Below are 114,234 nucleotides of genomic sequence, written 5' to 3' on the forward strand. Positions count from 1 at the left end.
GCGGTCGATGGCCGCTGCGCCGGCCCGTGCCGGACGGGAAGTTCGGCATGCTGCGCCTGCGCGTCGTCGGGCGGCGCAGCGGGCAGGAGCGCGCCGTGATCCTCGGCTACGTCGAGGACGACGGCCGGTACGTGACGCTGGCGATGAACGGCTGGGGCGACCCGCCGCCCGCCTGGTGGCTCAACCTGCGCGCGCATCCCGACGCCGTCGTCGACACCGTCGACGGCCCGCGGCCCGTCCGGGGGGCGGCGGCGCAGGGGGAGGAGCGGGAGCGGCTGTGGGACCTCGTCGGCCGCCACCAAGGCTGGGGCGAGATCGACCGGTTCGCCGCGCACCGGGCCGGCGAGACCCCGGTCGTGGTGCTCGCCCCACGCTGACGCCGGGGCTTACCCCGAGCACGCACCGCATATCCTCGGACGGTGACCCCCGACGCTGAGCACCAGTCCTCGTCCGCCGCGCGCAAGGCCCGCACGGCCGAGCTCCAGGCCGCCCGACGTGCGGCGGAGGACGCCGTCGCGGCGGAGTCGCTGCGCGAGGTCTACGCCGAGATCATGTCGCGCGCGCCGGAGCACGACATCGACCCGACGCTCGACCGCGTGCGACGCGTGCTCGAGCTGCTCGGGGACCCGCAGCACGCGTTCCGCGCGATCCACCTCACGGGCACCAACGGCAAGTCGTCGACGGCGCGCATGACGGAGCGCCTGGTGCGCGAGCACGGGCTGCGCACCGGCCTGTTCACCTCGCCCCACCTCACGAGCGTCACCGAGCGGATCCAGGTGGACGGCGAGCCGCTGAGCGCCGCCCGGTTCGTCGAGGTGTGGGAGGACGTCGCGCCCTACATCGGCGTGGTCGACCGCGAGTCGCAGGAGACCGGCGGCCCGCGCCTGAGCTTCTTCGAGGTGCTGACGGTGATGGCGGTCGCCGCCTTCGCGGACGCTCCCGTGGACGTGGCGGTGGTCGAGGTCGGCATGGGCGGCCGGTGGGACTCCACCAACGTCGTCGACGGCGAGGTCGCCGTGCTCACGCCCGTCGGTATCGACCACGAGCGCTGGCTCGGCTCCACCCTCGCCGAGATCGCCACGGAGAAGTCGGGCATCGTCAAGGAGCGTGCCACCGTGGTCAGCGCCCAGCAGGAGGTCGTGGTCGACGAGATCCTGCGCGAGCGCGCCGCCGAGGTCTCGGCGCACCTGCTGCGGGAAGGCGTGGAGCTGGAGGTCGCCGGGCGCCGGGTGGCCGTCGGCGGCCAGCTCGTGGACCTGCGCACGCCCGCCGGCCTGTACACCGAGGTGCTGGTGCCGCTGCACGGCGCGTTCCAGGCGCACAACGCGCTGCTCGCGCTCGCCGCGGTGGAGGCGCTGCTCGGCGGGCGCGCCCTCGACGGCGGCGTCGTGGAGACGGCGTTCGCCGACGTCGTCGTGCCGGGCCGTCTCGAGGTGGTGCGCTCCAGCCCCACGGTGATCGTCGACGCGGCGCACAACCCGCACGGGGCCGAGGCGCTGGTCGGCGCGCTGGAGGAGGAGTTCGACCTGTCGCGCCTGGTCGGCGTCGTCGCGGTCATGGCGGACAAGGACGTGGAGGGCCTGCTGGCGACGCTCGAGCCGGCGCTCACCGACCTCGTGCTCACGCGGAACTCGTCGGCCCGCTCGGCCGACCCCGAGGACCTGCTCGAGGTGGCGCAGGAGATCTTCGGCGAGGACCGGGTGCGGACGGCCGCGCGGCTGGACGAGGCGCTGCAGGTCGCGGCCGACCTCGCCGAGAGCGGTGACCAGGTGGGCGTCGGCACGGGGCGGGGCATCCTGGTCACGGGTTCGGTCATCACCGTGGCGGACGCGCGGATCCTGCTCGGGCGCGGCTGACGGCGCCCGCCCGGGCCGCCGCACGATCACCCGCTCGCGGTGCCTGGGGGTGCTGCGTGGCGTGCCCGCCGGGTGTTGGATGGGGGCAGGCCGCCACGGTGCGCGGCGGCGCCAGGCGAGGAGGCACGACATGAAGAAGCTGCTCGACGACCCCGCGGACGCGGTCACCGACTCGCTCACGGGATTCGGGCTGGCCCACGCCGGCCTGGTGCAGGTGCACACGGAGCCCGTGTACGTCTCCCGCGCCGGCGGGCCAGTCCCCGGCAAGGTGGGCCTCGTCAGCGGCGGCGGCTCCGGGCACGAGCCGCTGCACGCCGGGTTCGTGGGCGACGGGATGCTGGACGCGGCGGTGCCCGGCGCGGTGTTCACCTCGCCGACGCCGGACCAGATCGTCCCGGCCGTGCTGGGCGCGGACTCGGGCGCCGGCGTCGTCGCGATCGTGAAGAACTACACGGGCGACGTCCTCAACTTCGAGACGGCGGTGGAGCTCGTCGAGGCCGAGGGGTCGCAGGTCGCGACGATCCTCGTCAACGACGACGTCGCCGTCGAGGACTCGTTGTACACCGCGGGCCGGCGTGGTGTGGCCGGCACGGTGTGCGTGGAGAAGATCGCGGGTGCCGCGGCGGCGCGCGGCGACGACCTCGGCGCGGTGACGGAGATCGCCGGGCGGGTGGTGGCGAACGTGCGCAGCATGGGCGTCGCCCTGACCGCCTGCACGGTGCCGCACGTCGGCAAGCCGTCCTTCGACCTGCCCGACGACGAGGTCGAGATCGGCATCGGCATCCACGGCGAGCCCGGGCGGCATCGCATCCCGTTCGCGGGCGCGCGCGAGATCACGCGCAGCCTCCTCGATCCCGTCGCCGACGACCTGCACCTGGCCGGGGGCGAGGACGTGCTGCTGTTCGTCAACGGGATGGGCGGCACCCCGCTGTCCGAGCTCTACGTCGTCTATGGTCGAGCGCGCGGGCTGCTCGAGGAGCGCGGCGTCACCGTCTCCCGGTCGCTCGTGGGCAACTACGTGACGTCGCTGGAGATGCAGGGCGCGTCGATCACGCTGCTGCGGCTGGACGACGAGCTGCGGGAGCTGTGGGACGCGCCGGTGCGGACGGCGGCGTTGCACTGGTGACGGGCGCCGCGGGGCGCCCCGAGGCGAGGAGGCGTGCGGTCATGGGGCTCGACGTGGCTTGGGCGGAACGTTGGGTGCGACGCACCGCCGACGCCGTGGCGGGGGCGAAGGACGAGCTCACCGAGCTCGACCGCCAGATCGGGGACGGCGACCACGGGGAGAACCTGAACCGCGGGTTCCAGGCGGTGCTGGCCAAGCTGGACGAGCCGGGCGCCCCGGAGCGCGCGGACGTCGGTGACGTGCTGATGCTCGTCGCGACCACCCTCATGTCGAAGGTCGGGGGTGCCTCCGGCCCGCTGTACGGGACGGCGTTCCTGCGGGCGGCGAAGCGGTCCGCCCGCCCGAGCATCGACGAGTCCGGCGTCGTCGTCCTGCTGGACGCCGCCCTCGAGGGCGTGACGTCGCGCGGCAAGGCGCAGGTGGGGGAGAAGACGATGGTCGACGCCCTCGCGCCGGCGGTCGAGGCAGCCACGGCCGCCGCCGACGCCGGGAGCGATCCGGTCGAGGTGCTGCGGGCCGCGGCGGACGCGGCCGACGCCGGGGCGACGGGCACGATCCCGCTCGTGGCGACCAAGGGTCGTGCCTCGTACCTGGGGGAGCGGAGCGCGGGCCACGAGGACCCGGGGGCGCGCTCGACGGCGCTCCTGCTGCGCGCCGCGCTCGACGCGGCGCTGGACGGCGTGCCGGACGGGGTCGCGGGAGCGGACGCGGAGTGAGCGTCGGGCTGCTGCTGGTCTCCCACTCGGTGCGGCTCGCCGAAGGGGCGGCCGAGCTGGCCCGCGAGATGGCTCCCGACGTCGTCGTCGACCACGGTGCCGGTGACGCCGACGGCGGTCTGGGTACCTCGCTGGAGGTCGTCCAGGGCGCACTGGAGCGGGTGCTGCCCGGCGTGGACGGCGTCGTCGTGCTCGCGGACCTCGGCTCCGCCGTCCTCACGGTCGAGACGGCGCTGGAGCTCGACGACGACCTCGCGGGACGCGTGCGGCTCGCCGACGCGCCGTTCGTCGAGGGGGCTGTCGCCGCGGCCGTCGCGGCGCAGCAGGGAGCGGGCCTCGACGTGGTGCTCGCCGCGGCCGAGGGAGCGGGGGCGCCGGCGCCGCCCGCGGCCCCCGCTGCCGCTGCGGCCCCCGCTGCCGCTGCGGCCCCCGCTGCCGCTGCGGCCGCCGCTACCGCCACGGCGGCGGGCGCTGGCGAGGACGCGGTGACGGCGCGGGTCGTGGTCCGCAACCCGCTGGGCCTGCACGCCCGCCCGGCGGCGGTGGTGGCGCGGGCCGCGGCGGCCTTCGGCGGTCCGGTGACCCTGCAGGGCGTGGACGCGACGAGCGTGCTGCAGCTCATGGCGCTCGGCACGGCGGCCGGGACCGAGGTCGAGGTGTCCGCGCGCGGGGCCGACGCGCACGACGCGGTGGCGACGGTCGTGGGGCTGATCGAGGGCGGCTTCGGCGAGGTGTGACCACGCTCACAGAAGATTGCACTTGGTGCAATATTGCAGTGGGTGCATGATTGTCCGGTGACCCCTCCCGCCGGCGACCTCGGACTGCGTGAGCGCAAGAAGCGCGCGCGCACGGACGCGATCGTCGAGTCCGCCCAACGGCTCGTGCTCGAGCGCGGGCTCGACGCGGTCACGGTGGAGGAGATCGCCGAGGCGGCCCAGATCTCGCCCCGCACGTTCTTCAACTACTTCGAGTCGAAGGACGACGCGGTGCTCGGTCAGGGCTCCTTCGAGCCGAGCGCCGAGACCCGCGAGACGTTCGCGGCAGGCGGCCCCCACGGGCGGCTGGTGGCGGACCTCGAGGTGCTCGTCCGGTCGCTGCTCGCCGCCTTCGCCGGCCCCGGCAAGCACCAGGGCGAGCAGATGATGGAGATCCTGCAGCTCGAGCCGCGGCTGCTCGGCCGGCACTTCGCCTGGTTCGAGCGGCACAAGGCCCAGGTCGTCGCGTTGTTCGAGCGGCGGCACGAGTCGGCACCCCTGCCGGCGGACCCCGAGATGTGCGCGATGGTCGTCTTCGTCCTCGCGCGAGCCGCGATGGACGACTGGGCACGCACCGGTCACGAGGGCGACGTCGGCGACCACGTGTCGCGAGTCGTCGGCCAGCTCACCGCGGTGCTCACGTCCTGAGCAACGGGCCGTCCCGCCCGTACCCCGTCACCCGCAGTCCCGCACCACAGCCCCCGTCACTACCCCGGCGCCCCCGCGCGCCACCGAACCGAGGTGTCCCATGAGCCACGCTGCTCCCACCGCGCCGGACAAGCCGCTCGTCGTCCTGACGCAGCGCACCGTCTGGCTGATCTTCGGCGCCCTGATGGCGTCGATGTTCCTGTCCTCCCTCGACCAGACGATCGTCGGCACCGCGATGCCCACCATCGTCGGCGAGCTGAACGGCGTCGAGCACCAGGGGTGGGTCATCACGGCCTACATCCTGGCCGTCGCCATCGGCATGCCGCTGTACGGCAAGTTCGGTGACCTCTACGGGCGCCGGTGGCCGTTCCTCGTCGCCATCGGCCTGTTCACCCTCGCCTCGGCCGGCGCCGGGTTCGCGCAGAACATGCCCGAGCTCGTCATCTGGCGGGCCGTGCAGGGCCTCGGCGGCGGCGGCCTGATGATCCTGTCGCAGTCGATCATCGCCGACATCGTGCCCGCCTCGGAGCGCGGCAAGTACATGGGCCCCCTCGGCGCCCTGTTCGGCATCTCCGCCGTGCTCGGACCGCTCCTGGGCGGCTGGCTCACCGAGGGCCCGGGCTGGCGCTGGACCTTCTGGCTCAACATCCCCGTCGGCATCGCCGCGTTCGCCATCGCCTGGTTCGCGCTCAAGCTCCCGTCGCACCGCTCGTCGCGCCCTGTCGACTGGGCCGGCATCGTCTCGATGGCGGTCGCCACCACGGGCATCGTGCTCGTCACCAGCTGGGAGTCGCTGTCGTCCGGCGGCTACGACTGGAGCAACTGGCGCCTCTCGGGCCTGGTCGTGCTGACCCTCGCCGCCGTCGCCACGTTCATCGTCGTCGAGACGCGTGCCAAGGAGCCGCTGATCCCCCTGCGGCTGTTCAAGAACCGCACCTTCACGATCACCACGCTCATCGGCCTGGTGCTCGGCATGGGCATGTTCTCGGCCATGGCGATGATCCCGACGTTCCTGCAGATGTCCACCGGCGCCGGAGTCACGGAGTCGGGCTGGCTGATGCTCCCGATGATGGCCGGCATGATGCTCACCTCCATCGTCTCGGGTATCGCGATCTCCAAGACGGGGAAGTACAAGGCCTACCCGGTCGCCGGCCTGATCGTCGTGATCCTGGCGATGGTGTGGCTGACGACCCTGTCCGGCGACATGTCGATGTGGACCTTCGGGGCCATGATCTTCACGCTCGGAGCCGGCATGGGCCTCGTGATGCAGACCGTCGTGCTGGCCGTCCAGAACGCCGTCGACCCGCGCGAGCTCGGCACGGCCACGTCGTCCAACAACTTCTTCCGCGAGATCGGCGCGGCCGTGGGCACCGCCCTGTTCACGACGATCTTCACCACGCGCCTGACCGACAACCTCACCGAGGTCTTCGCGGGCGCGCCCGCCGGCTCCGGCGGTGCGGGGGAGGCGAGCCTCACGCCGGGCATCGTGCAGTCGCTGCCCGAGCCGCTCAAGACCGGGGTCATCGACGCCTACGCCGACGCCCTCGCGCCGTCGTTCTGGTATCTCGTGCCGCTCGTCGGGGTCGGCCTCGTGCTGGCGCTCTTCCTGCCCGTGATCAAGCTCTCCGACGTCGCCGGCATGGTGGCGCGCGGCGAGGCGGTCGCGGACCCGGCGAAGGCCGGCGCCCTCGACGAGGTCCCGGTGGCCGTGGGGGCGCCGGAGGCCGCCGCGGACGTCGCGTCCGACGACGACGGTCCCGGGAGCCGCGAGCGCGCGGATATCGTGGGGTCGTGAGCAAGAAGGACGACCGTCCCCGCCCGGGGGACGCCATCAAGCCCCGTAAGCCCGCCAAGGTGCAGTTCACGTCGATGATGCTGCAGCTGGAGGCGTTCGTGGTGCTGTTCGCCGGCGTCGCCCTGTACGGGCTGCGGAACTCCGGCTACGAGCGCGGACCCCTGGTCATCGAGTCGCCCGTCGCGCTGTGGCTCGTCGTCGGCGTGCTGTTCGTGGTGCTGCTGGTGATGTCCCGGATGGTCGGGACACCGATGGGGTACTACGCGGGGACGGCGGTGCAGGTGCCGGTGCTGGCGATGGGCCTGCTGCTGCCGATGATGTTCGTCGTCGGGGTGGTGTTCGTCGCGATGTGGGTCGTCGCGCTGCGCCTGGGCGGTCGCATCGACCGCGAGCGTGCCACCTACGATGCCGAGCACCCGGAGACCGCGCCGAACCTCTGACCCCGGGCCCTTCGGGACCTCCGGGGCCGTCTGGCACGGGACCTGTGTCGTCATTCACGCCGGGGCGGGACGGATCGCGTGGTCGGAGGGGCTCGCGGCGCCGATAGGCTCTTCGCCATGACCGACGCCGCAGACACCACCCTGCCCGCCGAGCCGTCCACCCCCGCCGTCGAGCGCACCCTCGTGCTCGTCAAGCCCGACGGCGTGCGCCGCGGCCTGTCCGGCGAGGTGTTGCGACGCATCGAGGCGAAGGGGTACACGCTCGTCGCCGTGGAGCTCAAGCAGGCCACGACCGAGCTCCTCGCCGCGCACTACGCCGAGCACGAGGGCAAGCCGTTCTACCAGCCGCTGGTCGACTTCATGCTCTCGGGCCCGACGCTCGCCGTCGTCGCCGAGGGCCAGGGCGTCATCCCGGGCTTCCGCTCGCTGGCGGGCGCCACCAACCCGACCGAGGCGGCACCGGGCACCATCCGCGGCGACCTCGGCCGCGACTGGGGCCTGAAGGTGCAGCAGAACCTCGTGCACGGCTCCGACTCGACCGAGTCGGCGGCACGCGAGATCGGGCTCTGGTTCCCGGGTCTGTGACCCGTCCCCGGCCGCGGCCGGGCGCACGACGACGGCCGGGCCCCGGCGGGCCCGGCCGTCGTCGTGTCCGCCGCGTCCGGGCGGACCGGCGGAGTTCCGCGGATCCGCGGCATCCGGCGGTTAGGCTCGCCGCGTGCACCTCAAGACGCTCACGCTCCGCGGCTTCAAGTCGTTCGCCTCGGCGACGACGCTGAGCCTCGAGCCGGGCATCACCTGCGTGGTCGGGCCCAACGGCTCGGGCAAGTCGAACGTGGTCGACGCGCTGGCGTGGGTGATGGGGGAGCAGGGCGTGAAGTCGCTGCGCGGCGGCAAGATGGAGGACGTCATCTTCGCCGGCACCGCGGGCCGCCCGCCGCTGGGCCGGGCCGAGGTGGCCCTCACGATCGACAACACCGACGGCGCGCTGCCGATCGACTACACCGAGGTGACGATCTCCCGCACGCTGTTCCGCAGCGGTGGGTCCGAGTACGCGATCAACGGCAGCTCGTGCCGCCTGCTCGACATCCAGGAGCTGTTGAGCGACTCCGGCATCGGCCGCGAGATGCACGTCGTCGTCGGCCAGGGGCAGCTCGACGCCGTGCTGCGTGCCACGCCCGACGACCGGCGCGGGTTCATCGAGGAGGCCGCCGGCGTCCTCAAGCACCGCAAGCGCAAGGAGAAGGCGCTGCGCAAGCTCGAGGCGATGCAGGGCAACCTCGCGCGCCTCACCGACCTCACGGCCGAGCTGCGCCGCCAGCTCGGGCCGCTCGGCCGGCAGGCGGAGGCGGCACGCAAGGCGCGCACGGTGCAGGCGGACCTGCGGGACGCGAAGGCCCGCCTCCTCGCGGACGACCTGGCCCAGCTCACCGCCCAGATGACGCAGGAGCGGGCCGACGAGGCCGCGCTGCGGGAGCGGCAGCGGGAGACGGAGCAGGGTCTGGAACGCGCCCGCGAGCACCTGGCGCGCCTCGAGGTCGCCGCGTCGGGCGCCGTCGCCGACGCCGGCAGGGCCGCCGACGCGTTCCACGCGCTGGGCGCGCTGCGGGAGCGGCTGCGCGGTCTGGCGACGCTGGCCGACGAGCGGGTGCGCCTGCTCGGTGCGGCCGAGCCGGAGCACCGCGGCCAGGACCCGGCGGACCTCGAGGCGCAGGCCGAGCGTGCCCGTGCCACGGAGGCGGAGCTGACCCGCGAGGTCGAGCTCGCTCGGGCCGCGCTCGAGTCCGCGGTCGCCGCGCGCACGGACGCCGAGAAGGCGGCGGACGCGGCGGAGCGCGAGCTCGCGACCCTGCACCGGGGTGCCGCCGACCGGCGCGAGGGCCTCGCCCGGCTCTCCGGGCAGGTGGCCGCGCGCCGCAGCCGTGTCGAGGCGGGTGCCGCCGAGCTGGAGCGCGTGCGCGAGGTCGTGACGGAGGCGGAGCGCCGGGCCGAGAAGGCGGCGCGCGAGTTCGGCGCGCTCGAGGTGCAGGTGGTCGGCGCCGAAGAGGGCGAGGAGGACCTGGACGCCCGGCACGAGGGGGCGACAGCGGCGCTGGCCGAGGCGCAGGAGGCGGTGCGCGACCTCGAGACCCGCGCGGCGGAGGCGGAGCGCGACCGCGCCACCTGGAGCGCGCGCGTCGAGGCGCTCGAGCTCAGCCTGGACCGCAAGGACGGGGCGGGCGCGCTCCTCGCCGACGCCGCGCCGGGGGTGCTCGGCTCGGTCGCCGCGCTGCTCGGCGTCGAGCCGGGCTACGAGGACGCGGTGACGGCGGCGCTCGGTCCGGTCGCGGACGCTGTGGCCGTGCGCGACATCGACGCCGCGGTCGACGCGCTGCGCAGCCTGCGGGACGACGACGCCGGCCGTGCGGGGCTCGTCGTGGGCGCAGCGTCGGTGGTCGAGCCTGTCGAGCCGGTCGCCGTCGACCTCCCGGACGGCGCGCGCCGGGCCACCGACGTCGTCACCGTCGCGGGGCCGGCGGCGGGCCCGCTGCGCACGCTGCTGCGCGACGTCGTCGTGGTGGACGACCTGGCCCAGGCCCGCGCGCTGGTCCAGGCGGCGCAGGGCGTCGTCGCCGTGACGCGCGCGGGCGACCTGCTCGGGTCGGCGCGCGCCTGGGGCGGTTCCGCCGCGGCGCCGAGCGTGCTGCACCTGACGTCGGCGCTCGACGAGGCGAAGGAGGGGCTCGACGACGCGGCGGCGCGCGGGGAGCGGTGCCGCTTCGAGCTGGTCGGCGCGCGCGAGCGGCTCGAGACCGCCCAGGCGGCGCACGATGAGACGCTCTCCCTGCTGCACGAGTCGGACGCCGCGCTCGCCGCCGTCGCCGAGCAGCTCGGCACGCTGGGCGCCGCGCACCGCTCCGCGCTCGCGGAGGCCGAGCGGCACCGCACGACGCTCGCCCAGGCCGCCGAGCGGCGGGACTCCGACGAGGCCGAGCTGGCCGAGCTGGCCCGGCGCCTCGAGGTCGCGCAGGCGGAGCCCGCGCAGTCGCAGGAGCAGATCACGGAGGCGCAGTCGGCGCGCGAGGAGGCGCAGACGGCCGCCACCGAGGCGCGCGCGGCGGAGACCGAGGCGCGGCTGGAGCTGCGCACCGGCGAGGAGCGGGCCCGGGCGGTCGCGGGCCGCGCCCAGGGGCTGGCCCGCGCGGCGGCGCAGGAGCGCGCGGCGCGCGAGAAGGCCGAGCGCCGGGCGGTCCGGCGGGCCGCCGAGGCCCGCACGGCCGCCGCCGTGCGCGACGACGCGGGCACGGCGCTCGCCGTCCTCGCCCGGTCGATCGAGCGCGCCCAGGCCGAGCGCGCCGCCGCCGACGAGGAGCGCGCCGCGCGGCAGCAGGAGCTCGAGGCGGTCCGCACGGACGCCGACCGGCTCGCGGGCGAGCTGCGCGACCTCACCGACGTCGCGCACCGCGACGAGGTGGCGCGCGCGCAGCAGGTGGCGCGGCTCGAGCAGCTGCAGGCGCGGGCCGTGGACGAGCTGGGCAGCGACCCCGACGTGCTCGTGGAGGAGTTCGGCCCGCACCGTCCGATCCCGGTGGTCGAGCCTGTCGAAACCGGAGCCGTCGAAGGTTCGGAGGACTCGACAGGCTCGACCGGCGAGATCCCCTACGTCCGGGCGGAGCAGGAGAAGCGGCTGGCGACCGCCGAGCGGGCGCTCGCTCGCATCGGCGCGGTCAACCCGCTGGCCCTGGAGGAGTTCGCGGCCCTGGAGGAGCGGCACCAGTTCCTCACCGAGCAGCTGGCCGACCTCAAGAAGTCGCGCCAGGACCTGCTGCACATCGTCGAGGAGATCGACGAGCGCGTGCAGCAGGTCTTCGCCGAGGCGTTCCGTGACACGGCGGAGCAGTTCGAGCGGGTCTTCGGCCGCCTCTTCCCGGGCGGCGAGGGGCGGCTGGTGCTCACCGAACCGGGTGATCTTCTCACCACGGGCATCGAGGTCGAGGCCCGGCCGGCGGGCAAGAAGGTCAAACGGCTGTCGCTGCTGTCCGGCGGGGAGCGGTCGCTCACGGCGGTCGCGTTCCTGGTGTCGATCTTCAAGGCGCGTCCCAGCCCGTTCTACGTGATGGACGAGGTGGAGGCGGCTCTGGACGACGTGAACCTGGGCCGGCTGCTGGAGATCTTCCGCGAGCTGCAGGAGGACTCCCAGCTCATCGTGATCACCCACCAGAAGCGCACGATGGAGGTCGCGGACGCGCTGTACGGCGTGACGATGCGCGGCGACGGTGTGACGACCGTCATCTCCCAGCGGATGCGCGAGACCGTCGATGCGCGGGGAGAATAGCGCCATGCTCACGTTCGTCCTCTGGGTCCTCGGGTCCCTCGTTCTCGCCGCGGTGGTGTTCCTCGTGGCCAACGTCATGGAACGTCGTGAGGGTCAGGACGACGAGGCCCCCGGCCTCGGCCGGTTCTGGCGCGACTTCCGTTCCGGGCTCCGCCGCAGGCGTGCCGCGGCGCCCGCCCCCGTCGAGACCGGCATGGACGAGTTCTTCGCCGCGACCATCGAGGACGCGCCGGGGTACGTCGACCCGGAGGAGCTCACCGACGCCCTGCACCGCGCCCGGCTGCAGGCGCGCAGCACGTGGCACGTGGGGACCGTCCGCAAGCCGGAGTGAGCGTCCTGGGAGGCGTCCGGCGGTGAGCTGCGCCGGGCGGCGCCGTCGCGCTGTTCTGGGAGACTGTGCGCGTGACTGATCTGCTCTGGCTCTGGATCCTGCTCGGCGTCGTCGTCGTGGTCGGCGGTGGCGCCGCCCTGCTCGTCCCGCGGTCGCGCAAGCGGCGCGGCGGGGGCTCCACGATCGCCGCCCCCACCACCGGGGACGGGCGCGTCGCGGAGCCCGGCACGGCGGCCGGGCCCGCCGTCGAGGAGGCGGCCCCCGAGGCGGCCGTGGAACCCGCGGCACCCGCGCTCGAGACCCCCGAGCCGGTGGCCGGCCGCATGGTGCGCCTGCGCGACCGGCTCGCGCGGACCGGCTCGCCGCTGGGCGCGCGGCTGCTCAGCGTGCTGTCCCGCGACCACCTCACGGAGGACGACTGGGACGAGCTCGAGGAGACGCTGCTGCTCGCCGACATCGGCGCCGGCCCCGCGGAGGAGCTGCTCGACGCCCTGCGCACCCGGGTGCGCGTGCTCGGCGTGCGCGACCCGAAGGCGGTGCGCGACCTGCTGCGCGAGGAGCTGCTCAAGGTCGTCGACCCGTCGCTCGACCGCGAGGTCGCCACGACCGGCCCGACGGGCGCGGACGGCGAGCGGCTGCCCGCCGTCGTCCTGGTCGTGGGGGTCAACGGCACGGGTAAGACGACGACGGTCGGCAAGCTCGCGCGCGTCCTGGTCGCCGAGGACCGGTCCGTCGTCCTCGGCGCCGCCGACACGTTCCGCGCCGCGGCTGCCGACCAGCTGCAGACCTGGGGCGCGCGGGTGGGCGTGGAGACCGTCCGCTCGGACCGCGACGGCGCCGACCCGGCCGCCGTCGCCTTCGACGCGGTGCGGAAGGGCCGCGACGACGGCACCGACGTCGTCCTCGTCGACACCGCCGGCCGGCTGCAGAACAAGGCCGGCCTGATGGACGAGCTGGGCAAGATCACCCGTGTCATCACCCGCGAGGCCCCGCTCGCCGAGGTGCTGCTGGTGCTCGACGCGACCACCGGTCAGAACGGCCTCAACCAGGCGCGGGTCTTCGGCGAGGTCGCGGGCGTCACCGGCATCGTGCTCACCAAGCTCGACGGCACGGCCCGCGGCGGTATCGTCGTCGCCGTCCAGCGCGAGCTCGGGGTGCCGGTCAAGCTCGTGGGGCTGGGGGAGGGGCCGGACGACCTGGCCCCGTTCGACCCCGAGCAGTTCGTCGACGGCCTGCTCGGCTGACCCGGGCGACAGATCCGCCCGGCGGTGCGGCCGGAGACAGGCCCCGTCACGCAACGTTTACGCGTGCCGGGGCCTTGTCACACCCACGTAACACGGGAACAGTCCAGGCGAAATCCCGTTCGCCCACGGTAGTGCCCGACCCGGCCGCCCGGCTGGTGAGGGAGGAACAACTCATGGAGCTGGACACCGGAGCAACCGCGTGGATGCTGATGTCGGCATCTCTCGTGCTCCTGATGACCCCTGGACTCGCGCTCTTCTACGGCGGGATGGTGCGCGGCAAGTCCGTCCTGAACATGATGATGATGTCGTTCGGCGCGCTCGCCGTCGTCGGCGTGGTCTACGTGCTGTGGGGCTGGTCGATGTCCTACGGCGCCGACCTGGGCGGGATCGTCGGCAACCCGTTCGACCAGTTCGGGCTCTCGGGCGCGATCTACGACGCCTCGGGTGAGTTCGCGATCGACGACTTCGGCGTCCCGACCATCGTGGGCGTGGGCTTCCAGGCCACGTTCGCGATCATCACCGTCGCGCTGATCTCGGGTGCGATCGCCGACCGTGCGAAGTTCGGCACCTGGATGGTCTTCGTGGCCGTGTGGGTGACCCTCTGCTACTTCCCGATGGCGCACATGGTCTGGGGCGGCGGCCTGCTGTCCGCCGACGGCCCGTTCGGCGGGATCGCGGCGCCCATCGACTTCGCCGGCGGCACCGTGGTGCACATCAACGCCGGTGTCGCCGCGCTCGTCCTCGCCCTCGTGGTGGGCAAGCGCAAGGGCTTCGGCTCGGAGCCGATGCGCCCGCACAACCTGCCCCTCGTCATGCTCGGCGCGGCGCTCCTGTGGTTCGGCTGGTTCGGCTTCAACGGCGGCTCCGCGTTCACGGCCGACGGCTTCGCCGGCCTCGCCTGGGTCAACACGACCGTCGCCACCGCGGCCGCGGTGCTCGGCTGGCTCGTGGTGGAGAAGCTGCGCGACGGCTCGGCGACGTCGCTCGGCGCCGCCTCCGGCGTCGTGGCGGGCCTCGTCGCGATCACCCCGGCGGCCGGCTCTGTGAGCCCCGTGGGCTCGATCGCGGTCGGTGCGATCGCGGGCGTGCTCTCCGCCTACGCGGTGGGCCTCAAGTACAAGCTGGGCTACGACGACTCGCTCGACGTCGTCGGCGTGCACCTCGTCTCCGGCCTCTGGGGCACCGTCTCCATCGGCTTCCTCGCCACCGAGACGGGCCTGTTCTACGGCGGCGGGGTCAACCAGCTCGTCGTCCAGGCGATCATCGCCGTCGTCGCGGTCGTCTTCTCCGGCGTGATCACCTACCTCATCGCGATCGCGCTCAAGGCCACCATGGGCTGGCGGGTCTCCGAGGAGGCCGAGGTCGCCGGGATCGACCTGGCCGTGCACAGCGAGACCGCGTACGAGACGATCCAGCAGGGTTCCGTCGCTAAGGAGATCCGCGCATGAAGCTCGTCACCGGAGTCATCCAGCCCCACCGCCTGGACGACGTGAAGTCCGCCCTCGAGGCCGCCGGGATCCGCGGCATGACGGTCAGCGAGGCCAGCGGATACGGCCGCCAGAAGGGCCACACCGAGGTGTATCGCGGCGCCGAGTACACGGTGGACCTGGTGCCCAAGGTCCGCGTGGAGGTCCTCGTCGCGGACGAGGACGCGCCCACCGTCGTGGACGTCGTCGTCAAGGCCGCCCAGACCGGGCGGATCGGCGACGGCAAGGTGTGGACCACCGCGCTCGACGACGTGGTGCGCGTGCGCACCGGCGAGCACGGCGACGCGGCCCTCTGACCGTGGTCCCGGACGACCAGCCGGGCGCGACCGAGCCCCGCACCCCGGACGCCGGGGTGCGGGGCTCGGCCGTCACCGTCGGCGCGCTGCGCGCCGACCTGCTCGCCACCGCCGACGGCCTCACCGGCCCGGGCCGGTCGGGCGTCGCGCGCCGCACCGCCCTGCAGCAGCTCGTCACCGACCGGATCACGCCCCTGTACGACTCCGCCACGGCGGACGTGGACCCGGCCGGGATCGCGCTCGCCGCGGTCGGCGGCCTGGGGCGCGGGGAGCTCGGGCCGCTGTCCGACCTCGACCTCGTCCTCGTGCACGACGGGCGCACGCACAAGCCCGACGAGCTCGCGCGCGTCGCCGACGCCCTCTGGTACCCGCTGTGGGACTCCGGCGTCGACATCGATCACGCCGTGCGCTCGCTGAGCCAGACCCGCAGGCTCGCGTCCACGGACCTCCCTGCGGCCGTCGGGTGGCTGGACGTGCGGCCCGTGGCCGGCGACGCGGTCGTCGTGCACCGGGCGGCGTCCGCGATCCTCACCGACTGGCGGTCGGCGTCACGGCGCCGCCTGCCGGAGCTGCTGCACAGCGCCCGGGACCGGGCCGAGCGGGCCGGCGAGCTGGCATACCTCATCGAGCCGGACCTCAAGGAGTCGCGCGGCGGCATCCGGGACGCCGTCCTGCTGTCGGCGCTCGCGGCCACCTGGCTCACCGACCGCCCGCACGGCCGGGTCGACCGCGCGTACGCGCACCTGCTGGACGTCCGGGACACGCTGCACGTCGTGACGCGGCGCCGGTCCACGAAGCTGCTGCTGGCCGACCTGGACGAGGTGGCCGCGCGGTGCGGCCACGACGACCCCGACGAGCTGCTCGCGAGCCTCGCCGAGGCCGGCCGGGAGATCTCCTACGCGCTGGACTCCACCGTGCGCCGGGCCCGGCAGGCGCTCCAGCGACCCGCGGTGCGCCGGCCGGTCATGGTGCGCGGCCGCCGGTCCGCCCCGCGGCTGCGCTCGGTGGGGGACGGCCTGGTGGAGCACGACGGCGAGCTGGTGCTCGCCGTCGGGGCACAGCCGGCGGACGACCCGCTGCTGTCGTTGCGGGCGGCAGCCACGGCGGCGCGCACCGGTCTGGCGCTGTCGCCGGTGACCGTGCAGTCCCTCGCGGAGTGCCCGCCGCCGCCCGAGCCGTGGCCGGCTACGGCGCGTGCCGCGCTCCTCACCCTGCTCGGCGCGGGGCCGGCGCAGGTGCCGGTGTGGGAGGCGCTCGACCTCGCTGGGGTCGTCACCACCTGGATGCCGGAGTGGGCCGGGGTGCGCAACCGCCCCCAGCGGGCGGCGGTCCATCGGCACACCGTCGACCGGCACCTCGTGGAGACGGCGGCCCGGGCCGCCAAGGTGCGCCGCCAGGTCGCCGCGGACGCGGGCGTCGCGCCCGCGCCGACCGAAGTGCTCCTGCTCGGCGCGCTGCTGCACGACATCGGCAAGCGCCGGGGAGCCCTCGACGCCGACCACTCCGTGGAGGGGGCTCGGATCGCGCCGGAGGTGGTGCGCCGCACGGGGTTCGGCGACGCCGTGGCGCACGACGTGGGCGTGGTGGTGCGCCACCACCTCACCCTCGCGCGGCTGGCGACGACCGCCGACCTCGAGGACCCCGCCACCGTGGCCGAGCTGCTCGAGGCCCTCGAGCACCGCGCCGACCTGCTCGAGACCGTGCGGGTCGTGACGGAGTCCGACGCGTCGTCGCTGGGCCCGGCGGGGTGGACCGCGTGGCGGGCGAGTCTCGTGGACGACCTCACGGGGCAGGCGCGCCGGGCGCTCGCGGGCGACCGGTAGGAGACCGGTGGCCGACCGGTAAGGTGGGTGGCTGCACCCATCGAGACCCCCCTTAAGGACCTGCCTGGTGTTCAACTCCCTGTCGGACCGGCTCACCGCGACGTTCAAGAACCTGCGCGGGCGTGGCCGGCTCTCCGAGGCGGACATCGACGCGACCGTGCGCGAGATCCGCCGGGCCCTCCTCGACGCCGACGTCGCCGTGGCGGTCGTGCGCGAGTTCACCGCCGCCGTGCGCGAGCGTGCGCTGTCGGCCGAGGTGTCGGGCGCGCTGAACCCGGCCCAGCAGGTCGTGAAGATCGTCAACGACGAGCTCGTGGCGATCCTCGGCGGCCAGACCCGGCCGCTGCAGTTCGCCAAGACCCCGCCGACGGTCATCATGCTCGCGGGTCTCCAGGGTGCGGGTAAGACGACGCTGGCGGGCAAGCTGGCGCTGGCGCTCAAGGAGCAGGGGCACACCCCGCTGCTGATCGCCGCCGACCTGCAGCGACCCAACGCGGTCACCCAGCTCTCCGTCGTCGCGGAGCGCGCCGGCGTGCCGGTCTACGCGCCGCACCCTGGCAACCAGGGTGCCGAGACCGAGGTCGTCATCGGCGACCCGGTGAGCGTGGCCCGCGACGGCGTCGCCGAGGCGAGGGTCAAGCAGCACGACGTCGTCATCGTCGACACGGCCGGCCGCCTCGGCGTCGACCACGTGCTCATGCAGCAGGCGGGCGACATCCGCGACGCGGTGCAGCCCGACGAGGTCCTGTTCGTCATCGACGCGATGATCGGCCAGGACGCCGTCGCCACGGCGAAGGCCTTCGAGGAGGGCGTCGACTTCACCGGCGTCGTCCTGTCCAAGCTCGACGGCGACGCCCGTGGTGGTGCCGCGCTGTCCGTGGCCACGGTCACGGGCCGGCCGATCATGTTTGCCTCGACCGGTGAGAAGCTGACCGACTTCGAGGTCTTCCACCCCGACCGGATGGCCTCGCGCATCCTCGACATGGGTGACGTGCTCACCCTCATCGAGCAGGCCGAGAAGGCGTTCGACGCCGACGAGGCCGCCAAGATGGCGGCCAAGGTGGAGAAGGGCGAGGACTTCACGCTGTCCGACTTCCTGGTGCAGATGCAGCAGATGAAGAAGCTCGGCTCCATGAAGAAGATGCTCGGGATGATGCCGGGCATGGGTCAGATGCGCGAGCAGCTCGAGAACTTCGACGAGCGCGAGGTTGACCGCGTCCAGGCCCTCATCCAGTCGATGACGCCGGCCGAGCGCGACAACCCCAAGATCATCAACGGCTCGCGGCGTGCCCGCATCGCCCGCGGCTCCGGCCAGACGACGACGGCGGTCAACCAGCTGCTCGAGCGGTTCACGCAGGCGCAGAAGATGATGCGCCAGATGAGCAAGGGCGGCGGGATGCCGGGCATGCCCGGCGGGGTGCCCGGGATGCCGGGCATGCCGGGCGGCGGCAAGAAGGCGCGCGGCAAGCAGGCTCCGGCCAAGAAGGTCAAGGGCAAGTCGGGCAACCCTGCGAAGCGGGCGCAGCAGGAGCGCGAGGCGATGCAGCGCGCCCTCGGCGGCCCCGCCGAGAAGCAGTCGGCCCCCGGCTCCGCGTTCGGGGTGGGCGGCGCCGAGCCGTCCGAGCCGGACCTCTCGAAGCTTCAGCTCCCGGACGGCTTCGACAAGCTGCTCGGCGGGCGCTGACCGGCCGGGACCCGGCCGTTCCCCGGACTCTGTAGCCTTCGACCATGTCCGCCCCGCACGTCCCGCTGCACGTCACCGGCCACGTCCTGCTCGGGCGCGACCGCGACGTCGGTGAGATGTGGGTGCGCGACGGGCGCGTCAGCCTCATCCGGCCGTCGCCGCAGGGCAGCGCCACCCGTGAGCTCGAGGGCTGGGTGCTGCCCGGCCTGGTCGACGTGCACTGCCACGTGGGCCTCGGGCCCGACGGCGCCGTCGACCAGGAGACGGCGGAGGCGCAGGCGCTGGCCGACCGCGACTCCGGCGTCCTGCTCGTGCGCGACGCCGGCTCGCCCGTCGACACCTCATGGGTGCAGGAGCGCCCCGACCTGCCGCGCCTCGTGCGCGCCGGCCGCCACCTGGCACGCCCCCGGCGGTACCTGCGGCACTTCGGTCTCGAGCTGGACGACGTCGCGGCACTCCCGGAGGCGGTGCGCGCCCAGGCGCGAGGCGCGGACGGCTGGGTCAAGCTGGTCGGCGACTGGATCGATCGCGGCGCGGGCGACCTCGGCCCGCTGTGGCCCCGGGACGTCCTCGTCGAGGCGGTCGCCGCGGCGCACGCCGAGGCGGCACGTGTCACGGTGCACGCCTTCTCCGAGGAGGTGGTCGGGGACCTGCTCGCCGCGGGGGTGGACGGTATCGAGCACGGCACCGGCATCGTCGGCGACCTGGTCGACGAGGTCGCGGCACGCCGGATCCCGGTGACGCCCACGCTCCTGCAGGTGGCGCGCTTCGAGGAGATCGCGCGGCAGGCCGAGGACAGGTACCCCGTCTACGCCGCACGGATGCGCCGCATGCACGCGCGCCGGTACGAGCACGTCCGGGCGCTGCACGAGGCCGGCGTCCCGCTGCTCGTCGGGACGGACGCCGGCGGCACCCTGGGGCACGGGCGCATCGTGGACGAGTGCGCCGAGCTCGTCGCGGCGGGCATCCCCGCCGCGGACGTCGTGGCGATGGCGTCGTGGCGGGCCCGCGAGGTGCTGGGCTTCGGGGCGCTCGTCGAGGGCTCCAGCGCCGATCTCGTCGTCTACCCCGCCGACCCGCGCGAGGACGTCGAGGTCCTGCGGCACCCCACCGCCGTCGTCCTGCGCGGGCAGGTCGTGCGCGGCTGACCGTGCTCGGTCGACCATGCACGGCGCCGCCCGCCGGCGAGAGGTGCGTCACCCGAGGTTGGAGGGCGCCCGCCGGGTCTGGCACAATGGCCGGGTACTCGGCGTGCCCAGGCCCCTCTCTCCTGCGCAAGTCGTGTCCTGACCTCATGCGCCGCCAGGACCCCACCCGGCAGCGCGCAAGGTCACCCCACCAGAACCAGGAGACACCACCACAGTGGCCGTCAAGATTCGTCTGAAGCGCCTCGGCAAGATCCGGGCCCCGTACTACCGCGTCGTCGTGGCCGACTCGCGCTCCAAGCGCGACGGTCGCGTGATCGAGGAGATCGGGAAGTACCACCCGACCGAGGAGCCGTCGTTCATCGAGATCAAGTCCGAGCGGGCGCAGTACTGGCTCGGCGTCGGCGCGCAGCCGACCGAGCAGGTCGCCGCGCTGCTCAAGGTCACCGGTGACTGGCAGAAGTTCAAGGGTCTGCCGGGCGCCGAGGGCACCCTGCGGACCAAGACCGTGAAGGCCGACAGCGCCGCCGCGGTCGAGGCTGTCGCCGCCGAGGCCGAGAAGGCCAAGGCGAAGGCTGCCGAGAAGAAGGCCAAGGAGCCGGCGGCCGAGGCCGCCGAGGCTGAGGCCGAGGCCTGATGCTCGCCGAGGCCCTCGAGCACCTGGTGCGCGGCATCGTGGACAACCCGGACGACGTCCGGGTGGCCTCGCGTGCGCAGCGCCGGGGCGACCTGCTCGAGGTGCGGGTGCACCCGGACGACCTGGGCCGAGTGATCGGCCGGGGCGGACGGACGGCGAAGGCGCTGCGCACGGTGGTCGGCGCGCTCGCGACGGACGGCCCCGTGCGGGTCGACGTCGTGGACGTCGACCGCCGCTGACGCTCGCCGCACCCGCTGCCGCAGCACCGACGAGGCCCGGACCCACTGCACGGTGGGGCCGGGCCTCGTCGTCTGCGGCGGTGCATGCTGAGACCGACGGTCGAGGTACCGACGAGATTTCGTGGACAGGAGTGGTCATGCAGCTGGTGGTGGCGCGCGTCGCGCGGGCGCACGGGCTCAAGGGTGAGGTCGTGCTCGACCTGCGCACCGACAACCCCGAGGACCGGCTGGGGGTCGGCTTCACGCTCGAGACGGAGCCCGCATCGGCGGGGCCGCTGACCGTGACCGCCGCGCGGGTGCACCAGGACCGGTGGCTCGTGTCGTTCGCGGAGGTGGCCGACCGCACGGCGGCCGAGGCGCTGCGTGGCGTCGAGCTCGTCGTCGAGGCCGAGGCCTCCGACGAGGAGGACGCCTGGTACCCGCACGAGCTGCGGGGCCTGCGCGCCGAGCTCGAGGACGGGACGGTCGTCGGCGAGGTGGCAGGCCTGGAGCATCTGCCCGCGCACGACGCGCTCGTCGTGCGAGAGGTGGGCGGCGAGCGCACGCTCGTCCCGTTCGTCCACGCGATCGTGCCGGTCGTCGACGTGGCCGGCGGGCGCGTCGTCCTGACGCCGCCGGGCGGGCTGCTCGCCCGCGACGCCGACGCCGCCGTCGTGGACCGTCCGGAGCACGACGAGGCGACGCAGGACGAGGCCGAGCGGGACGAGGCCTGACGTGCGCGTCGACGTCGTCTCGATCTTCCCCGACTACCTCACGGCCCTCGACCTGTCCCTGGTCGGCAAGGCGCGCCGGGCGGGGCTCCTCGACCTCCGGGTGCACGACCTGCGGGACTGGACCACCGACCGGCACCGCACGGTCGACGACACCCCGTTCGGCGGCGGTGCGGGCATGGTCATGCGGCCCGACGTGTGGGGCCACGCGCTCGACGACGTGCTGCCCGAGGGTGGCGGCGGGCACCTCGTGGTTCCGACCCCGTCGGGCGACGTCTTCACACAGCGGCACGCGGAGGCGCTGGCGCTCGAGGAGCACGTGGTCTTCGCGTGCGGGCGGTACGAGGGCATCGACGCTCGCGTGGCCGAGCGGACCCGCGCGGCCGGCCACCGGGTGAGCGAGCTGTCGATCGGCGACTACGTGCTCAACGGCGGCGAGGTCGCCGCGCTCGTGATGATCGAGGCGTTCGGCCGGCTGCTGCCCGGTGTCGTGGGCAACCCGCACTCGCTGGTGGAGGAGTCGCACGGCGCCGCCGGCCTGCTCGAGTACCCGGTGTACACGAAGCCGCCAGCATGGGAGGGGTTCGAGGTGCCCGAGGTGCTGCTGTCCGGTCACCACGGGCGGGTCGAGCGCTGGCGCCGCGACCGGGCGCTCGAACGGACCGCCGCCCGGCGTCCCGACATGGTGGCCGCGCTGGACCCGCAGGCGCTCGACAAGGTCGACCTCGCGGTGCTCGGCGAGCTGGGCTGGTCCGTGCGTGACGGGCGCCTCCGGCCGTCCGCCGAGGCCGCGCCGGGACCTGTGGCAGAATAGGTCGCTGGTGTGTTCGCCGACACGGCCTCTGCCACAGGGGAGGCCATGACGGGCTGCCAGTCAGCCCGCCTGGGTCGAGGAACCGACGCACCACCGAAACGTCAGACATCGCGCGTCCAGCGGACGCGCCACGATCTTGTTCCTGACCTGTGGCAGGGCGGGGAGAGAACCATGCACACGCTCGACTCCGTCGACGCAGCCTCGCTGCGCTCCGACGTCCCGGACTTCCGCGCCGGCGACACCGTCAAGGTCAACGTCAAGGTCGTCGAGGGCAACCGTTCCCGCGTCCAGGCGTTCCAGGGCATCGTCATCGCGCGCCAGGGCGGCGGCGTCCGCGAGACGTTCACCGTCCGCAAGATCAGCTTCGGCGTCGGCGTGGAGCGCACGTTCCCCCTGCACGCCCCGACGATCGACTCGATCGAGCTCGTCTCGCGCGGTGTCGTCCGCCGGGCCAAGCTGTACTACCTGCGCAACCTGCGCGGCAAGAAGGCGAAGATCCGCGAGAAGCGCGAGACGCCCACCGCGAAGTGAGGCATCGCGATGTGACGCCCGGCGTCACGTCGCGAGGACGAGTACCGCACCGGACGGGCGGCCCTGCCACGGCAGGGCCGCCCGTCCGTCGTCGTTCCCCGGGCGTCTGCCAGGGTCCGCCGGGTCCTGCCGGGGCGTCGTTGCGGTTTCGCCGTGGACGGTGGCGAGTGAAAGAGTGAGGGCGTGGCAGACTCCGATCCCGTGACCGACCGGCCGAGCGCGCGCGAGCCCCGACCCCAGGACCCCGCGGGCGCGGGTTCCGGAGCCGGAGCAGGTGGCTTCGACGACGTCGTCGGGGCGGGCCGGCCCGCACCGGCCGAGGGCCGAGCCCCGAGCCGCGGCCTCGGTGTGCTGCGCGAGACCGCGATCATCGTGGTGAGCGCCCTGGTGCTGTCGTGGCTCATCAAGACGTTCCTGGTGCAGGCGTTCTACATCCCCAGCGGGTCCATGGAGGACACGCTGGAGATCGGGGACCGGGTCATGGTCTCCCGCATGGTGCCGGACGTGTTCGACGTGCACCGCGGCGACATCGTGGTGTTCAAGGACCCGGGCGGCTGGCTGCCCCCCTACGAGCCGCCGGAGCGCACCCCGGCCGGGCAAGCGGTGACGAACGTGCTGACGTTCGTGGGTCTGCTGCCGCAGGAGACCGGCGACCACCTCATCAAGCGCGTCATCGGCACACCGGGCGACCACGTGACCTGCTGCGACGACCAGGGCCGCGTGAGCGTCAACGGGCAGCCGATCGACGAGGAGACGTACATCAAGCCGGGCTCGGTGCCGAGCCAGGACCCCTTCGACACCGTGGTGCCCGAGGACATGCTGTTCGTCATGGGCGACAACCGCCAGAACTCGCAGGACTCGCGCTACAACACCGGCAAGCCCGGCGGCGGCTTCGTGCCGACGCAGAACGTCGTGGGCTCGGCGTTCGCCACGGTCTGGCCCCTGGGCGACGCCACGCTGCTGCGCAACCCCGGCGACGTCTTCGCAGGAGTGCCGGAGCCGTGACCTCGCTCGTCGAGCAGGACTCCGAGCAGCCCGTCCGCGCGGCCCCCGGCCCGGAGACGGTGCGCCGACCCACGCCGCCGCGCCGCCGCGCCGCGAACGGCGCCGCCAAGCAGCGCAGGAGCCCGACGCTGCGGCAGGAACGCTCGCTGCTCGCGGGCGGCGCACGCCTGGTGGCCGGCATGGACGAGGTGGGTCGCGGCGCGCTCGCCGGGCCCGTGAGCGTCGGCGTCGTCGTGGTGGACGCCGCGACGCGGACGGCGCCCCAAGGACTGACCGACTCCAAGCTCCTCACCCCGGCGGCGCGGGTCGCGATGGTGCCCCAGCTGCAGCGCTGGGGCGTCGCGTGGGCCGTCGGGCACGCCGGCCCTGCGGAGATCGACGCGCACGGCATCGTGGCCGCCCTGCGGCTGGCCGGGCGCCGGGCCCTGGCGCAGGTGCGCCGGACGTGCGGCGACGTGGACGTGGTCCTGCTCGACGGTTCGCACGACTGGCTGAGCCGGGGCGACGTCGACCTGTTCGAGGCCGCCGCGCTCGACCCCATGGGGCCGGGTGCGCCCGAGCCGGGAGTGCGCACGCTCGTCAAGGCCGACCTGCAGTGTTCCTCGGTCGCGGCCGCGAGCGTGCTCGCCAAGGTCGAGCGCGACGGCCTCCTGGTGCGGCTCGCGCGCCAGTACCCGGCGTTCGCGTGGGACCAGAACAAGGGCTACTCGGCGCCGGCCCACCTGGACGCGCTGCGCCGGCACGGGCCGACGCCGCAGCACCGGCGGTCGTGGAACCTGCGGGCGCTCGCCGACGACGCCGGCTCCCCGGAGCAGGTCGCGCCCGCCGCCACGCTCGACGCCGACCTGGCCGATACGACCCGCGATGGGATGATGGCCCCGTGAGCGCCGAAGACCTCGAGAACTACGAGACCGAGATGGAGCTCGCGCTCTACCGCGAGTACCGCGACGTGGTGGGCCTCTTCTCGTACGTCGTGGAGACGGAACGGCGGTTCTATCTCGCCAACCAGGTGGACCTGCAGGTGCGGTCCGCGGCCGGCGAGGTCTACTTCGAGCTCCGGCTGGCCGACGCCTGGGTGTGGGACGTGTACCGCTCCGCGCGATTCGTGAAGTCCGTCCGCGTCGTGACGTTCAAGGACGTCAACGTCGAGGAACTGGCCAAGGCGGAGCTTGCCCTGTAGTCCCGCTCGTCCCGCTCGACAGGACGGATCGAGGCGCCCGTAGTCTCCGACGCTGTCCCCAGGGCCGGCCGGTACCGCACGATCCACAGGCGTCGCTCCGAGGCACCGACGTCACGGCCGCGCGGAGCGAGGCTTCCCGCGGAGGTGGTTCGATGCGGGCGAAGGACGCCGTCGGGCAGTACGGGGAACGGGTGGCCGCGCGCCACGTCGAGGCGCAGGGCCTGGAGGTGCTCGAGCGCAACTGGCGCGGCACGGCCGGCGAGCTCGACCTGGTCGCGCGGGACGGCGACGTGCTGGTGGCGATCGAGGTCAAGACCCGGCGCGGCACCGCGTTCGGGCATCCGGCGGAGGCCGTCACGGCCGCCAAGCTGTCCCGCATCCGCCGGCTGACCGGCCAGTGGCTCGCCGAGCACCGCGAGGTGCGGTGCCGCGAGGTGCGGGTCGACGTCGTGGCGGTCGTGCTCCCTCGGGCAGGGGCCGCCCAGGTCGAGCACCTGGTGGGGGTGCTCTGATGGCGCTCGGCACGACGGCGGCGGTCGCCCTGACCGGGCTGACCGGGCACGTCGTGGAGGTGCAGGCGCAGCTCGCGGCGTCCGTGCCCGGGTTCACCCTGGTGGGGCTGCCCGACACGGCCCTGCACGAGTCGCGGGAGCGCGTGAGGGCTGCGGTGCTGTCCACGGGCATCAAGTGGCCGCACCGAAAGATCACCGTCAACCTGTCCCCGGCCTCGCTGCGCAAGTCGGGCTCGTCGTTCGACGTCGCCATCGCGATCGCCGTGCTGGCGGGGGACGGTGTGGTGCCCGCCGCCGGTCTTGACCGGGTGGTGCACCTGGCCGAGCTCGGGCTGGACGGTCGCCTGCAGCCGGTGCGGGGCGTGCTGCCCGCGGTCGCGGCGGCGGTCGAGGCGGGCTGCCGCGACGTCGTCGTGGCGACGGCTGACGGGGACGAGGCCCGCCTGGTCCCCGGGGCGCGCGTCCACGCGGCGTCCACCCTCGCCGAGGTGGTGCTGCTCCACGGCGGCGAGCTCGCCGAGCTGCCGGTGGCGGACCCCGTGCGCCCGTCGCGACAGCCGGTCGCGCGCAGAGCGCCCGGGGACCTCGCGGAGGTGGTGGGGCAGGCGCAGGCACGGGTGGCGCTGGAGGTGGCCGCCGCGGGCGGCCACCACCTGCTGCTGGTCGGGCCCCCGGGCGCGGGCAAGACGATGCTCGCTGCCCGGCTCCCGGGTATCCTCCCGGACCTCACGCCCGCCGAGGCCGTCGAGGTGACCTCCGTGCACTCCGTGGCCGGGACGTTCGACCCCGGGAACGGCCTGCTCACCCGCCCGCCGTTCGAGGACCCGCACCATACGGCCACCCCGGCGGCGATCGTCGGCGGGGGGAGCGGCCTGGCCCGTCCCGGGGCGGTCTCCCGGGCCCATCGTGGCGTGCTGCTCCTCGACGAAGCGCCCGAGTTCCCCTCCCGGGTGCTGGAGACGCTCCGGCAGCCGCTGGAGCAGGGTGAGCTGGTGCTGCACCGCTCCGGGGGAGCCGCGCGCTACCCCGCGCGCTTCCAGCTGGTGCTGGCGGCGAACCCCTGCCCGTGCGGCATGGCGACCGTGAACAAGGGGTTGGACTGCTCGTGCACGCCGATGGCGAAGCGTCGGTACTTCGGCAGGCTGTCGGGCCCGCTGCTGGACCGCGTGGACCTGCAGGTGGACGTGCTGCCCGTCACGCGGGCGGAGCGGACGGCGCGGTCGGCGGGGGAGTCGTCCGCACGGGTGGCGCACCGGGTCGCCGAGGCGCGGGGCGCGGCGCGCGACCGGTTGGCGGGCACGCCCTGGACGACGAACGCCGAGGTGCCGGGCCGGTGGCTGCGCGAACGGTCGCTCGACCCGGGCGTGCTACGGCCGATCGAGCAGATGGTCGACCGGGGCGTGCTGAGCCTCCGCGGGGCGGACCGGGTGCTGCGGATCGCGTGGACCCACGCAGACCTGGCCGGGCGTGCGGAACCGACGGCCGACGACGTCTCCGCGGCCGTGACGATGCGCACGAGGGGGAGCCATGGCTGAGCCGGTCGTGGACGCGGTGCGTGCCCGAGTCGTCTCGGCGCTGCCCTTCGACACCGGAGACCCGGTGCTCGCCCGCGCGGCGTGGAGCAGGCTCGCGGAGCCGGCAGACGCGGTGGCCGGCGCCCTCGTCGCCCACCTCGGGGCGCAGGCGGCGCTCGAGTGGGTCGTCGACGCCGTCGGGGACCCGGCACGCGCACTGCGGGGATCGGCGCTCGAGCCGCTCGGCAGCGAGGTCGCGGCGGATCGGCTGATGGCGGCCGTGGCCCGGTGGGCGCCGCGGCTCGACCGGCTCGACCCGCGCCGCGAGCTGCGGGTGCTCGAGCGGTTCGGCGGCACGCTGCTGGTGCCGGGGGACCCGCGCTGGCCGACGCGGCTGCCGCAGCTTGGCCCGGAAGAGCCGTTCGCGCTGTGGGTGCGGGGCGACCCCGACCTGGCAGGGCTGACGGAGCAGTCGGTCGCGCTCGTGGGCGCCCGCGCGTCCAGCGCGTACGGGGACCACGTGGCCGCCGACCTCGCGGCAGGGCTCGCGGACCGCGGGTTCACCGTCGTGTCGGGCGTGGCCTACGGGATCGACGCCGCCGCGCACCGCGGCGCCCTCGCGGGTGGCGCGCCCACGGTCGCGGTGCTCGCCGGGGGTGTGGACCGCTTCTACCCGCCCGGCAACGAGGACCTGCTGCGGCGGCTGGCGGACGGGGCGGGAGCGGTGGTGAGCGAGGTGCCGCCCGGTTCCGCCCCGTTCAAGCAGCGGTTCCTCGCTCGCAACCGGGTCATCGCCGCCGTGTCGTGCGCGACGGTCGTGGTAGAGGCCGCGTGGCGGTCGGGGGCGCTGTCGACGGCGCGCCACGCGACCCGGCTGCTGCGGCCGCTCGGCGCGGTGCCCGGGCCCGTGACGTCCGGGACGTCGACCGGGTGTCACGTGCTCCTCCGCGACGGGGCGGCGGTATGCGTCACCGACGCCGCCGAGGTGATCGAGCTCGCCGGACCATACGCCGGCGCACTCGAGCCCGACCGAGCCGCGCACGACGAGCAGCCCGTCGCGGGTCGCGCGGCCCGCACGGCGGCCCGCCGGCGGACTCCCGCAGAGGTGGAGGCGCTCGGCGAGCGCGCCCGGCGGGTGTGGGACGCGCTGCCGGTCCGTGCCGCCGCCGGTCTGGACGCGCTGGCCCGGACCGCCGGGCTGGCGCCGGGAGAGATGCTCGCCGGGCTCGGGGCGCTCGAGATGCATGGGCTCGCCGCGCAGGAAGGCGGCCGCTGGCGCAGGGTCCCGCGCGAGGGCACCCGGCCGGCCGGACGTCGAGCAGATGCGGAAGGGGGAGAACCGGACGTCGTGCACGCCGGCGCCGGGTAGCCGGTGAGGTCCGGCGCGGCGAGCAGGTCGCGCAGGCGGGTGTCGGGCTGCGCGTCTGCCCCGGGAACCGGCGACGTACGAAGGCACCGTCGACGACGGCGGCGGGCTCGACACGCGCCCCGCTTCACCCGTCCCCCGGCGCTACAGGGGCACACTGACCTGGATGGACACCGATCCGGACCTGCCGCCGCTGCCGGCGCCGCTCGCGGAGGCGCTGGCGCGTTTCGACGAGTACCTCGAGGTCCAACGCGGGCACTCGGTGCACACGCGCCGCGCCTACCGCGCGGACGTCGGGTCGCTGCTGCGGTACGCCGTGCGGCACGGTGTCGACGAGCTGCCCGGTATCGACGTCGGAGTGCTGCGCGGGTGGCTCGCCACCCAGGCGGAGCGAGGTCTGGCCCGCGCGACCATCGCTCGCCGGGGTGCTGCCGCACGCACCTTCCTCCGCTGGGCGTACCGGGTCGGACTGGTCCAGCTGGACCCGACGGCGCGCCTGGCCAGCCCGAAGGTGCCGCGCACGCTGCCTACGGTGCTGAGCGCCGGTGCCGCGGCGGAGCTGCTCGACACGGCCCGCGAGGCCGCGCACGACGCCGAGCCGGAAGCCCGGCCGGCCGCTCTGCGGGCCTGGGCGGCTGCGGAGCTCTTGTACGGCAGCGGCATCCGTGTGGGCGAGCTGGTGCAGGTCGACGTGCCCGCCGTCGACCTCACGGAGCGCCTCGTCCGGGTGCTCGGCAAGGGCGGCAAGGAGCGGGTGGTGCCGTTCGGGCTGCCGGCGGCGCGCGCGGTGTCCGAGTGGCTCGCGCGCGGGAGACCGGCTCTGGCCCAGCCGACGTCCGGGGCCGCGCTGCTGCTCGGCGCGCGGGGCGGGCGTTGGGGGCAGCGGCAGATCCGCGACGCGGTGCACGTGCTGGCGGCCGAGGCCGGTGTCGAGGACATCGCCCCGCACGCGCTGCGGCACTCCGCCGCGACGCACCTGCTGCAGGGCGGATCCGACCTGCGGTCCGTCCAGGAGGTGCTGGGGCACTCCGACCTGGGGACCACCCAGCGGTACACGCACGTGGACGACGAGCGGCTGCGCAAGGTCTTCGTCCAGGCGTTCCCGCGTGCCTGAGCTCGCCGCCGCTCGCGCAGGCTCCCCGACACGGTCGCCGCCAGCCTGGAGTCGGAGCCAGGCGACGAACTCCGGGTCGAACCTACGAGTCAGCAGGCTCGGAGCCCTCGAGGTCGGGTGGCCTGCCGACCCTCCGCCTCAGGGGCCTCCGGGCAGCAGCACGATGGGCGTGGCCTCCCCGACCAGGGCGAGCGGGTCGAGGTAGACGTCGCCGCGCAACACCCCCCAGTGCAGGCAGCCTGCGGGTGCACAGTGACCGGGCACGGCGGCGAGCGTGCCCACGACGTCGCCCGCGCCCACCGCGTCTCCGAGGCGCACGGCAGGGGAGACCGGCTCGAAGGTGGAACGCAGCCCGTCGGCGTGCGTGACCACCACGACCGGCTTGTCCGCGACCTGTCCGGCGAACGAGACCACGCCGGGCGCGGGCGACCGCACCGGCTCGCCCGTCCGTGCGGCGAGGTCGACGCCGCGATGGCCCGCTCCCCACTCCTCGGCGGGCGGGTCGAAGGCGTGTGCCACCGCGCCCGTGACGGGGCGCTGCCATCCGTCCATCGCCGGGCCGGCGGTGGCCACGGGCGGAGCGACGTCGTCGTCCGCGGCCGCTGCGGACCCCGTGCCGGCGAGCCCGGCGAGCAGTGCGGCGAGCACGAGCCCGGCAGCGAGCAGGCCCCTGGGTGGGCCGCCCGCCCGGACAACGGTGGTCCGCACGTCGGGAGTCGGGCGGAGTGTCGTCTCGGGAAGGTCCATGCGTGCAGGATGGGGCAGGCGTGCGGGGCGAAGCGGCTCGCTGCCCCGCCCTGTGGACGGGCCCAGCCTGGGGGCAGCGTCGGACGCCGGGGGCTCGTCCGCTCGTCGTCGGTACCGGTCGGGGAACGGCTCCGGAGGGCCCTCGGCCCCGTGCGCGAGAGCCCCGCACAGGTCGGGTAGACTGGCTGCCGCGATCGGCTTGTGCCTCGCCTTCCCGAACCATCCCGGTGGATTCCCCGTGGACCGTCCTCGACGTCCCGCGGGCCCGCCAGGCCGGGGAGCGGCACAGCAGGTCGACTTCGCGCGTCACGTACGCGCCTCGCGACCCGGTCCGCCGGGGTGCAGGGTGCGGCCGCGTCGGCAGCGGTCCGTCCCCGGGGAACCGGGAGCGGTGCCGGCCCGGCGTGACGCCAGGGGTGCCGGGTCAGATGCCCGTCACCGACGAACCGAGTACCGCGACCGGACACCTGCAGGTGCAGGACCGTTCGCCCGACGCGCGTGCAGCCCGGAGGATCCGGCGCACGCGGCGAAAGGACGTGTCATGGCCGTCGTGACCATGCGCCAGCTCCTCGAGAGCGGTGTCCACTTCGGACACCAGACCCGCCGTTGGAACCCGAAGATGAAGCGGTTCATCTTCACGGAGCGCAACGGCATCTACATCGTCGACCTCCAGCAGTCGCTGTCGTACATCGACCGCGCCTACGAGTTCGTCAAGGAGACCGTCGCCCACGGCGGCAGCATCCTGTTCGTCGGCACCAAGAAGCAGGCGCAGGAGCCCGTGGCCGACCAGGCCGCCCGCGTCGGCATGCCGTACGTGAACCACCGCTGGCTCGGTGGCATGCTCACCAACTTCACCACCGTGCACAAGCGCCTCCAGCGCCTCAAGGAGCTCGAGGAGATCGACTTCGACGACGTCGCCGGCTCCTCGCTGACGAAGAAGGAGCTCCTCGTCCTGCGTCGCGAGAAGGACAAGCTCGCGCGCACGCTCGGTGGCATCCGTGACATGGCCAAGACGCCGTCGGCGGTCTGGATCGTCGACACCAACAAGGAGCACCTGGCCGTCAACGAGGCGCGCAAGCTGGGTATCCCGGTCGTCGCGATCCTCGACACCAACTGCGACCCCGACGACGTCGACTACGCCATCCCGGGCAACGACGACGCGATCCGCTCCGTCACCCTGCTGACCCGTGTGATCGCGGACGCGGCGGCCGAGGGCCTGCTGCAGCGTCACTCCGGCAAGAAGGGCGAGTCCGCGGAGACCACCGAGGCCGAGCCGCTGGCCGAGTGGGAGCGCGAGCTCCTGGCCGGCGCCGAGGCCGCGCAGGCCGAGGCCCCCGCCGACGCGGCTCCGGTCGCCGAGGAGGCTCCGGTCGCCGAGGAGGCTCCGGTCGCCGAGGAGGCCCCGGTCGCCGAGGAGACTCCCGCCGCCGAGGAGACCGAGGCGGCTCCGGCTGCCGAGGAGACGCCCGCCGCCGAGGGCGAGCAGGCCGCCGAGAAGTCCGAGTGAGTCCTCGCGGGCCGGTCACTCTCGGGTGACCGGCCCGCGGACCGCCGCACGTCCCTCTCCGCCCGGCACCCCGACCGGGGCCGGGCGGACTCGAACCAGCACGGAGGACATCCATGGCGAACTACACCGCCGCTGACATCAAGGCGCTGCGCGAGCGCACCGGTGCCGGCATGCTCGACGTCAAGAAGGCGCTCGACGAGGCCGACGGCAACACCGACCAGGCGATCGAGATCATCCGCAAGAAGGGCCTGGCGCGTGCCGCCAAGCGCGAGGGCAACGCGACCACCGAGGGCCTTGTGGCCGTCAAGGTCGAGGACTCGGCCGCCGGCCAGGTCGCCACGATGATCGAGCTCGACGCCGAGACGGACTTCGTCGTCAAGAACTCGACGTTCATCGCGCTCGCCGACGCCGTCCTCGACGCCGTCGCCGCCGCGGGTGCCACGGACGCCGAGTCCGGCCTTGCCGCCCCGGCCGCCGAGGGCACTGTCGCCGACACGATCGCCGCCCAGGGCGCCACGATGGGGGAGAAGGTCGTGCTGCGTCGCGTGGCCCGCCTCGAGGGCCCCAAGGTGACGACCTACCTGCACAAGACGGCCAAGGACCTGCCGCCGTCGATCGGCGTGCTCGTCGCGACCGACGACGCCGCCGAGCCGGTCGCCAAGGACGTCGCGCAGCACATCGCGGCCCTGTCGCCGAAGTACCTCTCCCGCGACGACGTCCCCGCGGACGTCGTCGCCAAGGAGCGGGAGATCGCGCGCGAGGTCTCGATCGCCGAGGGCAAGCCCGAGGCCGCGCTGCCGAAGATCGTCGAGGGGCGCCTGAACGGCTTCTTCAAGGACGCCGTGCTCGTCGACCAGCCGCTGGCCAAGGACACGAAGACGACTGTCGCCAAGCACGTCGCCGCCACCGGCGGCAACCTGCTGGGCTTCGTCCGCTTCCGCGTCGGCAGCTGACGCCCACCAGCGTCCAGGCCCGACCGCACCGTGCGCGGTGCGGTCGGGCCTTCGCGTACCCGCTCGGCCGTCCGGCTGACGGAGCGGGATCTGCCGTCCGGTGCCAGGATGCGCGGAGGGTGACCACAGAACCACCGGGCGCGGGCGCGCCCGGACCCGCCCGCGGCGCCGAGGCGCCGCGCGGCGGACGCGGAACATGCCGGCAGGCATGCGGAACAGACCAGAGAGCGACGGTGACGCACGTGACCGAGACCAAGCAGACCGAACCGACCTCCACGGCGGCGGAGCAGGCGCCCGCACGCCGGGTGCTCCTCAAGCTGTCCGGCGAGACCTTCGGCGGCGGCAGCGTGGGTCTCGCGACCGACGTCGTGCGACGGATCGCTCAGGAGATCGGTGACGCCGTACGCCAGGGCGTGCAGGTCGCGATCGTCTCCGGCGGCGGCAACTTCTTCCGCGGCGCCGAGCTCTCGCGCGCGGGCCTGGACCGGGCCCGCGCCGACTACATGGGCATGCTCGGCACGGTGATGAACTGTCTCGCCCTGCAGGACTTCCTCGAGCAGGACGGCGTGAAGACGCGCGTGCAGACCGCGATCACCATGGGGCAGGTCGCCGAGCCGTACATCCCGCTGCGCGCGATCCGCCACCTGGAGAAGGGCCGCGTCGTGATCTTCGGCGCCGGCGCCGGCATGCCGTACTTCTCCACCGACACGGTCTCGGTCCAGCGCGCGCTGGAGACGCACTGCGACGAGGTCCTCATGGGCAAGAACGGCGTGGACGCCGTCTACTCGGCCGACCCGCGCACGAATCCCGACGCCGAGCGCCTGGAGCACCTGACCTACACCGACGCGCTGGTGCGCGGGCTCAACGTGATGGACGCCACGGCACTGTCCCTGTGCCGGGACAACGACGTGCGCATGCGCGTCTTCGGCCTCGAGGAGACCGGTAACGTGACGCGCGCACTGCTGGGCGAGAAGATTGGCACGCTGGTCACCACCCGCTGACGCCGCACCGGCTCCGGCCGGCACGGCGGCGAGCATGCACCGGCGAGCACGACACCACCACGAGCACGACGAGCAGGACGACGAGAATGGAGCACCGGTGATCGACGACACCCTCCTCGAGGCCGAGGACAAGATGGACAGGGCGATCGAGGTCGCCAAGGAGGACTTCGCGGGGATCCGCACCGGCCGGGCGAACGCCGGCATGTTCTCGAAGATCACCGTGGACTACTACGGCGCCCCCACGCCGCTGCAGCAGCTCGCGTCGTTCAACATCCCGGACGCGCGCACGGTGCTCATCTCCCCGTTCGACAAGGGCTCGATGACGACCATCGAGAAGGCGCTGCGCGAGTCCGACCTCGGCGTCAACCCGTCGAACGACGGCAACGCGATCCGCATCGTCATGCCCGCCCTCACCGAGGAGCGGCGTCGTGACTACGTGAAGATGGCCAAGACGAAGGCGGAGGACGCCCGCATCTCCGTGCGCAACGTCCGCCGCAAGGCCAAGGAGGAGCTCGACCGCATCGTCAAGGACGGCGAGGCCGGCGAGGACGAGGTGGCCCGTGCCGAGAAGGAGCTGGAGTCGCTGACGAAGAAGCACGTCGAGGCGGTCGACCAGCTGCTCGCCGGCAAGGAGAGCGAGCTGCTCGAGGTCTGATGGTGGCCCATCCCTCCGAACCGGGCGAGGACGCGTCCCCGCTCGACCCGGCCACCGGCGGGGCGGCCGGCCCGACGTCGTCGCGCGCCGGCCGCAACCTGCCCGTGGCGATCGCCGTCGGCGTGCTGCTGCTCGTCGGCGTCGCGGCGTCCCTGTGGTTCCGGCCGGAGCCGTTCGTCGTGGTCGCGGCCGTCGCCGTGGGCGCCGCGCTCTGGGAGCTGCGACAGGCGTTCGCCCGCCGGGACATCCACCTGCCGATGCTCCCGCTCCAGGTGGGCGGGGCCGGGATGGTCGTCTCCGCGTACACGTCGGGGCCGGAGGCCCTCCTCGTCGCGTACGTGCTGACCGTCGGCGCCGTCGTCGTGTGGCGGGTGCTGGACGGCCCGGGCCCGCAGGCGCTGCGCGACTGCGCCGCCGCGGTCTTCGCGGCCACCTACGTGCCGTTCCTGGCGGGCTTCGTCCTCCTGCTGCTCGCGCAGCCGGACGGCGAGCTGCGGGTGGCCCTGTTCATCCTGCTGGCCGTCGCGAACGACACCGGCGGGTACATCGCCGGGGTGACGATGGGCCGCCACCCGTTGGCACCCACCGTGAGCCCGAAGAAGACCTGGGAGGGCCTGGCAGGCTCGCTCGTGCTCGCCACCGCCGTGGGCGTCGCGGGTGCGGTTCTGGCCCTCGATGCCAGCCCGGTGCTCGGCATCGTGCTGGGCGTGCTGACCGCGATCACGGCCACCGTGGGCGACCTCGCTGAGTCGCTCATCAAGAGGGACCTAGAATTGAAGGACATGGGTTCGCTGCTCCCGGGTCACGGGGGTGTGCTGGACCGTCTCGACTCGCTGGTCGTCACCGCCCCGTTCGTGTACCTCGTGCTCACCATGGCGCCGTCGACCGCCCTGTAAGGAATCCTCATGCCCCCCACCTCCGCCCGTCCCGCGACGTCCGGCGCCGACCTCGGGATCCCCGCGATCCGGCCGGGCGACGAGACCGCGCCGATGCCCCTGCAGATGGCGCCGCGCCGCCGGGGCAAGCCGCCGAAGCACTTCGCCGACCTCACGCCGGCGGAGCGCGTCGCGTCGATGGAGGCGATGGGGGAGAAGCCGTTCCGGGCGAAGCAGCTCGCGACGCACTACTTCCAGCACTACACGTCCGACCCGGAGCAGATGACCGACCTGCCGGCGACGACGCGTGAGGCCATCGCGACGACGATGTTCCCGCAGCTCATCCGTCCGACCCGGCGCCTCGAGGCCGACGGCGGCACCACCGTCAAGACGCTCTGGCACCTGTTCGACGACGCCAAGGTCGAGTCCGTGCTCATGCGCTACCCGCAACGGACCACGCTGTGCGTGTCGTCCCAGGCGGGCTGCGGCATGGCGTGCCCGTTCTGCGCGACCGGTCAGCTGGGCCTCACGCGCAACCTGTCGACGGCGGAGATCCTGGAGCAGGTGCGCGCGGCGAACCGGTCGCTCGCCGCGGGCGAGATCCCCGGTGGGCCGACGCGGCTGAACAACCTGGTCTTCATGGGCATGGGCGAGCCGCTGGCGAACCCGAAGGCTGTCTTCGAGACGGTGCGTGCGCTCGTCGCGCCCCAGCCCGAGGGTTTCGGCATGTCGGCGCGCAACATCACGGTCTCCACGGTCGGCCTCGTGCCGGCGATCGAGAAGCTCACCAAGCTCGAGATCCCGGTGACGCTCGCGCTGAGCCTGCACGCTCCGGACGACGACCTGCGCAGCGAGCTCGTGCCGATCAACACCCGCTGGAGCGTGGACGAGGCCCTGGACGCCGCGCGGCGCTACTTCGAGGTGACCGGTCGGCGGGTGTCGATCGAGTACGCGCTCATCAAGGACATGAACGACCACGGCTGGCGGGCCGACCTTCTGGGGAAGAAGCTCAACGCGCGCGGGCGCGGCTGGGTGCACGTGAACCCCATCCCGCTCAACCCCACTCCCGGCTCGATCTGGACCGCGAGCGACCGTGCCGTCGAGGACGAGTTTGTGGCACGCTTGCGCGGGCACGGCATCCCCACCACGATCCGTGACACCCGCGGGAGCGACATCGACGGCGCTTGCGGGCAGCTGGCGGCCGAGGAGGACGAGTGAGCGCACTGTTCAGCACGGTGTCCGGGATGCGCACCGGGTACGACCGGGACGAGGTCGAGGACTTCTTCGACCACGCCCGGCAGGCCTACGAGGGCCGCACCGCGGAGCCCCTGTCGCACGCGGACATCCAGGTGTCGACGTTCGACCTGGTGCGCGGCGGGTACGACACGCACGAGGTCGACGCGGCGCTGGACCGGCTCGAGGCCGCGTTCATCGCGCGGCAGCGCGCCGAGTACGTCGCGGCACACGGCCAGGAGGCCTGGATGGCGGCGTTGGCCGACCGTGCCCGCACGATGTACGGGCGCCTGGGGCGCCCCGACGGGGAGAAGTTCGCCCCGGCCGAGCGCGGCGAGCAGGGCTACGACACCGACGACGTCGACGCGCTGTGCGACCGGCTCGTCGCGTACTTCGACCGGCAGGAGCCGCTGACGTCCGGGGAGATCCGCTCGGCCACCTTCGGCCGGGCCAAGGGTTCGGACGGCTATGCCGAGGGTTCGGTCGACCGGTTCTTCGCCCGCGCGATCGAGGTGCTGCTCGGGGTCGAGTGACCCGACCGGGCGAGCACGTGCGCCGAGGGGCCGCCGACCACGGGTCGGCGGCCCCTCGCCGTGTCCGTCAGCGCCCGGCGGAGGGCGTCGCGCCTGCCGCGGCCTCCGAGAGCAGCGCGGCGTGCTCGGTCCGGGTGAGGACGTCGCGGATCGTGTCCCGGCTGCGCGTGAGGCAGGCGATCTTGTCCTCGATGCCGACCAGCTCGTCGGCGAGCATCTCCGCGACCGTGCGAGGGCACGCCGGCGCCTCGGAGGCGCTCGCGACCTCCAGGTCGAGCAGCACCTTGATCAGCCGCGTCGGGATTCCGGCGCGCACCATGCCCGCGACCCTGGACACCCGCTCGACGTCGACGTCGGAGTAGGTCCGGTACCCGTTCGCGGCGCGGTCCGCCACGAGCAGGCCCTGCTGCTCGTAGTACCGCACGAGGCGGGGAGCCACGCCCGTGCGCCGGGCCACGTCGCCGATCTTCATGTCCGACCTCTCGTCGTGACCGGGGTCACACTTGACATTGACATCAGTGTCAAACTCTAGCGTCGTTGCCATGACGACACGACGATCCCCCGGAACCTCCTCGGACGGGCTGCCCTGGCCCTCGCTGGCCGTGCTCGGCGCCGCGACGTTCACCATGGTCACCGCCGAGATGCTGCCCACCGCGGTGCTGCCGCAGATGAGCTCGGGCCTCGGCGTCACCGAGGCCCGCACCGGGATGCTCGTCTCCGTGTGGGCGGCCGTCGTGGTCGTGGCGAGCTTCCCGCTCGTACGCCTCGTGGCCGGCCGTGACCGGCGGTCGGTGATCGCGGCCGCGCTGACGGTCCTCGCCGCCTCGTCGGTGGCCACCGCGCTCGCGCCCTCCTACGGGGTCGCGGTGGGCGCACGTCTCGCGGGCGCCGCCGCCGTGGGGCTCCTGTGGGCGACGGCCAACGCGCACGTCGCCGACCTGGTGCCCGACAGGCTCCTCGCGCGCTCCGTCGCCGTCGTGCTCGGCGGGGCCACGCTCGGCATGGTGCTCGGCACGCCGCTCGCGAGCCTCGTGACCCGGGTGGTGGGCTGGCGCGCGGCGTTCGCCGGGCTCGCCGTGCTGACGCTCGTGGTCGCCGTGCTGGTGCGGTCCGTCGTCGCGCGTGCGTCGGCGGCGCCGGCCGGAAGGGGTGGCGCCGGGAGCGACGGCGCCGACGGAGCCGGCGGTGCGGTCCGCCCGGCGGGGGCCCGCGGGCCGGGCGCGATGATCGCGGTGACGGCGACGGTGGGCGTGCTCCTCGTCGGCCACTACGGCGCGTACACGTACGTGACGCGGATCGTCGAGACCCCGGCCTCCGCCGTCCCCGGCGGGGTCAGCACGCTGCTGTTGGTGTTCGGTCTCGCGTCGGCGCTGGGCGTGGTGCTCGCGGGGCGTTTCGGCGCACGGACCGCACCCGCGCTCGCGCTGGCCTCGGCCGGGACAGCATTGGCGCTGCTGGCGCTGACCGCCGTGGGCGCGCGCCCCGCCCTCGGGGTGGCGGTCCTCGTCCTGTGGGGCGTGGCCTCGGGCGCCCTCCCTCCGCTGGCGCAGACGCTGATCCTGCGGCTGGGAGGCCCGGAGCGGCGGGCCACGGCGGGCGCGCTCATCCCCGTCGTCTTCAACGGGGGGATCGCGGTGGGGGCGGCGCTGGCGTCCGTGGTCGTCGCGCGGGGCGGGGCGCTCGCCCTCCCCGTCCCTGCGGCCGTCGTGGTGGCCGCGACGACGGTCGCGCTCGTCGCCGGCGCCCGCGCCTGGTCGCGCCCGGCCGGCGTCGACCCGGACCCCGCCCGCCGGCTCGAGGAGCCCGTGCGCCGGTGAGCGCCCCCGTCGGCAGGCGCCCGGTCCGGCAGAGCGGGTCGGCGGACCGGTGGTCAACAGGCCGGCGCGAGGGCCTCGCCGCTGCCGGTGTCGAGGTACGCGTCGGACACCCAGTTGTCGGCACCGATCCGGTACCAGAGGTTCGTGGTGCCTCGGGTGCCCGTGACGGTCTCGCCGCGTGCGTGGCACAGCAGCGGCACACGGGCGGTGTCGGCGGCAGCGCCGACCCATCCGTGGCCCGTGCCGGGCCCCGTGCGGACGTTGAGGGTGCCGCCGTCGGCCGCGACGATCCCCGACCGGGCGGAACCCTGCCACAGGAAGGTCACGTCCACCCACGCGTTGGAGCGCAGGCCCAGGCCGTCCCAGTAGGTGCCGTCGGCCAGGTCGATGCCCGCGGGGTTGGTCACCGTGCGACCGAAGAGGTCCTTGCCGCCGTGGTGCCCGAGCCGAGAGGCCGCGGACGCCTGCGGCGTGCCCTTCGGCAGGTCGGGGGCGGCGTGCCGGGTGGCGCTCCAGTAGTCGTCGGTCGTGTTCCACGGGCCCACGTCCCACACCGGCGCGTACTCGCACCGCGCGCTGTCCGCCCGGCAGACCCGGACGCTGAACGCCCCGTCGCCGTCCGCGGACAGCGCCCGCCGCGACGGCAGGGCGACGAAATGGTCCCGTTCGGAGATCTTGTGGCCGTTGGCCGTGTGCTTGCCCACCAGGCCCTCGCGCGTCGCGAAGATGCGGTGGGTCTCGCCGTCGCCGTCCGCGGCGGCCGGTGCCGCCAGGCCGACGACCGCCCCGGTGACGAGGGCGGCGACCCCGGCGAAGGCGGCCAGAACGCGCTTGCCGACTATCCCGCGATAAGTACGCATGTATGCGAACGTAACCGGCGTCACACCGCGGCGCGACCGGGAGGATCAACTGCTCGCGCGGAAGTCAAGCACCGGGACGGGTGAATTCCACGCTCCTGCGCGGGCGTGTCGTCGAGGTCCGGCAACCGGCACGGACGGCTCGCGAAGGCCTGGGATGATGGCGCCATGCCCGACCTCACGACGCCCCGCACCGTCACCCTCCTCGGCTCCACCGGCTCGATCGGCACCCAGGCGATCGACGTCGTGCTGGCCCACCCCGGGCGGTTCCGGGTCGAGGCGCTGAGTGCGGGCGGGGCGGACGTCGGGCTCCTCGCGGAGCAGGTCGCGACCGTGGGCGCGCGTGCGGTGGCCGTCGCCGACGCCGGTCGTGCGGGCGACCTGCGGGACGCGCTGGAGACGCGGCTGGGCGCGGCGGGGGGCGACGTCGAGGTGCTGGCGGGGCCCGAGGCGGCGACCGAGCTCGCGGGGCGTGGCAGCGACGTCGTGCTCAACGGCATCACCGGCTCGGTGGGCCTGCGGCCCACGCTCGCGGTGCTCGCGGGCGGCTCCACGCTGGCGCTGGCCAACAAGGAGTCGCTCGTCGTGGGCGGCTCGCTGGTCAAGGCTGCGGCCGCCCCCGGGCAGATCGTCCCGGTGGACTCCGAGCACTCGGCGATCGCGCAGGCGCTGCGCGGCGGCGCGCGCGAGGAGGTGCGGCGCCTCGTGCTCACGGCGTCGGGCGGACCGTTCCGCGGTCGCAGCCGCGACGACATCAAGAAGGTCACGGCCGACGAGGCGCTCGCGCACCCGACGTGGTCGATGGGGCCGGTGGTGACGGTGAACTCGGCCTCGCTGATGAACAAGGGGCTCGAGCTCATCGAGGCGCACCTGCTGTTCGACGTGCCGGTCGACGATATCGCCGTCGTCGTGCACCCCCAGTCGGTGGTGCACAGCATGGTCGAGTTCCACGACGGGTCGACGATCGCCCAGGCGTCCCCGCCGGACATGCGGCTGCCCATCGCGCTCGGCCTGTCGTGGCCCGAGCGGCTCGACGTCGTCTCGCCGCCGTGCGACTGGACGCGCGCCGCGTCGTGGACGTTCGAGCCCCTCGACGAGGCCACGTTCCCGGCCGTCGGTCTGGCGCGGGCCGCCGCCGCGGCGTCGGCCACGCACCCCGCGGTGTACAACGCGGCGAACGAGCAGGGCGTGGCGGCCTTCCTGGCCGGGCGGATCGGCTTCCTCGACATCGTCGAGACGGTGGAGCGGGTGCTCGCCGAGCACGACGGCACGACCGCCGCCGACGTCACGCTGGACGCCGTCGAGGGCGCCGAGCACTGGGCGCGGGCGCGGGCCGACGAGATCCTCGCGCGGTCCTGACGAACCCTCCACGCCCGCCCGCCGCCGGCCGTGCCGCGAGCGCGCCCCGGTGACCTAGGCTCGACGCCGTGGACGTTCTCTCCTGGGTGGTCGGCATCGCCGTGATGCTGGTGGGCCTCGCTGTCTCCATCGGCCTGCACGAGGTGGGCCACATGGTGCCCGCGAAGAAGTTCGGCGTGCGGGTGAGCCAGTACATGGTGGGCTTCGGGCCCACGCTCTGGTCGCGCGCCAAGGGCGAGACGGAGTACGGGGTCAAGGCGATCCCGCTGGGCGGCTACGTGCGGATGGTCGGCATGATGCCGCCCGCGCCCGAGGGCACGCCCCGTCGGGGCGGCTTCTTCGGCCAGGCGATCGCCGACGCCCGCGACGCGTCGGTGAGCGAGATCCTGCCCGGCGAGGAGCACCGCGCCTTCTACCACCTGTCCACGCCCAAGAAGCTCGTCGTGATGCTCGGCGGCCCGGTGATGAACCTGCTCATCGCCGTCGTGCTGACGTTCGTCGTGCTCGTCGGCATCGGGGCGCCCACCGTGACCACCACCGTGGGCGCGGTGAGCGAGTGCACCCCCACGTCGACGACGGCGGACGGCGCGCCCGTCTGCGGCGACGCGGCCGCGCCGTCGCCCGCGGCGGCGGCCGGCCTGCAGCCCGGCGACGAGATCGTCGAGTGGGACGGCGCGGCCGTCTCGTCGTGGGACCAGCTCTCCGGCGCGATCGCGGACACCCCCGACCAGCAGGTCCCGGTGGTGGTGCTGCGCGAGGGCGCCGAGGTGCCCCTGACGGTCACCACGACCGACCGGCAGGTCCCCGTCGTCGAGGCGGACGGCACGGCGAAGGTCGACGCCGACGGTCAGCCGGTCACGGAGACGGCCGGGTTCCTGGGCGTTACGCCGACCCAGGAGCACGAGCCGATGCCGCTCTCCACCGTCCCGGAGGCGGTCTGGCAACAGGTCTCGGGCACCGCGGGAATGATCCTCACGCTGCCGGTGCGGATCGGTGACGCGGCGGTGCAGGCGTTCACGGACGAGCCGCGCTCGCAGGACTCCGTGGTCTCCGTGGTCGGCGTCGGCCGGATGGCCGTGGACGCGGTCGCGGCGGACGCCCCGGTGATCAGCACCCTGCAGTTCCTGCTGAGCCTGCTCGCCGCGCTCAACGTCGCGCTGTTCGTCTTCAACCTCATCCCGCTGCTGCCGCTGGACGGCGGCCACGTGCTGAACGCCCTGTACGAGGGCGCGAAGCGCCAGCTCGCACGGCTGCGGGGTCTCCCGCGGCCCGGCCCCGCCGACGTCGCGCGGATGATGCCGGTGGCCTACGTGATGTTCGTCGTGCTGGTGGGCACGGGCGCGATCCTCATCGTCGCCGACGTGGTGGACCCGGTCCGCCTGGGCTGAGCCTCGCCGCCCGGTCCCGCCGTCAGGCCCCCTTGCCGGGGGGCGCCGTCGGCTTGGCCGACGGCGTGTCTCGCGAGTCCTGTGGGTCGGTCGGCCGGTTCGACGGGGTCGGCTGCGAGGCCCGCGTGGGCTCGGGTGCCTGGGCGGGTTGCGTGGTCGGCGTCGTGCTGTTCCCGGGCCCGTCGGTGGCGGTGGGGGACGGCGTCGGGGTGGGCTCGTCGGACGGCGTGGGCGTGTCCGTGGGTCCGGTCGTCCCGCCGTCCGACGCCGGGACGACGTCGTCGCCGGTGCCCCCGTCGTCAGGGGTGCTCGCCGGGTCGTCGGTCGGATCGGGGTCGTGGGGCTCCGTCGTCTCGGTGTGAGGCAGGCTCTGGTCGTCGGGCACCCGGGCCGCCTCGAGGGCGGACGGGACGGACGGGCGCTCGGGCAGGCTCGTCGGCCACACCGTGACCACGATGACGGCGGCCATCGCGGCCCCGACCGCCACCGCACCGCCCCACCATGCGGTCTCCCAGCTGGCCAGGCCCCGGCGCCGGCGGCGGGCGAGGTCCTCGGGCAGGTGGCTGCGCAGCGCGGCGATGCTGTTGTACGGCGCCAGGAGGAACCCCACCCCCTGGAGGGCGAGCAGCACGCCGACGGCCACGGCCGACGTCGTGCCCTGCGCGATCGCCACCGCGCCGACCGCGAGCGCGACCGTGCCGATCAGGAGCTCGGTCAGGTTCGCGCGCAGCGCGTACTCGGTGCTCAGGTCGCCCCGCTGCTTCGGGGTGCGCAGGAAGACGCCCTCCCGGGCGAACAGGCCGCGTACCGACGCGGAGGCGACGACCCAGCCGAGCGCGACCCACAGGCCGAAGGCCCCGAGCGCGTCGCGCCACCGGGCGCCGGAGCTCCGGCGTGCGAGCACGACGGCGCGGCTGAGGCCCAGGAGGACGAGGACCACCGTGCACAGCACCAGCAGGTCGGACAGCCGGCGCACGACCGTGCCGGTGCCCAGGACGGCGTCGGCGGCGCCGAGGAGCAGGAAGCCCGTGAAGATCACCGAGGCCACGTCACCGAACCACTGGAGGCCGCCGACGAGGTAGGCCCAGCGCTGGGCGAGGGTGAGCTGGTTGCGGGCGGTGGACCGTCCGGGCAGCAAGGAGCGCCAGTGCATGCGCAGGATCTGGATACCGCCGAAGCACCAGCGGAAGCGCTGGCGCTTGAGCGCCTCGAACGTCAGCGGCATGACGCCGCGGCCGTACGACCGGTCGATGTGCACGCCGCGCCCGCCGGCGCGCAGCAGCCGGAGCGAGAGCTCGGCGTCCTCGGTGATGCACCACTCGTCCCAGCCGCCCTGGCCCTCCAGCGCCGCGCGACGGATGAGCCCCATGGTGCCGCCGAAGATCGCGCCGTTGCGCTCGTTGCGGGAGGCCTGCGAGACGTCGAAGAAGTAGCTGTACGAGTAGTACAGGCGGCGGAAGTACGCGGACACGTCCCAGTCGCGGTAGTCCTGCGGCGTCTGCAGGAAGCTCAGGCCGGGATCGGCGAACATCGGGGCGCAGTCGGCGAGGAAGTCCGGCTCGACGAGGTAGTCGGCGTCGATGATGCCGATGAGGTCGGCCCGCGGGTCGGTGTGCCGCAGGGCGAGGTTCAGCGCCCCGCTCTTGAACCCCTCGAGGTTCTCCACGTGCAGGAACGTGATGCGGTCGTGGGCGGCGCAGAACTCCTCGACCGGCCGCCACAGAGCCGGGTCGGTGGTGTTGTTGTCGATCACGAGGATCTCGTAGGCGTCGTACCGCTGGCGCAGCAGCTGCCGCAGGGTGGCGATCACCATGTCCGGCGGTTCGTCGTGGGTCGGGACGTGCAGGCTGACGAACGGGCGCGCGGTCCCCGGAGCCACGTGCCGCGGGTCGACCGACGCCGGCCACTGGCGACGCGTGAGCACGTCGACGAACTCCCACAGGTGTCCCAGCCCGATGAGCACGACGAACGCCTCGACCAGCCACAGCACGCCGCTGGCGACCACGGACGCCGGCGAGATCTCCGCGGTGAGCGTCCAGGTCGCGGTGTAGACGAGGAAGGAGACGGAGGCGAGCACGCTCATGGACCAGGCGGCGATCCCGCGCACGGCCCAGGACCGGCCCACCGGCCACCACACGAGGAGCGATCCGCCGACGACGGCGGCGGCCAGCGCCGCGCGGGCGAGCGGCGCGCCGAGGAGCAGCGCCAGGGCACATCCCGCGAGCGCGAGCCCCGCGGCGACGCCGACGACTGTCGCCGCGGGACGTGGCTCGGCATGCCGGCGGCGTCGCCGCCGGCCGGTGACGAGCACCAGTCCGGTGGTGGGCAGGAGGAGGGCGACCGAGACCACCAGGATCAGGCCCGTGAGGGAGAGCACCGGCACAGGGTAGGGGACCCGCGGCGCGGTCCGGTCATCGGTGCAGGCGCCCGGGCGGCCCGGCGTGAAGAACGTGCGTCGAGACTGCTGCCGTGCGGTGGACGGCGGCCCTCGGCGCCGGTCCGTGTGCGTGCGCGGCCGGCAGAAGCGCGATACTGGCACCGTGACTGCGATCAATCTCGGCATGCCGACCCCGCCCGCACCCACGCTGGCCCCCCGCCGCAAGTCCCGCAAGATCCAGGTGGGCAAGGTGGCCGTCGGCGGCGACGCGCCGATCAGCATCCAGTCCATGACGACGACCCCGACCACGGACATCAACGCGACGCTGCAGCAGATCGCCGAGCTGACCGCCGCGGGCTGCGACATCGTCCGGGTCGCCGTACCGACCATCGACGACGCGGACGCGCTGCCCGCCATCGCGAAGAAGTCGCAGATCCCGGTCATCGCGGACATCCACTTCCAGCCCAAGTACGTGTTCGCGGCGATCGACGCGGGCTGCGCGGCGGTGCGCGTCAACCCCGGCAACATCCGCAAGTTCGACGACCAGGTCAAGGAGATCGCGAGGGCGGCCTCCGACGCCGGGGTCTCGCTGCGGATCGGCGTCAATGCCGGCTCGCTCGACAAGCGCCTGCTCGAGAAGTACGGCAAGCCCACGGCCGAGGCCCTCGTGGAGTCCGCCGTGTGGGAGGCGAGCCTGTTCGAGGAGCACGGCTTCCACGACTTCAAGATCTCCGTGAAGCACAACGACCCCGTGGTCATGGTGCGCGCGTACGAGCTGCTCGCCCAGCGCGGCGACTGGCCGCTGCACCTCGGCGTCACCGAGGCGGGCCCGGCGTTCCAGGGCACGATCAAGTCGGCGACCGCGTTCGGTGCCCTGCTCAGCCAGGGCATCGGCGACACGATCCGCGTCTCCTTGTCGGCGCCGCCGGTCGAGGAGGTCAAGGTCGGCACGCAGATCCTGCAGGCGCTCAACCTGCGCCCCCGCAAGCTCGAGATCGTCTCGTGCCCGTCGTGCGGGCGCGCGCAGGTGGACGTGTACACGCTCGCCGAGAAGGTCACCGCGGGGCTCGAGGGCATGACGGTCCCGCTGCGCGTCGCGGTCATGGGCTGCGTCGTCAACGGCCCGGGCGAGGCTCGCGAGGCGGACCTCGGCGTCGCGTCCGGCAACGGCAAGGGCCAGATCTTCGTCAAGGGCGAGGTCGTCAAGACCGTTCCCGAGGCGATGATCGTCGAGACCCTCATCGAGGAGGCGATGCGCATCGCCGAGACGATGCCCGCCCCCGAGAACGACGGGCAGGCCGGGGCCCCGGTGGTCTCGGTCGGCTGACGCCCCCCGCATCGGGGACGATGGCGGTGGGGCCCACGGCGGCGAAGGGGGCGTGATGGGCGGCTGGCGACCGGCGGTGCGGGCGCGCGGCGACGCGCGCGGCCTCGACGCGCGCCGCCCCCGTGCCCGCGTCCTCGGGCAGGAGGACCTCGACGAGGCGCGCGCCCTGTGCGCCCGCGACCCGGTGACGTCGGTGCTCGCGGCCGCACGCCTGGAGGTCGCGGCCGCCGCGGGCCTGGCCGCCGCCGGCGGCCAGGCATGGGGCTTCCCGGCGGCCGGGCCGCTCGTCGCGGTCTGCTGGTCGGGGGCAAACCTCGTCCCGATCCTCGCCCCGGACCTCGTGGGCCGCGACGCCGACGACGCCGTCGCCGCCTTCGCCGCGGCGGCCCGCGCCCAGGGACGCCGCTCGTCGTCGATCGTGGGGGACCGGACCGCCGCGCTCGCGCTCTGGGACCTGCTCGCGCCGCGCTGGCCCCCGGCGCGGGAGGTGCGCGCCGACCAGCCGTCCCTCGCGATCGCCCGTGACCCCGACGTGGAGCCGGACCCCCTCGTGCGGCGCTCCACCCTCGACGAGGTGGACGCCGTGCTGCCCGCCTGCGTGCGCATGTTCGCGGAGGAGGTCGGGTACGCCCCCGCCGCGTCCCCGGGCAGCGCGTATGCGCTCCGCGTGCGTTCCCTCGTGGCCGAGGGGCGCTCGTTCGTGCGCACCGAGCCGCCCGCGGACCCGGGTTCCGAGCCGTTCGTGGCCTTCAAGGCGGAGCTGGGGGCGGTGGCCGGCGGGGTCGCGCAGGTGCAGGGCGTGTGGGTCGACCCGCTGCGCCGCGGGCGCGGCCTGGCCGCGCCCGGCATGGCCGCCGTCGTCGTCGCGACCCGGCGGGAGGTGGCGCCCGTCGTCTCCCTGTACGTCAACGCGTTCAACGCGCCCGCGCTCGCCACCTACCGGCGGGTCGGGTTCGAGCAGGTCGGCACGTTCACGACGGTGCTGTTCTGACCGTGCCGCCCGGTTCCCGGATCCGTCCGGATCGTGAGATGGTACGGCGCGTGACGACGCGTGCGACGGCGGCTGCCGGGGTGAGGTCCGTGAGGGGTCGACGGGCGGGACGACGATGAAGGCGCTGTTCAAGCCGGGGCCCGGGGCAGGGCTGGAGCTCGTGGAGCGGCCCGAGCCCGAGGCCGGCATCGGCGACGTGAAGATCCGTGTGCTGCGCACCGGGATCTGCGGCACCGACCTGCACATCGAGCGGTGGGACGACTGGGCGGCCTCGACGATCAAGGCCCCGCTGGTGCCGGGCCACGAGTTCGTCGGGGAGGTCGTGGAGGTCGGCGAGCTGGTGCACGACGTCGGCGTGGGCGACATCGTCTCGGGCGAGGGCCACATCGTGTGCGGCACGTGCCGCAACTGCCGCGCCGGGCGCCGACAGATGTGCATCCGCACCCAGGGCCTGGGCCTGCACCGCGACGGAGCGTTCGCCGAGTACGTCGTGCTGCCGGCCACCAACGTGTGGGTGCACCACGCCGAGGTCGACCTGGACGTCGCGGCGATCTTCGACCCGCTCGGCAACGCGGTGCACACGGCGCTCGCGTTCCCGGTGATCGGCGAGGACGTGCTCGTGTCCGGCTGCGGGCCGATCGGGCTGATGGCGATCGCCGTCGCCCGGCACGCTGGCGCACACCTGGTGGTGGGCACAGACGTGAGCCCGGCGCGGCTGGAGATGGCGAAGGCCATGGGCGCGGACGCGGCCCTCGACGTGCGCACGGCGCGCGTCGCGGACGCCCAGCGCGACCTGGGGCTGCGCGAGGGGTTCGACGTCGGGTTCGAGATGAGCGGCGCCCCGAGCGCGCTGCCGGAGATGATCGCCAACATGAACCATGGCGGCCGGATCGCGATGCTCGGCCTGCCGTCGGGGCCGATCGCCGTCGACTGGGGCACCGTCGTGACCCACATGCTCACGCTCAAGGGCATCTACGGGCGCGAGATGTTCGAGACGTGGCAGGCGATGGACGCGATGCTGCGCACCAGCGCGGCGCTGCGCGCGGCGATCGCCTCGGTCGTCACGGACCGGCTCCCCGCGTGCCGGTGGCGCGAGGGCTTCGAGGCGGCGGCCTCGGCGCACGGCGGCAAGGTGGTCCTCGACTGGACGAGCTGGGAGGCATGACGATGTACGGGACGTTCCGAGAGCACCTGGCGGGCGAGCTCGCCGAGATCGAGCGCGCGGGCCTGACCAAGCACGAACGCGGCATCGCGGGACCGCAGGGCGCGCGCATCCGCGCCGACGGCGCGGAGCTGCTGAACTTCTGCGCCAACAACTACCTGGGCCTCGCGGACGACCCGCGCATCGTCGCCGCGGCCCGTGACGCGCTCGACACCTGGGGCTACGGCCTGGCCAGCGTGCGGTTCATCTGCGGCACGCAGGACCAGCACCGCGCCCTCGAGGAGCGGGTGGCCGGCTTCCTGGGGACGGACGACTCCATCCTCTTCTCGTCGTGCTTCGACGCGAACGGCGGCGTCTTCGAGACGCTCTTCGGCGCCGAGGACGCGATCGTGTCGGACGCGCTCAACCATGCGTCGCTCATCGACGGCATCCGGCTGTCGAAGGCCGCCCGGTTCCGCTACCGCAACCGGGACATGGGCGACCTCGAGGACCAGCTGCGCGCCGCCCGCGACGGTGGGTCGCGGCACGTCGTGATCGTCACCGACGGCGTCTTCTCGATGGACGGCTACCTCGCCCCGCTGCGGGAGATCTGCGACCTCGCCGACCGGTACTCCGCGCTCGTGCTGGTGGACGACTCGCACGCCGTCGGCTTCATGGGCGACCACGGCCGGGGCACGCCCGAGCTGTGCGGCGTCGCGGACCGGGTCGACATCCTCACGGGCACTTTCGGCAAGGCGCTGGGCGGCGCGTCGGGCGGGTACGTCGCGGCGCACCAGGAGATCGTCGACCTGCTGCGCCAGCGCGCCCGCCCCTACCTGTTCTCCAACACGCTCGCGCCGACGATCGTGGCGGGCACGCTCACGGCGCTCGACCTCGTGGAGGGCTCGGGGGACCTGCGTGCGCGCCTGGTCGAGAACGCCGCCCTGTTCCGCCGCCTCATGACCGAGGCCGGCTTCGACCTGCTGCCCGGCGAGCACCCCATCGTGCCGGTGATGTTCGGTGACGCCGTCCTCGCCGCCAAGGTCGCCGAGGCGATGGGGGAGCGCGGCGTGTACGTCACCGCGTTCAGCTTCCCCGTGGTGCCGCGCGGCGAGGCCCGCATCCGGGTGCAGCTGTCCGCCGCGCACACGCCCGAGCAGGTCCGCGCGTGCGTGGACGCGTTCGTCGCGTCGCGGGAGGCGGTCGCGGCCTGACCGGGGCTACTTCAGCAGCCGCGACATCCGCCGGTCGGCGAGCACCTGCCCGCCGGTCTGGCAGGTGGCGCAGTACTGCAGCGACCGGTCGGCGAAGCTCACCTCCCGGACGACGTCGCCGCACACGGGGCAGGTCTCGCCCGTGCGCCCGTGCACACGCATGCCGGCCCGCTTGGCGTCCTTGAGCTCCTTGGCGGGCTTGCCCGACGACGTCGCGACCGCGTCGCGCAGGGTGGTCACGACGGCGTCGTGCAGGGCGGCGACCTCGGCGTCCGTGAACGACCGGGTCAGCTTGAACGGCGACGTGCGCGCCACGTGCAGGATCTCGTCGGAGTAGGCGTTGCCGATCCCCGCGATCGCGCGCTGGTCGCGCAGCAGGCCTTTGACCTGCTGGTTCTTGGCCTGCATCAGCGCGGCGAGCGACTGCGGCGTGAAGTCGTCGGAGAGCGGGTCGACGCCGAGCGTGGCGACCTGCTCCACCTCCTGCGGGTCGCGGACCACGTGCACCGCCAGCCGTTTGCGGGTACCGGCCTCGGTGAGGTCGAAGCCCGCGCCGTCGTCGAGGCGCACCCGCAGCGCCAGCGCGGACCCGCGGGAGGAGCCGCCCATGCGCGGGCGGACGGGAGTCGTCGGCGCCTGGTCCGACCAGCGCACCCAGCCGCCGCGCGAGAGGTGGAACAGCAGGTGCAGGTGCGCGGTCTCCTCGCCGGCGTCCCCGGTCCCCGACAACCGCACGTCCAACCACTTGCCGTGGCGCGAGACGCCCGCGACCTCGCGCCCGAGGAGGGCGCTCACAGGCGGGTCGAACGTCTTGAGCGCGGCGATGGCCGCGACGTCGGCGGCGACCACCCGGCGGCCGGTCGCCCGCTCGTCGAGGAACTCCGCCAGTGCCTGCACCTCGGGAAGCTCGGGCATGCCGCCATGCTGCCAGCAGGAGGCGACGGCGACCAGGCGTGCGGCCGGGCGCGGACGGGGACGGCCGGGGCGGCGGGGAGGGCCGCCGGGCGCCGCTAGGCTTGCCCCCATGTCGATCGTGTCCGCCCGCCAGCCCCAGGGCGACCTGCTCCGCCTGTCCCAGCTCTTCGTCCGCACCCTGCGCGAGGACCCGGCCGACGCCGAGGTCGCGAGCCACCGGCTCCTGGTCCGTGCCGGCTACATCCGCCGCGCCGCCCCCGGCATCTACACCTGGTTGCCGCTGGGCCTGCGCGTCCTCGCCAAGGTCGAGGCCGTGGTGCGTGAGGAGATGCAGGCGATCGGTGCGCAGGAGGTGCACTTCCCGGCGCTGCTGCCGCGCGAGCCGTACGAGGTCTCCGGGCGCTGGACCGAGTACGGCCCCAACCTCTTCCGCCTGCAGGACCGCAAGCAGGCCGACTACCTCCTCGCGCCGACGCACGAGGAGATGTTCACCCTGCTGGTCAAGGACCTGTACTCGTCGTACAAGGACCTGCCCCTGGCGCTGTTCCAGATCCAGACCAAGTACCGCGACGAGGCGCGCCCCCGCGCGGGCCTCATCCGCGGGCGCGAGTTCATCATGAAGGACTCGTACTCCTTCGACGTCGACGACGCGGGCCTGGACGAGAGCTACGCCAAGCACCGCGCCGCCTACCAGCGGATCTTCGACCGCTTCGGCTTCGAGTACGTGATCGTCTCCGCGCACGCCGGCGCGATGGGCGGCTCCAAGTCGGAAGAGTTCCTCGCCAAGTCGCCGATCGGCGAGGACACCTACGTCGAGTGCAGGGCCTGCGGCTACGCGGCGAACGTCGAGGCCGCGCGGGCGCCCGTGCCCGACCCGGTCCCGTTCGAGGGCACCACCGAGGCGCACGCCGAGGACACCCCGGGCACCCCCACGATCGACTCGCTGGTCGACCACCTCAACGAGCGCTTCCCGCGTGACGACCGGCCGTGGGCGGCGGGGGACACGCTCAAGAACGTCCTGTTCCGGCTGGACCACCCCGACGGCACCACAGAGGCCGTCGCGATCGGCGTCCCCGGCAACCGTGAGGTGGACGTCAAGCGTATGGAGGCCGCCTTCTACCCGGCCGAGTTCACGCCGTTCGGCGACGCCGACTTCGCCGCCCGCCCCGCCCTGGCCAAGGGGTATATCGGGCCCGGCGCGCTGGGTGAGGAGAAGCCTTCGAAGGTCCGCTACCTGCTCGACCCCCGTGTCGTCGAGGGCACCCGCTGGGTGACCGGCGCCGACCGCCCGGGCCAGCACGTGCTCGACCTCGTCGCAGGCCGTGACTTCACCGCGGACGGAACCATCGAGGTGGCCGAGGTGTGGCCGGGCGACCCGTGCCCGAACGGCGACGGCATCCTCGAGACCGCCCGCGGCATCGAGATGGGGCACGTGTTCCAGCTCGGCCGCAAGTTCGCGGAGGCGCTCGACCTCAAGGTGCTGGACGTGAACGGCAAGGCTGTCACGGTCACCATGGGGTCCTACGGCGTGGGCGTCACGCGTGCGGTCGCCGCGATCGCGGAGGGCAACCACGACGAGAAGGGGCTCGCCTGGCCCGTCCAGGTGGCGCCCGCGCACGTGCACGTCGTCGCGACGGGGAAGGGCGCGGAGGTCTTCGAGGCCGCCGAGAAGCTCGCCACGGAGCTGGTCGACGCGGGGGTGGAGGTCATCTACGACGACCGCCCCAAGGTGTCGCCCGGCGTGAAGTTCGCCGACGCGGAGCTGTTCGGCGTGCCCCTGATCGTCGTCGTCGGCCGCGGCCTCGCGGACGGCGTCGTCGAGGTCCGCCCGCGTGCCGGCGCGTCCGAGCAGGTCCCGGTGGCCGACGCCGCACACGTCGTGACCGAGCGCGTCGCGGCCCTGCTGGCGGGCTGACCCGCCGCGAGGCTAGGCGCCCACCTCGTCCCCGGCCTGTTCCGGCAGGCCGGGGAACGGCTCGGGCTCGGCACCCCAGTCGTCGAGCGTCACGGCGGCGTCGACGAGCAGGTCGACGAGCACCCCGCGGGTGCCGGCCGTCGTCGTGCCGACGAGGCTCGCGTAGTCGGTGGCGAGGTCGTTCTCGAGGTCGATCACCAGCGCCTTGTCGCCCTGGTCCGCGAGCCGGGGCACGGCGTAGGCGGCACGGCGCGGGTCCTGGGCCGTGGCCTGCGTGCCCGCGACGGCGGCCCAGGCGTCCGCCCGCTGCGCGTGCGCCTCGACCCGGTCGAGCAGCCGGTCGCGCTTCGTGCCCGAGGTGATCGCCGCGCGCAGCTGCTGGGCGAACCTGGTCGCATCCTCGGACACGACGAGGGTGCTCAGGTCGTGCGCGGTGAGCCCCTCGGGGACTGTCCCGCCCTCGTCCCGCACGTCGTCCTGGCCGTCGTCCTGGTCGGTGCCGGCGGCGTCTTCCGTCGGCTCGGTGGGGGCGGGCGTGCCCTCCTCCGCGGCCCGACCCGAGCCGGTCGGTGTCGGGACCCGTGGGGCGGCGACGCCGGGGCCGGGGACGTCGGCGATGGCGGCGAGGCGTTCGCCCGAGACCGTCTGCGCCGCGCCGATCGAGGCCAGCAGGCGCGCCAGCGGTCCGTCGGTCGTGGTGCCGGCCGCGGTCCGCGAGCGGGCGGCCGCGTCGTCGAGCGCCTGCACGACGTCGGCGGGGGTGGCCCTGTCCCACGCGGACGACTGCGTGCCGCTCGGCTCGTCCGTCGCGAGCCCCGAGTCGTACTCCCCGCCCAGCGCCTCGGCCTGCGCGCGGGAGGCCGCGGCGATGCGGGTGAGCTCGGTGACGAGGCGCTCCCGCTCGGTGGGCGCCTCCTCCAGGGCCGCCTCGGCGCCGTCGGCCACGAGGAGGGCGTCCGACACGGCGGTGCGGCGCACCACCTCGAGGCTGTCGGGCACCGGCTCGTCCGCGGGCGGCGCCTCCAGCCGGACGCCGCACCCGGCCAGCAGCGCGACGCCGAGCAGCGCCGCGCCCGCGGCCGCCCTCGGGCGACGCCGGACACCGGGCGCGGGCACGGCGGGCGTGACGGTCCGGACGGGAGCGGGCTGCTGTTCCATCGTGGCCGATGATGCCACGCGGGTGGGCCCGCCCGTGTGACGTTCCTCCGCCCGTCCGGGGCGCCGCGCGGCGCGAGCCGGGCCCGTCGTTCGTTACGCTGGACGCTGCACACAACGACACACCGGCCGCGGGACGTCCCGGCGCGGGAGCACACGGCAGTCCACGACGTGACCCACGGGAGGCAGCGATGGCAGCGCAGCACGGCCGCACGGCGGCGGACGACGCGAAGGCCGAGGCGGTGCGGCGGGTCGTGACCCCGGCGGTCGACGCGGCGGGTCTGTTCCTGGAGGACGTCGTCCTCACGCGGGCCGGCGCGAAGTCGGTCGTGCGCATCACCGTGGACCTCCCCGAGGACGCGCGAGGCAGCCTCGACTCGGACACCCTCGGCGACGTCTCGCGCGCGATCTCCGCGGCGCTGGACGCCGACGACGTGGTCCCCGGTGCCTACACGCTCGAGACCTCGACGCCCGGCACCTCCCGGCCGCTGACGGAGCCGCGCCACTTCCGGCGCGCCCGCGGCCGCCTCGTGGTGCTCCAGCTGCGCGACGGCGGCACGGCGTCCGGCCGCCTGGTCGAGGTCGACGGCGGCGCGGACACCACCGACGACGACGCGCACCTCGTGCTGGAGGACGGCACCCGCGTGCCCCTCGCCGACGTGCGCCGGGGCAAGATCGAGGTCGAGCTGAAGCGCCTGGACGAGGCGCCGGACGAGACCGACACGGACACGGGCGACGCCCGGGACGACACCACGGGCTCCGCCCGTCACGAGGAGGGCTGACGATGGACATCGACATGAGCACGCTTCGGCTGCTGGAGCGGGAGCGGGACATCAGCCTCGACGTCCTGGTGGCCGCGATCGAGCAGGCGCTGCTGTCGGCCTACCACCGCACGCCCGACGCCTACTCGCACGCCCGCGTCGAGGTGGACCGCAAGTCGGGTCACGTGGCCGTGTGGGCCCGCGAGGAGATCCGCACGCCGGACCCCGCCGACCCGGAAGCGCGGCCCACCGTCGAGCTGGGACCGGAGTTCGACCACACCCCGGCCGACTTCGGCCGGATCGCCACCGCCACGGCCCGCCAGGTCATCGTGCAGCGGCTGCGCGACGCCGAGGACGACCAGGTGCTCGGCATGTTCCGCGGCAAGGAGGGTGAGGTCCTCGCGGGCGTCATCCAGCAGGGGCGCGACCCGCGCGTCGTGCTCGTGGACGTGGGCGGCACGGAGGCCGTGCTGCCCCCGCACGAGCAGGTGCCCACCGAGGAGTACGTGCACGGCGAGCGGCTGCGCGCCTACGTCGTCGAGGTCTCCCGCGGCATGAAGGGCGCCCAGGTGGTGCTGAGCCGCACGCACCCGGGCCTCGTGCGCAAGCTCTTCGAGCTGGAGGTCCCGGAGATCGCCGACGGCGCCGTCGAGATCACGGCGATCGCCCGCGAGGCGGGACATCGCTCCAAGGTCGCCGTCCGGTCCAAGGTGGCCGGGCTCAACGCCAAGGGCGCCTGCATCGGGCCGATGGGCGCGCGCGTGCGCGCCGTCATGGCGGAGCTGCACGGGGAGAAGATCGACATCGTCGACCACAGCGACGACCCGGCCCGCTTCGTGGCCAACGCGCTCTCGCCCGCGCGTGTGACCTCGGTCACGGTGGTCGACGCCGATGCCAAGGCTGCGCGGGTCGTCGTGCCCGACTACCAGCTGTCCCTCGCGATCGGCAAGGAAGGGCAGAACGCCCGGCTCGCCGCGAAGCTGACGGGGTGGCGGATCGACATCCGGTCCGACGAGGCGGCCCCCGCCGGGGACGGTGCGACGGGCGACGACGCAGGTGGCGCCGCGGTGAGCCGCGGGGCCGAGGGCTGAGGCCGGTCACGGCACGTGGGTCGTCGCGCTAGACTGTCGGGGACCGGGCCACGCGCCCAGCCCTCGACCTCCCCACGGATCGCGCCGGAAACCTCCGGACCGATGCGGACGTGTGTCGGGTGCAGGGAGCGTGACCAGCGGTCCGCTCTCCTGCGGCTGGTGCTCGAGCCGTCGGGACGCGAGGAAGTCCTCGCGGTCGACGTGCGAGGGTGTCTGCCGGGGCGTGGCGCCTGGATCCATCCGACGTCCGCCTGCCTGGCGCTCGCGGAGCGTCGTCGGGCCGTGCCGCGCGCGCTGCGCGTCACGGGTCCGCTCGACCTCTCCGAGGTCCGGGACTATCTGGAGCAGCGAGACCGTTGAGTCCCTCCGGTCCGCGCCGCCACCCGGCGGACGGACCTTCGCGACCGAGCATGCTCGGCCGCACCCACTGAAGTCGACAAGGAAGCGGGTCAGAAGCCGATGGGCACCCGATGAGTTCCGTGCGATGAGTACTCGGTACTAACGACGGTCCTCCCTGTCTCGCAGGAGGGCCGAGACAGGAGAGTTGTGGCGAAGATCCGCGTTCACGAGCTGGCCAAGCAGCTCGGGGTGGAGAGCAAGACCCTGCTCGCCGACCTGAAGTCGGCGGGCGAATTCGTCCGGTCGGCGTCCTCGACGCTCGAGGCACCGGTCGAGCGAGTCATGCGCGACAAGTACAAGGACGCGGCCCCCGCGTCCTCGGGGGCCAAGGCTGCCGCGCCCCAGGCTGCGGCGCCGCGCGCCGAGCAGAAGGCCGCTCCGGCGAAGCCCGCCCCCAAGCCCGCCCCGCAGAAGCCCGAGCCCGAGTCGCCCGTCGCCCCGGTGGCGGACGCGACACCGGCCGCACCCGTGCAGGAAGCCCCGGCGAAGCCGGCGGCTGCCCGTCCCGGGGCCCCGACGCCCGGCCCGCGCCCCGCGGCGCCGAAGCCGGCTCCTGCCGCGCGCGAGCAGCGCGACGGCGGTCGTGACGGTGGCCGCGACGGCGGCCGTGACGGTGGCAAGGGTGGCCGTTCCCCGCGTCCGGGCAACAACCCGTTCGCGTCCAGCCAGGGCATGCCGCGCCAGGGGCAGCGCCCCGGCGCCCCGCGCCCCGGCAACAACCCGTTCGCGTCCAGCCAGGGCATGCCGCGCCCCGGCCAGCGCCCGGACCGCGGCGAGGCCGCGCCCGAGCGCTCCGGCGAGCGTCCCGGCGGTCCTCGTCCGGGCGGCCCCCGCCCCGGTGGCCCGCGCCCCGCGGCTCCCCGTCCCGGCGGCCCGCGCCCGAACCCCGGCATGATGCCGGGCAAGACCTCGATGCCGCGTCCCGGCGAGCGTCCGGCGCCCGCGGGCGGTGGCCGTGGTGGCCGCGGTGGCGGTCCTGGTGGCGGCCCGGGTGGTGGCGGTGGCTTCCGTCCCGGTGGTGGCGGCGGCTTCGCCGGCCGTCCTGGAGGCCGTGGTGGCGCCGGTCGTGGCTCCACGCAGGGTGCGTTCGGTCGCGCCGGTGGCCGTCCCGTCCGTGGGCGGAAGTCGAAGCGCGCGAAGCGCCAGGAGTTCGAGCAGATGCAGGCGCCGTCGCTCGGCGGCGTGCAGGTGCCCCGCGGCAACGGCTCGACCGTCGTCCGCCTGCGCCACGGCTCGTCGCTGAACGACTTCGCGGACAAGATCGACGCGAACCCCGCGAGCCTGGTCACGGTGCTGTTCCACCTCGGTGAGATGGCCACCGCGACGCAGTCGCTCGACGAGGACACGTTCGGCACGCTGGCGAACGAGCTCGGCTACGTCATCGAGATGGTGTCGGCCGAGGAGGAGGACCGCGAGCTGCTCGGGGCCTTCGACATCGACCTCGACGCCGAGCTCGAGGGCGAGTCGGACGAGGACCTCATGCCCCGTCCGCCCGTGGTCACCGTCATGGGTCACGTCGACCACGGCAAGACGCGTCTTCTCGACGCGATCCGCCAGACCGACGTCATCTCCGGCGAGGCCGGTGGCATCACCCAGCACATCGGTGCCTACCAGGTGAGCCACGAGCACGAGGGCAACGACCGCGCCATCACCTTCATCGACACCCCGGGTCACGAGGCGTTCACCGCCATGCGTGCCCGTGGTGCCCAGGTGACGGACATCGCGATCCTCGTGGTCGCCGCCGACGACGGCGTCATGCCGCAGACGGTGGAGGCCCTGAACCACGCCCAGGCGGCCAACGTGCCGATCGTGGTCGCGGTGAACAAGGTGGACAAGGAGGGGGCCAACCCCGACAAGATCCGCCAGCAGCTCACCGAGTACAACCTGGTGGCTGAGGAGTACGGCGGCGACACCATGTTCGTCGACGTGTCGGCCAAGCAGAACCAGGGGATCGACCAGCTGCTCGAGGCCGTGCTCCTCACGGCGGACGCCTCGCTGGACCTGCGGGCCAACCCCGACAAGGACGCGCGCGGTGTGGCCATCGAGGCCAACCTCGACAAGGGCCGCGGCGCCGTCGCGACCGTCCTGGTCCAGTCGGGCACGCTGCAGGTCGGCGACGCGATCGTCGCGGGCACGGCCCACGGCCGCGTGCGCGCCATGTTCGACGAGCACGGCAACGCCGTGACCGAGGCGGGCCCCGCCCGTCCGGTCCTCGTGCTCGGTCTCGCGTCGGTGCCGAGCGCCGGCGACACCTTCCTGGTGGCGCCCGACGAGCGCACCGCCCGGCAGATCGCCGAGAAGCGCGAGGCGGCCGAGCGTGCCGCCCTCCTGGCCAAGCGTCGCAAGCGCATCAGCCTGGAGGACTTCACGCAGGCCCTCCAGCAGGGCAAGGTCGAGACGCTCAACCTCGTCCTCAAGGGCGACGTGTCCGGTGCGGTCGAGGCCCTGGAGGACGCGCTGCTCAAGATCGACGTCGGCGACGAGGTCGAGCTGCGTGTCATCCACCGCGGTGTCGGTGCGATCACGCAGAACGACGTCAACCTGGCCACGGTCGACAACGCGATCATCATCGGCTTCAACGTGAAGTTCGGTGAGCGTGTCGAGGACCTCGCGGAGCGCGAGGGCGTCGAGGTCAAGTTCTACTCGGTCATCTACCAGGCGATCGACGACGTCGAGGCAGCCCTGAAGGGCATGCTCAAGCCGGAGTACGAGGAGGCCCAGCTGGGCACCGCGGAGATCCGCCAGGTCTTCCGTTCCTCGAAGTTCGGCAACATCGCGGGCTCGATCATCCGGTCGGGCACCATCCGCCGCAACACCAAGGCGCGTGTCCTGCGCGACGGCAAGATCGTCGGGAACGACCTGACGATCGAGTCGCTGCGCCGCGAGAAGGACGACGTCACCGAGGTCCGCGAGGGCTTCGAGTGCGGTATCGGCCTCGGGTCGTTCAACGACGTCACCGAGGGTGACATCATCGAGACCTTCGAGATGCGCGAGAAGCCGCGCGCCTGACGGTCGCGCCGCTAGTACAGTCTGACGGCGCCCCGGCCCGACCCGCTTCGACAGGAGCGGGTCGGGCCGGGGCGCCGTCGGCGTCGAGAGAGGGAGACACACATGCCCGGCCCCAAGGGCGACAGGCCCGAGAACCCGCGCGCCCGCAAGCTCGCGGACCGCATCAAGGAGATCGTCGCGCAGCTGCTCGACACGCGGATCAAGGACCCGCGTCTCGGCTTCGTCACCGTGACGGACGTCCGCGTCACGGGCGACCTGCAGAACGCCTCGGTGTTCTACACGGTGTTCGGCACGGACGAGGAGCGGGCCGGCACCGCCGCGGCGCTGGAGAGCGCCAAGGGCATGATCCGCTCGGAGGTCGGCAAGCAGACCGGCGTGCGGCTCACCCCGACCATCGAGTTCTTCCTGGACTCGATGCCGGAGAACGCTGCCCACCTGGACGCGGCGCTCCTCGAGGCACGACGCCGCGACGCCGAGCTCGCCGCCCTGCGCGAGGGCAAGGGTTTCGCCGGCGACGAGGACCCGTACCGCAAGCCTTCGGAGGACGACGAGCCCGAGGCTTGAGCGGAGCCGACGCCCGGCCGACACCGTGCGCCAGGATGTGGTCATGACCCTTCACGGCGACGACCCCGACCTGGCTCGCGACGTCGACCGGGCCTGCTGGCTCACCGGCACGTTCACGCTGCGCAGCGGGCAGGTGACGTCCGAGTACTTCGACAAGTACCTGTTCGAGACGGACCCGGCGCTCCTGGCCCGCGTCGCGGCGCGCATGGTGCCGCTGGTCCCCGACGGTACGGATCTGCTCGGCGGCCTGGAGCTCGGCGGCGTGCCCCTGGTGACCGTGCTCAGCTCCCTGACGGGGCGGCCCGCACTGTTCGTGCGCAAAGAGGCCAAGCGGTACGGGACGGCGAAGCTCGTCGAAGGCCCTCCGGTCGCCGGCCGTCGCGTCACCCTCGTCGAGGACGTCGTGACGACGGGCGGCGCGGTCCGCGACGCGACGCTCGCGCTGCGCGCAGAAGGCGCCGTCGTCGAGACGGTGCTGTGTGCCATCGACCGCAGCCCGGCGGACGCTGCGCCGCTCGCGGACCTGGGGCTCGAGGTCCGCGCGGTGCTCACCAAGGCGCAACTGGACGCCACCCGCGTCTGACCCACGACCCGCGACGAACCACGGAGAACCTATGACCGCACCGGCGCGTCCCGCGCAGCCGCCCCGCCGCCCGACCGCGCCCGACGGCCTCCTCGTCGTGGACAAGCCGGCGGGCTGGACGAGTCACGACGTGGTCGGGCGCTGCCGGCGGCTGGCCGGCACGCGCAAGGTCGGCCACGCGGGCACCCTCGACCCCATGGCGACGGGCGTGCTCGTCGTCGGGGTGGGGCGCGCCACGAAGCTCCTGACCTACGTGGTCGGCGCCGACAAGGCGTACCAGGCCACGATGCGCCTCGGCGTCGCCACCACGACGGACGACGCCGAGGGCGAGGTCGTCGAGACGCTCGGGGCCGGCGGGGGCGTGGACGGCGCGGCGCTGGCGCGGGAGGTCGCGGTGCTGACCGGAGACATCCGGCAGGTGCCCACCACCGTGAGCGCGATCAAGGTGGACGGCAAGCGGGCCTACGCGCGCGCCCGGGCGGGGGAGGACGTCGTCCTCGAGGCCCGCCCGGTCACCGTGAGCCGCTTCGACGTGCTCGGCACGCGGGCCTCGACGACGCCCGAAGGTGTCCCTGTGCTCGACGTCGACGTCGAGGTCGTCGTCTCGTCGGGCACGTACGTCCGCGCCCTGGCCCGCGACCTCGGCGCCGCGCTCGGGACCGGTGGCCATCTCACGGCGCTGCGCCGCACCCGGGTGGGCGGCTACGAGCTGGCGGGCGCCCGGACGCTCGAGGAGCTGGAGGCGCAGGCCGACGCCGACGGCGTGCTCGCCACGCTGCCCCTCGCCGACGCGGCGCGCGCGACGTTCCCGGTGCGGGAGCTCTCCGCGGACGAGGCGCGCGCCCTCGGTTACGGCCAGTGGGTGCCCGCCAGCGGCGAGCGGGGCACGGTCGCCGCGATCGGCCCCGACGGCACGCTCGTGGCGCTCCTGGAGGACACCCGCCGGCGGGGGGAGTCGCTGGCCAAGCCCGTTCTCGTCCTCGCCCCGGCCGGCGGCTGACCGGCCGGGGCGGCCCTCGGCGCCACTCAGCCGCGAAGCGCAGGCTCGCCGCGGTGCGTCGGCTCGCCGCGGTGCGCGGGCTCGCCGCGGTGGGCGGCGCGCTCGAGCGCCTCGTCGCGCGCGGCCTCGGCGTCGGGCTCGGCGCCGCCGGCGGTGCGCAGATGCCCGACGAGCGACAGCGCGACGCCCACCGTGGCCCAGGCCCCGAGGGCGAGCCAGGCCTGTGCGGCGTCGGCGGCCGGGAAGTAGGAGAGGTCGCGCAGCAGGGTGGCGCCCGCGCCGGGCGGGAACCACTGGCCGATCGCGCCCCAGTGCCACGGGAGGAACTCCGGCGGCACGGTGGCGCCCGAGATCGGGTTGGCGACCAGCATCATCGTCACCGCGCCGAGCGCGATCCCGGCGCGGCCCAGCAGGGCCACCAGACCGGTGATGGGGGCGGCGACGGCGGCGAGCGCGAGCGCGGCGCCCCCGGCGTTGGTCCACCAGTCGCCCTGCAGCGCCCCGAACCATGACTGCAGCACGGCGACGAGGACGACGCCGCCCGCGGCGGCGTAGACGGTGACGGCCAGCACGCGGCGCAGTGCCCCCACCACGAGGAGTGAGATGCCGACGCCGCCGACGATCCCGCCGAGGACCAGGGGGAACAGGGCGGCCGCGAGGCCGGTGCCGCGCGGGTCGTCGGCGGACAGAGGGACGACGTCGGTCACCGTGACGGTGGGCGGCTCCGCCGGGTCGCCCGCGGCCTGCGCCTGCTGGGCGAGCCCGGCCTGCAGCTGCCCTGCGGCCGCGGTGAGGAGCTGGTGCGTGGCGCTGTTCGCGGCCGAGGCGGTGAGCACCTCGGGCGCTTCGCCGAGCACGATCGCGCCGTAGGCGTCGCGGGCCTCGATCGCGCCGACCGCGGCGTCTCGGGAGTCGACGGGGACGAGGTCCACGACGCCGGGTTGCGCCGCTTCGAGCGACGTCTCGAGGCCGGCCACCGCCTGGTCCGGGCCGACGACCGCGACGGGGACGTCCTTCGGCTCGGCCGTGACGGCGGGCCAGGAGAAGGCGAGCACGAGGACACCGACGACGGCGGCGACGCCGAGGGCCAGGGCGACGACGCGGCCCCACGGCGTGTGCGGTGCGGGGCGCTCGACGGGGCGGGGGACGGGGTCGGTGGTCTCCGTGGGGGAGGGCATGGCATGCTCCGAGGTCGAATCAAAAAACGAATGTTCGTTCTTTATATAGAGTCCTCTCGGGTCCCTAGACTTGTCAACCGTCCGTCCGTGCCCTCGGGAAGGGGTCTCATGCCGCGAGTGACCGAGGCGCACCGCGAGGCGCGCCGCGCACAGATCCGGGCGGCCGCCCTGCGGGCGTTCTCCGCCAAGGGCTACCAGCGGGCCTCCATCTCCGACGTCGTCGCCGAGTCGGGGCTGTCCGCGGGCGCGATCTACGGCCACTACGACGGCAAGCAGGCGCTCTTCGCCGCGGTCGCCGAGGAGGTGCTCTCCCGGCGCAGCACGGAGATCGACGCCGCCGGCGGAGACGGCGTCCCGCCGTCGCCGATCGAGGTCCTCACGATCCTCACAGGCGGCATGACCCGAGACCTCGAGGACGGCAAGGTGCTCGTGCAGCTCTGGGCGGAGTCCACGGTGGACCCGGTGATCCACGACGTCGTCCAACACGTCGTCGTGGACCTGAGGAACGTCCTGACCGCTGCGCTGCAGGCGTGGTTCGGGGCGCGACCCGACGTGGCGCCCGACGGGCCCGACGCTGCGGCGCGGTTGCTGCTCCCCGTGATGCTGGGGCTCGGCCAGGGCTTCCTCGTGCAGCGGGCCCTGCTCGACGACTTCGACGGCGCGCGCTACCTCGAGGCCGCCGCGGCGGTGCTGCCCTCCTGACGGCGGCCAGGCGCGGCGTCCGTCCCGCGGCAGCGGTCTATCCTTGACGGTCGGCGGCCGGTACGGGCGCCGACCAGCCGACCATCGACGAGACGGAGCGCGACGCGTGCAGGTGTTCACGGACCTGGACCAGGTCCCGGGTGGGTTCGGCCCGTCTGTCGTCACGATCGGAAACTTCGACGGCGTCCACCGCGGCCACCAGGCCGTCCTCCGTCGCCTCGTGGGCCTGGCCCACGCCGACGACCGCTCGGCGGTGGCGCTCACCTTCGACCCGCACCCGGCCCAGGTGCACCGACCTGAGACGGCCCCCGAGCTGCTGACGGGCCTGCGCGACCGGCTCGACCTGATGGGCCGGGCCGGGCTGGACGCCGTGCTGGTGGTCCCGTACACGCTCGACCTCGCCGCGCAGACGCCGGAGGAGTTCGTCACGCGCTACCTGGTCGACGGGCTCGGTGCCCGGACGGTCGTGGTGGGTCACGACGTGCGGTTCGGCAAGGGGAACGCCGGCACGCTCGCCACGATGGTGGAGCTCGGCGGCACGCACGGTTTCGAGGTCGTGGCCGTGGACGACGTCGGCGAGTGCGCCGCCGGCAGCGCGGGCGCGCGCGAGCGCTGGTCGTCGTCGGCCGCCCGGGCGCTGCTCGCCGAGGGCGACGTCGCCCAGGCTGCCGAGGTGCTCGGCCGGCCCCACCGGGTGCGCGGCACCGTGGTGCACGGTGACGCCCGCGGCCGCGAGCTCGGGTTCCCGACGGCGAACCTCGGGCACGCCGAGGGCATGGTCCCGGCGGACGGCGTGTACGCCGGGCGGCTGCTGCGGCCCCGGCTCGCGGAGACCCGCCCCGGCGACCCCGACGCCGACCTGCCCGCCGCGATCTCGGTGGGTACCAACCCGACGTTCGACGGCGTGGAACGCCGAGTCGAGGCCTACGTGCTCGACCGCGACGACCTGGACCTGTACGGCGAGACCGTCGTGCTGGAGCTGGTCGAGCGGCTGCGCCCGACGCTGCGCTTCGACGGCATCGAGCCGCTCGTCGAGCAGATGCACGCCGACGTCGCGCGGGCGCGCGACATCCTGCGCTGACGTCCGTCCTGTCCGGCCCGGCGCCGTGGAGCGGGTGAAAGTGCGCGCGGTCGGTCACAGGGAACCTCGGGGCCCCTCCTTCCTGGCGTGACGGACCGGGCTGCGCCCGGCCCGTGGGCCGCGGTGGTACCGCGGACCCGTCGCGACGCGCCACCGCCCTCCCTGCTCCACGGCGGTGGTCGCGTCGCAGCGCGCCGTCCCGGGCCGCCTCCCTCGGTGGCCCGGGACCCGCTCCGCGCCGGGTCGCGCGCCCGGCGCCCGCACCTCCCGAGAGGCGGAGCCATGACGGCTCAGGAGACCACCGAGAACGCAGCCCCCGCACCGGAGCCGGATCTCAACGCCACGCCCGTCGGCCGCACCGTGCGCAGCGTCAGGCACGGGGGAAGCGTGCGACCGCGACCGCGGCCGCGACCCGACCCGCACCCGCCGACGTCGCCGGCCCCGCTCCTGCACGACACGGAGATGGCGGTGCTGCGGGACATCATCGACGGCCGGTTCAACGCGACGACGTCGTTCGACTACCTCTTCCGTGACCTGCGGGGCCGGTTCCCCGCCGCGCACCTGCCGGTCGACGACGAGGGCACGCCGCCCGAAGGGCCGATCTCGAACGCACGGGTGACGGCCGTGGTGGCGGCGCTGAAGAAGCTCGGCGCCGCGATGGTGGAGCCCGGGGGTCCGCCGAACCCCGACCTGGACTCGACGATCCCCGCGGTCTACACGTACTGGGGGCAGTTCATCGACCATGACATCACGCTCAACACGAACGGCCCCGACAACCCGCCCTCCGCCGACGACCCGCCACGGGCCGGTGACCTGGTCCTGGGCGACATCGTGAGCGACCCCTTCACGGCGTTCCCGCCGGAGACCGTCGTCGCGAGCCTGCACAACGGGCGCCACCCCTTCCTCAACCTCGACAGCCTGTACGGCAGCGGTCCACGGTTCCCGGGCGAGCCGGGCCGCAGGACGACGCGCAGCGAGGCGGCGTACGCGAGCGACGACCCCGCGAAGCTGGCGGTCGGTCGCGTCGCCACCGACGCGGTCCCCGGGTTCGACCTGGTCGCGCCGGGCCACGACGCGCAGCGCGACCTGCCGCGGTTCACCGTGGCGGAGGTCGATGCGCTGACGGTCGACCCGGCCGAGCGGCCGGTCCCCGGCACCGCGAAGATCCCGGATGGCCGCAACGACGAGAACCTCGTCGTCGCCCAGCTCCACCTCGGCCACATCCGGTTCCATAACGCCGTCGTCGACCGGGTCCGCGACATCGAGCCGTGGCTCACGGTGGACGACCGCGCCGTCTTCGACCGCGCGCAGCAGCTGGTGCGCTGGCACTACCAGTGGCTGGTCGTCAACGACTACCTGCGGACGCTCACCAAGCCGGGGGTGCTCGACGAGGTCCTCGTGGAGCCGTCCCTGCTGTTCCGGCCACGGCGGCCGGTCGCGATGCCGCTCGAGTTCGCGGTGGCGGCGTTCCGGTTCGGGCACTCGATGGTGCGCAACGGGTACGACTTCAACCTCAACTTCGGGGCCGGCGGCCAGCCTCCGACGCCCCCGAAGGCGGCCTTCGCGAGCCTCGTCCAGCTCTTCGAGTTCACCGGTGGGGGCTCGCTGAACCCTGACGGCTTCGGCGACGCCCTGCCGTCGAACTGGCCGATCGACTGGGCGCGGTTCGTCGACAAGGGCGACCCGGACCGCAGGCGCTCGGCGACAAAGATCGACCCGTTCCTCGCCAACGGCCTGTCCACCATGCTCAAGGAGGGCAACGACGCGGGCTTGGACCCCGGCGTCAAGGCGCTGCTGAAGCAGCTCGCGCAGCGCAACCTGCTGCGGGGCTACTGGCTCTCCCTGCCGACGGGGGAGGCCGTGGCGAGGGCGCTGCAGGTCACGCCGCTGACCGTCGAGCAGCTCACGCGCGGCGCGGGCCAGGACGTCAAGGACGCGCTCGCGGAGCTCGGCGGCACCCCGCTGTGGTACTACGTCCTCAAGGAGGCCGAGGTCCAGGGGAACGGGAACTTCCTGGGCGACGTCGGGAGCCGGATCCTCTGCGAGACGTTCGTCTATCTGCTCACGAAGGACGAGGACTCCTACCTCAACCACCACTGGACGCCGGCGGACGGCGTCCGCGTGGACGGCGGGAAGATGATCACGACGATCACCGACCTGCTCCGGTTCGCAGGAGTGCTCGCCATGGACGACGGCACCTTCCGGCAGGTCGACGGCGGCCCGGCCGGGCACGACGGCGACGACTGACGCCGAGCCGCCGTCGAGCGTGTCGAGGAGCACGTCGCCCCCGCCCCGGCCCGGGGCGGGGGCGACGCCGCGCGCTGGTAGCATGGTGGGGCCGTACGAACGGCCGCGGATCCAGAGCGCCCCGGTGAACGAGTCCCGGAGCACCGCGCAACGACACCGAAGGAGAGCCATGCCGCTCGACGCTGCCACCAAGCAGTCCATCATCACCGAGTACGCCACTCACGAGGGTGACACCGGTTCGCCGGAGGTGCAGATCGCGCTGCTCACCCAGCGCATCAACGACCTGAACGAGCACCTCAAGGCGCACAAGCACGACCACCACTCGCGTCGTGGCCTGCTTCTCCTCGTCGGCCAGCGCCGCCGCCTGCAGGGCTACCTGCAGAAGGTCGACATCGAGCGCTACCGCGCGCTGATCCAGCGCCTCGGCCTGCGCCGCTGACTCCGCCCGCCAGCCCGGTCACCCTCGCGGGGGCCGGGCTGGTCTGGTGTGATGTCCCTGTCGGCACGACGCCGCCCCCCGGCGCCGGCAGACCCGACAGACCCGACAGACACTGACCGCACGACGACGGGTGACCGCCCGTCGGACCACCATCGCGCCGCCGGATCCTCGTCCGGTCCTCGGTAGTGGCCCCCCGAACCGTCCGGCCCGCGGGCCGGGCCCGGCTCCGTGGGCCTCGATCGAAGACCGCCGAGCCGCGGCGGCGCCCTCGAGATCAAGGAGGGCACCCGTGGAGGGTCCCGAGATCCAGTTCGCCGAGGCCGTCATCGACAACGGCCGCTTCGGCACCCGCACCGTCCGCTTCGAGACGGGCCGCCTGGCCCGCCAGGCCGCCGGCTCCGTCGCCGCGTACCTGGACGGCGAGACGATGCTGCTGTCGGCCACGACGGCCGGCAAGCACCCCAAGGAGCAGTTCGACTTCTTCCCCCTGACGGTGGACGTCGAGGAGCGCATGTACGCCGCGGGCCGCATCCCCGGCTCGTTCTTCCGCCGCGAGGGCCGCCCCTCGACCGAGGCGATCCTGGCTTGCCGCCTCATCGACCGCCCGCTGCGCCCGCTGTTCGTCAAGGGCCTGCGCAACGAGGTCCAGGTCGTCATCGACGTCCTGGCCATCCACCCGGACGACGCCTACGACGTGCTGGCGATCAACGCCGCGTCGGCGTCCACGCAGATCTCCGGCCTGCCGTTCTCCGGCCCGGTCGCGGGTGTGCGCGTCGCGCTCATCGACGGCCAGTGGGTCGCGTTCCCGAAGTACTCGGACCTCGAGCGCGCCGTGTTCAACATGGTCGTGGCCGGCCGCGTCGTCGGCGACGACGTCGCGATCGCGATGATCGAGGCCGAGGCGACCGACGACGCCTGGAAGCTCATCAAGACCGAGGGTGTCGCCGCGCCGACCGAGGAGGTCGTCGCCCAGGGCATCGAGGCGTCCAAGCCGTTCCTCAAGGCGCTGTGCGAGGCGCAGGCCTCGCTCGCCGCCCAGGCGGCCAAGGAGGTCAAGGAGTACCCGGTCTTCCTCGACTACCAGGACGACGCGTTCGCCGCCGTCGAGGCCGAGGTCGCCCCGACCCTGCGCGACGCGCTCGCGATCGCGGACAAGCAGGACCGCGAGAACCGCCTGGACGAGCTCAAGACGGGCCTGCTCGGCGCGCTCGGCGAGCGCTTCGAGGGTCGCGAGAAGGAGCTGTCGGCCGCGTACCGCGCGCTGCAGAAGAAGCTCATCCGCCAGCGGGTGCTCACCGACGGCGTGCGCATCGACGGTCGTGGGCTTGCGGACATCCGCACCCTGTCGGCCGAGGTCGAGGTCATCCCGCGCGTGCACGGCTCCGCCCTGTTCGAGCGCGGCGAGACCCAGATCCTGGGCGTCACCACGCTGAACATGCTGCGCATGGAGCAGCAGATCGACTCGCTCGGGCCGGTCACGCGCAAGCGCTACATGCACAACTACAACTTCCCGCCGTTCTCCACGGGCGAGACGGGCCGCGTCGGCAGCCCGAAGCGCCGCGAGATCGGTCACGGCGCGCTGGCCGAGCGGGCGCTCGTGCCCGTGCTGCCCAGCCGCGAGGACTTCCCCTACGCGATCCGCCAGGTCTCGGAGGCGCTGGGCTCGAACGGCTCGACGTCGATGGGCTCGGTCTGTGCCTCGACGCTGTCGCTGCTCAACGCGGGCGTCCCGCTGAGGGCGCCGGTCGCGGGCATCGCCATGGGCCTCATCTCCGACACGGTCGACGGTGAGACCCGCTACGCCGCCCTCACCGACATCCTGGGCGCGGAGGACGCGTTCGGCGACATGGACTTCAAGGTCGCCGGTACCAGCGAGTTCGTCACGGCCATCCAGCTCGACACCAAGCTCGACGGCATCCCCGCGTCGGTCCTGGCCGGCGCGCTGACCCAGGCCCGCGACGCGCGCCTGACCATCCTCGAGGTGCTCGCCGAGGCGATCGACGTGCCCGACGAGATGTCCCCGAACGCCCCGCGCGTCATCTCCGTGAAGGTGCCGGTCGACAAGATCGGCGAGGTCATCGGGCCCAAGGGCAAGATGATCAACCAGATCCAGGAGGAGACGGGCGCGGACATCTCCATCGAGGACGACGGCACCGTCTACATCGGCGCCACCGACGGCCCCTCGGCCGAGGCCGCCCGCGCGGCGATCAACGCGATCGCCAACCCGCACGTCCCCGAGGTGGGCGAGCGCTTCGTCGGCACCGTCGTCAAGACGACGTCGTTCGGCGCGTTCATCTCCCTCTCGCCGGGCAAGGACGGTCTGCTGCACATCAGCCAGATCCGCAAGCTCGTGGGCGGCAAGCGCGTCGAGAACGTCGACGACGTGCTGTCCGTGGGCCAGAAGGTCCAGGTCGAGATCGGTGAGATCGACCCGCGCGGCAAGCTCTCCCTGGTCGCGGTGACCGAGGACGAGAAGGCCGACGAGTCCGCCGAGCCCGCCGCCGACGCACCCGCGGAGGCCTGACGCTCCGATGACCTGGCACCTCCCGCTCGTCCCCGCGGGCGAGCCCGGTGCCGACCTGACCGCCGGGCAGGACGGTGCGACCATCCGTCGCACCGTCCTGCCCGGCGGTGTTCGTGTGCTCACCGAGTCGATGCCGGGCCTGCGCTCGGCGACGGTGGGCGCCTGGGTCGGCGTGGGTTCGCGCGACGAGACCGACGGGCACTTCGGCTCGACCCACTTCCTCGAGCACCTGCTGTTCAAGGGCACGCCCCGGCGCTCGGCGATGGACATCGCCGAGGCGTTCGACGCCGTCGGCGGCGAGGCGAACGCCGCCACCGGCAAGGAGCACACCTGCTACTACGCGCGCGTGCTCGACGCCGACCTGCCGATGGCGGTCGACGTGATCGCCGACATGGTCACCTCGGCGCGCCTCGACGAGGGCGAGCTCGAGACCGAGCGCGGCGTCATCCTCGAAGAGCTCGCGATGAACGACGACGACCCGGGCGACGTCGTGCACGAGGAGTTCTCGGCTGCCGTGCTGGGGACGCACCCGCTCGGCCGACCGATCGGCGGCACCCCGGACACGATCCGCGCCGTGCCCCGCGACGCCGTGTGGGAGCACTACCGCTGGCACTACCGGCCCGAGACCCTCGTGGTCTCCGCCGCTGGTGGTGTCGACCACGACGCGCTCGTCGGGCAGGTCGCGGACGTGCTCGGGACCGGTGGCTGGGACCTGGGCGCGGGCGCGACCCCGCGCGACCGGCGCCCCACCGCGGCGGAGACGTCGGGCGTGCCCGACGACGGCGTGGAGCTCACGGTGCGCCGCCAGGTGGAGCAGGCGAACGTCATCGTCGGGTCCACGGGCCTCGCGGCCACCGACGACCGCCGCTTCACGCTGTCCGTGCTCAACGCCGTCCTGGGCGGCGGGATGTCGTCGCGCCTGTTCCAGGAGGTGCGCGAGCGCCGCGGCCTGGCCTACACCACCTACTCGTTCGCCTCCGGTCACGGCGGGCTCGGGACCTTCGGGCTGTACGCGGGCTGCTCGCCCGCCAAGGTCGACCAGGTCACCGAGCTCCTGGTCGTCGAGCTGGAGCGCATGGCGGCCGAGAACATCACCGACGCCGAGCTGTCCCGCAGCATCGGCCAGCTCTCGGGCGGGCTCGTCCTGGGCCTCGAGGACTCCGGGTCGCGGATGAGCCGGCTGGGCAAGGCCGAGCTCGTGTACGGCGAGCTGCTGAGCCTCGAGGAGTCGCTGGAGCGGGTCCGCGCCGTGACGGCCGACGACGTGCGCGAGCTCGCCGCCGACCTGGCGTCGCGGCCGCGGTCCGTCGTCCGCGTCGGCCCGTTCGGCGACTGACGCCGGTCCGTGGGTCGAGCCTGTCGAGACCACGGACCGGGTCTCGACAGGCTCGACCGACGACATGAAGAACGAGATCGGAGACTCATCCATGACCGAGACCATCAAGGTGGCCGTGCTCGGCGCGGCCGGGCGGATGGGCGCCACGGTGTGCCGGGCCGTCGACGACGCGGACGGCCTCGAGCTGGTCGCCCGGCTCGACGCGGGCGACACGGTGGACGCGAGCAGCCTGGCCGGCGCCGACGTCGCGGTCGACTTCACCGTCCCGGCGGCCACGGAGGCCAACGTGCACGCGGCGCTGGACGCCGGCGCGCACGTCGTCGTCGGCACCACCGGCTGGGACGACGCCTCGCGCGGGCGCGTCACCGAGCACCTCGAGCGCGTCAACGCGGGACGCGAGGACGGGCTCGGCGTGCTCATCGCCCCGAACTTCGGCCTGTCCGCCGTGCTCGCGATGACGTTCGCCGCAAAGGCGGCGCGGTACTTCGAGTCGGCCGAGGTGATCGAGCTGCACCACCCCGACAAGGTGGACGCCCCGTCGGGCACCGCCCGGCACACCGCTGCGGCGATCGCCCGCGCGCGTGCCGAGGCCGGCCTGCAGGCGATGCCCGATGCGACCGAGTCGGGCGTCGAGGCGCGCGGGGCCGACGTCGACGGCGTGCGCGTGCACGCCGTGCGGCTGCGCGGGCTGGTGGCGCACGAGGAGATCCTCTTCGGGAACGTGGGCGAGCAGCTGGTGATCCGGCAGGACTCGTTCGACCGGGCGTCGTTCATGCCTGGCGTCCTGCTGGCCGTGCGCGAGGTCGTCTCGCGCCCCGGGCTGACGGTGGGCCTCGAGAACGTGCTGGACCTGTCGTGAGCGAGGCGCCGCGCCGGCGGCTGCCGCGCGGCCTCGCGGGGGCGGCCGCCGTCACCGCGCTGCTCGCGTTGTACGTCTGGCAGATCGCCGGGCGCGGCGTCTCGATGATCCGTACGGGCGAGCCGGTGCTGATCGCCATCGGCGTCGCCGTGCTGGTCATCCCGCTGCTCGTGATCGTCCTCATCGTCCGCGAGTACCGGCTCGCGGCCAGGGTGCAGCAGATGGCCGACACCCTGGCCGCCACGGGGGAGCTGCCCGTGGACGACCTGCCGCGCTCGCCCGGCGGGCGGATCGACCGGGCCGCGGCCGACGAGGCCTTCGAGGAGCGCCGCGCCGCGGCGGAGCAGGCCCCGAACGACTGGAGGTCCTGGTACCACCTGGCGTTCGCCTACGACGCGGCGGGCGACCGTCGCCGGGCGCGCGAGACGCTGCGCAAGGCGTCGTCGATGTTCACGCCGGGCGCGACGTCCTGACCCTGCCGCCGCTCGGCGGTCCCGCCGCGACGGCGGCGGGACCCAGCGGCGTGAGGCGCGTCCAGCAGTAGAGGGCGTGCCGGACCTGGCCCGCGCGGCCGGCGAGCTCGCCGAGCGCGACGAACGCGGGCGCGAGCCGGTCGGGGGCGGCGGCCGTGCCCGTCGTCGCCCAGTCGCGGGCGACGGCGGCCAGCCGCTCGGGCGCCGCGGCGGCCAGCGCGCTCGCGAGCTCGTCCGAGACGGTCACCACCCAGGGTCCCTCGTCGGCCCCGTCCACGAGGGCACCGTGGCGGGGGTGCGCCGTGACCTCGGCGTAGGGGCGCGCGCAGAGCGCCTCCGCGAGACGGCCGAGCATGACGAAGGGCTCCACGGCGGGGAGCCGCACCGTGTCGAAGAGGGGGCGGCCGGAGCCGCGGGCCAGCACGGACGGCCCGGCCTCCTGGTGGACGACCGTCGCGGCGACGGCGTCCGTGGGCGCCGCGAAGTAGTCGGTCACGAGCGGTGCGGCCAGATCGTCGCGCGATGCCCCCGGAAGGTCCATGGGAACCACGGTCGCACCGGGGTGCTACGGGCACGTCACGGCGTCGTGACGCCGCGGGAACGACTCGTGCGAGCGGCGTCCCTGCTACGGCCTGGCGAGCGTGCTAGGACGCGTCGCGGGGGAACGCCTGGCGCGCGACCAGCACGACGACGAGCGAGACGGCGACGATCGCGGCGCCGGTCAGCGCCAGCGCCTGCGCGCCGGGTCCGGCGACCACCGCCGCGCCGACGGCCGCGCCGAGCCCGATCCCGAAGTTCGACGTCGCGTTGACGAACGCTCCGGCCACGTCCGGGGTGGCCCCCTGGGTGCGCAGCGCCGCGGCCTGGAACGTGGCGGGGATGGCGCCGAACGCCGCCAGCCACACGCCCGCAGCCAGGAACACGCCGACCGTGCCCGGCAGCGCGAGGGCGACCCCGACCAGAGCCACGGCGATCGCGGCCATCGCGACGAGGGTGAGGGCGCGCGGGCTGCGGTCGAGGTAGCGGGCGGCGCCCCACAGGCCGACCAGCCCCAGCGCCCCGAACACCAGCAGCACGGGGCCGACGGCCGTCTCGGACAGCCCGGCGGCCAGCAGCAGCACCGAGATGTAGGTGTAGACGGTGTACTGCCCGCCGAAGAGCACCGTGTTGGTGCCGACCACGAGCCCGAGGCGGGCTCGGCCCTGCCGGGCGGCCGCGGCGTCGCGCGGAGCGGCCGCCTCCACCGCGAGCGAGGGGAGCAGCCGCGCCACGAGCAGCGCGGTCACCGCGCACACGGCGGCGAGCACGCCGAACGACCAGCGCCAGCCCACGGCGGCGCCCAGCGAGGTGGACAGCGGCACGCCGAGCACGAAGCCGAGCGTGCCGCCCGCGGTCACCAGGGTGAGGGCCCGCCCCGTGTACAGGGGGCTCACGAGCCGCGCCGCGTACGCGATCGACACGGAGAAGAAGACCGCGTGGCCGAGCCCGCCCAGCACCCGGGCCCCCGCCACGACCGCGTACGACGGCGCGACGGCGACCAGCAGGTTGCTGGCCGCGTACGTGGCCAGCGTGGCGAGCAGCAGCGGCTTGCGGGCCACGGACCGGGTGGCGATCGTCAACGGCACCGCGAAGGCCGCCACGACGAACGCGTAGACGGTGACCAGCAGGCCCGCGGTCGACTCCGAGACTCCGACGCCGCGGGCGACCTGCGGCAGCAGCCCCACCGGCAGCACCTCGGTGGTGATCGCGACGAAGTTCGCGACGCCGAGGACGGCGATCCCCGCCGCGGCGTCCCGGACGGTGCGGGTGGGGGGATGGGTCACCGCCTCATCCTCGCACCGGCGCCGTCCGGGCCGCCCCGTCGCCCACGACCGTTCAGAGGGCGATGCCGTGGCCGAACCTGAACAGCGGGGCGGCAGTGTCGAACGGGACGTCCTCGCGGGACGCCTCCACGGCGGCCGTCGACCGCGGCAGGTCGAACGGCAGCCTGCCCTCGGGCGGCACGGAGCCGGTGAGCGCGTCGAGCAGCGCCGGCGTGGAGGCGCCGAAGTTCACGACCAGCGAACCGCGCTCGCCCAGCGCCTCGAGCACCGGGGCGAGGATCGCCGGCCGGTCGAGGTAGACGTCGACCACGGTCGGCACCTGCGCCGCGACCTCCGCCACGTGCGCGACGACGTCCGCCGGGAAGTCGAGCGAGCCGGCGTGGAAGAAGCCCTCGAAGCCGGGGCCACGCTCCTCGTACGGCGCCTTGAGACGCAGCAGCGCGACGTCGGCCTCGGCGGGAGAGGCGACGACGGTGGTGCCCGCCGGGCCGGAGGCGCCGTCGTCGATGTCCCCCGCGCCCTCGACGTAGACCCGCGTGCCGGCGGCCAGGGGGAGGCGCGCCGCGCCGGCGGCGGCCGCGGCGAGGAGCGTCACGGACCGGGACTGGGCCCGGCGCCCGGCCGCGACGAGCTCGGCCTGCCCGACGACCGACTCCGCGGTGTCGGCGTCGACGTAGCGGGCGTCGTCGAACAGGCCGAGCTCGAACTTCTCGGCCAGCAGGCGGGCGACGGACTCGTCGACCCGGGCCTCGGTGACGCGCCCCGCGCGCACCAGCTCCACCACGAGCTCGGGGCACGCCTCACCGCCGAGCTGGTCGGCTCCGGCCGCGAGGATCTTCTCCAGGCGGTCGGCCGGCGCGAGGTGCTCGACGCCCCAGGCGCGGGCCGGGAACGGCTGTCCCAGGATCTCGGCGTCCGACACCAGGCCCCAGTCGGTGCACACGATCCCGTCGAAGCCGAGCTCCCCTCGCAGCAGGCGGGTGAGGATCTGCCGGTTGAACCCGAAGCCGACCTGCTCCACCTGCTCGGGGCCGTCGCCGAGGTCGGTCTCGAGCCCCACGGGCATGCCGTAGTACGGCATCATCTGCCGGGTGCCGGCGGCCAGCAGCGCCTTGAACGGCTCCAGGTGCTCGGCGAAGCGGCCGCCCGGGTACACCTGCTCGCGGCCGTAGGCGAAGTGGGGGTCCTCCCCGTCGGCCTGTGGTCCGCCGCCCGGGAAATGCTTGGTCATGGTCGACACGGAGCGCTCGCCGAACGTGCCGGGCAGCCCTGCCTCGCGGGCGACGTCGCCCGTGGCCTGGAAGCCGCGCACGTACGCGGCGCCCATCCGGCCGGTGAGCTCCGCGTCCTCGCCGAAGGTGCCGTTGGCGCGCGCCCAGCGCGGCTCGGTCGCCAGGTCGACCTGCGGGTGCAGCGCGGTGCGGATGCCGACCGCGAGGTACTCGCGCCGCGCGGCGTCGGCGTGCTCCTCGACCAGGCGCTCGTCGCGCGTAGCGGCGAGGCCGAGCGTCTCCGGCCACTGCGAGAACGGTCCCGACAGCAGGGCGGTGCCGGGGTTGTCGGTGAACGCGTGCCGCGGGTCGGTGGACACCGTGACCGGGATGCCGAGCCGGGTGGACGCCGCGAGCTCCTGCAACCGGTTGTGCCAGAGCGCGAGCTCCCGGGCGGTGGGCGGTGCCGTGAGGACGTTGACGTGCGTCATCTGCCGCTTCACGACCAGGTCGGTGGTGGCGGGCACGCCCATCGCGGACGGGCCCTCGGACAGCGCGCCGCCGTCGCCCACCTCGATCATGGTCTGGAAGAGCTGGCCGGCCTTCTCCTCGAGGGTCATGCGTCCGAGCAGGTCGGCGACGCGCTCGGCGACGGGGCGCGACGCGTCCCGGTACGGGGCGTCGACGGGCACAGGGGGCGCGTCGGTCGGGGTGGTCGCGTGGCTCATCAGCGGGCTCCTCGGATGAACAGGGTGGCCACGGCGCCGAGGGCGACGACGACCGCGGAGACGGCGAACAGCGCGGTGTAGTTGTTGCCGCCGGCGCCGACGGCGAGGAACACCGGGGCGAGGGCCGGGGCCACGGACTGCGGCAGGGCGTTGGCGATGTTGAACACGCCCATGTTCTTGGCCGCCTCGGTCTCCGCGTTCGGCAGCACGTCGGTGACGAGCGCGAGGTCGACGGCGAAGTAGGCGCCGAGTCCGGCGCCGAACAGCAACGCACCGAGGTAGAGCATCCCCGGGCCCTGGACGAGGGCGAACGTCAGCAGGCCGGCGCCGGCGAGCAGGGTGGCGACGACGACGAAGATCTTGCGGCGCCCCGTGCGGTCGGACAGCACGCCGCCGATGAGGGACGCGACGACCATGACCGCGGCCTGCACGACCATGAGCCGCAGCTGCCAGCTCAGCGCGGTGGCGTCGTCGAAGCCGAACCGGTCGATGAGGAAGTACAGCTGGTAGGTGTTGTAGAGCGCGAAGCCGAACAGCATGAGGAAGCGGCCCAGGAAGGTCCACGCGAAGTCGGGGTGCCGGCGGGGCGAGACCCAGAAGCCCTTGAGGAAGGCGCCGAGGTGGAACGGGGCGACGTCGGCGGGGTCGAGCCGGCGGTCCTTGAGGACGGCGACGAGGGCGAGCACGCCGACGACGGCGAGCAACGTGGGGACCACGAAGATCCAGATCTCGTTCGCGCCCGCGGCGGTGAACCCGAAGGCGAGCGCGATGCCGACCAGGGGCGCGAGCTGCTGGGCCATGCCGAGAAGGCTGGAGACGCGGGCGCGCTGGGACTCGGCGACCTGGTCGGGCAGCAGCGCCTGGAGCGCGGCCTGGGTGCCGTTCATCGCGGCCTGCGTGACGGCCCACCCGATCACGACGACCCAGATCGACGGGGCGAACGCGATGAGCAGCAGGCCCACGGCGCCGAGGAGCACGCCCCACAGCAGCCAGGGCCGCCGCATGCCGAGCCGGGAGGTGGTGCGGTCGGACAGGGCGCCCGCGACCGGGTTGGCCACGAACGCGAAGAACGCGCCGACGCCGGTCACGACCGCGAGGTTGGCGGCTCGCGTCTCCGGGGTGGACAGGGCGTCGACCTTGAGCGCCAGCGTGCTGACCACGGGCGTGAGCACCGCGATGTACAGCGCGAAGAACGCGAGGACGTAGGCGACGACCGTCCCCGTGCCGGCGGGCGCCCGGCCGGCGTCGGGCGGGTGGTGCGGGGACGCGGGGGACCGGTCGGCCGTTGCGAGGGCCTGAACGTCTGCCATGACGACTCCTGATTCTCTGCCGGGACCACCGTCGGACCCGTGCGGCGACCAATGCTTACCAGCCGGTCGGAAATGAAGGTTACCGCATGGTAGGTATTGGAGCCAAGGGGCCTGCTGAGCGGCGCGCGGGTGAGCCGTCCCGTCGGACGAAGGGGAGGAACGAGGGGAGAATGGCGGCGTGAGCGACGCGACGATCGAGGACGAGGCCCCGCCCCGGCGGGGGTATGCCAAGGGGCGGGCCAAGCGCGAGGAGATCCTGCAGGCGGCGATCGTCACGTTCGCCGAGGTCGGCTATCACGGCGCGTCGTTGCGCGAGATCGCGGCGCGCGTCGGTATCTCGCACCCCGGGCTGCTGCACCACTTCCCGACGAAGGCGGCGCTGCTCGAGGCGGTGCTGGAGCACCGGGACGCCGTCGACTTCGCCGACGTCGACACCGACCTCGCGCAGGGGCGCTCGCTGTTCGAGGCGATCGTGCGGCTCGTGGAGCGCAACGCGCTGCGGCGGCCCGTCGTCGAGGTCTTCGCGGGCCTCGCGGCTGAGGCGACGTCGGTCGAGCACCCGGCGCACGACTTCTTCGCGGCCCGGTACCGGGACACGGTGTCCCGCATGCGCACCGAGCTGGCGCGGCTCGACGGCGCCGGTCGGCTCCGGCCGGGGGTCGATGCCGCCGTGGCAGCGCGCACGCTCGTCGCGCTCATGGACGGCCTGCAGGTCCAGTGGCTCTACTCGCTCGAGCTCCCGCGAGCCGACCGCGTCGACATGGCCGCGGACCTCCGGGCGTACCTCGGCCTGATCCTCGTGGACCCCGACGCCGGCTGAGCCTGGTGTCCCCGCCCGCCGGTCGAGCCCGTCGAGACCCGGATCGACCGGGTCCCGGCCGGCTCGACCGGTCGGACAACGAGGTCAGCCGTTCGCGGCCTCGACGAGCTCGGCCAGGGCGCTCCGGTCGAAGCCGGCCAGGCCGAAGTCGGCGATGACCGCGAGCGGCATGTCGGTGGCCATGGCCAGCATGCCCGGGTCGATCGGGGCGCCGTCGAGGGCGCTGCGGACGACCGGCCCCGCGACCGGGTGCTCCAGCGCCTCGCCGAGCGTCGACAGCTCGTGCAGGGGCAGGGTGACGTCCTCGCCGGTGACGTCGACGGTCAGCTCGGCGCGCAGGTCGCGGGACGACGCGCCGACGGCGACGCGGAACTCGCCGCCCTCGAGCACCCAGCGGCGCAGCACGGGGTGCCAGTACGACAGGTCGCGGGCATCGAGGTCCACCGTGACGACCTGCGACGCGCCGGGCTCGAGGTGCACCTTGGCGAACGCCTTGAGCTCGCGCTCCGGCCGCTGCACCTGGGCCTGCGGGTCGCCGACGTACACCTGGACGACCTCGGCGCCCGCCACGGCACCGGTGTTCGTCACGCGCACTGCGACGTGCACCCGGGCGTCGGCCCCCGCTCCGGAGACCTCGGCCGTGGCGTCGTCGTACGCGAAGGTGGTGTACGACAGCCCGTGCCCGAACGGGTACGCGACGTCGACCCGGCGCGCGTCGTACCAGCGGTAGCCCACCAGCACGCCCTCGCCGTAGCGGACGTGCCCGAGCTCGCCGGGGAAGTTCCCGTAGGCCGGGGTGTCCTCGAGGCGCAGCGGCAGCGTCTCGGTGAGCTTGCCCGACGGCGTGACGACGCCCGTGAGGACGTCGGCGACGGCGGAGCCGCCGGCCTGGCCGCCGAGCCAGCCGGTGAGCAGCGCGGGCGCCGCGTCCTGCCACGCCGACACGGAGATCGCGGAGCCGCCGGCGAGCACCACGACGAGGCGCGGGTTCACCGCCGCGAGGGCGTGCAGCAGGGCGACCTGGTCGGCCGGCAGGTCGAGGTGCTCGCGGTCGTAGCCCTCCGACTCGTACGCCGCGGGCAGCCCGAGGAACACCAGCACGGTCCCGGCGCCGCGCGCGGTCTCGACGGCCTCGGCCGCCAGGGCCTCGGCGGGGCGGTCGTCGGCCGGGCCCTCGGCGAGGCCGTAGCCGGGGGCGAAGGGGACATCGGTGCCGGCGGCCGCGCGCAGCGCGGTGAGCGCGTCGTCGAGCCGGGTCGGGTTGACCTGCGACGACCCGGCCCCCTGGTAGCGCGGCGTGCGGGCGAGCTCGCCGATCACGACGACGTCGGCCGTGTCGGCCAGGGGCAGCAGCGGCGCGCCGTCGAGGGGGGCGTTCTTCAGCAGGACGGTGCCCGCGGCGGCGGCCTCGCGGGCCAGCGCGTGGTGGGCATCGACGTCGAACGTGCCCGGGGCGCCCAGCGCCGGGAGGGACCGCGCCACGAGGTGCAGCACGCGCCGGGCGGCGGCGTCGACCACCGCGTCGTCGAGCGCGCCGGCGCGGACCGCGGCGACGACCTCGGCGTCCGTGCGGCCGCCGGAGGACGGCATCTCGAGGTCCAGCCCCGCCGCCACGCCGGCGACGCGGTCGCGCACCGCGCCCCAGTCGGAGACGACGAGGCCCTCGAAGCCCCACTCGTCGCGCAGCACGGTGGTCAGGAGCCAGTCGTGCTGCGAGGCGTAGACCCCGTTGATCTTGTTGTACGCGCACATCACGGTCCAGGGCTGCGCCTTCGTGACGACGCGCTCGAAGGCCGGCAGGTAGATCTCCCGCAGCGTGCGCTCGTCGACGTCGGCCGACACGCGCATCCGGTCCGCCTCCTGGTTGTTCGCGGCGAAGTGCTTGAGCGACGTGCCGACACCGAGGGACTGGATGCCCTCGACGAGCGCCGTGGCCAGCTCGCCGGCGACCACCGGATCCTCGGAGAAGTACTCGAAGTTGCGCCCGCACAACGGCGACCGCTTGATGTTCACGCCCGGGCCGAGCAGGACGGCCACGTCGTTCGCGCGGGTCTCGCGCCCCAGGGCCGCGCCGACCCGGCGCAGCAGGTCGGTGTCCCAGCTGGACCCGAGCGCGGCGGCCGTGGGGAAGCAGGTGGCGGGCACGCTGTTGCCGATCCCCAGGTGGTCGGCGCTCTCGGCCTGCTTGCGCAGGCCGTGCGGCCCGTCGGTGACCATGACCGAGGGGACGACGGTCTCGCCGTCGCGCTCGACCGGCTGGGTGTGCCAGAAGTCGAGGCCGGAGAGCAGGGAGGCCTTCTCCTCGAGGGTGAGCGAGGCGAGCACCCGTTCGACGTCGAACGGCTGCTCGGGGGTGCTGTCCGCGACGGCGGCGGGCAGGGTCTGGTCGAGGGTCACGGGGCGCTCCAGGGGTCGGCGACGGTGCAACCCGAGCAGCGTAGCAAGAAACCTACCGTGCGGTAGGGAAAATCGCCGCGAACGACGGCGGGCGGGCGCCCTCGGCCGGCGTGCGCCCGTCAGATGGCGGCAGACCAGCGCCGCTCGACGACGTCGCGCACGCCCGTCGCGAGCGTGCGCGACGTGCCGTCCGGGCCGAGGCCCGACGAGGAGAGGAACCGCTCGCGCGCCGCGTCGTCGTCGAGCACCCACGTGACGACCTGCTCGGCGCCGTCCGTGCGGAGCCGGTCGACCGCGGCGGACAGCAGCCGGGAACCGTGACCGCCGCGCTGGTGCCGCGGCTCGACCTCGAGCGCCACCAGTTGGCCCGGGCCCACCGCGGCGAAGCCGACCACCTCGGCGCCGTCGAGCGCGACGAGCACGGCGAAGCCAGGGCCCGGCGGGGTGCTGATCGCGCGGGACCAGCGCTCACGCATCGCGGCGGTGTCGAGGGCGTCGACGACGCCGTCGCCGAGCGCCACCTCGTGGGTCGCCCGCCAGGCGGACACCTGGACGCGGGTGACGGCGTCCTCGTCACCGGGGACCGCCGGGCGTACCGAGACGTCTGCGGTCTCGCGGAAGAGTGCCATCGGGCCACCCTAGTGACGATCGGGAGGACCCCGGGACCTCGTCGTGACGCGGTTCGCCTCGCGGGGCGCGCGGAGCTCGCGGAGGAGTCCGTCCGCACCCCGCGACGCGGCGGGCGTCAGCCCCAGCCGAGCGCGCGCAGGCCCGCCGCGGTGGCAGCCGCGAGCACCACCACGAGGATGAACGGCGCCCGCAGCGCGAGAGCGACCGCGGCGACGGCGAGCGCGGGCACGCGCGCGTCGACGACGAGCGCCTGCCCGTCCGCGAACGTCTGCACCACGACGAGCGACACCAGGAGCGCCACCGTGACCAGGGTCGACGTCCGCTGCACGCGGTCGGTCGCGAGCCAGTGCTCGGGGATGAGGTGCCCCGCGAGCTTGAGCCCGAAGCTGAGCAGGGACGCGGCGATCACGGTGACCCACAGCACGGTGGTGGTCATGCGCCCTCCGCCCTCTCGCTCGGGGTGCGCGGGGTCGCGAGCACCCCGACGGCGATGGCGACGGCGGCCGCCGCGAGCACGGGGATCCCGGCCGGGGCGACGGGGATCAAGGCTGCCGTGACGGCCACGGCGAGGGCCGCGACGACCTGCGCGCGCCGCGCGGCGAGGCGCGGCCACACGAGTGCGAGGAACGCGGCCCCGGCGGCGGCGTCGAGCCCCCAGGCGCGGGGGTCGCCGAGGGCGTCGCCGGCGAGCGCGCCGAGCAGCGTGAACGCGTTCCACAGCACGAAGACGCCGATCCCGGTGACCCAGAACCCGGCCCGCGTGGCGGCAGGCTCCCGCTGTCCGACGGCCACCGCCGTGGACTCGTCGATCGTCAACTGCGCGGCGGCGAGCCGTCGCCAGCCCCGCACCCCGAGCAGTGGTGCGACGACGGCGCCGTACAGCGTGTTGCGCGCGCCCAGCAACGTGGAGGTCGCCACGGCCGCGACGGGAGAGCCGCCCGCGGCGACGACGCCGATGAGGGCGAACTGCGACCCGCCGGAGAAGAGCAGGAGGCTCAGCGCCATGGTCTGCGGGACGCTCACGCCGGCCACGACCGAGAGGGCGCCGAAGGAGATGCCGTACAGGCCGGTGGCGAGCGCCACGCTCGCCCCCTGGCGGACGGCGGACCGCACCAACGGGTCGCGCCCCTCGCCACGTGTCACGCCGGTAGGAAATCACGGCGCGCCGTCCGGCGGGAAACCTGACCGGATTCGATCGAGGGCATCCGCCGCCCGGCTCAGAGCGCCACGTACACCGTCTCGAGGTACTCCTCGAGGCCCGCCTCGCCGCCCTCGCGACCCAGCCCCGACTGCTTCATGCCGCCGAACGGGGCGCTCGCGTCCGACACCATCCCGCGGTTGATCCCGATCATCCCGGCGTCGATCTCGGCCCCGACGCGTAGCGCCCGCTCCAGCGAGGTGGTGTAGGCGTAGGCGGCGAGCCCGTACTCGGTGTCGTTGGCGAGGGCGAACGCCTCGTCGTCGTCCGCGAACGCGACGACGGGCGCCACGGGGCCGAAGATCTCTTCGCGCACGACCCGTGCGTCGGTGTCGACGCCGGCGAGCACGGTGGGCTGGAAGAACGTGCCGGGGCCGTCGGGCCGCCCGCCGCCCGTGAGTACCTGCGCGCCGCGGTCCGTGGCGTCGTCGACGAGCTCGGCGACCTTCTCGACGGCCTCGGCGTCGATGAGCGGCCCGACGTCGACGCCGTCCACGTCGCCGCGCCCGACGCGGAGCCCCGCGAACCGGTCGGCGAGCCGCTGGGCGAACTCGCGAGCCACGGAGTCGTGCACGAGGAAGCGGTTGGCCGCGACGCACGACTGGCCGGCGTTGCGGAGCTTGGCCACGGTGGCGCCGTCCAGGGCGGCGTCGAGATCGGCGTCGGCGAAGACGACGAACGGCGCGTTGCCGCCCAGCTCCATCGACGTGCGCAGCACCTGGTCGGCGGCCTGCTGCAGCAACGTGCGCCCGACGGCCGTGGAGCCGGTGAAGGACAGCTTGCGCAGCCGGTCGTCGGTGAGCAGGGGCGCTACGAGGTCGCCGGAGCTCGCCGTCGGCACGACGTTCACGATGCCCGGCGGGAGCCCGCGCTCCGCCGCCTCGGAGCGGATCACCTCGGCGACCAGCATGGTGGTGAGCGGGGTCTGGTGGGCCGGCTTGATCACGACGGGGCACCCGGCGGCGAGCGCCGGGCCGATCTTGCGGGTCGCCATCGCGATAGGGAAGTTCCACGGTGTGATCAGCAGCGCCGGACCGACGGGGCGCCGGTGCACGATCTGCCGGTTCGCCCCGGCGGGGGCGGTGCGTACGAGTCCCTCGACCCGGACGGCCTGCTCGGCGTACCAGCGCAGGAAGTCGGCGCCGTACGTCACCTCGGCCCGCGCCTCGGCGAGGGGCTTGCCGCACTCGGCGGTGATGAGGGAGGCGAAGGCGCCGCTGCGCGCGACGATCCGCTCGTAGACGGCGCGCAGCAGCTCGGAGCGCTCGCGCGGCGCGACGCCGCGCCACGCGGACGCGACGTCCGCCGCGGAGGCGAGCGCCCGTCGCCCGTCCTCGGGGGAGGCGTCGGCGACGTCGAACAGGACCTCGCCGGTGGCGGGGTCGACGACCTCGAAGGTGCGGCCGCCCGAGGCCGCGGTCCACTGGCCGTCGGCGAGCATGCCGGTCGGCAGATGGGCCGCGAGCGCGGGGGACAGCGAGCTCATGCCCCGAGTATGCACAGCGTGCCGTCCGCTCGACACGCGAGGCGGTCGTGGTCGCGGCCGCCTCGTCTCCCTACGATCGTCGGATGGGTGACGGTCGGGCCGGGGGCCCCACGACGCTGCTGCTCCTGAACGGGCCGCCGGGCGTCGGCAAGTCGACCGTCGCGGCGGCGCTCGCGGCGGGCCGGCCCGGCACGCTCGTCCTCGACGTGGACGTGGTCCGCGCGCTGATCTCCGGCGAGCATGCCGGGACCGCGGAGCCGGCGAGGCGCCTCGCCCTGGACATGGCACGCTCGCACCTGGGCGCCGGCTCCGACGTCGTGGTCCCGCAGCTCGTGGCGCGCCCCGACCAGGTGGCGCGCTTCGAGCGTGCCGCCGCGGACGGCGGGGCGCGGTTCGCGCACGTGCTGCTGCAGGCCGTGTCGGACACCGTCGCGCGACGGGTCGCGGCCCACGCCGCACCACACCGCGCCGGCCTGGACGCGGCCGCGCGGGACGCGTACGACGCGGGCCTGCGCCGGGTGGCGCAGCTGCGGGGCGTGGTCGTGGTCGACGCCGACGGCGCGGACGTCCCCGGGCTCGCGCGCCGGGTGGCGCGGCTGCTCGACGGGTGAGTCCGTCCGTCGTGCGCGGTCGCGCCCGGTACGGTTGACCTCATGACGCTCGCCCCCACCGCCGCGCGCCCGTTCGGCGCTGTTCTCACCGCGATGGTCACTCCCATGACACTGTCGGGTGACCTGGATCTCGACGCGGCGGTCCGCGTGGCGAAGCGCCTGGTGGACGACGGCAACGACGGCCTCGTGCTGTCAGGCACCACCGGGGAGTCCCCGACGACGCACACCCCCGAGAAGGCGGACCTCGTGCGCGCGGTCGTGGACGCGGTCGGCGACCGGGCGTACGTCCTGGCGGGCGCCGGCTCCAACGACACGGTGCACGCCGTCCGGATGGCCGAGCAGGCGGCGGAGGCCGGCGCGCACGGCCTGCTCGTCGTCTCGCCGTACTACTCGCGGCCCACGCAGGAGGGCCTGTACCGGCACTTCGCCACCGTGGCGGACGCCACCGACCTGCCCGTCATGCTGTATGACGTCCCCGGCCGCACCTGCGTCCGGATCGCCGCGTCGACGTACGAGCGCATCGCGCAGCACCCGAAGATCGTTGCGACGAAGGACGCGACCGGCGACGTGGCCGCGGCCGCGCAGCTGGCGGCGCGGACCGGCCTCGCCTGGTACTCGGGCGACGACAGCCTGCTGCTGCCGTTCCTGTCCGTCGGCGGCGCCGGCATCGTCTCCGTGTCCGCGCACGTCGTGGCCGGCGCGTTCGCCCAGGTCGTGCGCCGCTGGGACGCCGGGGACACCGCGGGGGCGCTCGAGGCGTTCCTGCCGGCCCTGCCCGTGATCGAGGCGCTGAACGGCGCCGGGGCGCAGGCCGTGATGTCCAAGGCCGCGCTCGAGGCGCTCGGCGTCCTGGACAACCGGGAGCTGCGCCTGCCCAACGTGGCCGCCTCCGAGGACGACGTCGCGCTGGTGCGCGACGCCCTCGCGACGGCGGGCTACCTGAACGACGGCGTCCGCGCGGGCGCCACCACACTTCCGTAAGAACTACCGGCCTGGAGGCCCCGTGAGCCACCCTCACCCCGAACTTCCCCTGCCCCCCGCCCTGCCGTCGAAGGGGCTGCGCATCGTGGCCCTCGGCGGCCTCGGCGAGGTGGGCCGCAACATGGCCGTCCTCGAGTACGAGGGGCGCCTGCTCGTCATCGACTGCGGCGTCCTGTTCCCCGAGGACCACCAGCCCGGCGTGGACCTGATCCTGCCGGACTTCGAGTACATCAAGGACCGTCTCGACGACATCGAGGCGATCGTCCTCACCCACGGGCACGAGGACCACATCGGCGCCGTGCCCTACCTGCTGCGCCTGCGCCGCGACATCCCGCTGGTCGGCTCGCGGCTCACGCTCGCGTTCGTCGAGGCGAAGCTCAAGGAGCACCGCATCAGGCCGGTGCTGCGCGTCGTGGCGGAGGACCAGACCGAGCGGTTCGGCCCCTTCGACTGCGAGTTCGTCGCCGTCAACCACTCCATCCCGGACGCGCTCGCCGTGGCGGTCACGACCGGCGCCGGCACCGTGCTGCACACCGGCGACTTCAAGATGGACCAGCTGCCGCTCGACGGTCGCATCACCGACCTGCGCGCGTTCGCGCGCCTGGGCGAGAAGGGCGTCGACCTGTTCATGGTCGACTCCACCAACGCCGAGGTGCCCGGGTTCGTCACCAACGAGGTCGAGATCGGCCCGGCGCTGGACGCCGCCTTCGCGCAGGCGGAGAAGCGGATCGTCGTCGCGTCGTTCTCCTCGCACGTGCACCGCGTGCAGCAGGTGCTCAACGCTGCCCACGCGCACGGCCGGAAGGTCGCTCTCGTCGGCCGCTCGATGGTGCGCAACATGGGCATCGCCTCCGAGCTGGGCTACCTCGACGTCCCGCCGGGCGTCCTCGTCGAGCTCAAGCAGGCGGCGAGCCTGCCGGACGACCGCATCGTCTACATGTCCACCGGCTCCCAGGGCGAGCCGATGGCTGCGCTCAGCCGGATGGCCAACGGCGACCACAAGGTGCAGGTCGGCCACGGCGACACGGTGATCCTCGCGTCGTCGCTCATCCCGGGCAACGAGAACTCCGTCTTCCGGGTCATCAACGGGCTGACCCGCCTCGGCGCGCGCGTCGTGCACTCCGGCAACGCCAAGGTGCACGTCTCCGGCCATGCCAGCGCCGGTGAGCTCCTGTACTGCTACAACGTGCTCAAGCCCCGCAACGTGATGCCGGTGCACGGCGAGGTCCGTCACCTCGTCGCCAACGCGGCGCTCGCGGTCCGCACGGGCGTGCCCGCCGACCGCGTGATCCTCGCCGAGGACGGCGTCGTCGTCGACCTCGTGGACGGTAAGGCGTCGGTCGTCGGTGCCGTGCCCTGCGGCTACGTGTTCGTGGACGGGTCGACCGTCGGCGCGGTGACGGAGAACGAGCTCAAGGACCGTCGGACGCTCGCGGAGGAGGGGTTCGTCTCCGTCTTCGCCGTCGTGGACACCGCGACCGGCAAGGTGCTCGCCGGGCCGCAGATCCTCGCCCGCGGCATGGCGGAGGACAACGCGGTGTTCGAAGAGGTGCAGCCCGACGTCGTGAAGGCGCTCGAGGACGCCATCGCCGGCGGCGCCACCGACACCTACCAGCTGCAGCAGGTGATGCGCCGCGTCATCGGGCAGTGGGTGAGCCGGCGCCTGCGCCGTCGCCCGATGATCGTGCCGGTGGTCGTCGAGGCCTGACCTGGCGCCACCCCCCGCGCGGCAGCCGCGAGGGCGTGAACCACATTCGAGGGGCCTCCCGGCGCCTGGCGACGGTCGACCGTCGCCGGCCGCCGCCGGGAGGCTCCTCGTGTCGTCGGCGCCGCCGTCACCGCCCCGCGGCATGGGGGTTCCGGCGGTCGCGCCACGTAGCCTGCGGGGCATGACCGCTCCTGCGACCCGCCCGACGACCGCCGCCCGCCCACCGCGCGCGGAGCTCCACCTGCACCTGGAAGGCACCCTCGAGCCGGAGCTGGCGTTCGCGCTCGCCGCACGGAACCGGGTGGACCTGCCGTTCGCCGACCCCGCCACCCTGCGGGCGGCGTACGCGTTCTCCGACCTGCAGTCGTTCCTGGACCTGTATCACGCGACGTCGCAGGTGCTCCGTACGGCGGAGGACTTCGCGGACCTGACCCTCGCATACCTGCGGCGGGCGGCCGCGGGCGGGGTGCGCCACGCGGAGCTCATGGTGGACCTGCAGACCCATGTCGCACGCGGCGTGCCCCTCGAGGACGTCGTGGCGGGCGTGGCCCGCGGTCTGGCGGTGGGGGAGGCGGAGCTCGGGGTCTCCGGCCTGATGATCGCGGCGTTCCTGCGCCACCGGCCGGCGGCGGAGGCGGACGGGCTGCTCGACGACCTGCTCGCCCTGGGGGCGCCCGTCGCCGGCGTCGGGCTGGCCTCCACCGAGGTCGGGTTCGCGGCCGCCCCGTTCGCCCCGGCGTTCGCGAAGGCCGCGGCCCACGGCCTGCGCCGCACGGCGCACGCGGCCGAGGAAGGCCCGGCGTGGCACGTCACCGAGGTGCTGGACGCCCTCGGCGCGGAACGGGTGGACCACGGCATCCGGGCGCTCGAGGACGCCGAGGTCGTCGCCCGGCTCGTGCGCGAGCAGGTCCCGCTCACGGTGTGCCCCGTCTCCAACGTGCGGCTCGGCGCGGTGGCCTCGCTCGGCGAGCACCCCCTACCGGCGATGCTCGCGGCGGGCCTGAACGTCTCCCTGAACTCCGACGACCCCTCGTACTTCGGCGGCTACGTCGACGAGGTCGACGACGCCGTCACGGCGGCCTTCGGCCTGACGCGGGACCAGCGCGCCGACCTCGCCGCGGCGTCGTTCCGCGGGTCCTTCCTCCCGGCCGAGCAGGTCGCGCGGCACGTGGCTGCCGTCGAGGAGTGGCGCGCGGCGGGATGACCGCCCCTCAGCGGGCGAGGAGCGCGGGGCCGACGGCGCCCGTGGCCGCGTCGTACCGCGCGCCGCGGGCTGCCTCGTCCCCGGGCAGGAGCCCGGCGAGCTCGAGCGACACCAGACCGTGCACGAGGCCCCACAGGCCCACCGCCGCCGGCCCGGCCTCGGCGGGCGCGGCGTCGAGCATACGTGCCACGGCGTCGCGCAGCACCCGGAACGTGGGTTGCTCGATGGCGGGCGGCGCGTCGGCGCCGGGCCGCACGGCCCGGTCGAACATCGTCCGGTAGAAGTGCGGGTCCGCCAGCGCGCTGTGCCGGTAGGCCGCCCCGAGGGCGCGCAGGTCGGCGACGGGATCGGCGGTACGCGGGACGGCGGCCAGGTGTGCGGCGAAGCGGCGGAACCCCTCGGCGCTGACGGCGGCGAGCAGGTCCTCACGGGAGCCGAACAAGGCGTAGACCGCCGACGCGCTGGTGCCGGCGGACGTGGCGACCCCGCGCACCGTGACCGCAGGCTCGCCCCCGGTGGACAGGGCCTCGGAGGTCACCTCCAGCAGGCGGGTGCGCAATGCGTCGTCGTGCAGGCGAGGACGGGGCATGCCGCCAGCGTAGGCCCCTTGACGCGCGTTTGCGAACGTTGTTTTATAACAGTGTTCATCAACCATGATGACACCGTCCCCACCGTCGGAGGTTCCTGTGCTCGAGCTCACCGACGCCGCCCGTATCACCGCGGGCGTCGTGCTGCTGACCGTCGTCGCCATCGAGTCCGGCGGCTGGTTCCTGGTGAAGGTGGTGACCGGGAGGGTGCCGGCCACCGCCTTCCAGACGTCCTTCTTCCGGGCCGGGCACGCCCACGCGGGCGTGCTGGTGATCCTCGGCCTGCTGTGCGTCGTGCTCACCGAGGCGACGGACCTCGCGGGCGGCTGGCGGTGGCTCGCGGCGACCGGGGTGCTGATGGCCGCGATCCTCCTGCCTGCCGGCTTCTTCCTCTCGGCCGTGGGGGACGGGCGTACGTCGCCGAGCCGGGCCGTCCTGCTGCTCCCTGCCGGGGCCGCCGTGCTCGCTGCCGGCGTCGTGACGTTGGCGGTCGGTCTGCTCGCGGCGGGCTGAGCCGGCACCCGGGCGAGGGGCAACACGCGGCCGGGACCTGCGGTGGCGCGACGGGGAGCGCGGGTACCGTGGGGGCATCATGGCCACCCGGACACCCGCCCGCAGGATCACCGGGACTCCTCGGGGAACGGCACGAACGGGGCGGACCGCATCCGTGGCCGCCCCGACCCGGCGCGCGCCTGCCCGGACGTCGTCTTCCGGGCGTTCGTCGGGCAGGTCCACCAGCAAGGGGTCGGGGCGTAGCTCGGGCGGGCGCCGGGCGCCCGCCCGCAAGCCGGCGCCGTCGGCGCCGTCCTGGCCCGTCCGTGCCGTGCGCGGCCTGTACCTGGGCGTCGCGCACGGGCTCGGCGGCCTGACCCGCAGCATCACCAAGGGAGCAAGAGACCTGGAACCCGAGCACCGCCGAGACGGCGTCGCCTTCTTCCTCATCGCCCTCGCGCTGGTCGTGGCCGCACGCGAGTGGTGGGGGATCTCCGGCACCTTCGGCACCGTCGTGCACGCCGTCGTCGCCGGCACCGTGGGGCTGGCCGGGGTGGCCGTCCCCGTGCTGCTGCTGTGGCTGGGGTTCCGCGTCATGCGGCACCCGGAGCGCGGCCAGGCCAACTCCCGCGTCGCCATCGGCCTGATCTTCGTCGTCGTCTCGGTGTGCGCCCTCGTCGCCATCGCCGAGGGCACTCCCGCGCCGAGCGACGGCTTCGAGGCGCTGCAGGACGCGGGCGGCATCATCGGTTACCTCGCGGCGACGCCCGTCGTCACGGGCCTGACCGAGTGGGTGGCCGTCCCGCTGTTCCTGCTCCTGGGCTTCTTCGGGCTCCTGGTGGTCACGGCCACGCCGGTGCACCGCATCCCCGAGCGGCTCCGCGGCCTCTACGACCGGCTCACCGGCAACCACCGCCCCGAGGAGGCCACCGACGACGACGGGCTCGCGCTCGCCGAGGGCGTCTCCCGCCACGACGGCTCGGACCCGGCGCCGCGCAAGAAGCGCACGCGCAAGTCGAAGGCCGAGCGGGCCGCGGAGGCGGCCGAGGCGGCGGGCCTGGACGAGTACGCCGGCGACGAGGCGTTCGAGAAGGCGGCCCTGCTCGAGAAGGAGGCGGCCGCCGGGCGCGCCGCCGCCGCGGCGAAGGCCGGCCGCGGGGCCGCCACGCAGCGGGTCGGCGCCGCGGCGACCGCACCCGTGGAGGCGGTGCCCGCGGACGACCCCGCCGCCACGCCCCCGTCGGCGAAGGACCTGCCGCCCATGGGGCGCGCGGAGCAGCCGATGCTCGACGGCGACACGGTCTACCTGCTGCCCAGCGAGGAGTCGCTCGGCAAGGGCGCACCGCACAAGACGCGCTCTGCGGCGAACGACCGCGTGGTCGAGTCGCTGACGAAGGTCTTCGAGGACTTCGGGGTCGACGCGCAGGTGACGGGCTTCACCCGTGGCCCGACGGTCACCCGCTACGAGGTCGAGGTCGGCGCCAAGACCAAGGTCGAGCGCATCACGTCGCTGTCGAACAACATCGCGTACGCGGTGGCCAGCGCGGACGTGCGGATCCTGTCGCCCATCCCGGGCAAGTCCGCCATCGGCATCGAGATCCCGAACTCCGACCGCGAGACCGTGGTGCTCGGTGACGTGCTGCGGTCCTCGGCGGCGCGGCGCACCGAGCACCCCATGGTCATGGGCGTCGGGAAGGACGTCGAGGGCGGCTACGTCGTCGCGAACCTCGCGAAGATGCCGCACATCCTCGTCGCGGGCGCCACCGGCGCCGGCAAGTCGAGCTTCATCAACTCGCTGATCACGTCGATCCTCATGCGAGCCACGCCGGAGCAGGTGCGCCTGGTCCTCGTCGACCCGAAGCGCGTCGAGCTGACCATCTACGAGGGCATCCCGCACCTCATCACGCCGATCATCACCAGCCCCAAGAAGGCCGCCGAGGCCCTCGACTGGGTCGTGCGCGAGATGGACGCCCGGTACGACGACCTGGCGACCTTCGGGTACAAGCACGTCGACGACTTCAACACCGCGGTGCGGGCGGGCAAGGTGAAGCCGCTGCCGGGGTCCGAGCGCAAGATCGCCCCGTACCCGTACCTGCTGGTCGTGGTGGACGAGCTGGCGGACCTCATGATGGTCGCCCCGCGCGACGTCGAGGCCTCGATCCAGCGCATCACCCAGCTGGCGCGCGCCGCGGGCATCCACCTCGTGCTCGCCACGCAGCGACCGTCCGTGGACGTCGTCACCGGTCTGATCAAGGCGAACGTCCCGTCGCGCCTCGCGTTCGCGACGTCGTCGCTCGCCGACTCCCGGGTGGTCCTCGACCAGCCGGGCGCCGAGAAGCTCATCGGCCAGGGCGACGCGCTGTTCCTGCCGATGGGCGCGGCCAAGCCGATGCGCGTGCAGGGCGCGTGGGTCACCGAGTCCGAGGTGCACAGCGTCGTCGAGCACGTGAAGGAGCAGCTCAAGCCGGTCTACCGCGAGGACGTCACCGCGCCCGCGGCGGCCAAGAAGCAGGTGGACGAGGACATCGGCGACGACCTCGACCTGCTGCTCCAGGCGACGGAGCTGGTCGTGACCACGCAGTTCGGCTCCACGTCGATGCTGCAGCGCAAGCTACGCGTGGGCTTCGCCAAGGCGGGCCGGCTCATGGACCTGCTCGAGTCGCGCGAGATCGTCGGCCCGTCCGAAGGGTCGAAGGCGCGCGAGGTGCTCGTCACGCCGGACGACCTCCCGTCGGCGCTCGCGCTCATCCGCGGGGAGACGCCGCAGGCGTACGACCAGGAGGCGGAGGCCGCCGCCGCGAGCGGCGGGTCCGGCGACCCGTACGCGGACGGCGTCGACGGGCACGCGCCGCCGGTGGCGAAGGACTACCACGACGACGCCGACACCGACCCGGAGAACGGCTGGCGCTGAGGCTCGCCGGCTCAGCGGTCCCGCGGGAGCACCTGCGGCGGCGGCCCTGTCGTCTCGGGAGGTTCCTCCCGCTCCGGGGCGGCGTCGCCCACCGCGTCCCGGACGCGTTCCTGGCGGGCCGCTAGCTCTGCCCCGGACAGGGTCGTCGCCGCGGGGTCTTCCAGGGCGTCGGGCAGCGCGAGCACGTCGTGCCCTCCGCCGATGTCGACGGTGGTCGGGGTCCAGGACACGTCCGTCATGCGGACGGGGTCGCCCGGCGCGTCCTGCGCGAAGGTCGCCGACAGCAGCACGCCGTTGCTGGTGCGGACGTCACAGCAGTCGGCGCTCTGGTTGGACAGCAGGTTGCCGAGGCCGTATGCCACCCACATGCCCGCGCCGTCCGGACCCTTGCCGAGGCGGTCGATCCGCTGGGGGATGTGCGCGTGGTGCCCGATGACGAGGTCGACCTCGCGCGACCGGGCGAGCCGGCGCACGACCTCCTCCTGCTGCTCGGTGAGCTCCTCGGTGTACTCGACGCCGGCGTGCAGGCTCACGACGACGACGTCGGCGCCGTCCTCGCGGGCCGCGCGGGCCTGCTGAACCAGCCGGTCGGCGTCGATGAGGTCGACCGCCCACGGGGCGTCCGGCGGCATCGGCAGCCCGTTGAGCCCGTAGGTGGCGGCCAGGTGCGCGACCGTGATCTCCCGGCCCTCGCGCGTGAGCACGTACCGCTGCGGCTCGTCCTGCTGGTCCGCGCTGCGGGCCGTCCCCGCGAACCCCATGCCGGCGGCCGCCAGGCGGCGGATCGTGGCGGTGACGCCGTCGTACCCTCGGTCGACCGAGTGGTTGGACGCGGTCGAGCAGCCGTCCCAGCCCTGCTCCTGCAGGTCGCGCACCAGGCCGGGCGGAGCGCCGAAGAGGGGGTAGCCGCTCGGGGCCGTGCCCTTCGGCGCCACGGGGACCTCGAGGTGGCACAAGGCGAGGTCAGCACCCTGCACCCAGGCGTCGAGGCCCGCCAGGAGCGGCGTGAAGTCGGGGTCGTCGGTGCCGCCGGCGGAGGCGACGACGGGAGAGTGCGTGAGGAGGTCGCCCGCCGCGAGGAGCGTGAACTCCACCGGCCGGGGAGTGGGGCTCGGGGGCGGCGACGGGATCGGGGTCGGGGGAATGCCGGGCGCGGACCTGTCGGCGCCGGGGCCGGGCGACGGGCCGGCCTCGTCGAGGGGCCCGCCCACGGCGAGCGCGCCGCCCACGCCGAGGACCGTGCCGCACAGTGCGGCGAGGGCGACGAGGCGTCGTCGCGAGGGTCGTCCGTCGTCGGACGCGTGACGGGGCACGCGAGGAGGGTACTGCTCGGGTGCCCCGCACGGCGGACGGGCGCGCGGCACGCGGGCCCACGGGCCGACGACGCCGGTCGCCCCGATAGGGTGGGTCGGTGGTCAACGAAGCGCCCTCGCCCTGGAACGTCGCCAACGCGGTGACCCTCGTGCGCATCGCGCTCGTGCCGGTGTTCGCCTGGGCCCTGCTGATGGACGGGGGCGACTCCGTCACCTGGCGCCTCGTCGCCACCGGGGTGTTCGTCGTGGCCGCGGTGAGCGACCGCGTCGACGGGTACCTCGCGCGGTCGCGCAACCTGGTCACCGACGTCGGGAAGATCCTCGACCCCATCGCGGACAAGGCGCTCATCGGCGCTGCCCTGGTCCTGCTCTGCTGGCCCCTGGGGGAGCTGCCCTGGTGGGTGCCCACGATCATCCTCGTCCGCGAGCTCGGCGTCACCGCGCTGCGGATGGTCGTGCTGCGCTACGCCGTCATGCCGGCCTCCCGCGGCGGCAAGCTCAAGACCGTGCTGCAGGCGGTCGCGATCACGCTCTTCCTCCTGCCGCTTGCGGCGCTGCCCGCCGCGGTGCACGTCGTGGCGTGGGTGGTGCTGTGGCTCGCCATCGTGGTGACGGTCGTGACGGGGGTCGACTACTTCGCCAAGGGGTGGCGCCTGCTCGCGGCGGGCCGCCACGAGGCCGGGCCCCGGCCCGCCGCGTGACCGGGGAGAGCCGGCTGACCCTGCCGTCCGAGCGGCTCGCGCGCGCCGTCCTCGAGGGTGCGCTCGCCCGTGGCTGGACCCTGGCCGTGGCGGAGTCCCTCACCGGGGGGCTGGTGGTCGCGACCCTGGTCGACGTCCCCGGCGCGTCCGCCGTGGTGCGCGGCGGCGTCGTCGCCTACGCGACCGATGTCAAGGCCGCGGTGCTGGGCGTGGACCCGGAGCTGCTGGAGCGGTACGGGCCGGTGGATCCCGAGGTAGCAGGCCAGATGGCGTCCGGCGTCCGGCGCTCGCTGACAGCCGACGTCGGCCTGGCGACGACCGGAGTCGCCGGTCCCGACCCGCAGGACGGGCATCCTCCGGGCGAGGCGTACGTCGCCGTGAGCACGCCCGCGGGGGACCGGGTGCGACGGCTCGACCTGGCGGGCGGGCGGCCCGAGGTGCGGGCCGGGGTCGTGCGCGCCGCGCTGACCCTGGTGCTCGAGGCATGGGGCGACGCAGCCCCCGACGCACCTGTGAAGGGTGCGTGACGAGGCTGTCGCGGGTCACGACCGCGGGAACAAGCCCCCGGGCACTCGCGTTGCGAAGGGTGTGATGACCGACAGGGCACGAAGCAGTCTCGATCCGCGCCACACCAGGCCGGGCGGGCCGCGCGCGCGGTACGGTAGTGCCACCCCTGGAGCCAGGGGAGCGACAGGACGGACGAGAAACCCGGTGACGGCCGGTCCGGTACCGGGACGAGCGGACACGGAGAGGGGGCGCGAGATGGTCGTACTGCGACGTGAGATCGGCGATGTGCTGCGCGACGCACGGCAGCGCCAGGGGCGCACCCTGCGTGAGGTGTCGTCCGCCGCGAGGGTCTCGCTCGGATACCTGAGCGAGGTGGAACGCGGGCAGAAGGAAGCGTCGTCGGAGCTGCTGGCGTCGATCTGCGAGGCGCTCGACGTCCCGATGTCCCTCGTGCTGCGTGAGGTCAGCGACCGGATCGCGGTGGCCGAGGGCCTGCACATCCCCGACACGATCCCGGCGGACGTCTACGCCGGACTGCTCAGCCGTGGCGGCGAGCCGCGCGACGCCGACCAGGCGATGCGCGGGGATCTCGCGCCGGTCGGCTGACCCGCATTTCCCGGATCCGGTCCCGTGGGCACGTCCCGCGGGGCCGGATCTTTGCGTGTGCCGGCCCTCAGGGCGCGGCCTGGCAGGACGGGCACCAGTAGATCGCCCGCTCGCCGCCGTCGGGACGTCGCCCGGGACCGCTGGTGCTGCCCAGCGCGACCGGGGTACGGCAGCGGCGGCAGGGCGCCCGGTGCCGCCCGTGCACGGCGAGCTCCACGGCACCGAGGCCCGCGCGGCGCCCGACCTCGACGCTGCGCGACATGAGACGTCGGCCGGTGAGCAGCAGGGCGCGCCGGTCGTCCACGTCGAGGTCGCCGGCCGGGGTCCAGGGCCACCTGCGGGTGGCGAACAGCGACTCCGCGGTCCAGATCGTGCCGAACCCCGCGACCGTGCGCTGGTCGAGCAGGGCGACGCAGAGCGGGCGCGCCGCGTCCGCGGTGAGGCGGCGCGCACCCTCCTCGACCCGATCCGGGAAGTCGTCGCCGAGCACGTCGGGGCCGAGATGTCCCAGGAGCCGCGGTTCGTCGCGGGTGCGCAGCACGTCGAGCATCCCGAGCTGCAGGCCGAGGCAGGTCCACGAGGCGGTCGCCAGGACGGCGCGGACCGCCCGGGAGCGCCCGGCGGCCTCGCGCGAGCCGGTGCGGTACACGCGCCAGGACCCGTCCATCCGCAGGTGGGTGTGCAGGGTGCGGCCGTCGTCGAGCCGGGTGAGCAGGTGCTTGCCGTACGCGACGGACTCGCGCACCGTGGCGCCCACGAGGTCCACGCCCGCCGCCGACGGCCACCGCAGTTCCGCGCGCACCAGCGGCGAGCCGCCGAGAGCAGCCCCCAGTCGCGCGGCGGTCAGTCGCAGCACGTCTCCCTCGGGCACGGACGCAGCCTAGGCCGGGCGCAGGCCGCGCGGCGTGACGCCGAAGCCGGAGTCGAGCAGTGCCGCCGCCGCCGGGATGCGGTCGCGGGCGGCGGCGAGGGCGGGCACGCCGTCCACCCGCTGCACGGTGACGCGCCCGAGCCGGTCGGCGCGGGTCTCGGCGGCGAGCAGCCGGGCAGCGGCGGCGAGCCGCGCGGCGTCACCCGCGTCCCCGCGGCCGAAGGACAGGACCGTGCGCCCGCCCCGCTCGACGAAGAGGACCAGCTCCCCGTCGACCAGCACGACGACGGCGCCCGCCTTGCGGCCCGGGCGGTGGGAACCCGCGGCGTCGTCCGTCGACGCCGCAGCGGACCCCCGCGCCCCGGACGGTGCGCCGCGCGGCCACGCGACGGCGGCGCCGTAGGGGTTCGCCGGGTCGGTGGCGGCGAGGAGCACGGCGCCCGGTGCGGCTCCGCCGCCTCCGTCACCGCGGGTGCCCTCGACGAGGGCGTCGAGCGCGCGGTCACGGTCCGCGGCATCCGTGCGCAGCTGGTCGACGGCGCCCGGCAGCGCGAACTGCGACCCCCCGAGTCCCTCGACGAAGTAGCCCCGCCGGGCGGCACCGCGTTCCTCGAGACCGCGCAGCACGCGGTACACGTCCCGGAAGCGCGACGTCACGCCCTCGGCCGGCGCGGCCGCGCGGGTCAGGACGCCGTGCCGCTCCAGCAGCACCTGCGTGAGCGCGTGGGCGCGGACGGTCGGGTCCTGCTCGACCGCAGGCAGCGCCGACCAACGCCCGCCACCCGTCCGCGGCACCGCTGCCGCCGAGGTGGGACGTGCCAGCCCGAACCGGGACGGCCGCACCGGTCGCGCTCGACCGGGGGCCGCGGGCGCCCGGTGCGCGCCCCCGCCGTGCCTGGTCGAGCGCCGAATCGACCCGCCGAGCGACTCGCGCAGCGGACCGAGACGGTCGTTCGTGACCCAGCCCGCCCAGACCAGGTCCCACAGTGCGTCGAGGGCGGCGGCCTGGCTCGCGTCCGCGAGCTCGGCCAGCCGGGGCAGGAAATAGCCGCCCGAGCCGGTGAGGAGGTCCAGCACAGCCCGGTGCAGGTCGGTGTCGAGAGGGCCGCCCTCGTCGACCGGGTCAGGGTCGCGGAGCGTGAGGGGGGCACCGTCGGCCAGGTGCAGGCTCACCATGCCGTCGCCGCCACCCGAGCCAGGGAGCCGCCCGTGCCCGCACCACAGCACCTCGCCGGCGGTGGTGAGCTCGTCGAGCACGGCGGGGGAGTAGTCGGAGACGCGGGCGGGCAGGACGAGCGTCTCGAGCGCGGACGCCGGCACCGCCGCGCCGGACAGCTGCTCCACGGCGCGCAGCACGCCGTCCGCGCCGCGCAGCGCCCCGCCGCCCGACCCCGTGCCCCCCACTCGCACCCCGATCCCGTGCCAGCGGGGCAGGAAGACGCCGAGCGACTCGGGCTCCACCGGCTCCACCTCGGCGCGCAGCGCGGCGAGCGACCGCCGGCGCAACGTGCGCAGCACCTCCGGGTCGCACCACTCGTCGCCCGTGCCGCCCAGCGACGACGGACGCAGCGCCCCGCGCGCCACGACGCCCGCCGCCTCGAGCCGCGCGAGCACCTGGGTCGCGACGGCGATCCCGAGGCCGAGCCGACGAGCGACGTCGACCGCCGGGAACGGCCCGTGCGTGCGCGCGTGCCTCCGCACGAGGTCGCCGAGCGGGTCGGTCACGGGCTCGGTGAACGTCTCCGGCACCCCCACGGGCAGTGCCACGCCGAGCGCGTCGCGCAGCCGGCCGGCGTCCTCGACCACCGCCCACTGCTCGGCGTCCTCGCCCGACCGGCCGCCGACCCGTACCTGGATCACGCGGCGGGCTCCCTCCAGGTCGGCCAGCCAGTCGGCCACCAGGTCGCGGGAGCCCTCGCGCGTGCGGGCCCGCAGGGCCTCGAGCGGGTGCGGTCCGGTGCGCCGCAGCACGTCCCACAGCGCCTCGGCGTCGCGCGCCTGCCGGTCCGGAGCCAGCGCCTGCAGCTCGGCCTCGGTCCGCTCGACCGCGTCCGGGTCGAGGAGGTCAGCGAGCGGCGTCGCGCCCTGTTCGCCGAGCAGCTCCGTCAGGAGGTCCGGGTCCAGCGACAGCGCGGCCGCGCGCCGCTCCGCGAGGGGCGCGTCGCCGTCGTAGAGGAACTGCGCGGTGTAGCCGAAGAGGAGCGCCTGCGCGAAGGGGGACGGGGTGGACGTGGTCACCTCGACCAGCCGCACCCGGCCCGCCTGCAGGTCGCGCATGAGCTCCGTGAGCGCCGCGACGTCGAAGTCGTCGCGCAGGCACTCCCGCGCGGCCTCGAGCATGATCGGGAAGTCCGGGAACTGCGACGCCACCTGCAGCAGCTGCGAGGCGCGCTGGCGCTGCTGCCACAGCGGCTGCCGCCGGTCCGGTCGGCGGCGCGGCAGGAGCAGCGCCCGCGCGGCGGCCTCGCGGAAGCGCGCCGCGAACATCACGGAGCCGCCGAGCTCGTCGCGCACCGCGTCCAGCACCTCGTCGGGGTCGACGAGCAGGTCCTCGGCCGTGACGGCCGGCGCGCTCCCGTGGTCGCCGCCGCCCGCGGCACCGTCCGCGCCCCACCCCGGGCCGCCGAGGTCCCAGCCGGAGTCGCCGGCATCGGGCAGCCGCAGCACGATCCCGTCGTCGGCGTGCATCGCGGCCACGTCCGTGCCGTACCGGGCGCGCAGCCGTGCCGCCACGACCAGCGCCCACGGCGCGTGGACGGGGGCCCCGAACGGGGAGTGGATCACGACGCGCCAGTCGCCCAGCTCGTCGCGGAACCGTTCGACCACGACCGTGCGGTCGTCGGGCAGGCGGCCTGTCGCACGTCGCTGCTCGCCGAGGTACGACGCGAGGTTGTCCGCTGCCCAGGTGTCGAGCCCGGCGTCGCGCAGCGCCTCCCGGCCGCGCGCCGTCCCGCGCGCCTCGTCGTCCGCGAGCAGCGTGTCGGTCTCACGGACGAACGCGCCTACGGCCCGGCCCAGCTCCGCCGGGCGCCCGGGGGAGTCGCCCTTCCAGAAGGGGAGGCGCCCGGGAAGCCCCGGCGCCGGGGTCACGAGCACGCGGTCGGGCGTGATCTCCTCGATGCGCCACGTGGACGAGCCGAGGGTGAACGTGTCGCCGACGCGCGACTCGTAGACCATCTCCTCGTCCAGCTCGCCCACGCGCTTGCCGCCGCGCGGCCGGTCGGCCGTGCCCCCGCCGTCCGCGGGCGACCCGCCGGTCGGCGCCGCGGTGGCGAGGTAAACGCCGTACAGCCCGCGGTCGGGGATGGTGCCGCCGCTGGTGGCCGCGAGCCGCAGCGCGCCCGGCCGCCCGGAGAGCCGGCCCGTCGCGCGGTCCCACACGATGCGGGCGCGCAGCTCCGCGAACTCCTCGCTGGGGTAGCGGCCGGCGAGCATGTCGAGGACGGCCCGCCACGTCGCGTCGCCGAGGGCGCGGAACGGGTGCGCGCGGCGGAACGTGGCCAGGAGCTCGTCGGCCTGCCAGTCGTCGGTGGCGAGCGCGGCCACCACCTGCTGCGCGAGCACGTCCAGCGGGTTCGCCGGTACGTGCAGGTGCTCGATCTCGCCCGCGCGCATCCGCTGGGCCACCACGGTGGCGGGGACGAGGTCGCCGCGGAACGTCGGGAACACGACGCCGTGCGACACCGCGCCCACCTGGTGCCCGGCCCGGCCGATGCGCTGCAGCCCGCTCGCGACGGACGGCGGCGCCCCCACCTGCACCACCAGGTCGACCGCGCCCATGTCGATGCCCAGCTCGAGCGAGGACGTGGCGACGACGGCCGGCAGCCGGCCCGCCTTGAGGTCCGACTCCGTGCGGGTGCGCTCCACGCGGCTCATGGAGCCGTGGTGAGCACGCGCGAGCACCTCCGACCCGCTGCCGTCGGGGGCGTCGGGCGTGGGCGGCAGCCCGACGGAGGCGCCGGACTGCGCCTGCGTCTGAGCCGGCCACTGCGTGCCGGGCTCCGGCAGGTCGACGCCGGAGCGCTCGGCCCAGATCTCGTTCATCCGCGCCGTGAGCCGCTCGGCGCCGCGGCGGGAGTTGGTGAAGACCAGCGTGGAGCGGTGGTCCGCGACGAGGTCCACGACCCGCTCCTCGACGTGGGGCCACACCGACGCGCGACGCAGCGGTGACGCCGCGTCCCCGGTGAGGTCCAGCTCCTCGTCGCCGAGCCCGCTGTCGGGCGCCGCGGGCTTCGGGGCGGTCGGGTCCGGCACCCCGGCGGCGTCCAGGTCCGCCAGGTCGGGCACGGGCACGACGACGTCGATCGCCCACTTCTTGGTGGACTCGGGCTGCACGACGACGACCTCGCGGCCGCCGTCGTCGGGCGTGCGGTGCCCGGCCAGGAACTCGGCCACCGTCTCCACCGGGCGCACGGTCGCCGACAGGCCGATCCGCTGCGCCGGGCGGTCGAGCAGCTCGTCGAGCCGCTCCAGGCTCAGCGCGAGGTGTGCCCCCCGCTTGGTGCCGGCGACCGCGTGGATCTCGTCGAGGACGACGGTCTCGACGCCTGCCAGGCCCGCGCGAGCCTGCGAGGTCAGCACCAGGAAGAGCGACTCGGGCGTGGTGACCAGCACGTCGGGCGGGCGGGTGGCGAACGCGCGCCGCTCGGACGCAGGGGTGTCGCCCGTGCGAGCGCCGACGGTCACGTCCTCGACGGAAAGCCCGTCGCGGGCGGCGGCCTGCCGGATGCCCGCGAGGGGCGAGCGCAGGTTGCGCTGCACGTCGGCGGCGAGCGCCTTGAGCGGGGAGACGTACAGCACCCGGCAGCGGCGTGCCCGCTCCGGCGGCGGCTCGGTCGTGAGGCGGTCGATCGCCCAGAGGAAGGCCGCGAGCGTCTTGCCGGACCCGGTCGGGGCGACGACGAGCGCGTGCCGGTCGGAGCTGATGGCGTCCCACGCCCCGGTCTGCGCCGCCGTCGGCGCCGCGAACGCGCCGGCGAACCACGCGCGCGTGGCCGGGCCGAACCGCGCGAGGACGCCCTCAGGGCCGGCGGGAGCGGGGGACGGGGGGACGACCACCACGCCATCTTGACAGGGGCCCCCGACAGCGTGCAGGGCGAGGCCGGGGGGAGCGGCAGCGCCGCCGTACCGGGAGCTCCGTGAGCCGTGCGAGGCTGGGGGCGTGCGCTATCGCGAGTTCGCAGAGCTGGTCGACGAGGTCTTCGGGCCCGCCTACGGACGCGCCCTCGTGCGTGAGCAGGTGTTGCCGCGCCTCGACGACCGCACCCCCGCCGAGGCCCTCGAGGCCGGGCTCGAGCCGCGGGACGTGTGGCACGCGCTGTGCGACGCGCTCGACGTGCCCGAGCCGCAGCGCTGGGGCCGCGACGACCGACGCCAGGCGCCACCCGCACGCTGAGCCCGCGGCGGCGGCGCCTGTGCGACCACGCACCCGGCCGGAGCGCGCGCGAGATGGCGCGTGCCCGCGCCGACGTCGGGCCGGCGCGGCATCATGGCGCCATGCGCCGCGACCGTCCCCCGCTCGTGACGGTGGCGGACGTCCGCTCCGCCGCGTGGTCGCTGGCCTCGACGGCGGCCGGGCTCGGGATCGCGATCGCCCTGGTCGACGGCGTGCGCGCCACGTCGCCCTGGAACGTGCTCCTGGCGGCGCTCGTGGTCGGGGTCGGCGACGCGCTGCTGCGGGCACCCCTACGGCGCCTCGCTCGCGCCGGGGGAGCGGTCGGGGCGCTCCTGATCGGGCTGGCGGCGCAGGTGCTCGTGGTCTGGGCCGCGCTGACGTTCCTGCCCGGTGTGACCAGCGACTCGTGGACGGACGTGCTCGCCGTCCTGCTCGTCGCGTCGGTCCTGATGGCGTGCGGGCACTGGGTGGTAGGGGCGCGCGACAACGCGTACGTCGTCGGCGACCTGCTGCGCCGTGCCCGGCGTCGCGCCGGCGTCCCCCGGCGGACGGCCGCCGAGGTGCACGACGACGGGGGAGCGGACGAGCGACCTCCCGGCGTGCTCGTCGTCATGCTCGACGGCGTGGCCCGGCCGACCCTCGACCACGCGCTGGAGGCGGGGCTCGCGCCCACCCTGGAACGATGGCTCGGGTCGGGCTCGCACCGGCTCGAGTCGTGGTGGGCGCGCGTGCCGTGCACCACCCCGGCCAGCACGCTCGGGCTGCTGCACGGCACCACCGACGCCGTGCCCGCCTTCCGCTGGTGGTCGCGACGGCTCGGCAGGCTGGTCGTGACCAACCGCCCGGCCGACGCGGCCGAGGTCGAGCGGTCCGCCTCCGACGGTCGGGGGCTGCTGGCCGACGGCGGGGTGGCGGTCTCGACGATGTTCTCGGGCGACGCCCCGACGAGCCTGCTCGTGATGAGCCGTGCGGCCGAGGGGCTGGGGCCGGGCCAGCTCTTCGTGCGCTTCTTCTCCAGCCCGTTCGTGCTGGTGCGGGCGGTGGTGGGCACCGTCGGCGAGGCGCTCAAGGAGGTGTACCAGGGCTGGCAGCAGGTCGTGCGCGGAGTCCGTCCCCGCGTACCGCGGCGCGGCTGGTACCCGGTGCTGCGGGCCGTGACCAACGTGCTGCTGCGCGACCTCAACACGTCCCTCGTGGCGGAACAGCTGGTGCGCGGCGTACCGGTGGTGTGCGTGGACCTGGTCGACTACGACGAGATCGCGCACCATGCGGGGCCGCTGCGCCCTGAGGCGCTGCGCGCGCTGGAGGGGCTCGACCGCGTCGTCGGGCTGTGGGAGGAGATCGCCCACGGGGCCCCGCGCCGCTACCGCGTGGTGGTGGTCTCCGACCACGGTCAGTCCCTGGGGGCGACGTTCGAGCAGGTGGTGGGACGGTCGTTCGCCGACGAGGTGCGCCGGCTCATGGCGCTCCCCGTGACGGCGGGCGCCGAACGGTCGGACGGCGAGGTGTGGGGTCCGGCGAACACCGCGCTCCACGCGCTGCGCAAGGACGGCGACGGGGCGGGGAGGCTCCTGGTCGGCCCGGACCGCGACGCCGGGCGCGCCGACCTTCCCGAGATCGAGGTGATCGGGTCGGGCAACCTCGGGATGGTGTGGTTCTGCCGCGAGGTGCGCCGGCTGTCGGCCGCGGAGGTGGGGGCCCGGTGGCCCGCGCTGGTGCCGGGGCTGGTGGAGTCCCCGGCCGTCGGGTTCGTCGTGGTCCACGGCGCGCAGGGGCCGGTGGCGCGCGGCCGGCTCGGGTCGCAGGACCTGGCGACCGGCCGCGTGACCGGTCGCGACCCCCTGGCCGGCTACGGTTCGCGGGCCCGGGCGGACCTGCTGCGCGTCGCTGGGCTGGAGGACGCCGGAGACCTCGTGGTCGTGTCGGCCGTGGGCCCGATGGGCCGGGTCCACGCGCTGGAGGGCCTGGTGGGCTCCCACGGCGGCCTCGGCGGTGCGCAGAGCGAGGCGTTGCTGCTGCACCCGGCCGACCTCGTGGTGCCGGACGACGAGCGCGAGGACGTGGACGGCGCCCGCATGCTGGTGGGTGCCGAGGCGGTGCACCGGCGGCTCGTCGCGTGGCTCGCCGGCCTCGGCCTCCGGGAGGGGTCGTGAGCGCGACGTCCGGACGCCGTGACCGGGGCCGCTGTGAGCCAGGGCCGCGCGTGCCGGGGCTCGGGGTGACGTGGCTCGGGCACTCGACCGTGGTCCTCGACCTGACGGGTCAGGACGGGCGCACCGCCCGGTTCGTCACCGACCCGCTGCTGCGCCGGCACGCGGGGGTCCTGCGCCGCCGCGGCGTCCGTCCCGACGCGGAGGCCTGGCGTGGCACGGACGCCGCCCTGCTGTCGCACCTGCACCACGACCACGCCGAGCTGGGCTCGCTGCGGTTGCTCGGTGACGTCCCCGTGCTGACGGCGCCCGCCAACGCCCGCTGGTTGCGCGGCAAGGGGCTGCGGGGGGTGGGTCTGGATCCGCCGACGGTGCCGGGGGACCACGAGGGCGTCGCGTCGCGCCGCCGTGCGGCGCACGACGACAAGGGCGGCGCCTGGCACGAGGTGGCGGGGGCGCAGGTGCGCCTGACCGCCGCGGTGCACGGCGACCGGCAGATGCCGCACCGGCCGAACGCAGCCAACGGGCACCTCGTGCGGGTGCCCGGCGCGACGGTGTGGGCGGTCGGCGACACCGAGCACTACGCCGGCGTGGGGCACGTGCGCGAGCTGGCCGGCGGTCACGTCGACGTGGCTCTCGTGCCGGTGTCGGGCTGGGGCCCGCGGCTCTCGGGTGGACACCTGGGCCCGCGGGGTGCTGCCGAGGTGTGCGCGGAGGTCCGCCCGCGGGTGGCGATCCCGGTGCACTGGGGCACGCTGCACGTGCCGGGCGGCCAGCACTTGCCGCGCGGGTGGATGGACCACGCCGGCGCAGCCTTCGCGGCGGCATGCCACCGGGTGGCGCCGGAGGTGCGTGCGGTGGTCCTGCGGCCCGGCGAGACGTGGCGCGACACGCCCGGGGACGACGACGGCGTCGAACACGTGTTCGGCTAGAGTCTGTCCCCAGAAGGTCCTGGAACGTCGCCGTCCACAGCCGCGACGGACCGTCCCGACCATGTCGGTGGCGGCACGTACGGTCGGCTACAACATGAGCACGCAGCCACGAACGCCGGCGCGCAGCCGCCGCGCCCAGAACGCAAAGGTGACCGACATGCCCGCAACGGCAGACCGCGAGAAGGCACTCGAGGCCGCGCTCGCCCAGATCGACCGCAGCTTCGGCAAGGGCTCGGTCATGCGCCTCGGCGACGAGGGCCGTGCGCCCGTCGAGGTCATCCCCACCGGCTCGATCGCGCTCGACATCGCGCTCGGCATCGGCGGTCTTCCGCGCGGCCGCGTCGTGGAGGTCTACGGCCCGGAGTCCTCCGGCAAGACGACCGTCGCGCTGCACGCCGTCGCCAGCGCCCAGCGGGCCGGTGGCATCGCGGCGTTCGTCGACGCCGAGCACGCGCTCGACCCGGACTACGCCAAGAAGCTCGGGGTCGACACCGACGCCCTGCTGGTCTCGCAGCCGGACACCGGCGAGCAGGCCCTGGAGATCACGGACATGCTGATCCGCTCCGGCGCGCTGGACATCATCGTCATCGACTCGGTCGCGGCGCTGGTGCCGAAGGCCGAGATCGAGGGTGAGATGGGCGACAGCCACGTGGGCCTCCAGGCCCGCCTGATGTCGCAGGCGCTGCGCAAGCTCACCGGTGCGCTGAGCGCGTCGGGCACCACCGCGATCTTCATCAACCAGCTCCGCGAGAAGATCGGCGTCTTCTTCGGCTCACCGGAGACCACCACGGGTGGCAAGGCGCTGAAGTTCTACGCCTCGGTCCGCATGGACATCCGCCGCATCGAGACCCTCAAGGACGGCACGGACGCGGTCGGTAACCGCACCCGCGTCAAGGTGGTCAAGAACAAGATGGCGCCGCCGTTCAAGCAGGCGGAGTTCGACATCCTGTACGGCGTGGGCATCTCCCGCGAGGGCGGCCTCATCGACATGGGCGTCGAGCACGGGTTCGTGCGCAAGTCCGGCTCGTGGTTCACCTACGAGGGGGACCAGCTCGGGCAGGGCAAGGAGAACGCCCGGACCTTCCTGCGGGACAACCCCGACCTGGCGAACGAGATCGAGAAGCGGATCAAGGAGAAGCTGGGGGTCGGGGCCAAGCTGGACGCTCCTGCCGAGGAGGTAGCACCGGCCGCGGGCGTCTCGGGCTCCGCGACCGGCCTGACGGTCGACCCGGTTCCGGCCAAGGCCGCCGCCAAGGGCAAGAAGGCGCCGTTCTGATCGGCACGGCTCCGATCGACACCCGCACCGGCGCCTGCACCGTTCCGTCCGGCGCCGTCCCGACCCGGGAGGCTCTGGGTGTTCCGGGTGGCAGAGGTCCGGGAGGTGTCGCGTGACGACGACGGACACCGGCTCGGGCGGTCGCGGCGCGGGGAAGCGTCGCGGCCGCCGGCAGGGCCCGCCGGTGCCGACCGGTTCCGAGAACGAGGACGCACCGCGGACGCGGCAGCCGCGGCGCACCGTGGCCGAGCGACTCGACGCCGGCGAGCTGAGCGTCGAGGACGCGACGGAGAAGGCGCGCGAGACGCTGCTGCGCATCCTCACGGCCGCGCCGAAGAGTCGCGCGGAGCTGGAGCAGTCGCTGGCGCGCAAGGGCTACCCCGAGGCGGTCGTAGGTCCGGTGCTCGACCGCTTCGGCGAGGTGGGCCTGGTCGACGACGTCGCGTACGCCGACATGCTCGTGCGCACGCGGCACGCCGAGCGCGGTCTGTCCCGCCGTGCCCTCGCGATGGAGCTGCGACGTCGCGGGATCGACGAGGAGACCGCGTCTGACGCCCTGGAGCAGGTGGACTCTGAGGACGAGCGCGAGGCGGCCCTGTCGCTGGCGCGCAAGCATGTGGCGCGCACGCGCGGGCTGGAGCGCGACGTGCGCGTGCGTCGGGCCGTCGGGGCGCTCGGCCGTAAGGGGTACGCGCCGGGGGTCGCCTTCGGCGCCGTGCGCGACGCCCTGACCGAGGAGGGCGAGGACGCCCTCGACGAGGACCACCCCGGCGCGGACGACTGACCGGCCAGTCCCACGCAGGCACGCCGAGCGGACGGGCGAAACCCCGCGTGGCCCCGCCAGGTCCGTCTGCCCCGCGACACGACGGGACGTGCGAGGCCCCCGGACGCGGCAGCGTCCGGGGGCATCGGTGTGCAGGGCTCGGGCGGCGGATGTCGCGCCCTCGCGGAGGGTCAGGTCGCGCTGGGGTCCCCGGTCGCGGCGATGGCGTTGCCCGGTCCACCCGGCTTGCCGGCGACGGCGGTCGGGTTGCCGATCCCGGGACCGGTCGCCGTGGCGCCGGACGTCCGTCCGCTGAGGTAGCGCGAGAGCCACCGCGCGACGGCCGTCAGGGCCCAGTTGATGATGATGAAGATCAGCGCCGCGATCGTCAGCGTCTGCAGGTTGTTGCTGTTGCCGTTGCCGAAGATCTGCGCGGCACGCAGCAGCTCGTTGTACGTGATGATCTGGCCGAGCGCGGTGTCCTTCAGCACGACGACCAGCTGCGACACCAGCGCCGGGAGCATCGCGATGAGCGCCTGCGGGAGCTGGATCGACCGCAGTACCTGCCCGCCCGTCAGTCCGACCGCGAGGCCGGCCTCGGACTGGCCCTTCGGCAGGTTGCCGACGCCTGCCCGCACGAGTTCCGCGATGACGGAGCCGTTGTACAGGATGAGTGCGATGACGACAGCGAGGAAGGCGGGGTCGTCGCTGATCCGGTTGTAGCCGAACAGCAGCCAGAAGAAGACCATCATGAGCAGCACGGGCACGGCGCGGAAGAACTCCACCACCACGCCGCTGAGCCAGCGGACGGCCCCCACGCGCGCGAGGCGTCCCGAGCCGAAGATGAGCCCGAAGACCACGGCGCCGACGACGGCGTACCCGGCGGCGCGCAGCGTGTTCTGCAGGCCCGGGATGAAATAGTCCTGCCAGGCGCTCGTGGTGAAGATCGGGCTCCACAGATCGGCGGCGAACTGTCCCCGGTTGGCGAGCGCGACCGCGACCAGGGCCGCGATCCCGAGCACGACGAGCGTGCCCACGACGTTGCCGACGGCGATGCGCCGTCGTGCCCGGGGCCCCGGGGCGTCGAAGAGGACGGACTTCTGGCTCATCGGCGCACCGCCAGACGGTTGGAGAGGAACGTGGTGAGCAGGCCGATGGGGATCACGAGGACCGCGAAGCCGATCGCGAAGATCATGAAGATCGCGTAGATGAAGTTCGCGTTGCTCTCGATCATCTCGCGCATCAGGGTCGAGGTCTCCGTCGAGACGCTCACCGCCACGACGACCGTCGAGTTCTTCAGCAGCGCGATGAGGGTGTTGCCCAGAGGCGCGATCGCACCACGGAACGCCTGGGGGAGGATGATCAGGCGCGCGGCGGGCAGGAAGGACAGGCCGATCGCCCGCGCGGCCTCCGCCTGGCCCAGCGGCACCGTGTTGACGCCCGAGCGGATCGACTCGCAGACGAACGCCGCGTGGTAGACGGTCAGCCCGATCACGCCGAAGCGGAAGAAGTTCTGTGCGAAGTCGTCGGACAGGCTGATCTGCAGCTGCGTCCAGACCGCCAGGAACAGGAACGTCATGATGACGGTCAGCGGCGTGTTCCGCAGGATGTTCACATATGTCGCGCCGGCCCACTGCAGGCTCGCGATGGGCGAGATCCGCATGAGCGCGAGCACGGTGCCGAGGATCAGCGAGAAGATCGCGGCCCAGAACGTCAGCTGGATGTTGACCCAGAACGCGCCCGGGACGTCGTACGCGGCGAAGAGCTCACCGAACTGGGACAGGAAGTCACCCACGGTGTGTCAGCCTCCCGGAGGGTGGTGCGGCGGAGGGCCGCGGTGGACGGACGAGGGGAGCGGCGCGGTCGCACCGCTCCCCTCGTGCCGATCGGTCGGTCGTCGTCAGGCGCAGGCGTCCGGCGTCGGCGGGTTGAGGTCCGCGTTGGGCGTGTAGCCGGTGCCCTCGGTGTTCGCCGTGACGGCCTCCTCCCACGAGCCGTCCTCGATCATCTCGGTGATCGCTGCGTTGACGTCCTCGCAGGTGTCGTTGTCCTGGGGCAGGCCCACGCCGTAGTTCTCCTCGGAGAACGGGTTGCCCACGACCTTGACCTTGCCCTTGTTGGCGTCCTGCGCGGCGAGGCCGGCGAGGATGATGTCGTCGGTCGTGACCGCGTCCACCTGGCCCGCGGTGAGCGCGGTGACGCACTCGACGTAGCTGGGGCGCTCCACGAGCTGCACGCCCGTGGCGTACTCGTCCTTGATGCGCTGCGCCGAGGTCGAGCCCGTCACCGAGCACAGGTTCTTGCCCTCGAGGTCGTTGGGGCCGGTGATGTCCGTGTTGTCCTCGGCGACCAGCAGGTCCTGGCCGGCGATGAAGTACGGGCCCGCGAAAGCGACCTGCTCCTTGCGCTCGTCGGTGATGGAGTAGGTCGCGAAGATCATGTCGACCTGGCCGGTCTGCAGCATGGTCTCGCGGTTGGCCGACGGTGCCTCGACCCACTCGATCTGGTCCTCGGAGTAGCCGAGCTTCTCCGCGACGTAGCGGGCGACGTCGGTGTCGAAGCCCGTGTACTCGCTGCCGTCCTGGTAGCCCAGGCCCGGCTGGTCGTACTTGATGCCGATCTTGATGGTCTCGTCGCCCCCGGAGCCGCCGGTCTCCTCATCGCCGCCACCACCGACCTCGCCGCCTCCGCAGGCGGCGAGCGTGAGCGCGGTCAGTGCGGCGAGCGTGGCGGCACCTGCGTGTCGTGTGCGCATCGTTCTTACCCTTCGTCAGTACGAGGCCGGTCCCGTTCGGGTGCCCTGCCAGGTCAGTGGGAGAGGATCTTGGACAGGAAGTCCTTCGCCCGGTCGCTCTTGGGCGCGGTGAAGAACTCCTCGGGGGTGGCCTCCTCGACGATCTGGCCGTCGGCCATGAAGACGACGCGGTTCGCGGCCTTGCGGGCGAAGCCCATCTCGTGGGTCACGACGATCATGGTCATGCCCTCCTTCGCGAGGGCGACCATGACGTCCAGGACCTCGTTGATCATCTCCGGGTCGAGCGCCGAGGTGGGCTCGTCGAAGAGCATCACCTTGGGCTTCATCGCCAGCGCCCGGGCGATCGCGACGCGCTGCTGCTGCCCGCCGGAGAGCTGGGCGGGCATCTTCTGCGCCTGGTTCTTCACCCCGACCCGGTCGAGCAGCTCGAGCGCGCGCTCCTTCGCGGCGGACGAGCGCTGCCGGCGGACCTTCACGGGCCCGAGCGTGACGTTCTCGAGGATCGTCTTGTGGGCGAAGAGGTTGAACGCCTGGAACACCATGCCGACGTCGGCCCGCAGCTTCGCGAGGGCCTTGCCCTCCTCAGGCAGCGGCACGCCGTCGATGCGGATCTCGCCCGAGTCGATCGTCTCGAGCCGGTTGATCGCGCGGCACAGGGTCGACTTGCCGGAGCCGGACGGGCCGATGACGACGAGCACCTCGCCACGGCGCACCGTGAGGTCGATGTCCTGCAGCACGTGGAGCTCGCCGAAGTGCTTGTTGACGTTCTTCAGCTCGACGAGCGGGGCCCCGAGGGAGGACGACGCCTCGGCAGGGTCGGTCGTCGTGGTCGCATCGCCGTGATCCATCTCTCGAACCTATCCACTCGGTGTTTCCGCGACCAGCACCGGGTTGTCCGGTTCCGCAACGGTTCAGTAACAGTGCTCGCGTCTTGCGTGCGGGCCCGGGTCGTCGGCGGCGGCGACCAGCGGTCGTCGAGCGATGGGTGGGTCGCCTCGTCGGGGCCCGGCCGTCGGGCACCGTACCCTAGATGCGATGTCCAGTACCACGCAGAGCCCCGCCGCGACGGTCCGTCCCACGGATCCCTCGCCCGGCCCGCGCACCTACCTGGTGCGCACCCTGGGCTGCCAGATGAACGTGCACGACTCCGAGCACATGGCCGGCATGCTCGAGCAGGCCGGCTACCTGCGTGCCACCGCCGCGGACGAGGCGGCGAGCCGCGCCGACGTCGTCGTGATCAACACCTGCGCCGTGCGGGAGAACGCCGCCACGCGCCTGTACGGCAACCTCGGGCAGCTCGCGGGTCTCAAGTCCGAGCGGCCCGGCATGCAGATCGCCGTGGGCGGCTGCCTCGCGCAGAAGGACCGCGGCGAGATCGTGTCCAAGGCCCCGTGGGTGGACGTCGTCTTCGGCACGCACAACCTCGACGCGCTGCCTGTCCTCCTCGAGCGGGCCCGGCACAACGCCGAGGCCCAGGTCGAGATCGCCGAGTCGTTGCAGGTCTTCCCCTCGACGCTGCCCACGCGGCGCGAGTCCGTCTACGCGGGCTGGGTGTCGATCTCCGTCGGCTGCAACAACACGTGCACGTTCTGCATCGTGCCGCACCTGCGCGGCAAGGAGCGCGACCGCCGGCCGGGGGAGGTCCTGGCGGAGGTCGAGGCGCTCGTGGCGGCCGGCGCGGTCGAGGTCACGCTGCTGGGCCAGAACGTCAACAGCTACGGCGTGGAGTTCGGCGACCGCGGCGCGTTCGCCAAGTTGCTGCGCGCGTGCGGCACGATCGAAGGGCTGGAGCGCGTCCGTTTCACGTCCCCGCACCCGGCGGCGTTCACGGACGACGTCATCGAGGCCATGGCCGAGACGCCGAACGTCATGCCGAGCCTGCACATGCCGCTGCAGTCCGGCTCCGACCGTGTGCTGCGGGCGATGCGCCGCTCCTACCGTTCGGCCAAGTTCCTCGGGATCCTGGACCGGGTCCGCGCCGCGATGCCGGACGCCGCCATCACCACCGACATCATCGTCGGCTTCCCGGGGGAGACCGAGGAGGACTTCCGCGAGACGCTGCGCGTCGTGGAGGCCTCGCGGTTCAGCTCGGCGTTCATGTTCCAGTACTCGCCGCGCCCCGGCACGCCGGCCGCGACCATGGAGGGGCAGCTGCCCAAGGAGGTCGTGCAGGAGCGGTTCGAGCGTCTGCTGGCCCTGCAGGAGCGCATCGCCGGCGAGGAGGCGGCCCGCCAGGTCGGCCGCACCGTCGACGTCCTCGTCTCCGAGGGGGCGGGCAAGAAGGACGGCGCCACGCACCGGCTCTCCGGACGTGCCCCCGACAACCGGCTCGTGCACCTCGCCCTGCCCGCCGACGTCGCGGCCGGTGCCGCGCACGTCGCCGGCGCTCCCGTGTCGCTCGACGACCCCCGGCTCGTCGAGGCCCGGACGCTCGACCCCCGGCTCCCGCGTCCGGGTGACGTCGTGACCGTGGGTGTCACGCGCTCGGCCCCGCACTTCCTCGTCGCGGACGCGGTGCTCGACGGCGGCGCCTACGCCGTGCGGCGCACGCGCTCGGGAGACGCGTGGGCGCAGCGGGAGACGGCGCGCCTCGGCGGGGGCGAGGACCAGCACGCGCACGGCAGCGCGTCGCCGTCGTCCGGCCCGGTCGTGCTCGGGATGCCCTCGCTGCGCGGATGACCGCCGCGGCGGACGACCGCGCAGCGCCGGCAGGGGCCGGTGGGATCGGCGTCAGGAGAGGTCGTCGTGCTCCGGGCCGCCCGGCGTCATCGCGCCGACGGTGCTGAAGAACTGCGACGACGTGACGAGCCCGCACGACACCGTGGCGGCCAGCTGCTCGTCCGTGGCCCCGTGCTCGAAGTCCACCGACACCTCGGCGTAGAGCGCCAGGTTGTCGCCCTCCGGCCGGACGTACACCTTGGGCCACACCCGCTCGCGGTTCCAGTCGTTGACCGCCTGCAGCACCGCGAGGCGGGCCCCCGCGGGCACCGTGCCGGCCCAACGGCCGCGCACCTGCAGGATCTCGTCGTGGTCGCCGAGCAGGAGGAACCAGAACCGGTTGCCGTCCCAGGTGCCCGTCACGTCGCCGTCGTCGTCGGTGCGGAACCGGTAGCCGCGACGGGAGAGGTCGTCCGCGACGCGGGCGTTCGACAGCGGGCGCGGGGTCGTCGCGGCCCCGCGCCCCGGACGGCCCGGCGCGCGCTGCCCGCGGGCCGTCGCCCGCGCGCCGGCGTCCTGCACGGCGCGCCCGACGGCGTCGGCGGCACGACGGACGCCACCGAGCACCCGGCGCGCGGCGCCGCCCGCCCGGTCCGCGGCCGTCACGACGCGTCCCGCAGCGGGTCGCGGAACGTGGTGTCGAGGTGCTCGAAGAACATGGACCCCGTGCTGAGGCCGCACTGCAGGAGCTGATCGAGCTGCGCCTCGCCGACCGCGCTGCCGGCGTCCACCGTGACCTCGGCGCAGACGACGACGGAGCCGTCGTCCCGCACGCGCACGTACGTCTTGGGCCAGATCCGCTCGGCGTTCCACTCGTTGCAGATCTCGAGGATCTCGCCGAGCCGGTCGATGCTGAGATCGCGGTGCCACTGGCCGCGGACCTGGAGCACCTCCGAGCGCTCGCCGAGCACGAGGAAGTAGAACAGCCAGCCGTGCCAGAGACCGCCGACGTCGCCGTCGGAGTCGACGAAGTAGGAGAAACCGGACCGCTCCAGCCAGTCCGTCACACGCTCGCGCGACAGCGGGGCCAGCGCGTCGTCCGAAGCGACCTCGTCGGCGAGCAGCCCCTCGATCCGGTCGTGGAGCTCGTCGTCGTGCAGATCGCCGGCGAGCTCGTCGTCCCGGCCGACGGAGGTCGGCCGGATCTTGCTTGCCCGGCGTGAACCGAAGAACCTCACCCGACCACGCTACACGTCGGCGCCCACGGCGGGCCCCAGGTGCACTGCTGGTGGACGGCGGGTCCTGGGCAGGCGCCCGCGCCGGGAGCGGCACCCGGGGCGGGGGTAGGTTGGCCGGGTGCCAGCCCGCGCCGTCGTCCTGCCAGGAACGTCCCTGCTCGTCCCCGGTGCCGGTGGCGGCGCCGACCGCGTCGGCGAGGTCCGCCGCGCGGTGGACGCGGCCCTCGACCGACTGGTGGCCGACGTCGTGGCGCCGACCGTGCCGGGCGGGGACGGTGACGTACCTCTCGTCGTGCTGGCTCCCGTCCCGCGCGGCGCGGCCGGCGGTTACGGGCGACGCCGCCCCTCCCTCGCCGGGGCGGGCGTCGCCGACCGGTGGGTGCCGGAGATCGCCGGCTGGCCCGACGACGATCACGGTGGCCACGGCGAGCACGGCCTCCGCACCCCGGCCGCGCACGTCCCCGCCTCGGTGGGGCTCGTCGCGCTGCGCGCCGCGCTGGTGCGGGCCGGACGTCCCGGGCGCCCGGACGCCGTCGTGCTCGAGCTGTCGGGAGCCGCCCCGGCGGAGGGCGTCGCCGCGCTCCGCCGGGCGCGGGCGGTCGTCGTCGCAGGCGGCGCCGCCCCCGGGACGCCGGGCGCGGCGGCCGGGGACGACGCGGTCCGCGACCCGGGTCCGCTCCACCCGGTCCGGCTCGACCCGGCGGTCGCGGCCGCGCTGCAGGTGGCGGTCGCGCCGGGCAGCTGGGCCTGGCGGGTCACGAGCATCCCCGGGGGGCACGAGCACCTGCCCGCGACCTACCGGGTCGCCGAGGGCACCGCCGGCTGACCGGCGGGTGCGGGCCACGGGGTCGGACACACGGGCCTGGGCACGCCCCGGGCGCCAGGTCGGTGCACGGAGGTGGGCGCCGCGGGCGCGTCGACGACGGCGGGCTAGGGTCGTCGCGTGAGCGCACCGTCCCCCGACTCGAGCCTCCCCGGCGGCGCCGTGGTCGTCGCCGTCGTCGGCCCGACCGCGACCGGCAAGTCGGACCTGGCGCTCGACCTGGCGCAGGCGATGTCGCGGGGCGGGACGGGGCGCGGCCGGGCCGCCGCCGAGATCGTCAACGCCGACGCGTTCCAGCTCTACCGGGGCATGGACGTCGGGACGGCGAAGGTGCCCGTTGCCGAGCGGCGCGGGATCGTGCACCACCAGGTCGACGTGCTCGACCCGCTCGAGGACGCGTCCGTGGCGCGCTACCAGGCCGCGGCGCGCGCGGACCTGGACGCGGCCGCGGGGCGCGGGGCGCGGGGCGTCGTCGTGGGCGGCTCCGGGCTCTACGTGCGCGCGCTGCTGGACCACATGGACTTCCCGGGTACCGACCCCGCCGCGCGGGCGGGCCTGGAGGAGCGTGCCGAGCGCGAAGGGCGGCGGGCCCTGCACGACGAGCTCGCCCGTCTCGACCCCGAGGCCGCGGCGTCGATCGGCCCGCACAACACCCGCCGG

The 114,234-nt window shown here is 74.3% G+C and carries 103 protein-coding genes (2 of these 103 running past the window's edge); 77 read left to right on the forward strand and 26 right to left on the reverse strand.

Features of this window, described 5'->3' with window-relative positions; translation table 11 throughout:
- From B5Y66_RS18905 to B5Y66_RS19045, 29 genes are all read left to right on the forward strand, one after another.
- Positions 1-377 carry the 3' portion of a nitroreductase/quinone reductase family protein gene (locus B5Y66_RS18905; protein WP_079576154.1) on the forward strand. The gene continues 112 nt to the left of window position 1, outside the view, so the window shows 377 of its 489 coding nt (coding positions 113-489); its start codon lies beyond the left edge, outside the window; its stop codon occupies positions 375-377.
- A gap of 174 nt (positions 378-551) precedes the next feature.
- Positions 552-1,856: a bifunctional folylpolyglutamate synthase/dihydrofolate synthase gene (locus B5Y66_RS18910; RefSeq protein ID WP_176168938.1), complete on the forward strand. Its 1,305-nt coding sequence runs from the start codon at positions 552-554 to the stop codon at positions 1,854-1,856.
- A 130-nt stretch (positions 1,857-1,986) separates the two neighbouring features.
- Entirely contained in the window at positions 1,987-2,982 is a 996-nt protein-coding gene (gene dhaK, locus B5Y66_RS18915) for a dihydroxyacetone kinase subunit DhaK (protein ID WP_079576156.1), read from the forward strand.
- Between the two features lie 41 nt (positions 2,983-3,023).
- Positions 3,024-3,698, forward strand: coding sequence for a dihydroxyacetone kinase subunit DhaL (gene dhaL, locus B5Y66_RS18920; protein ID WP_079576157.1), 675 nt, complete (start codon positions 3,024-3,026; stop codon positions 3,696-3,698).
- A complete protein-coding gene (dhaM, locus tag B5Y66_RS18925) occupies positions 3,695-4,435 on the forward strand; it encodes a dihydroxyacetone kinase phosphoryl donor subunit DhaM (protein ID WP_079576158.1) in 741 nt (246 codons plus the stop codon). The genes dhaL and dhaM overlap by 4 nt, the downstream gene beginning before the upstream one ends.
- A gap of 57 nt (positions 4,436-4,492) precedes the next feature.
- A complete protein-coding gene (locus B5Y66_RS18930; RefSeq protein WP_079576159.1) occupies positions 4,493-5,101 on the forward strand; it encodes a TetR/AcrR family transcriptional regulator in 609 nt (202 codons plus the stop codon).
- Between the two features lie 100 nt (positions 5,102-5,201).
- Positions 5,202-6,896, forward strand: a complete 1,695-nt coding sequence (locus B5Y66_RS18935; RefSeq protein ID WP_079576160.1) for an MDR family MFS transporter — start codon at positions 5,202-5,204, stop codon at positions 6,894-6,896.
- Positions 6,893-7,336 (forward strand): DUF4233 domain-containing protein, encoded by a 444-nt coding sequence (locus tag B5Y66_RS18940; RefSeq protein WP_245807219.1) that lies wholly within the window; start codon positions 6,893-6,895, stop codon positions 7,334-7,336. Before B5Y66_RS18935 ends, B5Y66_RS18940 begins: the two co-directional genes overlap by 4 nt.
- Before the next feature lie 117 nt (positions 7,337-7,453).
- Positions 7,454-7,921, forward strand: coding sequence for a nucleoside-diphosphate kinase (gene ndk / locus B5Y66_RS18945; protein ID WP_079576161.1), 468 nt, complete (start codon positions 7,454-7,456; stop codon positions 7,919-7,921).
- 133 nt (positions 7,922-8,054) lie between these two features.
- Complete coding sequence (smc, locus tag B5Y66_RS18950; RefSeq protein WP_079576162.1) at positions 8,055-11,651, forward strand: chromosome segregation protein SMC; 3,597 nt, start codon at positions 8,055-8,057, stop codon at positions 11,649-11,651.
- 4 nt (positions 11,652-11,655) lie between these two features.
- Positions 11,656-11,982, forward strand: coding sequence for a hypothetical protein (locus B5Y66_RS18955; RefSeq protein WP_079576163.1), 327 nt, complete (start codon positions 11,656-11,658; stop codon positions 11,980-11,982).
- Between the two features lie 71 nt (positions 11,983-12,053).
- On the forward strand, positions 12,054-13,226 hold the full coding sequence (gene ftsY, locus B5Y66_RS18960) for a signal recognition particle-docking protein FtsY (RefSeq protein ID WP_079576164.1): 1,173 nt from the start codon (positions 12,054-12,056) through the stop codon (positions 13,224-13,226).
- A 173-nt stretch (positions 13,227-13,399) separates the two neighbouring features.
- The gene (locus tag B5Y66_RS18965; RefSeq protein WP_079576165.1) at positions 13,400-14,674 is read left to right on the forward strand and encodes an ammonium transporter; all 1,275 of its coding nucleotides are present in this window, start codon (positions 13,400-13,402) and stop codon (positions 14,672-14,674) included.
- On the forward strand, positions 14,671-15,009 hold the full coding sequence (locus B5Y66_RS18970) for a P-II family nitrogen regulator (RefSeq protein WP_079576166.1): 339 nt from the start codon (positions 14,671-14,673) through the stop codon (positions 15,007-15,009). The genes B5Y66_RS18965 and B5Y66_RS18970 overlap by 4 nt, the downstream gene beginning before the upstream one ends.
- 2 nt (positions 15,010-15,011) lie before the next feature.
- Complete coding sequence (locus B5Y66_RS18975; protein ID WP_079576167.1) at positions 15,012-16,832, forward strand: [protein-PII] uridylyltransferase family protein; 1,821 nt, start codon at positions 15,012-15,014, stop codon at positions 16,830-16,832.
- 67 nt (positions 16,833-16,899) lie between these two features.
- Entirely contained in the window at positions 16,900-18,516 is a 1,617-nt protein-coding gene (gene ffh, locus B5Y66_RS18980) for a signal recognition particle protein (protein ID WP_079576168.1), read from the forward strand.
- A gap of 44 nt (positions 18,517-18,560) precedes the next feature.
- Positions 18,561-19,664 carry an amidohydrolase family protein gene (locus tag B5Y66_RS18985; protein WP_079576169.1) on the forward strand — a complete coding sequence of 368 codons (1,104 nt, stop codon included), beginning with the start codon at positions 18,561-18,563 and terminating at the stop codon, positions 19,662-19,664.
- Between the two features lie 214 nt (positions 19,665-19,878).
- Positions 19,879-20,298, forward strand: coding sequence for a 30S ribosomal protein S16 (rpsP, locus tag B5Y66_RS18990; RefSeq protein WP_079576170.1), 420 nt, complete (start codon positions 19,879-19,881; stop codon positions 20,296-20,298).
- On the forward strand, positions 20,298-20,537 hold the full coding sequence (locus tag B5Y66_RS18995; protein ID WP_079576171.1) for an RNA-binding protein: 240 nt from the start codon (positions 20,298-20,300) through the stop codon (positions 20,535-20,537). The genes rpsP and B5Y66_RS18995 overlap by 1 nt, the downstream gene beginning before the upstream one ends.
- Positions 20,538-20,674: 137 nt before the next feature.
- The gene (gene rimM / locus B5Y66_RS19000) at positions 20,675-21,250 is read left to right on the forward strand and encodes a ribosome maturation factor RimM (RefSeq protein WP_079576341.1); all 576 of its coding nucleotides are present in this window, start codon (positions 20,675-20,677) and stop codon (positions 21,248-21,250) included.
- Position 21,251: 1 nt separating this feature from the next.
- Entirely contained in the window at positions 21,252-22,061 is an 810-nt protein-coding gene (trmD, locus tag B5Y66_RS19005; RefSeq protein ID WP_079576172.1) for a tRNA (guanosine(37)-N1)-methyltransferase TrmD, read from the forward strand.
- 171 nt (positions 22,062-22,232) lie between these two features.
- Positions 22,233-22,592 carry a 50S ribosomal protein L19 gene (rplS, locus tag B5Y66_RS19010; RefSeq protein ID WP_079576173.1) on the forward strand — a complete coding sequence of 120 codons (360 nt, stop codon included), beginning with the start codon at positions 22,233-22,235 and terminating at the stop codon, positions 22,590-22,592.
- 183 nt (positions 22,593-22,775) lie between these two features.
- Entirely contained in the window at positions 22,776-23,597 is an 822-nt protein-coding gene (gene lepB / locus B5Y66_RS19015; protein ID WP_079576174.1) for a signal peptidase I, read from the forward strand.
- Between the two features lie 59 nt (positions 23,598-23,656).
- Positions 23,657-24,481, forward strand: coding sequence for a ribonuclease HII (locus B5Y66_RS19020; RefSeq protein WP_079576342.1), 825 nt, complete (start codon positions 23,657-23,659; stop codon positions 24,479-24,481).
- Positions 24,478-24,777 carry a DUF2469 domain-containing protein gene (locus tag B5Y66_RS19025; protein WP_013838354.1) on the forward strand — a complete coding sequence of 100 codons (300 nt, stop codon included), beginning with the start codon at positions 24,478-24,480 and terminating at the stop codon, positions 24,775-24,777. Before B5Y66_RS19020 ends, B5Y66_RS19025 begins: the two co-directional genes overlap by 4 nt.
- Before the next feature lie 152 nt (positions 24,778-24,929).
- Complete coding sequence (locus B5Y66_RS19030; RefSeq protein ID WP_079576175.1) at positions 24,930-25,289, forward strand: YraN family protein; 360 nt, start codon at positions 24,930-24,932, stop codon at positions 25,287-25,289.
- Entirely contained in the window at positions 25,289-26,824 is a 1,536-nt protein-coding gene (locus B5Y66_RS19035) for a YifB family Mg chelatase-like AAA ATPase (protein ID WP_079576176.1), read from the forward strand. Before B5Y66_RS19030 ends, B5Y66_RS19035 begins: the two co-directional genes overlap by 1 nt.
- On the forward strand, positions 26,817-28,172 hold the full coding sequence (dprA, locus tag B5Y66_RS19040; RefSeq protein WP_079576177.1) for a DNA-processing protein DprA: 1,356 nt from the start codon (positions 26,817-26,819) through the stop codon (positions 28,170-28,172). The genes B5Y66_RS19035 and dprA overlap by 8 nt, the downstream gene beginning before the upstream one ends.
- A gap of 163 nt (positions 28,173-28,335) precedes the next feature.
- Positions 28,336-29,283, forward strand: coding sequence for a tyrosine recombinase XerC (locus B5Y66_RS19045; protein ID WP_079576178.1), 948 nt, complete (start codon positions 28,336-28,338; stop codon positions 29,281-29,283).
- A gap of 138 nt (positions 29,284-29,421) precedes the next feature.
- Here B5Y66_RS19045 and B5Y66_RS19050 read toward each other — a convergent pair whose 3' ends face one another.
- Positions 29,422-30,030 (reverse strand): murein hydrolase activator EnvC family protein, encoded by a 609-nt coding sequence (locus B5Y66_RS19050; RefSeq protein ID WP_079576179.1) that lies wholly within the window; start codon positions 30,028-30,030, stop codon positions 29,422-29,424.
- Between the two features lie 541 nt (positions 30,031-30,571).
- Here B5Y66_RS19050 and rpsB point away from each other — a divergent pair.
- From rpsB to B5Y66_RS19085, 7 genes are all read left to right on the forward strand, one after another.
- Positions 30,572-31,537 (forward strand): 30S ribosomal protein S2, encoded by a 966-nt coding sequence (gene rpsB / locus B5Y66_RS19055; RefSeq protein WP_079576180.1) that lies wholly within the window; start codon positions 30,572-30,574, stop codon positions 31,535-31,537.
- Between the two features lie 113 nt (positions 31,538-31,650).
- Entirely contained in the window at positions 31,651-32,490 is an 840-nt protein-coding gene (tsf, locus tag B5Y66_RS19060) for a translation elongation factor Ts (RefSeq protein WP_079576181.1), read from the forward strand.
- A gap of 242 nt (positions 32,491-32,732) precedes the next feature.
- Entirely contained in the window at positions 32,733-33,491 is a 759-nt protein-coding gene (pyrH, locus tag B5Y66_RS19065; protein ID WP_079576343.1) for a UMP kinase, read from the forward strand.
- A gap of 97 nt (positions 33,492-33,588) precedes the next feature.
- On the forward strand, positions 33,589-34,146 hold the full coding sequence (frr, locus tag B5Y66_RS19070) for a ribosome recycling factor (RefSeq protein ID WP_079576182.1): 558 nt from the start codon (positions 33,589-33,591) through the stop codon (positions 34,144-34,146).
- Between the two features lie 98 nt (positions 34,147-34,244).
- A complete protein-coding gene (locus B5Y66_RS19075) occupies positions 34,245-35,042 on the forward strand; it encodes a phosphatidate cytidylyltransferase (protein ID WP_245807244.1) in 798 nt (265 codons plus the stop codon).
- Positions 35,043-35,147: 105 nt separating this feature from the next.
- Positions 35,148-36,239 (forward strand): 23S rRNA (adenine(2503)-C(2))-methyltransferase RlmN, encoded by a 1,092-nt coding sequence (rlmN, locus tag B5Y66_RS19080; RefSeq protein ID WP_407656413.1) that lies wholly within the window; start codon positions 35,148-35,150, stop codon positions 36,237-36,239.
- Positions 36,236-36,787, forward strand: a complete 552-nt coding sequence (locus tag B5Y66_RS19085; RefSeq protein ID WP_245807220.1) for a DivIVA domain-containing protein — start codon at positions 36,236-36,238, stop codon at positions 36,785-36,787. Before rlmN ends, B5Y66_RS19085 begins: the two co-directional genes overlap by 4 nt.
- A gap of 67 nt (positions 36,788-36,854) precedes the next feature.
- On the opposite strand, the gene B5Y66_RS19090 is transcribed toward B5Y66_RS19085, so the two are convergent.
- Positions 36,855-37,259, reverse strand: a complete 405-nt coding sequence (locus B5Y66_RS19090) for a MerR family transcriptional regulator (RefSeq protein ID WP_079576184.1) — start codon at positions 37,257-37,259, stop codon at positions 36,855-36,857.
- Positions 37,260-37,329: 70 nt separating this feature from the next.
- Between B5Y66_RS19090 and B5Y66_RS19095 the strand changes: the two genes are divergently transcribed.
- Positions 37,330-38,604: an MFS transporter gene (locus B5Y66_RS19095; protein WP_079576185.1), complete on the forward strand. Its 1,275-nt coding sequence runs from the start codon at positions 37,330-37,332 to the stop codon at positions 38,602-38,604.
- Positions 38,605-38,657: 53 nt separating this feature from the next.
- On the opposite strand, the gene B5Y66_RS19100 is transcribed toward B5Y66_RS19095, so the two are convergent.
- Positions 38,658-39,464, reverse strand: coding sequence for an SH3 domain-containing protein (locus B5Y66_RS19100; protein ID WP_139820991.1), 807 nt, complete (start codon positions 39,462-39,464; stop codon positions 38,658-38,660).
- Between the two features lie 165 nt (positions 39,465-39,629).
- On the opposite strand from B5Y66_RS19100, the gene dxr reads away from it, so the two are divergent.
- Together dxr and B5Y66_RS19110 are read left to right on the forward strand one after the other, a co-directional pair.
- Positions 39,630-40,820, forward strand: a complete 1,191-nt coding sequence (gene dxr, locus B5Y66_RS19105) for a 1-deoxy-D-xylulose-5-phosphate reductoisomerase (protein WP_079576186.1) — start codon at positions 39,630-39,632, stop codon at positions 40,818-40,820.
- A gap of 68 nt (positions 40,821-40,888) precedes the next feature.
- Positions 40,889-42,208, forward strand: a complete 1,320-nt coding sequence (locus B5Y66_RS19110; protein WP_079576187.1) for a M50 family metallopeptidase — start codon at positions 40,889-40,891, stop codon at positions 42,206-42,208.
- Positions 42,209-42,230: 22 nt separating this feature from the next.
- Here B5Y66_RS19110 and B5Y66_RS19115 read toward each other — a convergent pair whose 3' ends face one another.
- Positions 42,231-44,585, reverse strand: coding sequence for a glycosyltransferase (locus tag B5Y66_RS19115; RefSeq protein WP_176168927.1), 2,355 nt, complete (start codon positions 44,583-44,585; stop codon positions 42,231-42,233).
- A gap of 184 nt (positions 44,586-44,769) precedes the next feature.
- On the opposite strand from B5Y66_RS19115, the gene ispG reads away from it, so the two are divergent.
- The 4 genes from ispG to B5Y66_RS19135 all read left to right on the forward strand — a co-directional run bounded on the left by ispG (position 44,770) and on the right by B5Y66_RS19135 (position 49,258).
- Entirely contained in the window at positions 44,770-45,912 is a 1,143-nt protein-coding gene (gene ispG, locus B5Y66_RS19120; protein WP_079576188.1) for a flavodoxin-dependent (E)-4-hydroxy-3-methylbut-2-enyl-diphosphate synthase, read from the forward strand.
- A 55-nt stretch (positions 45,913-45,967) separates the two neighbouring features.
- Entirely contained in the window at positions 45,968-46,903 is a 936-nt protein-coding gene (locus tag B5Y66_RS19125; protein WP_079576189.1) for a GNAT family N-acetyltransferase, read from the forward strand.
- A gap of 115 nt (positions 46,904-47,018) precedes the next feature.
- Positions 47,019-48,068, forward strand: a complete 1,050-nt coding sequence (gene tdh / locus B5Y66_RS19130; RefSeq protein WP_079576190.1) for an L-threonine 3-dehydrogenase — start codon at positions 47,019-47,021, stop codon at positions 48,066-48,068.
- A 2-nt stretch (positions 48,069-48,070) separates the two neighbouring features.
- Entirely contained in the window at positions 48,071-49,258 is a 1,188-nt protein-coding gene (locus B5Y66_RS19135) for a glycine C-acetyltransferase (RefSeq protein ID WP_079576348.1), read from the forward strand.
- Positions 49,259-49,264: 6 nt separating this feature from the next.
- Here the strand turns inward: B5Y66_RS19135 and B5Y66_RS19140 are convergent, their stop codons facing one another.
- The gene (locus B5Y66_RS19140; RefSeq protein ID WP_079576191.1) at positions 49,265-50,173 is read right to left on the reverse strand and encodes a DNA-formamidopyrimidine glycosylase family protein; all 909 of its coding nucleotides are present in this window, start codon (positions 50,171-50,173) and stop codon (positions 49,265-49,267) included.
- A 109-nt stretch (positions 50,174-50,282) separates the two neighbouring features.
- On the opposite strand from B5Y66_RS19140, the gene B5Y66_RS19145 reads away from it, so the two are divergent.
- Positions 50,283-52,088 carry a proline--tRNA ligase gene (locus B5Y66_RS19145; protein ID WP_079576192.1) on the forward strand — a complete coding sequence of 602 codons (1,806 nt, stop codon included), beginning with the start codon at positions 50,283-50,285 and terminating at the stop codon, positions 52,086-52,088.
- Between the two features lie 12 nt (positions 52,089-52,100).
- Here the strand turns inward: B5Y66_RS19145 and B5Y66_RS19150 are convergent, their stop codons facing one another.
- Positions 52,101-53,246 carry a DUF4439 domain-containing protein gene (locus B5Y66_RS19150; RefSeq protein ID WP_079576193.1) on the reverse strand — a complete coding sequence of 382 codons (1,146 nt, stop codon included), beginning with the start codon at positions 53,244-53,246 and terminating at the stop codon, positions 52,101-52,103.
- 188 nt (positions 53,247-53,434) lie between these two features.
- Between B5Y66_RS19150 and B5Y66_RS19155 the strand changes: the two genes are divergently transcribed.
- The 7 genes from B5Y66_RS19155 to truB all read left to right on the forward strand — a co-directional run bounded on the left by B5Y66_RS19155 (position 53,435) and on the right by truB (position 60,650).
- Entirely contained in the window at positions 53,435-54,025 is a 591-nt protein-coding gene (locus B5Y66_RS19155) for a ribosome maturation factor RimP (RefSeq protein ID WP_079576194.1), read from the forward strand.
- Positions 54,026-54,027: 2 nt separating this feature from the next.
- Positions 54,028-55,095 (forward strand): transcription termination factor NusA, encoded by a 1,068-nt coding sequence (nusA, locus tag B5Y66_RS19160; protein WP_079576195.1) that lies wholly within the window; start codon positions 54,028-54,030, stop codon positions 55,093-55,095.
- Positions 55,096-55,197: 102 nt separating this feature from the next.
- Positions 55,198-55,455 carry a YlxR family protein gene (locus B5Y66_RS19165; protein ID WP_079576196.1) on the forward strand — a complete coding sequence of 86 codons (258 nt, stop codon included), beginning with the start codon at positions 55,198-55,200 and terminating at the stop codon, positions 55,453-55,455.
- Between the two features lie 186 nt (positions 55,456-55,641).
- Positions 55,642-58,503, forward strand: coding sequence for a translation initiation factor IF-2 (gene infB, locus B5Y66_RS19170; protein WP_079576197.1), 2,862 nt, complete (start codon positions 55,642-55,644; stop codon positions 58,501-58,503).
- A 102-nt stretch (positions 58,504-58,605) separates the two neighbouring features.
- Positions 58,606-59,067, forward strand: coding sequence for a 30S ribosome-binding factor RbfA (gene rbfA, locus B5Y66_RS19175; RefSeq protein ID WP_079576198.1), 462 nt, complete (start codon positions 58,606-58,608; stop codon positions 59,065-59,067).
- A gap of 43 nt (positions 59,068-59,110) precedes the next feature.
- Positions 59,111-59,650, forward strand: coding sequence for an orotate phosphoribosyltransferase (gene pyrE / locus B5Y66_RS19180; RefSeq protein WP_079576199.1), 540 nt, complete (start codon positions 59,111-59,113; stop codon positions 59,648-59,650).
- A 31-nt stretch (positions 59,651-59,681) separates the two neighbouring features.
- Positions 59,682-60,650 carry a tRNA pseudouridine(55) synthase TruB gene (truB, locus tag B5Y66_RS19185; protein ID WP_079576200.1) on the forward strand — a complete coding sequence of 323 codons (969 nt, stop codon included), beginning with the start codon at positions 59,682-59,684 and terminating at the stop codon, positions 60,648-60,650.
- A gap of 26 nt (positions 60,651-60,676) precedes the next feature.
- Here truB and B5Y66_RS19190 read toward each other — a convergent pair whose 3' ends face one another.
- Positions 60,677-61,828 carry a hypothetical protein gene (locus B5Y66_RS19190; protein ID WP_079576201.1) on the reverse strand — a complete coding sequence of 384 codons (1,152 nt, stop codon included), beginning with the start codon at positions 61,826-61,828 and terminating at the stop codon, positions 60,677-60,679.
- Between the two features lie 108 nt (positions 61,829-61,936).
- Between B5Y66_RS19190 and B5Y66_RS19195 the strand changes: the two genes are divergently transcribed.
- The 8 genes from B5Y66_RS19195 to B5Y66_RS19230 all read left to right on the forward strand — a co-directional run bounded on the left by B5Y66_RS19195 (position 61,937) and on the right by B5Y66_RS19230 (position 71,489).
- Entirely contained in the window at positions 61,937-62,530 is a 594-nt protein-coding gene (locus B5Y66_RS19195) for a TetR/AcrR family transcriptional regulator (RefSeq protein WP_176168928.1), read from the forward strand.
- 106 nt (positions 62,531-62,636) lie between these two features.
- Complete coding sequence (locus B5Y66_RS19200) at positions 62,637-63,611, forward strand: bifunctional riboflavin kinase/FAD synthetase (RefSeq protein WP_079576203.1); 975 nt, start codon at positions 62,637-62,639, stop codon at positions 63,609-63,611.
- A 282-nt stretch (positions 63,612-63,893) separates the two neighbouring features.
- Entirely contained in the window at positions 63,894-65,858 is a 1,965-nt protein-coding gene (locus B5Y66_RS19205; protein WP_079576204.1) for a peroxidase family protein, read from the forward strand.
- 169 nt (positions 65,859-66,027) lie between these two features.
- On the forward strand, positions 66,028-66,297 hold the full coding sequence (gene rpsO, locus B5Y66_RS19210) for a 30S ribosomal protein S15 (RefSeq protein ID WP_079576205.1): 270 nt from the start codon (positions 66,028-66,030) through the stop codon (positions 66,295-66,297).
- Between the two features lie 289 nt (positions 66,298-66,586).
- Positions 66,587-68,821, forward strand: coding sequence for a polyribonucleotide nucleotidyltransferase (locus B5Y66_RS19215; RefSeq protein WP_079576206.1), 2,235 nt, complete (start codon positions 66,587-66,589; stop codon positions 68,819-68,821).
- A 7-nt stretch (positions 68,822-68,828) separates the two neighbouring features.
- Entirely contained in the window at positions 68,829-70,157 is a 1,329-nt protein-coding gene (locus B5Y66_RS19220; protein ID WP_079576207.1) for a M16 family metallopeptidase, read from the forward strand.
- 91 nt (positions 70,158-70,248) lie between these two features.
- Positions 70,249-71,016, forward strand: a complete 768-nt coding sequence (gene dapB, locus B5Y66_RS19225; RefSeq protein ID WP_079576349.1) for a 4-hydroxy-tetrahydrodipicolinate reductase — start codon at positions 70,249-70,251, stop codon at positions 71,014-71,016.
- Positions 71,013-71,489 (forward strand): tetratricopeptide repeat protein, encoded by a 477-nt coding sequence (locus tag B5Y66_RS19230; RefSeq protein WP_079576208.1) that lies wholly within the window; start codon positions 71,013-71,015, stop codon positions 71,487-71,489. Before dapB ends, B5Y66_RS19230 begins: the two co-directional genes overlap by 4 nt.
- Here the strand turns inward: B5Y66_RS19230 and B5Y66_RS19235 are convergent.
- The 4 genes from B5Y66_RS19235 to B5Y66_RS19250 all read right to left on the reverse strand — a co-directional run bounded on the left by B5Y66_RS19235 (position 71,467) and on the right by B5Y66_RS19250 (position 76,561).
- Positions 71,467-72,030 (reverse strand): hypothetical protein, encoded by a 564-nt coding sequence (locus tag B5Y66_RS19235; RefSeq protein ID WP_176168929.1) that lies wholly within the window; start codon positions 72,028-72,030, stop codon positions 71,467-71,469. The genes B5Y66_RS19230 and B5Y66_RS19235 overlap by 23 nt on opposite strands.
- Positions 72,031-72,133: 103 nt before the next feature.
- On the reverse strand, positions 72,134-73,312 hold the full coding sequence (locus B5Y66_RS19240) for an MFS transporter (protein ID WP_079576209.1): 1,179 nt from the start codon (positions 73,310-73,312) through the stop codon (positions 72,134-72,136).
- 52 nt (positions 73,313-73,364) lie between these two features.
- Positions 73,365-75,251 carry a glycoside hydrolase family 3 protein gene (locus B5Y66_RS19245; RefSeq protein WP_079576210.1) on the reverse strand — a complete coding sequence of 629 codons (1,887 nt, stop codon included), beginning with the start codon at positions 75,249-75,251 and terminating at the stop codon, positions 73,365-73,367.
- Positions 75,251-76,561 carry an MFS transporter gene (locus B5Y66_RS19250; RefSeq protein ID WP_079576211.1) on the reverse strand — a complete coding sequence of 437 codons (1,311 nt, stop codon included), beginning with the start codon at positions 76,559-76,561 and terminating at the stop codon, positions 75,251-75,253. The genes B5Y66_RS19245 and B5Y66_RS19250 overlap by 1 nt, the downstream gene beginning before the upstream one ends.
- 178 nt (positions 76,562-76,739) lie before the next feature.
- On the opposite strand from B5Y66_RS19250, the gene B5Y66_RS19255 reads away from it, so the two are divergent.
- Positions 76,740-77,381 carry a TetR/AcrR family transcriptional regulator gene (locus B5Y66_RS19255; RefSeq protein WP_245807221.1) on the forward strand — a complete coding sequence of 214 codons (642 nt, stop codon included), beginning with the start codon at positions 76,740-76,742 and terminating at the stop codon, positions 77,379-77,381.
- A gap of 84 nt (positions 77,382-77,465) precedes the next feature.
- Here B5Y66_RS19255 and B5Y66_RS19260 read toward each other — a convergent pair whose 3' ends face one another.
- The 5 genes from B5Y66_RS19260 to B5Y66_RS19280 all read right to left on the reverse strand — a co-directional run bounded on the left by B5Y66_RS19260 (position 77,466) and on the right by B5Y66_RS19280 (position 83,092).
- A complete protein-coding gene (locus tag B5Y66_RS19260) occupies positions 77,466-79,778 on the reverse strand; it encodes an aryl-beta-d-glycosidase (protein ID WP_079576212.1) in 2,313 nt (770 codons plus the stop codon).
- A gap of 119 nt (positions 79,779-79,897) precedes the next feature.
- Entirely contained in the window at positions 79,898-80,407 is a 510-nt protein-coding gene (locus tag B5Y66_RS19265; protein WP_079576213.1) for a GNAT family N-acetyltransferase, read from the reverse strand.
- 116 nt (positions 80,408-80,523) lie between these two features.
- Entirely contained in the window at positions 80,524-80,844 is a 321-nt protein-coding gene (locus B5Y66_RS19270; protein WP_079576214.1) for an AzlD domain-containing protein, read from the reverse strand.
- On the reverse strand, positions 80,841-81,551 hold the full coding sequence (locus B5Y66_RS19275) for an AzlC family ABC transporter permease (RefSeq protein ID WP_079576215.1): 711 nt from the start codon (positions 81,549-81,551) through the stop codon (positions 80,841-80,843). Before B5Y66_RS19275 ends, B5Y66_RS19270 begins: the two co-directional genes overlap by 4 nt.
- A gap of 74 nt (positions 81,552-81,625) precedes the next feature.
- Complete coding sequence (locus B5Y66_RS19280) at positions 81,626-83,092, reverse strand: NAD-dependent succinate-semialdehyde dehydrogenase (RefSeq protein ID WP_079576216.1); 1,467 nt, start codon at positions 83,090-83,092, stop codon at positions 81,626-81,628.
- A gap of 83 nt (positions 83,093-83,175) precedes the next feature.
- Between B5Y66_RS19280 and B5Y66_RS19285 the strand changes: the two genes are divergently transcribed.
- From B5Y66_RS19285 to add, 4 genes are all read left to right on the forward strand, one after another.
- Positions 83,176-83,703: an AAA family ATPase gene (locus tag B5Y66_RS19285; protein WP_079576217.1), complete on the forward strand. Its 528-nt coding sequence runs from the start codon at positions 83,176-83,178 to the stop codon at positions 83,701-83,703.
- A 42-nt stretch (positions 83,704-83,745) separates the two neighbouring features.
- Positions 83,746-84,684, forward strand: a complete 939-nt coding sequence (gene dapA / locus B5Y66_RS19290) for a 4-hydroxy-tetrahydrodipicolinate synthase (protein WP_079576218.1) — start codon at positions 83,746-83,748, stop codon at positions 84,682-84,684.
- A gap of 22 nt (positions 84,685-84,706) precedes the next feature.
- A complete protein-coding gene (locus tag B5Y66_RS19295; RefSeq protein ID WP_079576219.1) occupies positions 84,707-86,392 on the forward strand; it encodes a ribonuclease J in 1,686 nt (561 codons plus the stop codon).
- Positions 86,393-86,573: 181 nt separating this feature from the next.
- On the forward strand, positions 86,574-87,596 hold the full coding sequence (add, locus tag B5Y66_RS19300) for an adenosine deaminase (protein WP_079576220.1): 1,023 nt from the start codon (positions 86,574-86,576) through the stop codon (positions 87,594-87,596).
- Between the two features lie 7 nt (positions 87,597-87,603).
- Here the strand turns inward: add and B5Y66_RS19305 are convergent, their stop codons facing one another.
- On the reverse strand, positions 87,604-88,185 hold the full coding sequence (locus B5Y66_RS19305; RefSeq protein WP_079576221.1) for a TetR/AcrR family transcriptional regulator: 582 nt from the start codon (positions 88,183-88,185) through the stop codon (positions 87,604-87,606).
- A gap of 97 nt (positions 88,186-88,282) precedes the next feature.
- Here B5Y66_RS19305 and B5Y66_RS19310 point away from each other — a divergent pair, with 97 nt between their 5' ends.
- Together B5Y66_RS19310 and B5Y66_RS19315 are read left to right on the forward strand one after the other, a co-directional pair.
- Positions 88,283-88,696, forward strand: coding sequence for a hypothetical protein (locus B5Y66_RS19310; RefSeq protein ID WP_079576222.1), 414 nt, complete (start codon positions 88,283-88,285; stop codon positions 88,694-88,696).
- A gap of 79 nt (positions 88,697-88,775) precedes the next feature.
- Complete coding sequence (locus tag B5Y66_RS19315; RefSeq protein ID WP_079576223.1) at positions 88,776-91,586, forward strand: FtsK/SpoIIIE family DNA translocase; 2,811 nt, start codon at positions 88,776-88,778, stop codon at positions 91,584-91,586.
- Between the two features lie 11 nt (positions 91,587-91,597).
- Here B5Y66_RS19315 and B5Y66_RS19320 read toward each other — a convergent pair whose 3' ends face one another.
- On the reverse strand, positions 91,598-92,899 hold the full coding sequence (locus tag B5Y66_RS19320; protein WP_245807223.1) for a CapA family protein: 1,302 nt from the start codon (positions 92,897-92,899) through the stop codon (positions 91,598-91,600).
- 98 nt (positions 92,900-92,997) lie between these two features.
- Here B5Y66_RS19320 and pgsA point away from each other — a divergent pair, with 98 nt between their 5' ends.
- From pgsA to B5Y66_RS19335, 3 genes are all read left to right on the forward strand, one after another.
- Positions 92,998-93,600: a CDP-diacylglycerol--glycerol-3-phosphate 3-phosphatidyltransferase gene (pgsA, locus tag B5Y66_RS19325; RefSeq protein ID WP_079576224.1), complete on the forward strand. Its 603-nt coding sequence runs from the start codon at positions 92,998-93,000 to the stop codon at positions 93,598-93,600.
- Positions 93,597-94,127, forward strand: a complete 531-nt coding sequence (locus B5Y66_RS19330) for a CinA family protein (protein ID WP_407656411.1) — start codon at positions 93,597-93,599, stop codon at positions 94,125-94,127. The genes pgsA and B5Y66_RS19330 overlap by 4 nt, the downstream gene beginning before the upstream one ends.
- Before the next feature lie 235 nt (positions 94,128-94,362).
- Positions 94,363-94,713 carry a helix-turn-helix domain-containing protein gene (locus tag B5Y66_RS19335; RefSeq protein WP_139820993.1) on the forward strand — a complete coding sequence of 117 codons (351 nt, stop codon included), beginning with the start codon at positions 94,363-94,365 and terminating at the stop codon, positions 94,711-94,713.
- Positions 94,714-94,780: 67 nt separating this feature from the next.
- Here B5Y66_RS19335 and B5Y66_RS19340 read toward each other — a convergent pair whose 3' ends face one another.
- Positions 94,781-95,584: a DNA-formamidopyrimidine glycosylase family protein gene (locus B5Y66_RS19340; protein ID WP_079576226.1), complete on the reverse strand. Its 804-nt coding sequence runs from the start codon at positions 95,582-95,584 to the stop codon at positions 94,781-94,783.
- Between the two features lie 9 nt (positions 95,585-95,593).
- Positions 95,594-100,642 (reverse strand): Lhr family helicase, encoded by a 5,049-nt coding sequence (locus B5Y66_RS19345; RefSeq protein WP_217700855.1) that lies wholly within the window; start codon positions 100,640-100,642, stop codon positions 95,594-95,596.
- 103 nt (positions 100,643-100,745) lie between these two features.
- Here B5Y66_RS19345 and B5Y66_RS19350 point away from each other — a divergent pair, with 103 nt between their 5' ends.
- The 5 genes from B5Y66_RS19350 to B5Y66_RS19370 all read left to right on the forward strand — a co-directional run bounded on the left by B5Y66_RS19350 (position 100,746) and on the right by B5Y66_RS19370 (position 106,121).
- Positions 100,746-100,979: a DUF3046 domain-containing protein gene (locus B5Y66_RS19350; protein WP_079576228.1), complete on the forward strand. Its 234-nt coding sequence runs from the start codon at positions 100,746-100,748 to the stop codon at positions 100,977-100,979.
- 101 nt (positions 100,980-101,080) lie between these two features.
- Positions 101,081-103,132, forward strand: coding sequence for an alkaline phosphatase family protein (locus tag B5Y66_RS19355; RefSeq protein ID WP_079576229.1), 2,052 nt, complete (start codon positions 101,081-101,083; stop codon positions 103,130-103,132).
- The gene (locus tag B5Y66_RS19360; RefSeq protein ID WP_245807224.1) at positions 103,129-104,061 is read left to right on the forward strand and encodes an MBL fold metallo-hydrolase; all 933 of its coding nucleotides are present in this window, start codon (positions 103,129-103,131) and stop codon (positions 104,059-104,061) included. The genes B5Y66_RS19355 and B5Y66_RS19360 overlap by 4 nt, the downstream gene beginning before the upstream one ends.
- 157 nt (positions 104,062-104,218) lie before the next feature.
- A complete protein-coding gene (gene recA, locus B5Y66_RS19365) occupies positions 104,219-105,337 on the forward strand; it encodes a recombinase RecA (protein ID WP_079576231.1) in 1,119 nt (372 codons plus the stop codon).
- 112 nt (positions 105,338-105,449) lie between these two features.
- Positions 105,450-106,121, forward strand: a complete 672-nt coding sequence (locus B5Y66_RS19370) for a regulatory protein RecX (RefSeq protein ID WP_079576232.1) — start codon at positions 105,450-105,452, stop codon at positions 106,119-106,121.
- Positions 106,122-106,291: 170 nt separating this feature from the next.
- On the opposite strand, the gene B5Y66_RS19375 is transcribed toward B5Y66_RS19370, so the two are convergent.
- The 4 genes from B5Y66_RS19375 to B5Y66_RS19390 all read right to left on the reverse strand — a co-directional run bounded on the left by B5Y66_RS19375 (position 106,292) and on the right by B5Y66_RS19390 (position 109,703).
- Complete coding sequence (locus tag B5Y66_RS19375; protein WP_079576233.1) at positions 106,292-107,209, reverse strand: amino acid ABC transporter permease; 918 nt, start codon at positions 107,207-107,209, stop codon at positions 106,292-106,294.
- Positions 107,206-107,895 (reverse strand): amino acid ABC transporter permease, encoded by a 690-nt coding sequence (locus B5Y66_RS19380; RefSeq protein WP_079576234.1) that lies wholly within the window; start codon positions 107,893-107,895, stop codon positions 107,206-107,208. Before B5Y66_RS19380 ends, B5Y66_RS19375 begins: the two co-directional genes overlap by 4 nt.
- Before the next feature lie 105 nt (positions 107,896-108,000).
- Complete coding sequence (locus tag B5Y66_RS19385; RefSeq protein ID WP_079576235.1) at positions 108,001-108,855, reverse strand: glutamate ABC transporter substrate-binding protein; 855 nt, start codon at positions 108,853-108,855, stop codon at positions 108,001-108,003.
- Between the two features lie 53 nt (positions 108,856-108,908).
- Positions 108,909-109,703 carry an amino acid ABC transporter ATP-binding protein gene (locus B5Y66_RS19390; protein ID WP_079576236.1) on the reverse strand — a complete coding sequence of 265 codons (795 nt, stop codon included), beginning with the start codon at positions 109,701-109,703 and terminating at the stop codon, positions 108,909-108,911.
- Between the two features lie 187 nt (positions 109,704-109,890).
- Between B5Y66_RS19390 and miaB the strand changes: the two genes are divergently transcribed.
- Positions 109,891-111,534, forward strand: coding sequence for a tRNA (N6-isopentenyl adenosine(37)-C2)-methylthiotransferase MiaB (gene miaB / locus B5Y66_RS19395; RefSeq protein WP_079576237.1), 1,644 nt, complete (start codon positions 109,891-109,893; stop codon positions 111,532-111,534).
- A 51-nt stretch (positions 111,535-111,585) separates the two neighbouring features.
- On the opposite strand, the gene B5Y66_RS19400 is transcribed toward miaB, so the two are convergent.
- Positions 111,586-112,179, reverse strand: coding sequence for a type III secretion system chaperone family protein (locus B5Y66_RS19400; protein ID WP_245807225.1), 594 nt, complete (start codon positions 112,177-112,179; stop codon positions 111,586-111,588).
- Entirely contained in the window at positions 112,176-112,751 is a 576-nt protein-coding gene (locus tag B5Y66_RS19405; protein ID WP_245807226.1) for a YbjN domain-containing protein, read from the reverse strand. The genes B5Y66_RS19400 and B5Y66_RS19405 overlap by 4 nt, the downstream gene beginning before the upstream one ends.
- Positions 112,752-112,869: 118 nt before the next feature.
- Between B5Y66_RS19405 and B5Y66_RS19410 the strand changes: the two genes are divergently transcribed.
- Together B5Y66_RS19410 and miaA are read left to right on the forward strand one after the other, a co-directional pair.
- Complete coding sequence (locus B5Y66_RS19410) at positions 112,870-113,577, forward strand: hypothetical protein (RefSeq protein WP_079576238.1); 708 nt, start codon at positions 112,870-112,872, stop codon at positions 113,575-113,577.
- A 117-nt stretch (positions 113,578-113,694) separates the two neighbouring features.
- Positions 113,695-114,234, forward strand: partial view of a tRNA (adenosine(37)-N6)-dimethylallyltransferase MiaA gene (gene miaA, locus B5Y66_RS19415; protein ID WP_245807227.1) — the 5' portion only. Its footprint extends 501 nt past the window's final position; the window shows 540 of its 1,041 coding nt (coding positions 1-540); the start codon lies at positions 113,695-113,697; its stop codon lies off the right edge, out of view.

The sequence above is a fragment of the Krasilnikoviella flava genome, assembly GCF_900167525.1.
Lineage (GTDB): Bacteria > Actinomycetota > Actinomycetes > Actinomycetales > Cellulomonadaceae > Isoptericola > Isoptericola flavus.

Coding starts and splice junctions, on each gene's coding strand:
- dprA (WP_079576177.1), top strand. CDS start 26,817: ATGGCTGAGCCGGTCGTGGACGCGGTGCGTGCCCGAGTCGTCTCGGCG.
- B5Y66_RS19220 (WP_079576207.1), top strand. CDS start 68,829: ATGACCTGGCACCTCCCGCTCGTCCCCGCGGGCGAGCCCGGTGCCGAC.
- B5Y66_RS19095 (WP_079576185.1), top strand. CDS start 37,330: ATGACGACACGACGATCCCCCGGAACCTCCTCGGACGGGCTGCCCTGG.
- dxr (WP_079576186.1), top strand. CDS start 39,630: ATGCCCGACCTCACGACGCCCCGCACCGTCACCCTCCTCGGCTCCACC.
- B5Y66_RS19090 (WP_079576184.1), bottom strand. CDS start 37,259: ATGAAGATCGGCGACGTGGCCCGGCGCACGGGCGTGGCTCCCCGCCTC.
- truB (WP_079576200.1), top strand. CDS start 59,682: ATGACCGCACCGGCGCGTCCCGCGCAGCCGCCCCGCCGCCCGACCGCG.
- B5Y66_RS19285 (WP_079576217.1), top strand. CDS start 83,176: ATGGGTGACGGTCGGGCCGGGGGCCCCACGACGCTGCTGCTCCTGAAC.
- rimM (WP_079576341.1), top strand. CDS start 20,675: ATGCAGCTGGTGGTGGCGCGCGTCGCGCGGGCGCACGGGCTCAAGGGT.
- tsf (WP_079576181.1), top strand. CDS start 31,651: ATGGCGAACTACACCGCCGCTGACATCAAGGCGCTGCGCGAGCGCACC.
- B5Y66_RS18955 (WP_079576163.1), top strand. CDS start 11,656: ATGCTCACGTTCGTCCTCTGGGTCCTCGGGTCCCTCGTTCTCGCCGCG.
- tdh (WP_079576190.1), top strand. CDS start 47,019: ATGAAGGCGCTGTTCAAGCCGGGGCCCGGGGCAGGGCTGGAGCTCGTG.
- B5Y66_RS18935 (WP_079576160.1), top strand. CDS start 5,202: ATGAGCCACGCTGCTCCCACCGCGCCGGACAAGCCGCTCGTCGTCCTG.
- B5Y66_RS19235 (WP_176168929.1), bottom strand. CDS start 72,030: ATGGACCTTCCGGGGGCATCGCGCGACGATCTGGCCGCACCGCTCGTG.
- B5Y66_RS19135 (WP_079576348.1), top strand. CDS start 48,071: ATGTACGGGACGTTCCGAGAGCACCTGGCGGGCGAGCTCGCCGAGATC.
- B5Y66_RS19195 (WP_176168928.1), top strand. CDS start 61,937: ATGCCGCGAGTGACCGAGGCGCACCGCGAGGCGCGCCGCGCACAGATC.
- B5Y66_RS19205 (WP_079576204.1), top strand. CDS start 63,894: ATGACGGCTCAGGAGACCACCGAGAACGCAGCCCCCGCACCGGAGCCG.
- dapA (WP_079576218.1), top strand. CDS start 83,746: ATGACGCTCGCCCCCACCGCCGCGCGCCCGTTCGGCGCTGTTCTCACC.
- B5Y66_RS19385 (WP_079576235.1), bottom strand. CDS start 108,855: ATGCGCACACGACACGCAGGTGCCGCCACGCTCGCCGCACTGACCGCG.
- dhaL (WP_079576157.1), top strand. CDS start 3,024: ATGGGGCTCGACGTGGCTTGGGCGGAACGTTGGGTGCGACGCACCGCC.
- B5Y66_RS19390 (WP_079576236.1), bottom strand. CDS start 109,703: ATGGATCACGGCGATGCGACCACGACGACCGACCCTGCCGAGGCGTCG.
- rpsO (WP_079576205.1), top strand. CDS start 66,028: ATGCCGCTCGACGCTGCCACCAAGCAGTCCATCATCACCGAGTACGCC.
- B5Y66_RS19100 (WP_139820991.1), bottom strand. CDS start 39,464: ATGCGTACTTATCGCGGGATAGTCGGCAAGCGCGTTCTGGCCGCCTTC.
- B5Y66_RS19245 (WP_079576210.1), bottom strand. CDS start 75,251: ATGAGCCACGCGACCACCCCGACCGACGCGCCCCCTGTGCCCGTCGAC.
- B5Y66_RS19035 (WP_079576176.1), top strand. CDS start 25,289: ATGGCGCTCGGCACGACGGCGGCGGTCGCCCTGACCGGGCTGACCGGG.
- B5Y66_RS19150 (WP_079576193.1), bottom strand. CDS start 53,246: ATGGAACAGCAGCCCGCTCCCGTCCGGACCGTCACGCCCGCCGTGCCC.
- pyrE (WP_079576199.1), top strand. CDS start 59,111: ATGACCCTTCACGGCGACGACCCCGACCTGGCTCGCGACGTCGACCGG.
- B5Y66_RS19250 (WP_079576211.1), bottom strand. CDS start 76,561: ATGGCAGACGTTCAGGCCCTCGCAACGGCCGACCGGTCCCCCGCGTCC.
- B5Y66_RS19125 (WP_079576189.1), top strand. CDS start 45,968: ATGGGCGGCTGGCGACCGGCGGTGCGGGCGCGCGGCGACGCGCGCGGC.
- ispG (WP_079576188.1), top strand. CDS start 44,770: ATGCCGACCCCGCCCGCACCCACGCTGGCCCCCCGCCGCAAGTCCCGC.
- B5Y66_RS19155 (WP_079576194.1), top strand. CDS start 53,435: ATGGCAGCGCAGCACGGCCGCACGGCGGCGGACGACGCGAAGGCCGAG.
- nusA (WP_079576195.1), top strand. CDS start 54,028: ATGGACATCGACATGAGCACGCTTCGGCTGCTGGAGCGGGAGCGGGAC.
- ndk (WP_079576161.1), top strand. CDS start 7,454: ATGACCGACGCCGCAGACACCACCCTGCCCGCCGAGCCGTCCACCCCC.
- B5Y66_RS18995 (WP_079576171.1), top strand. CDS start 20,298: ATGCTCGCCGAGGCCCTCGAGCACCTGGTGCGCGGCATCGTGGACAAC.
- B5Y66_RS19140 (WP_079576191.1), bottom strand. CDS start 50,173: ATGCCCGAGCTTCCCGAGGTGCAGGCACTGGCGGAGTTCCTCGACGAG.
- B5Y66_RS19270 (WP_079576214.1), bottom strand. CDS start 80,844: ATGACCACCACCGTGCTGTGGGTCACCGTGATCGCCGCGTCCCTGCTC.
- add (WP_079576220.1), top strand. CDS start 86,574: ATGACCGCTCCTGCGACCCGCCCGACGACCGCCGCCCGCCCACCGCGC.
- B5Y66_RS19265 (WP_079576213.1), bottom strand. CDS start 80,407: ATGGCACTCTTCCGCGAGACCGCAGACGTCTCGGTACGCCCGGCGGTC.
- B5Y66_RS19030 (WP_079576175.1), top strand. CDS start 24,930: ATGCGGGCGAAGGACGCCGTCGGGCAGTACGGGGAACGGGTGGCCGCG.
- B5Y66_RS19375 (WP_079576233.1), bottom strand. CDS start 107,209: ATGAGCCAGAAGTCCGTCCTCTTCGACGCCCCGGGGCCCCGGGCACGA.
- B5Y66_RS19305 (WP_079576221.1), bottom strand. CDS start 88,185: ATGCCCCGTCCTCGCCTGCACGACGACGCATTGCGCACCCGCCTGCTG.
- B5Y66_RS18970 (WP_079576166.1), top strand. CDS start 14,671: ATGAAGCTCGTCACCGGAGTCATCCAGCCCCACCGCCTGGACGACGTG.
- B5Y66_RS19335 (WP_139820993.1), top strand. CDS start 94,363: ATGGTCGTACTGCGACGTGAGATCGGCGATGTGCTGCGCGACGCACGG.
- B5Y66_RS19045 (WP_079576178.1), top strand. CDS start 28,336: ATGGACACCGATCCGGACCTGCCGCCGCTGCCGGCGCCGCTCGCGGAG.
- rbfA (WP_079576198.1), top strand. CDS start 58,606: ATGCCCGGCCCCAAGGGCGACAGGCCCGAGAACCCGCGCGCCCGCAAG.
- B5Y66_RS19050 (WP_079576179.1), bottom strand. CDS start 30,030: ATGGACCTTCCCGAGACGACACTCCGCCCGACTCCCGACGTGCGGACC.
- rplS (WP_079576173.1), top strand. CDS start 22,233: ATGCACACGCTCGACTCCGTCGACGCAGCCTCGCTGCGCTCCGACGTC.
- B5Y66_RS18965 (WP_079576165.1), top strand. CDS start 13,400: ATGGAGCTGGACACCGGAGCAACCGCGTGGATGCTGATGTCGGCATCT.
- B5Y66_RS19190 (WP_079576201.1), bottom strand. CDS start 61,828: ATGCCCTCCCCCACGGAGACCACCGACCCCGTCCCCCGCCCCGTCGAG.
- B5Y66_RS19355 (WP_079576229.1), top strand. CDS start 101,081: ATGCGCCGCGACCGTCCCCCGCTCGTGACGGTGGCGGACGTCCGCTCC.
- B5Y66_RS18985 (WP_079576169.1), top strand. CDS start 18,561: ATGTCCGCCCCGCACGTCCCGCTGCACGTCACCGGCCACGTCCTGCTC.
- rlmN (WP_407656413.1), top strand. CDS start 35,148: ATGGCGCCGCGCCGCCGGGGCAAGCCGCCGAAGCACTTCGCCGACCTC.
- recA (WP_079576231.1), top strand. CDS start 104,219: ATGCCCGCAACGGCAGACCGCGAGAAGGCACTCGAGGCCGCGCTCGCC.
- B5Y66_RS19145 (WP_079576192.1), top strand. CDS start 50,283: ATGTCGATCGTGTCCGCCCGCCAGCCCCAGGGCGACCTGCTCCGCCTG.
- B5Y66_RS19280 (WP_079576216.1), bottom strand. CDS start 83,092: ATGAGCTCGCTGTCCCCCGCGCTCGCGGCCCATCTGCCGACCGGCATG.
- dhaK (WP_079576156.1), top strand. CDS start 1,987: ATGAAGAAGCTGCTCGACGACCCCGCGGACGCGGTCACCGACTCGCTC.
- dapB (WP_079576349.1), top strand. CDS start 70,249: ATGACCGAGACCATCAAGGTGGCCGTGCTCGGCGCGGCCGGGCGGATG.
- miaB (WP_079576237.1), top strand. CDS start 109,891: ATGTCCAGTACCACGCAGAGCCCCGCCGCGACGGTCCGTCCCACGGAT.
- B5Y66_RS19315 (WP_079576223.1), top strand. CDS start 88,776: ATGGCCACCCGGACACCCGCCCGCAGGATCACCGGGACTCCTCGGGGA.
- B5Y66_RS18910 (WP_176168938.1), top strand. CDS start 552: ATGTCGCGCGCGCCGGAGCACGACATCGACCCGACGCTCGACCGCGTG.
- B5Y66_RS19165 (WP_079576196.1), top strand. CDS start 55,198: ATGCGGACGTGTGTCGGGTGCAGGGAGCGTGACCAGCGGTCCGCTCTC.
- rpsB (WP_079576180.1), top strand. CDS start 30,572: ATGGCCGTCGTGACCATGCGCCAGCTCCTCGAGAGCGGTGTCCACTTC.